This window comes from Aequorivita flava, assembly GCF_038742595.1.
Classification (GTDB): Bacteria; Bacteroidota; Bacteroidia; order Flavobacteriales; family Flavobacteriaceae; genus Aequorivita; species Aequorivita marisscotiae.
Genome location: NZ_JBANCF010000002.1, coordinates 403,700 through 517,056 on the forward strand (window position 1 = coordinate 403,700; position 113,357 = coordinate 517,056).

The following is a 113,357-nucleotide window of genomic DNA, read 5'->3' on the forward strand; positions in this document are numbered from 1 at the left end:
CAATTTTTTCTTCGCTTCCAGCTATGCCCACAACACGGCAGCCTTTTATTTTTCCTATTTGTCCCACCACACTTCCTACAGCACCGGCAGCTCCAGATACTAGCAGTGTTTCACCTTTTTGAAGTTTTCCTATTTTTTCCAATCCTAAATAGGCCGTTAAACCAGTTAATCCCAATACGCCCAAATAGGTTTTTAGGGGAGCGTGTTTTCGGTCAACTTTATTAAGTCCATTTCCGTTTGAAGTTTGAAATTTTTTCCACTGAAGCATTCCATTGACGAATTCGCCTTTCGTAAAATTTTTGTTGTTAGATTCCAGAACTTCAGCAATAATGCCAGACTCTAACGGTTTACCAAGCTCGAACGGCGGAATGTACGATTTTTGATCGCGCATCCGACCCCGCAAATACGGATCTACAGAAACGTACTTTGCTTGTAATAATAGCTCCCCATCCTTTGGTTTTGGCACTTCTTCTTCAGATATTTCAAAATTATTTAGAGTAGGCTTTCCGCTTGGTCGTTCTTTCAGTGATATAGTTTTATTTTTCATAGTAAGGCAATTTGTGATTTGCTTAAATTTAATACTTTAAAACACAAACAACCACTCCAAACTTTTATTTAATAAAACAATAACAAATTTTCTTTTTTGAAAAGATTAACGAACTTGCATTATGTAGTGAATATCTTTGCTGCTAGCCAATTTAACCCGTTTGAAAAATTCTGAAAACATCGTTAAGGAATCGCTCAAAGATCTTTCGGAATACTTTAGTAGTACCGATTTTTCGAGAGCTATTTTACTAGGAATTGCACTTACTGTGCCTATACTTCTTGGCATTAAATTTAACGTTCTTTCCATAGGAATTACAATTACTATTGGCGCAATGCTCGCTTCGCCCAGTGATATTAGCGGCAGTATCAGACACAAAATAACTGGTCTTTTATTGGCTACTTTGCTCGCAATGCTTGTTAGTTTTATAGGAGGCTATTTACATCTTTCGTTGTGGTTTCTATTTCCAATTTTGGGAATATTATTGTTCTTCATTTCATATATTTCAATCTATGGGTTTCGGGCATCGCTTATTAGCTTCTCAGGTCTTTTGGCCCTGGTGCTAAGTTTTTCGAACGTTTCAGTAGATATGCAACCTTATGAAAGATCGCTTTTAATTGGTATTGGCGGACTATGGTACGTTGGGCTTTCCTTGCTCAGACATTATATTTTTCCGAAAGCTGCTACAGAATATTATCTTTCAAAAACACTTCGGCTTACCGCAGATTATTTACATACCCGTGGCGAATTGGTTGTAGAAAATAATGACAGGTCTGAGTTGCTAAAACAACTTTTAAATACGCAAACAGAGCTTACCTCCATTCACGAAACCCTACGCGATATATTAATTTCGAGCAGAGCGGGATCGGGAAAATCTGATTACGAAGGCAAAAGAATGCTCATTTTTATACAATTGGTAGATATGCTTGAGCTAGCTATGGCCAATCCGGTAAATTATTCAAAAACCGATGCGCTCTTTAAAAAGAAACCGCAACAATTAGCAGATTTCCAAGGTTTGTTATTTGCAATGAGCGATAGGTTACGGGTAATTTCTAATTTTCTTTCGAAACCGAAACGACTTCGAAAAAACCACAGTATCGAATCATTTTTACAAAGAGTAAAAGACGATGTTTTTGCTTCAGAAGATGGATATACTGATGATTTATTAATGCTCCGAAACCTTTATAAATATCAAAAAGAGCAAGTAAAAAAAATAGAAAAGATAGAATGGTTGCTCGGCAATCCGGATCGCCAACAAATTCCATTTATAAAAAGTGAAAACGCAAAGAGGTTTTTAACCAAACAAAATTACGATTTTGAAATTTTGGTCGAAAATTTTAATCTACGGTCTACCATTTTTAAACATTCACTTCGGCTCGCTACTATGACAATGATTGGGTATGCCGTGGGAATTGTTTTTGCGGTTCAAAATCCGTATTGGATATTACTAACCTTAATCGTTATCATGCGGCCTACGTTTGGGCTAACAAAAACGCGTTCAAAGGAAAGAACTATTGGTACGTTAATTGGCGGAGCCTTGGCGGTAGCAATTGTTTTAATCACCAAAAATACCACCGTTTATGGCATTTTAGCCATAACCTCGTTAGTTATTGCCTTTTCAATGGTACAACGCAATTACAAAGCTTCAGCCACCTTTATTACCTTAAGTGTGGTTTTTATTTATGCATTGCTTAGCCCAGATGTTTTTAATGTTATCCAGTTTCGCGTAACAGACACAATAATCGGAGCCGGCTTGGCAACCCTCGGTAATTTGCTGCTTTGGCCCGCGTGGGAAATACACAGTCTGCAAAATACCTTAGTAGAAACCGTAAAAGCTAATCGTATTTATTTACAGGAAATTATAGCTTTTTATAATAATAAAGGAGATGTATCTGATGATTATAAAGTAGCACGAAAAAAAGCATTCTTAGAAATGTCAGACTTAAGTTCGGCATTTCAACGTATGACCCAGGAGCCAAAATCCCGACGAAAAAATATTGATAAAATATACGAAATTGCCATGCTTAATCACACTTTTTTAGCGTCATTAGCCTCTTTGAGTACCTATATTATAAACAACCCAACTACTCCAGCCTCGGAGAATTTTAATACCATCGCTTCAAGAATAGTTCAAAATCTATTGTTGGCAGAATCAATTTTGGAGAGTAAAACCGTATCTGAAACTTTGGAAGACTCCCACAATCTTGAGGATTTATTTGAAGCAACTTTCGGTAATAACCTAAAACCTACAGAAGTAGAAAAGATACAAAAATCTGCTGCCTTTGTCTCAAAATTGGAAGAAGCCCATCTGGTTAGAGAACAATTAAAATGGCTACTTACAATGAGCGAAAAAATACCAAAGGTTTTAAAGGCTACTACATTTTAAAGAGCATTTTATTTCACCTTTTTAATCTTAAATAGATTTCCATTCAGTGTAAATTCATCGCCCTTCCGTTTTCCAGAAATAAGCAAACCAACCGGCGAATTTAGCGCCACACAGAGATAATCTGTTTCATCTATTTCAACGCTACCAATAGAAATACTAATGTAATAGGCAAACTTATCGGTATAAACCAAACTGCCCAATCGCGCATAATCTGAAGTAGTATTTACATCAATTTTTTTGAGAAGTTGTGCTATTTTTTCAATTTCGTGAAGTTGCTTTCCCGCGTTTTCCCTATCTATTTGAAGCATTGCCCTACCAGTTTCATGTTTGTCGCCGCTGCTACTTTTAGATTCTTCAAGCAGCGATTCTTCAATTGCCTCAATGGTTTGTTTTATTTTGGAGTAACGGTTGTCAACCTGTTTTTGGCAGTGTTGCAACAATTCGGTTTTTAGTTCTACTGCGGTCATTTTTTTTGCTTCTTATTAGTATCTTTTGGTTGTTGTTTCTCTAGGCTAAAAGGACCGTAATAACGCATTTGTCTCAAAATCCATTGGGTGCGTCTCGCCACATATGATCCTGGTGGATTGGCACTATAGCGTTGTGGACTGGGCAATATTGCTGCGATTGCAGCAGCGTTTTCTGCTTTTAAGTTTTTTGCCGACTTTTTAAACCAAAATTGTGAGGCTGCTTCGGCGCCAAACACGCCCTCCCCCATTTCAATGCTGTTTAAATATACTTCTAAAATTCGCTCTTTGCTCCAAATATTTTCGATGAGCAAGGTAAAATATGCCTCTAGGCCTTTTCGGAACCACGTCCGGTCAGGCCATAAAAAGACATTTTTTGCTGTTTGTTGCGAAATAGTACTGCCTCCTCTAATTTTCTTACCTTTTTCGTTGTGCTTTAATGCCTTTTCAATAGCTTCCCTATCAAACCCATTATGGCTCAAAAAGGTTTGATCCTCGGCGCATATAACTGCCAATTGCAAGTATGGAGAAATTTCTTCAATTGGCACCCAGTCATGTCGCGTTTTATACTCTTTGCTACCTTCTACGGCGCGAATTACCATTAATGGCGTATAAGGCACTGGGACAAATTTGTAAATAAGCACCCATAAAACTGTAAGCCCAATAAACCAGAGTATAAGTTTAAATATAAATCTGAAAAGTTTTTTAATCATATAAATTTGCTAATTGGTTGCCAATAGAACTTCCTATTGCAACACCCATTCCGCCCAGTCGTACGCCACAGAATACATTGTTGGACACGTTTTTTAAAATTGGTTTTTTCTGTTTTCCAATGCCCATAATGCCGCTCCAACGTTGATCAGTTTCAAAATTATGGTTCGGTAAAATTACGGTTTTAAGTAATTGCTCCAACTTGTTTTGCACCAGTTGTGTCAACTCCATTTCGGTGGTTTCTTCTGCTTTAAAATCTAGATTTCGTCCGCCTCCAAGTAGGATTCTGTTTTCAATATTTCTGAAGTAATAATATCCCTTTTCCAAATGAAAGGTTCCTTTTATGGCGAGGTTTTTAATGGGTTTCGTTACTAAAACCTGCGCTCTTGCTGGGGTAACATCTTCTTTTAAAAATTGTTTCGCAAACCCATTTGTTGCAATAAAAACTTTTTTTACCGAAATATTTTCCGAGGAATTCAATTGAAGTGAAACATTTTCGCCTGTATCTATAATGTTGGTGATTTCGGTAGCATTTAAAATCAATATGTTTTCTTCGGAAGCTTTTTTGATTAGCCCGAGTATCATTTTTCCGGTATTAATCTGACCTTCAAATTTGCTGAATATGAGGTTTGGTTGAATATTTTTAAATCCGAAAGGGTTTTCTTTTTCTGAAAAAACTTCAGCATTAAAAATAGGTCTCAACAGCTCATTTACATAAGCAGTTTTTGATTTACAAGTTTCAAAAAGTTCAGCATCTTCGTTAGTGAAAAGTTCGTAGCCGCCATTTTCTTGATAATCCAATTGCTTATCGCCAAGTGTATTTCGCAATAATTTTAAGCCCTCCACCCTATTTTTTACAAGCTCAACTACTTCTTCTTCCGAATGGTTTTTTAGGTCGTCTAATATTTCAGAAATACTTCCGAAGCAGGCAAATCCAGCATTTTTTGTACTAGCGCCACTGGGAAGTGTACCGCGTTCAAACACTACAATTTTACTTTTTGGAAATTTTTTACGCAGAGCAAGTGCACAATTTATGCCTACAATTCCGCTGCCAATAACAGCAAAATCTATATTAGAAAACCAGGTTTTATGCTCCCAAAAAGAAAGGTTCATTTTGTTTCTGTTTAAACAAATATAGGTAGGAATCCATTCTCTCTAACCCTCATTTAAAGTAGAATGTTAAGAATTAAAAAAAGCACCAAATTCCAAAGGTAAGTTTTTTGGAATTTGGTGCTTGTTATTTGGTATTTTAAAGAATTATTCCTCCTCGGGCTCGTCCATTTTAAACGTATTCATAAAAGCCGTGGTATAGTTTCCTGCCACATAATTTGGATCGTCCATTAATTGACGGTGAAATGGAATTGTGGTTTTTATACCTTCAATAACGAATTCGTCTAAAGCGCGTTTCATTTTGCTAATAGCTTCTTCGCGAGTTTGTGCAGTGGTAATTAGTTTAGCGATCATAGAATCGTAATACGGCACAATGGTATATCCCGCATAAACGTGCGTATCTAAACGTACACCGTGTCCTCCGGGTGCGTGTAAAACCGTTATTTTTCCGGGTGACGGACGGAAGTCGTTGTACGGGTCTTCGGCGTTAATTCTACATTCTATTGAGTGTAATTGTGGCGTGTAATTTTTACCAGAAATTGGAATTCCAGCAGCCACTAAAATTTGCTCTCTTATTAAGTCGTAATCAATCACCTGTTCGGTAATTGGGTGTTCTACCTGAATACGCGTATTCATTTCCATAAAGTAGAAATTTCGGTGTTTATCTACCAAAAATTCTATGGTACCGGCGCCTTCGTATTTTATGTATTCAGCTGCTTTTACAGCGGCATTCCCCATTTCTGTTCGAAGTTTTTTCGTCATAAATGGGCTTGGGGTTTCTTCGGTAAGTTTTTGATGGCGACGCTGAATAGAACAATCGCGTTCGCTTAAATGGCAAGCTTTACCGCTACTATCGCCTACAATTTGAATTTCTATATGGCGTGGCTCTTCAATAAGTTTTTCCATATACATGCCGTCGTTTCCGAAGGCTGCAGCGGCTTCTTGGCGAGCACTGTCCCAAGCTTTTTTAAGCTCTTCCTTTTTCCAAACAGCGCGCATTCCTTTACCACCACCACCTGCAGTAGCTTTAAGCATTACTGGATAACCAACTTCTTCGGCCAGTTTTTCACATTGCTCAAAATCTTCAATAATACCTTCGCTCCCGGGAACTGTGGGTACTCCAGCAGCCTTCATAGTTGCTTTGGCCGAAGCTTTGTCGCCCATGCGCTCAATCATGTCGGGGGAAGCCCCAATAAATTTTATACCGTGTTCGTGACAGATTTTTGAAAATTTAGCATTTTCAGAAAGAAAACCATAGCCAGGGTGAATTGCGTCTGCGTTTGTAATTTCGGCAGCGGCAATTATATTAGACATTTTAAGGTAGCTAAGATTACTGGCTGGTGGCCCAATGCAAACGGCTTCATCTGCAAAACGCACATGTAAACTTTCCTCATCGGCGGTAGAATAAACTGCAACAGATTTAATACCCATCTCGCGGCAGGTACGAATTATTCGCAGTGCTATTTCGCCCCTATTTGCAATTAATATTTTTTTGAACATAACGTTTCTTAAATAACAAATCCCAAATTTTTCAAATCCCACTATTTTTGGAATTTGGAATTTGTGATTTGGAGTTTATATTTACGACGGATCTACTAAAAACAAAGGTTGGTCGAATTCTACCGGTGAAGAATCGTCTACCAAAACCTTTACTATTTTACCAGAAACTTCGCTTTCTATTTCGTTAAAAAGTTTCATTGCTTCAATTACGCAAAGCACATCGCCTACGTTAATTGTATCGCCAACTTCAACAAAAACGGGTTTGTCTGGAGCGGGTTTTCTGTAGAAAGTACCAATTATTGGCGACTTAATAGTTATGTATTTAGAATCGGTTTTGGTGGCAGGAGCTTCTGTTGCCGTTTCAGCCTGTGGAGTTGCCGCGGCTTGGGGTTGTTGCATTTGCATTTGCGGTTGCCCCATCGTTGGTATTTGCTGAATGTAAGTAGTTTCTCCTTTAGTGTCTTCAGATCCTGTTTTAATTGTGATCTTTATGTCTTCCGTTTCAAGTTTTACTTCGCTGGCGCCACTTTTCGCCACAAACTTGATCAAGTTTTGAATGTCTTTTAAATCCATATTATAAAATTTAGTCTTTTGCGTTGGTTATAAAGTTAATTAGTATCGTAGGCCCATTTTACATAAACAGCGCCCCAAGTAAATCCTCCTCCGAATGAGGCGAATATTAAATTATCGCCCTTTTTAAGTTGTTTTTCATAATCGGCCAAACACAGTGGCAACGTAGCAGAAGTAGTATTGCCGTATTTGTGAATGTTTATCATTACCTTATCATCGGGCAATTTCATTCGCGAAGCAGCTGCATCAATAATACGCTTGTTAGCCTGATGCGGCACAAGCCAGTCTACATCTTGGCCTGTAAGGTTATTGTTTTTCATTACCTTTTCGCAAACGTCTGCCATATTCGAAACGGCGAATTTAAAAACTGTTTTTCCCTCCTGAAAGACAAAGTGTTGTTTGTTGGCCACCGTTTCATTTGAAGCCGGAAGCAAAGAGCCGCCAGCATCAATTTTTAAAAATGGCCTGCCTATACCATCGGTACGAAGGTATTCGTCTTTTACACCAAGGTTTTCTGTGTTTGGTTCAAATAGAACTGCGCCGCCGCCATCACCAAATATAATGCATGTTGTTCTATCGGTATAATCTATTATAGACGACATTTTGTCTGCGCCAATTAGAAGCACCTTTTTGTATTTTCCTGATTCAATATATCGCGCGGCCGTTGACATTCCGAACAGAAAACTGGAACAAGCTGCAACTAGGTCAAAAGAAAATGCATTTACGGCACCAATTTGTGTAGCCACATAAACTCCTGTGGCTGCCACGGGCATATCTGGCGTTGCGGTTGCCATGATTACCATATCTATTTCGGCAGGGTCTGTATTGCTTTTTTGGAGAAGGTCTTTGGCCGCTTGGATAGCAAGATAGGAAGTTCCTTTGTCTTTATCCTTTAGTATTCTCCTTTCCTTAATTCCGGTTCTGGAGGTAATCCACTCGTCGTTGGTATCTACCATAGTTTCCAGTACTTTGTTGGAAAGAACATAATCTGGAACGTAGCTCCCTACAGCGGTAATAGCTGCCGTGATAGTATTCATAAGGCTGAATTAAAATTCACAAAAAAGACCAAAAATCTTTAAAAAGAGTGAAAAATACTAAATTTTACTTGAAATTCGGCACTAATTAAGTTGTTTTTGACTTATTGTAAAGTTAAAAAACAAAAAAACCCTCACGGGAATGTGAGAGTTTTGAGTATGTTTAAAATATATTAAGCTTCTACCTGCTCAGTTGCATCAATTACAACTTGACCGCGGTAGTACATCTTGCCTTCGTGCCAGTGTGCTCTGTGGAAAAGATGCGACTCACCCGTTGTTGGGTCTGTTGCAAGCGTAGGTGCAGTAGCTTTGTAATGCGTTCTTCTCTTATCTCTTCTTGTTTTCGAGATTTTTCTCTTTGGATGTGCCATTGCTATTTATTATTTATCCGTTAATAGTTTTTTTAATGAATCCCATCGGGGATCGGTATTGTTGTCTTCGGGCAGTTCTTCTTGATCTATGGCCTTCGGACTTAATTCTTCAAGTTTATCGAGTATATCGCTTTTTAATGTGCCGTCTGCAATTCCCGGATGAATTTTTCGTGAGGGCATAGCCAACACAACAGATTCATAAACGTATTGCTGGATGTTTACTTCGTAACTTCCGTGAGGCAAAATGAGCAAATCTTCATTTTCATCATTATATTCCTCACCAAATTTTACAACAAAATTATACGAGCCGGCAATTTCTTGATCAAAAGGCTCATTTGTTGTATCGCAAGCAACGTTTACAGACCCATTAAATGTTAATGTAATCTCGAGCAACGTGCTCATTTTTTCCAGCTGTACGTCGAGATTAATGGCAGCGTCATTAAATTCGTCATACTCAAAATGCTCAAAGAACGCTTTTTTTAATTCAAAGTTAAACTGGTGTTTTCCTAATTTCAACCCTACGAAAGGGATGGTAAACTCTTTCAAATCCTTCATTTTCACACCTATTTAAGACCTTAACCTTACGGATAAGGCGGGTGCAAAGATAAAAAAATATTTCAATAGCAATTCATTTTTTTATTTCTTTTTTGAGAACCCTCTTTTGCGATTTGTCTGGAGCGGATTTTTTGAAATTTCTTTGTATTGTTCGCGTGTTTTGTAAATTGAAACTGCGCTAAAAACCGCTTCGCGAAAAGACTCAAAATTGGCTTCATTTTTTCCTGCTAAATCGAAAGCTGTTCCGTGATCTGGCGAAGTGCGTATGCGGTTAAGTCCCGCGGTAAAATTTACTCCCTTTCCGAAAGCCAACGTTTTAAACGGTATTAAACCTTGATCGTGGTACGACGCAATAATTGCATCAAAATTTTTATAGTTGCCCGAACCAAAAAAGCTATCGGCAGCATAGGGCCCAAAGACCATTTTGCCATTTTTTCGGATATTGTCTAAGGCGGGGCGCAAAATAGTGTCGTCTTCGTCTCCAATAACTCCATTATCGCCAGTGTGGGGATTAATACCCAAAACCGCTACTTTTGGTTTTTCAATTCCAAAGTCTTCAATTAAGGTATGGTAAATTGTATTTATTTTTTTATCGATACGTGCGCGATCTATATTTTTGGCTACGTCCTTTACGGGTACATGGTCTGTAAGTAACCCCACACGCAAGTTTTCAGAAATTAATAGCATTAAACTCTCCCCTTCTAGTTCCTGTGCCAAATAATCTGTATGGCCCGGGAAGTTAAAATTTTCTGACTGTATGTTAGCTTTATTAATAGGCGCGGTAACCAAGGCGTCAATTTTTTCAGCTTTTAATGCTTCTACAGCGGCCTTTAACGATTTAATGGCATATTCGCCGCCAGCGGGTGTTTCTTCACCAAATTTTACATCTACGTGTTCTTTCCAAACGTTTAATACGTTTATTTTCTTGGGAATGCAATCTTCAATTTTATCTATTCCGTGAAAGTTTATATCAGTTTCGAAGTGTTTTTTAAAGAAAGACAGCAACTTAACCGAAGCAAAAATAACGGGCGTGCAAAACTCTAACATACGCGAATCTTCAAATGTTTTTAGAATTACTTCACTTCCAATGCCATTTATATCGCCTATGGAAATACCCACCACTATTTTATCTTCTGCGCTCATTACGTTTGGCTTTTTAAATTGTTACTTTTGCAGTACAAATGTAACCAAATACTACAATGTTTACAGGAATTATTGAAACCGTTGGCGAAATTGCCCAACTTACCCGCGAAGGTGAAAATCTTCATATTGAAGTAGCAAGTTCACTGTCGCAGGAACTTAAAATAGACCAAAGCGTTTCGCACAATGGGGTGTGTTTAACTGTTGTAAAAATACACGAAGCATCGTATGTGGTTACCGCTATTAAAGAAACTTTGGATAAAACAAATCTTAAAAATCTAAAAATTGGTTCGTTGGTAAATTTAGAAAGAGCCATGAAACTCGGCGACCGTTTAGATGGGCATATGGTTCAAGGACATGTGGATGGCACAGCTACTTGTACTCAAATTGAAAATAAAAGTGGCAGTTGGGTTTTTACTTTTCAATATAACAATACAAATTTCGGCACTGTTGAAAAAGGATCTATTACTGTTAATGGCGTTAGTTTAACTGTGGTAAATTCTAAAAAGGAAGCTTTTAGTGTAGCTATTATTCCCTATACTTTTGAGAATACCAATTTTAAAACAATTAACGTGGGAAGCGAAGTAAATTTAGAATTTGATATTATTGGGAAGTACATAAAAAATCTTATGACGCCTTATTTATAGCTTTGCGATGTTTGTAAACTATATAGATTCCATAAATTAGACCAGCCACAATTAAAATCCATAACGAATCATCAATTGGTAATTGGGGACCGGGGGGTGGTGGATCATTTGGTGGTGGCACATCTTCTCTAGCCTGCACAACCAAAAACATTAAAAGATAAATGTTTGATAGCATTAAACAGAATTATCGATTGGGGATTGCTATAATAAATCTAAAATAATAAAATTTACGTATTAAAAATTAAATATAGAAAATCGTATTGTAATAACTCGTTATAGCAGTAAAAATTGCATAATTCTAAAGGGTGCAATAATTTTTCAATTGAAAAAGTGGTCCCACATGGGCTCACTTCGACTGCGCTCAGTGTAAACTTCTCGCCAAATTCAAATTGCAATAACAACAATTTGTAAACAATAAAGTTTCAGACTAAAAAAGTGGTCCCACATGGGCTCGAACCATGGACCCCCTGATTATGAGTCAGGTGCTCTAACCAGCTGAGCTATGGGACCGTTATACTATCAATATTTCAATTAACTACCAAATCTTAAGTTAATGCCTAATCCTAAAAAGGACGAATTTAAGGTTCGCAAAGGTAAAACACTTTCCAAATACCACAAAACTATTTTTAGTTATTCTCAATTTCTTGGCAAAGCTCTACCAAAACTCCATTTGCAGACTTTGGGTGAATAAAAGCAACCCATTTATTATCAGCGCCTCTTTTGGGTTTTTCGTTTAGCAATACAAAGCCTTCTTTTTTTAAACGGGCCATTTCTGCTTCAATATCTTTTACCGCAAATGCAATGTGATGTATGCCCTCGCCTCTTTTTTCAATAAATTTTGCAATCGGACTATCGGGGTTTAACGCTTCCAAAAGTTCTATTTTACTTTCCCCACACTGAAAAAAGGAAGTTTCCACTCCTTCACTTTCCACCTTTTCACTTTTGTACGGAGCGGCTCCCAGTAAGACTTCGTATATTTTATTTGCATCTTTAATATTTTTAACCGCAATACCTATGTGTTCTATTTTCTCCATATTTTCAATTTAGTAGTTCAAAAATACAAACTTAATCGCATTGAATTTCACCAAGCTCCAAGCTTCATTAACCTATTGTATGGTTTTATATTCTATTTTTGCAGTATGGAAGAAAGTAATAGACAAAAGAAAATTGCGAGTGTTTTACAAAACGACCTCGCAAACGTGTTGCAAAATATGCTTCGCGAAGCCGGACAAACGGGCATAATAATTTCTGTAAGTAAGGTAACGGTTACCACAGATCTTTCTATTTCGAAAGTATATGTAAGTGTATTTCCAGCAGATAAAGCCGATGGTATTGTGGTTGAACTAAACAAATTAAAACCAACTATAAAACATCAAATTGCACAGCTTACCAAGAACCAACTGCGTAAAATGCCGGATCTTTCCTTTTATAACGACGATTCGTTGGAATATATTGAAAAGATAGACAAGGCAGTAAAAGGTGAAGATAATCCTTTAAAAAATCCGGATTTACTTCCGAAACGAAAAAAGTCATAACTTGAATTTTTCGCTCTACATCGCCAAGCGTTATTTGTTTTCAAAAAGCAGTAACAATGCTATTAATATTATTACGGGCATCGCGGCGGTGGGCGTGGTTGTGGGAGCCATGTGCTTGTTCATAGTGCTTTCGGGCTTTTCGGGACTAAAAGACTTTAGTCTTCAGTTTACGAATATTTTTGACAGCGATCTTAAAATAATTCCCAAAAACGGTAAAACAATATTATTTACCGAAGCCCAGAGAAATGAGTTAAACGATATTGAAGGCATTGAAACCTTTTCAGAAATAATCGAAGAACGAATTTTTCTTCATTATAAAGGAAAAAACCACATCGCCTATATTAAAGGTGTAGATTCACTTTATGGAAAAGTAACGCAGCTAGACAGTATAATGTACTATGGCGATTGGTTTGTTAGAAACCAAAATGAAGTTGTAGTAGGGCTTTCTATCATTGCGAAACTATCGTTGGGAGTGCGCGATTATGGCGCACTTTTGGAAATTTACGTTCCAAAACCGGGGACGGGACAACTCAATGCACTGGATCCAACAGATGCTTTCACAAAAGAAAATGTAGTAGTTTCCGGGGTGTACCAAGTAAACGAGGAACTGGATGCAAAATATGTTTTTTCCGACTTAGAATTTGCTAGAAATTTGCTGTCCTTAGATAGTACTAAAATTTCTTCTATTGAAATAAAACTTTCACCTACGGCAACAGAAGACAAAGTGCGAAGCGAAATTGAAAAAATTTTTCCAGAAGGTATTACTATCAAAAACAGAATTCAGCAAAACGACACGCTTTATAAAATGCTCAATACCGAAAATATCGCGGTATATTTAATCTTCACTTTGGTATTGATAATTGCCCTTTTCAACGTAATTGGTTCCATAATTATGATGGTATTAGACAAGCGAAAAAACATAAAAACACTCTACAACTTGGGTGCTTCATTGCCAGAAATCCGTCGTATCTTCTTTCTTCAAGGTACCTTAATGACCGTGCTTGGAGGTTCGTTCGGAATTTTCTTGGGAATTCTAGCCGTAATGGCACAACTTAAATTTGAGTTTGTAGCTATAACCAGTACCCTTCCCTATCCTGTAAAATTAGAGTTACTGAATATTGTAATTGTTTTTGTAACGATTAGTGTGTTAGGAATTATCGCTTCAAAAATTGCATCGAGTAGAGTTCGGGAGAAGCTGTTAATTTAATTCTGAAAAAGCACAATTATACTATTATCAGAAAATATTTAAACTATTAGATATTCGGGGTTTGTACCCAAGCTCACCAATGCTTTACAAATTTCTTCTGTAAATTTTTTAGGACCACAAACATAGAATCGCGAATCGAAACTTCCGATTGTTTCAATAAGAAATTTTCGATCAATTCTGCGTTCGCGAAAGCCAATTACCCCTTCTTGAGTGAAAACATTTCTGTAGGCTGGCCCCAACATTTTCGTTAATTCATCGTGTAAAATTATGTCTTCCTTGGTTTTGTTGGAATACAAAAGTGCGAGATTCCGCAGATTTCCACTTTCAAAAAGCGCTCTAAATATTGCAATAAAAGGGGTGATTCCCGTACCGCCAGCTATAAATATACCGGGACCTTTATACTTGATTGTGCCGTAAACATCGTGGAGTAACAGTTCGTCACCAGTCTTTAATCTGCCCATTTGCGAAGTTACACCTTTGTGATCTTCGTAAATTTTTACGATGAATTCTAAGTATTCCCAATGCTGTAACGACGTAAATGTAAATGGACGGATTTGGTCCTTCCAGTTTGGCAAATTGATGGAAATACGTGCCGATTGTCCCGGAGTATAAGTAAACCCTGATGGTTTTTCTAGTACAAAGCATTTAACGTTGTGAGAAATATAATGGGTGTTGAGTATCTTGAGCGGCTGCATGAGGATATTTTGATCTTCAAAGGTAAAAGGATTTATAAATTAAAACACTTAAAATTCCTAATCAATTTAAGCAAACTCATAATCCCCAAATACTTCCAAAACCTCCTCAAAAGCTTCAAAAACCGAAGCAGAATCATCGCTTGTAACCATTTTCATTCGGTATTCCTTAAAGTTTGGGATGCCCTTAAAATAGTTTGTATAATGGCGGCGGGTTTCAAAAACGCCAAGGGTTTCGCCTTTCCAGTCTATAGCCATTTGTAAATGACGTTTAGCTGCATAAACACGCTCAGCCATTGTTGGCGGCGGTAAGTGTTCGCCCGTTTTAAAATAGTGTTTCACCTCCTTAAAAAACCACGGATAACCTATGCTGGCACGGCCTATCATGGCGCCATCCAAACCGTATTTGTCGCGCATTTCCATCGCTTTTTCTGAAGAATCAACATCGCCGTTCCCAAAGATGGGAATGTGCATTCGCGGGTTGTTTTTTACATCGGCAATGGGTTTCCAATCGGCGTCTCCTTTATACATTTGCGCACGCGTACGACCGTGAATGGAAAGAGCTTGGCAGCCTACATCCTGCAAACGTTCGGCAACTTCCATAATTTTAATGGAATCGTGATCCCAACCCAATCGCGTTTTTACTGTAACGGGAAGTTTGGTATGCTTTACCATTGCTTCAGTTAAGCTCACCATTAAATCAATATCTTTCAAAATACCTGCGCCGGCGCCTTTTGAAACTACTTTTTTCACCGGACAGCCAAAATTAATATCAATCATATCTGGGCCGCTGGCTTCAACTATTTCTACACTGCGAAGCATAGACTCCAAAACGGCACCAAAAATCTGGATTCCAACGGGGCGTTCCTTTTCGTAAATATCCAGCTTCATTACGCTTTTGGCGGCATCGCGAATAAGCCCTTCCGAAGAGATAAATTCAGTAAAAACCACATCGGCCCCCTGCTCTTTGCAAAGTGCGCGGAATGGAGGGTCGCTAACGTCTTCCATGGGCGCTAAAAGCAATGGAAAATCAGGCAGTTGTATGTTTCCTATTTTTGGCAATTCTTTTGTTTTTGGAATTGCAAAAGTAGTAAATACTCCGTTAATTAAATGTGAATGAAAGTTTAACTGGGTTTATAACCTGTCGCCTTCGTCAGTTTCTATTGTTTTATTGTTATCGCGAAGTCGGGCATTTCCGAAGTTATATTTAAATCCAAGGCGGAAAAGTCGGCTTTCTTGATTAACAAAAAAACGGTTGTCCTGATTGTAATATTTAGCGACAGAAACAACATTGTTTAAAGTGTTAAAAATATCGTCAACTCCCGCGGTTACACTCGCGCGTTTGTCCCAAAATACTTTTCTAAACGAAATATTTACAAAGCTTTGGTTTTTAAAATAGCGGTTTCCGAAGACAAAGTTTGAAATATAAAGTGCCGAAAGATCTGCCGTAAACGATTGATCTTTTGTAAGGGTAAAGCGGTTAAACGTTTGTAAATACTGCCCGAATGTATCGTTGGTATAGGCCTGTTGTGAGCTTTCTAATGCCTCAAATTTATTAGATAGATAATAGGATGAGGTAGATAGCTGAAAATACCACCAAGGGGTGAGTGAGTTGTAATATACAACATCAAAACTGTATTGATAGGCTTCGATAAGATTGTCATAAACGCTTCGCAACACACTATTTTCATTATTCTGAAATGATAAATACCCCAATTCATTTTTAATGTTTTCGTAATACAAATCAAACAACCATTTGTTATTGAGGGAATAACTTAAAGTAATTTTATCTTTTATTGAAGGCACTAAATTGGGATCCCCTCCTATATAATTGTTTTCTGTTATAAAATATTTGAACGGATTTAGGCTTTCATATCGCGGCCGCTGAATACTTCGGTTATAGCCAATACCAATGTTGTTATTATCGTTAATACTATAATTAACCGATGCCGAAGGAAAAACATCAAAATAGTCTTGGTTGGTTGTTTTTCCAAGCCTTCGCGAATTGGCGTTAGTGTCTGTATATTCAGCCCGCAATCCGGCAGTAAAGCTCCATTTCTCCCAATCTTTTTCAAATTTTACATATTCGGCATAGATTTTTTCTTTGTAATTAAAATCGTCTGAGAGCGCCCAGTTATATGTATCTGTATTATTTACGGTATCAAAAAAGTCTATTTTACTATCCGTGTATATTTTGCTCAATTTAAACCCTATTTCAAAAGTACCACCCCAATACGGTGTAGATACATCGGTCTGCGCAGTAAGAATATTACTCTTTTGTGCCGAATTTGTAAAAAAGCTGTTGTGTTTTATAAATTCGTTATTGGGCAAAAAATAATGGGTGCTAACGTCTTGATCTTGATTGCTATTATAATAAATATAATTGGCAGCAGCAGACAGGGTAGCCCCATTCTCGTTTAATTTTCTTTGATAGTCTAACGCAAAGGTTAGGTTATCCTTTTTATAATTTACCCCACTCAATGTAGTATTGGTAGAGTCTAATTGCATTTGTGAATTATAAATAGCCGCGGTGCCATTATTAAAATACGTGCTTGCCGGCGATACCGAAATAGTGGAAGCCAAACTAATTGTATTTTTTTCATCTATGGTAAAATCCATTACCATATTGCCGTTATGGTTTTCGGAATTTGTAGTTCGGTTAAAGTAGGTTTCCCATATAGATTTTGTAGAAACTTCATCTGGTTTAAAAAATCGAAGATAGCTCTCGTCTTCTTTAAATTCCTTTTTAGTATTGTACGTGTAGCTACCGTACAGATTTAGCCAGTTGTTTTTATAAAAATGTGAAGTACCAAAACTGTATTTTGGAAATATTCCCTGAGTATATGTGGCATTCACCGAGCCTTTGTATCCTATTGAAATTGCCTTTGTAGTAACAATATTTAGAATAGTGCCAGCCTCGGCATCGTATTTTGAACCTGGATTAGTAATTACCTCAACAGATTTAATATTCGTGGCATCGGTATTTTCTAAAAGTGAAGCTACTTCGGCTGCAGACAAATAAACTCGTTTACCATTAATATAGATGGTGGGTGATGAAAATTTAACTTGTATATTTTCACCAATAACTACGACACCTGGTGTTTTTTTAAGAAGATCCATAGTGCTGCCTACAGATAATGAGGTGTTTTCTACATTAAAGACCAATTTACCAACAGTTTTTTTTATAGTCGGTAATTTTGCCGTGACCACCGTTTCATCTAGCATTTGCTGATTTATCTTTAAAATAATGGTACCTAAATTTTGGTTGGAGGAAACTGCAACGGTTTGTTCCTGCGTTTCAAAACCTATGTAACTAAAGTTCAATTTATAATTACCAGCGGGCAAGTTTTTTATTGCGAAATAACCATCGTCATCGGTAGTTGTACCTTTTATGGGCTCTTCAGATTCAGCCCCATAGAGCAACACATTTACAAAGGATAAAGGGGTATTTTCTGCATCGCTCACCAGCCCTGAGATAGAAAAATCTTGAGCCAATAAAACACACTGCTGAAGGCAGCATAGGAGTATAAAAAATTTTCTCATAACATAAGTAGATATCTGGGGGAAGACATCATTTAATTGTACATTTTCTGGGGAGAAAACAAATAGTATTAACTATACCTTAGCCAATGCACTACAAATATGTTGAAAATTTATGAAATAAATACCGCCGTATCGTTATTATTTTAAGTGTTTAAATGCAATTTAAAAATAATCGCACTTTTAATCTATATTTGCAAATTATAGCTTGAGAAGGAAATTTTATGAAGAACATACGCAATTTTTGCATTATTGCCCATATAGACCACGGAAAAAGCACCTTGGCAGATAGACTTTTAGATGCCACTGGCGCCGTGACCGATCGCGAAAAACAAGCCCAATTACTGGATAGTATGGATTTGGAACGCGAACGCGGCATAACCATTAAGAGCCATGCCATTCAAATGGATTATGAATACAAAGGTGAAAAATACACCTTAAATTTAATTGATACGCCTGGCCACGTAGATTTTTCGTACGAAGTTTCCCGTTCCATTGCCGCTTGTGAAGGAGCTTTGCTAATCGTAGATGCCGCACAAAGCATACAGGCACAAACAATTTCAAACCTATATTTGGCTTTAGAAAACGACCTGGAAATAATTCCGGTACTGAATAAAGTAGATCTTCCCTCTGCAAATGTAGAAGAAGTAACCGATGATATTGTAGATCTTTTGGGCTGTAAACCCGAAGAAGTAATACCAGCAAGTGCTAAAACAGGTCTGGGAATCGAAGAAATTTTAAGTGCCATTATTGAACGTATCCCGGCGCCAAAAGGTAATCCAGACGAATCGTTGCAAGCACTGATTTTTGATTCAGTTTACAATCCCTTTCGTGGAGTTGAAACATATTTTAGAGTGCTAAATGGCGAAATTCGAAAAGGACAGCACATTAAATTTATGGCTACCGGCAAAAGTTATTTCGCAGATGAAGTGGGAACTTTAAGGTTGAAACAATTTCCTAGAGACGTTATTAAAACAGGCGATGTAGGTTACTTAATTACCGGAATTAAAGAAGCCAAAGAAGTAAAAGTTGGCGATACCATAACCGATTCTAAAAACCCAACTGTTAATATGATTGAAGGGTTTGAAGATGTAAAACCTATGGTTTTTGCCGGGATATATCCTGTAGATACCGAAGATTATGAAGAGTTGCGAAACTCCATGGAAAAGTTGCAACTAAACGATGCTTCGCTCGTATTTGTTCCAGAAAGTTCTGCAGCCCTTGGTTTCGGTTTTCGCTGTGGATTTTTAGGCATGCTTCACCTGGAAATAATTCAAGAAAGATTGGAGCGAGAGTTTGATATGACGGTTATTACCACCGTTCCAAACGTTTCGTATTACGCTTACACCAATAAAAACCCGGAAACTCCCATTCTCGTAAATAACCCATCAGATTTGCCGGAACCTTCCACTTTAAATCGTGTGGAAGAGCCGTATATTAAAGCAACTATTATTACCAAGTCAGATTTTGTGGGTTCGGTTATGTCGCTATGTATTGAAAAAAGAGGCGAAATTACCAACCAGACATATTTAACTACCGAACGAGTTGAACTAACTTTTGATATGCCTTTAGCAGAAATTGTTTTCGACTTCTACGATAGGCTTAAAACCGTTTCAAAAGGATACGCTTCCTTTGACTACTCGCCAATAGGAATGCGGCAATCGCACTTAGTTAAGGTTGATGTATTATTGAACGGAAATGTTGTAGATGCACTTTCTGCGCTCCTTCACCGAGACAACGCCTACGATATTGGCAAAAAAATCTGTGAAAAGTTACGACAACTTATTCCCAGACAACAGTTTGACATCCCTATTCAGGCCGCTATCGGAGCCAAAATTATTGCTCGTGAAACTGTGAAAGCCCTACGAAAAGACGTAACCGCAAAATGTTACGGAGGCGATATTTCGCGTAAAAGAAAGCTTTTAGAAAAACAGAAAAAAGGTAAAAAACGAATGCGCCAAGTGGGCAATGTAGAAATTCCGCAAGAGGCTTTTATGGCGGTACTTAAATTAAATGATTAGAAAAGGAAATTTAAATAATTTATTTTTCTGTTTCAATAGTCTTTAGCGTATATCTTTCTTCGGAAAAATTTTACATGCCACAAGTAGCGCCAGCCTCTATAAGCCCTTGCAAATACACCTCGTAGGGAGTACCGGTGTTTTCACCATTAACCGATGCATTACCATTGCTTTCCTCGCATACTTCAAAATTTGCGGTTTGTGGCGAGGTACAAGTAGTGCAACTAACGCCATCGTCCTTTTTACAGGAAACTATCCCTACACACAAAACAATAGCGACAACAAAGAATGTATTTTTCATTAAAAAGTAATTTTAAGGAAAACGAATTAATGCTAAGATTATTTGTTTACCTTCCCTTCATTTTCAGATCTAGTGGCATTTACAACATCTTCAAAATCCATTGGTTTTCCTAAATAAACAAGGCTGCTTCCCATTTCAACTTCAAGCTCGGATGGAGAATTCAAAAGATCTAAAAATCCATTGTCGTGTTTTAAAAATAGCGGAATTGCGTCTGGGTTTTCACCAATAATATTTAATACACGTAAAAATTGATTGTGGTTTTCAACAGGAATTTCCTGTATAGACGGAAAATCCTGAGCTACCTGGGTAAAACGTGTATAATCATGAGTGTATGAAAATAGTTCTTTTGCGGAAATGTTCTGTTTTTGTTTCATTTCTTCGGAAGTCATTAACCTAAAAGTTCCATTTTCGCCAAAATACTGTCCAAAACGATTAATAGCTTGTTTGTTTATTTCGTCGCTTCCGGTCATAGATAACAAATAACCCACATCGTTCAGCTCTATATTGTCTGTAAGGTCATCGGCATAAATGTTTGCAGTAAATGCTTCTAATCCTAATTCTTTTGCTCTATTAATGTTCAACTGGTTTGAATCAATGAGCACCACATGCCTATTGTTTTTATGAAGATAAGTAGCAATTAATCTAGATACTTTTGAAGCACCCACCATGAGTATTCCTTCAGATTTTTTCAAAAATACCCCCATCCAACTTGCCATTACTCTAGCCGTAGTGGCATTGATAATTACAGTAGTTAAAACAACCGCAAAAACCAAAGGGGTAATATATTCAGCCCCAACCACGCCTTTAGAAACCAATTGTGTTCCGAAAAGTGACGATATACCAGCTGCAACTATTCCGCGAGGACCAACCCAACTAATAAATAATTTTTCATTGGTTTTAAGCGAGGAACCTATAGTACTCGCAAAGACGGTCATGGGTCTTAAAATAAAAATAATTATTGCCAATAAAATGGCAGTTTTATAGTTAAAAACCAGCAAAAGATCGTCAACACTAATATTGGCAGAAAGTAAAATGAAAAGTATTGAAACCAATAAAACGCTCAACGATTCCTTAAAATAGAGAAGTTCCTTAAGGCTTGGCAAATCGCTATTTCCTAAAAACATACCCATAACAACTACGGCCAGCAGACCCGATTCGTGCGCAAGTAAATCACTGGCTACAAAAACTGCCATAACCAATGACAGCGAAACCACATTAGATAAGTAATGCGGCACGAGTTTCTTTTTTATTGAAATGTAAAGTGCATATCCTGCCGAAACTCCAAAAGTCATTCCTATTAAAACAATTTTTCCAAAATCCAGTAGTGCCTGTTTTGTGTAACCAGAATCGCCTTCTACACTTATAAATTCATATACAAGTACAGCAACCAAAGCTCCGATAGGATCAATTAAAATTCCTTCCCATCTAAGTACTGCCGCCACATCTTTTTTAAGTGGGATATTTCTCAAAATTGGCGTAATTACAGTGGGGCCGGTTACAATTATTAAAGCTGAAAAAAGGAAAGCAATTCGCCAGTTTAGCCCGAATACGTAGTGGGCAGCCACACCGGCACCAATAAAAGTAATGGCAGCACCTATGCTTATAAGTTTGCCAATTGCAGAGCCTACTTTCGAAATTTCTTCTCTTTTAAGCGTTAATCCCCCTTCAAAAAGAATAATTCCTACAGCCAAAGAAACAAAATAGAAAAGATTTTCTCCCGGAAAAAGACCTTTATCGCCATTCCAAATAGGTTGAAGCCATTGTCTTCCATCTTCAGTGAAAAACGTAGAAAGCGGGCCTACCAGCAGCCCAATTAAAATTAAAGGTAAAATAGCGGGTATTTTAAATTTCCATGCAACCCATTGGGCCAAAATTCCTAAAATTATAATTCCTGCAAGTTCTACCATTCAATCGGGGTTTAGGCAAATTAAAACTTTTTCGACGCTACGAAAAAATAATAATTTGTTAAAAATAGTATAATTAATTTATACTTCGTCTTTGGTCTGTAACGCTTTTGCTAATTTGCGACTCATTTCTTCAGATTATGCAATTATTTCCTATTGAATCCGGCAATTTTAAATTAGATGGTGGTGCCATGTTCGGTGTTGTGCCTAAAACCCTCTGGACCAGAACCAATCCTGCAGATGCCAATAATATGATAGACATTGCCGCGCGCTGTCTTCTCATTAAAAATGGCGATAGGTTAACCTTAATTGATACCGGGATGGGCAATAAGCAAAGCGAAAAGTTTTTTGGCTATTATTACCGTTGGGGCGATTACAACCTAGACAATTCATTAAAAAAGTACGGTTTTCATCGCGACGACATTACCGATGTTTTTATGACCCATTTACATTTTGACCATTGCGGTGGCAGTGTACAATGGAACAAAGATCGCACAGGGTATGAACCAGCTTTTAAAAATGCAACTTTCTGGAGCAATAAAGATCACTGGCAGTGGGCTACGCAACCAAACCGACGCGAGCAGGCTTCTTTTTTAAAGGAAAATATAATGCCGATGCAAGAAAGCGGACAGTTAAAGTTTGTGGCACAACCCAATACAGATTTTGCAACAGCCAACGAATTGGATTTTGGAATTCTATTTGTAGACGGACACACAGATAAGCAAATGATTCCGCATATAGAATACAAAGGAAAAACGCTGGTTTTTATGGCAGATTTATTGCCCACAGCAGGTCATTTACCACTTCCGTTTGTTATGGGCTACGATACACGACCATTGCTAACGCTTCCAGAAAAAGAAAAATTTTTGGATAAAGCTGCCGAAAATAATTTCTATCTATTTTTGGAACACGATGCACACAATCCGATAATTACCGTAAAAAACACCGATAAAGGTGTTCGGCTAAACGAAACATTCTCACTTAACGAATTTTTTAATTAACTCTTATTTTTAAAATGAAAATCTTTAGAAACTCTCTTTTGGCTGTAGTAATAGCAGCCTCTATGGCAAGCTGTGGCAGTAGCTCGGCAATTGTTGCCACCCCAATAGAAAACATTGATGCAATCCCTTTAAAAGTAGTTCCGCTTACCGAGGCACAATTAAAAAATTGGCCAGCGATGGATTTGGTAAAAGACACCGTTCCCGGGATGAGTGTAAATAAAGCTTACAACCAAATAATCAAAAAACGCAAAGGCACAACTGTAATTGTAGGCGTTATTGATAGCGGGGTAGATATAGACCACGAAGACCTTAAAAATGTACTATGGACCAATCCTGGTGAAATATCCGGCAACGGAATAGACGACGATAACAACGGTTACATTGATGATGTACACGGTTGGAATTTTATTGGCGATATTATTGGTGAAAACATGGAATATGTACGTATCATCAGAAAATTTAAACCAAAATTTGAAGGTAAGAGCGAATCTTCAATAAGTGCTGCAGATCGTGAAGATTTTGCAATCTATCAAAAAGCAATGGCCGAATACGAAAAGGAATTTTCAGAAATTTCAACTAATAAAGAGCGGTATGAGCAAATTATTGCGCAGTTAAAGCCTACACATCAAGCAATTGCTCAGAAACTTGGAAAAGAAGATTATTCAAAAGAAGATTTAGCGGATATAAAAAATCCTTCGCCACAGGAACAGCACCAAATAGCCATGCTAGACCAAATGTTAAATTTTGCCGATTCAGTTCCTGAAGTTTTAAAGGAACTTGAAGCAGGAATAAAATATTTTAATGACAGACTGGAAGATAATTTTAGTATGACCAAAGATTTCCGGGCTGTGTTAGGCGATAATCCCGACGATATTACAGACAATGTTTACGGCGACAATAATGTAGCTGGTCCAGACCCAACGCGCGAAAACGTAAAACACGGAACCCACGTTGCAGGTATAATTGCCGCTGAACGCCACAACGGGATTGGTATGGATGGCGTAGCCAACAATGTGCAAATAATGGCTGTACGAGCAGTACCGGATGGCGATGAGTACGACAAAGATATTGCATTGGCAATTAGATATGCCGTAGATAATGGCGCTAAGGTACTAAATACTAGTTTCGGAAAATATTATTCGCCACACGCAGATTGGGTGTACGACGCTATAAAATATGCGGCCTCAAAAGATGTATTAATTGTGAATGCCGCTGGAAACGACGGTCTTGATTTAGATACTGTAAATGTTTACCCGAACGATCAGATTGATAACCAACCAGAAATTGCCGATTCATTTTTAACCGTTGGTGCACTTAATTATGAGTATGGTAGTGAATTGGTTGCAAACTTTTCAAATTACGGAAAAACCAATGTAGATGTTTTTGCTCCCGGTGTAAAAATTTGGGCAACAACCCCTTTAAATACATATGAATTTTTGCAGGGAACCTCAATGGCATCTCCCGAAGTTGCCGGTGTTGCCGCAATGATTAGATCTTACTACCCAAATCTAACAGCTGCACAAGTAAAACAAATATTAATGGATAGCGGCCTTTCGGTAAAAACTAATGTTATTTTGGGCGGGGAAGTTTCAAATACGGAGTCTTTCTCAAATATTTCAAAATCTGGTAAAATGGTAAATATGTATAACGCCTTAATTATGGCAGATAAAATGTCTAAATAATGAAGCAATTTTTAAGTGTAATTTTTTTTATAGCCGTAATCATTTCGGCTTCAGCACAAAATAATCCGTGCTATTGGCAGCAGGAAGTAGATTATAAAATGGACGTTCAGATGAACGTGAAAAATTTTCAATACCAAGGCACCCAGGAATTAAAATATACAAACAATTCGCCCGATACCTTAACCAAAGTTTATTATCATCTTTACTTTAATGCATTTCAACCTGGCAGCGAAATGGATGTACGATCACGCACAATTGCGGATCCTGATAGCCGCGTTACAGATAGAATTTCGAAACTTACACCGGATGAAATTGGCTACATAAAACCAAACTTATTTACACAAAATAACGTTGCCGCTAAGTACACAATTAAAGGAACGGTAATGGAAGTAGTTTTAAACGAACCTATTTTGCCCGGCGAAAGTACCGTTTTTAATATGGAGTGGGATGCACAGGTGCCCTTGCAAGTACGCCGTTCAGGACGCGATAGTTCTGAAGGCATAGCGCTTACGATGACCCAATGGTATCCCAAACTAGCTGAGTACGACTTTGAAGGTTGGCACGCCGATCCGTACATTGGTCGCGAGTTTCACGGAGTATGGGGTAATTTTGATGTGACAATTACAATTGATGCAGATTACACTATTGGCGGAACAGGTTATTTACAAAACCCTGCCGAAGTTGGCCACGGCTACACAGAACCAGGCCAAAAATGGATGAAACCAAAAAAAGGAAAATACACTTGGCACTTTTTAGCACCAGATGTACATGACTTTGCTTGGGCAGCAGATAACCAATATGTACACGATACCTATCCGGGGCCAAACGGAGTAACACTTCATTTTTTCTATAAAAATGATCCTGAAATTGCTGAGAACTGGAAAAATCTACAACCAAAAACAGCTGCTCTAATGCAGTTTTTTAACGAACAGATAGGCCAATATCCCTACGAACAATACTCGGTAATTCAAGGCGGCGATGGTGGTATGGAATACGCTATGAGTACCATGATTACTGGCAATCGGGAGTTTGGAAGTTTAGTTGGTGTAACTGCTCACGAGTTGGCACATTCTTGGTTTCAGTTTGTTTTGGCAACCAACGAACTAAAACACGAGTGGATGGATGAAGGTTTTACCTCATACATATCCGAGGAGGCAATGAATTATGTGATGGAAGAAAATAAACCAAATCCGCACGCAGGTTCGTACAGAAGTTACTTTTACATGGCCACTAGTGGCAATGAACAACCTCTATCTACACATGCAGACAGATATGCAACCAACCGTGCGTATGGCGTAAATGCGTATAGCAAAGGTTCGGTATTTTTAACTCAATTAGGGTACGTTATTGGCCCAGAAAATCTATCTAAGACCTTAAAGCGTTTTTATTCAGATTTTAAATTTAAACACCCTACGCCAACAGATTTTATTCGCACGGCCGAAAAGGTTTCCGGTTTTAAACTAAATTGGTATTTAACAGATTGGACACAAACTACAAATACAATAGATTATGGTATAAAATCTGTTGAAAATGAAACGGATAATACAAAAATTACTTTAGAAAGAATTGGTTTAATGCCAATGCCTATAGACCTTTATGTAACTTATGAAGATGGCACGCAGGAGTTGTTTTACATTCCATTGCGTATGACGTGGAATGAAAAACCAAATCCGTTTACAGATTTAAAACGTACTGTTTTAGCAGATTGGGCTTGGGCTTATCCCACCTATACATTTGAAATTAAAAATGGGAAAAAAGTAAAAAATATGATGATTGATGCCACACGCAGAATGGCAGATATTAATCAGGATAATAATATTTGGGAAAGAAATCCCTAATCGTTAAAAGAGAAATTAATATCTTACACAGACCTAATAGATTCTAAAACCTGTTAGGTCTTTCTTTTTTATATTTACCGTGTGAATCAAAAATTTCCGAAGAGCGAAAAACTAAAGAGTTCCAAAACAATTGAAACATTGTTTTCGGACGGAAAAACACATTCCAGTTATCCTATAAAAGTATTTTTTCTTCCGAAAGAAAATTTAAAAACATCCCTGGCAGCATTTGCCGTTCCCAAACGCAATTTTAAATCTGCGGTAGATCGCAATAAGGCAAAACGACAGCTTCGCGAAGCATACCGTCTTAATAAACATATATTTAAGGAAATTAACGGCAAGAAATTTGTAATGCTTTTTCTATATTTAGGCAAAGTTAAACCGCAGTACGCCCAACTTGAAAGAGCAATGGTAAAGCTGCTTAAAAAATTAAGGGATGAAAATAGTTAGCACAATATTTTTATTATTTGTTCTGGGATGTACAAATAGCGGTTCAGACAACAATTTTGAAGCCGAAGCTTCAATGGCCGGTATAGAAAATGTTTCTGAAGATATAGCCACACCGGAGCTCGATGAGCAAAAAATTATTAAAACTGCACGATTAGCCTTCGAAACAAAAGACGTTGAGGCAACACACCAAAAAATTATTAATCTGGCATCGCAATACAAAGGTTTGGTGCAAAGCGACAACAGCGGAAAAGATTACAATCGAATCTATAAAAATATTGTGGTTCGCGTACCTACAGAAAACTTTCAATCTTTTATTGACGGGATATCTGAAGGGGTAGCTTATTTTGATCATCGCGATATAAGTAGGCAAGATGTTTCTGAAGAATTTGTAGATCTGGAAGCACGCTTAAAGGCAAAACGCACTTTAGAAAACCGATATTTGGAGTTGCTAAAAAAAGCAAACAGTGTAAAGGAAATGCTGGAAATAGAACGCGAACTTTCAAATATTCGTGAAGAAATTGAAGCAAAACAAGGGCGTTTGCAATACCTCCAAACACAAGTTTCCATGAGTACGGTAATCGTAGAATTTTATAAAACTACCGCCGATACAGGTATTACTCAGTCTTACGGACAAAAAATAAAAAATGCCCTTCAAGGAGGTTGGAACGGTATTTCGGTATTTTTCTTAGGCGTTTTATACCTTTGGCCCTTATTCCTCGTTGCAATAATTGTAATTTTTGTTCTTCGTAAATTTCTAAAACGAAAAAAGGTAAACAAATAGAAAGCGGTATATTTTATCTCTGATCTTACAATTAATACTTTTACTAAAGATTTTTAAGGTTGTAACCTGACCGAATATTTAAATTTTCAACAAAATGAAAAAAAGAATTTTAATACCCATAGTGGCCATTGGTATATTTTTTACCACGGTAAGTTTTAAAAGTGATTTTTTCGAAATTGCAAAACAAATTGAAATCTTTACTACCCTCTATAAAGAGTTAAATATGAATTATGTGGACGAGGTTACCCCCGCCACACTTATGGACAAGGCTATTAAGGGCATGCTCGAAGATTTAGACCCATACACAGTCTATTGGAACGAACAGCAGGTAGAAGACGCTAAAATCAATAATTCGGGCACCTATACAGGTATTGGTGCCATTGCGCAAAGTAGAAAGGATAAAATTATAATTGTTGAGCCTTATAAAGATTATCCAGCCGATAAAGCAGGTTTAAAAGCCGGTGACGAAATTGTAAAAATTGGCGATATAACTATTGCCGATTTACAGGACGATGCAGGCGAATTATTAAAAGGTACACCGGGCTCAAAAGTAGCTGTAACTTATAAACGCCAAGGTAAAACTGCCACTACAACTATTACTCGCGAGGCAGTAGAAATTAAAGCGGTTCCCTTCTACAAATTAATAAGAAATGATATTGGGTATATCGTACTTTCACAATTTAATCGAAAAACGACTACAGAAACAAAAGCTGCATTAGTTGATTTAAAATCGCAGGGAGCCAAAAAAATTATTTTGGATCTTCGCGGAAATCCGGGCGGATTACTGAGTGAAGCAATAAATATAGTGAACCTATTTGTGGATAAAGGTGAAGTAATTACCACTACAAAATCTGTAATTGAAAAATACAACCAAGTTTACAAAACCAAATACGATCCCATAGATACTGAAATTCCACTGGTAGTTTTAGTTAATGGAAGAAGTGCATCTGCCAGCGAAATAGTTTCCGGCGGTTTGCAAGATTTAGATCGGGCTGTTATTGTGGGAGCGCGCAGTTTTGGAAAAGGATTGGTGCAACGACCAAAGAAATTAACCTACGGTACCCAATTAAAAGTTACTATTTCGCGCTATTATACCCCCAGCGGTCGTTGTATTCAAGCATTAGATTATTGGCACCGCGACGAGAACGGCGATCCCGTTCGTAAGGATTTAAAAGAGTACAACGCCTTTAAAACCAAAGGCGGCAGAACCGTTTACGATGGCGGTGGCATTTTACCAGATATTGAATTAAAATCCGCAGCATTCAGTTCAATAACCACAGCACTTTTAAAAGACAATGCCATTTTTGATTATGCCACAAAATACTATTATAATCATCAATTAGCAGATTGGAAAAACTTTAAATTCAGTGAAGCAGATTTTCAGGATTTTCTAAAGTTTCTAAAAGAAAACAATTTTGAATACGAAACAGAAACAGAAAAGAAATTTTCTGAAGGATTAAAAGTTGCAGAAAACGACGATTTAAGCAAGGATATTTCAACAAGCTACAAACAACTTATGGCTGCCATTGACAATGCAAAAGACAAAGCCATACTCGATAAAAAAGTAGAAATAGAATCGCTTCTGACCGATGAAATATTAAAACGCTATTTCTACCGCGAAGGTTTGTATAATTATCAAATTAATCACAATCCGGAAATATTAGAAGCGGTTTCCGTTTTAAATGATGCTGGACGGTATGGGAAAATTTTGAAGTAATATTTTGTCGGCTTGAGCACAAACAAAATCACCTTTAAGAATGAACTATATAAACAACAAATACTAAAAATTTCCTTTAAGAACTTAGTATGCAATCCTTCTTAACCTTCTTCGAAACAATGCCCGTTTGGATGAAAGCTGGTTGGGTGTTTTTTGTCCTTACCGTTTTCTGGATTCTTGAAGGCTATTACAAACTCGTTTTTACCAAATACAACAAATGGCGCCACGCAAAAACCAACTTCATTTTGCTTGTGTTTGTAATGCTTATAAATGTAGTTTTCGGAATTGCAACTGTAAGTATTTTTTTGTGGTTAAACCATTCTAACTTTGGGTTGCTTCCACTTTTTGATGCTCCAATTTGGCTGGAATTGTTGCTATCAATTATGGTGTTGGATCTAATTGCGCAATATTTTGTGCATTATTTACTTCACAAAGTAAAGTGGATGTGGCGCTTGCACACTGTACACCACTCCGATAAAAATGTGGACGTTACTACAGGCACCAGGCATCATCCGTTTGATTTTATTATTCGTGAAACTTTCGCATTAATTGCTGTAATTATCATGGGAATGCCAATTGCTTTTTATCTTTTTTACAGAATTTTAAGTGTGCTTTTTACCTATTTTACCCACGCCAATATTTCGCTTCCGAAGCAGGTAGATCGCCTACTTAGCTATATAATTGTAACTCCAAATATGCATAAATTTCATCACCATTATAAAATGCCTTGGACAGATAGCAATTTCGGCAATATGCTTTCTATTTGGGATCGTTTATTTGGTACATTTATCTATGCAGATACATCAGAAATAAAATATGGTTTAGACATTGCAGACCATAAAAATGATGAGGATATTTTACACCAATTAAGACTTCCTTTTGATAAGTCAATTCGGTATAAAAAATAAATTAACACCATCTGCTTTCCGGTTAACATAAACTTAACTCACTGTTTATCAATGATATTGTAATTTAGCGGTTATGGTACATTCAGAAAGAGAAGAAAACAAAGCGATTCTTAAAGAATCCGTGACTTATTTAGAGAACCGGGGTTTTGAACACATTCAAGCAGATGTGGAAGGATATGAAACTCCAAAATCCTATCTTAAAAAAGATAGCGATGTGGTAATTACCCCAGATATTGTAGCGGAGCGCGCAGGCATTAAGCACTATTTTGAAATTAGTTTAAAATCTGCAAAGCCAAGATTATTAAAATCGAAATGGCAATTTTTAGATACTTTAACACGTATGCGAAACCAGCGTTTTAAAATAATAACTCGCCGTGGGCATTATAAATTTACCGATGAAATGCTAAAAGATCTAAATCTAGAAAAAAATCTTATAAAGCTTTAATCATTCTCTAATCATTGCTATATGTGGAATACCATCTTCCATATATCTATCACCAATGGTTTTAAAACCGTGACTTTCATAAAACATTACTAAATATATTTGCGCCGATATTTTTATAGTATCGGCTTTATATTTTTCAACAATAGCTTTTATGGCAGCATCGGTAATTTGATGACCGTACCCCAATTTACGATAATTTTCGCGTACCAAAACCCTACCAATAGAAGCTTCATCAAAATAATCTCCAGCTTGAAAGCAGCGTGCATAGGTTACTAAAATATCGTTTTCCCAGCCCATTATGTGCAACGCACGTTGGTCTTTTCCATCAATATCCTGATAAACGCAATCTTGTTCCACTACAAAAATTTCACTTCGCAATTGCAAAATTTCGTATAGCTCCTTTCGGCTTAATTCTTCAAAATTCTTTATATCAAATTCCATATTTTTTTAATAAAATCAATCTTGAACAATAATGTCTTTTGGGTCATCTTTTTGATGTTCGGGTTGAATGGTTACATGGTTTATTCCAAAATCGTGATACAGCAACTCTTCTACTTTTGCTAATACGGCGTCAAATTCTGAAAGGGTAAGATCATTATAAAAATCTATATGTGCTTCCAAATGTGTTTCCTGCTCGTTTAATTGCCAGATATGAATGTGATGCATATTTTTAATTTCTGGAATTTTACAAACTGCTTTATTAATTACTTCTAAATTTAAATCATCGGGTGTAAAAAGCATTAAAACTTTAAATGAACTCTTTAATAAATCGTACCCCATAATAAGTAAATAAAGCGCAATTAAAACGGTTAATAGGCTATCTACCCAATACCATTGATAAAATTGCATAAGCAAACCACCAATTAAAACAGCTACCGATGCTGCCATATCGGTAAACAAGTGCAAGTAGGCCGAGCGCATGTTCATATTGCTTTTTGAATCTTTATATAGAAGCAATACGCTAAACCCGTTAAAAACAATTCCTAAAATAGCCAGCCAAATAACGAGGCCGCTTTCAATTGGTTGCGGATTATAAAAGCGAATAACGGCTTCGTAAATTAGGTAAATTGCTACCACAATTAAGGTGGCCGAATTTACAAATGCAGCAATTATTTCGGCGCGTTTATATCCAAATGTTTTTGTAACCGAAGCATCCTTTTTTGAATATCTATCGGCTATATAACTTACCACCAAAGACAGAACGTCGCTAAAATTATGGAGCGCATCGGAGAGTAACGACAAACTTCCCGAAACCACTCCGCCAATTGCTTGTGCAAGTGTAATTCCTATATTTAAAAGAATGGAAAGTAAAAGTTTTTTCCCTTTTAAATCTGGATGCGAATGATCGTGTGAATGTACGTGCTTATGCGACATTGAAGCTGTTTATAAACAAGCTATTTTTTCTACGCGATTTTGGTGGCGACCCCCTTCAAATTCGGTATTTAAAAATGTTTTAACCATTTCCAAAGCTTGTGGTTTACTAGTAAATCTGGCCGGAATACTTAATACATTAGCATCGTTATGTTGGCGGGCGAGCGCAGTAATTTCTTTAGTCCAACATAAAGCAGAGCGTACTTTTTGGTGTTTATTAGCTGTCATATTTGCGCCATTTCCGCTTCCGCAGATGATAATTCCTAACTCTGCGTTTCCACTTTCAACATCTGCCGCAACGGGATGCACAAAATCTGGATAATCTACGCTCGATTCAGAGTCGGTTCCGTGGTTTATAACTGAGTGGCCTTCCTTTTCGAGAAAGGAAACAATTTCAAATTTATACGTTGTACCTGCGTGGTCGTTGCCGATGGAAATCTTCATGGTTTTAATTTTTTTTCAAAGATAATGAATTCGAATTCAGAAAATTTCTCCCACATTATATAATGCCATAAATTGTTAAAATAAATGCTCTTTTATAAAAAGCTACGCCTAGCGCCACAAATTAAAATTAACTTATTGGTTTTAAATAATTAATGATTTCTTAACCACAACTTCACATTACAGTTAACAACATTGTTGATATTTGTTAGCATAAATAACACAACTAAAATTGCACATGTAATTAAATTTTACAATAGGTTTTAATATTCTGGGAAACCAAATTTATAACTCATTTTTTACGGGGTACTTGTTAGCATCATTTTTTCAGTTTCAAACAATAATTTTCCAAAAACTTATAAAATTATAGGTGTGAAAATAGGTTGTTCACAGTTGTTAATTAGTATTTATATTCGCTTACAATCAAGGATATTAATTCTTAATTGTATGTTAATAACCTATTATTAAATAGCGATAATTAGATTTCAAAATAAAACTGCAAAAAGTTATTGTACATATTAACACCCTATAATCATCACTAATTTTTCTTTAATTAATTTAAAAAAAACAAATGATATATTAATGTATGTTGATAACATAAAAAATTTAGAGAAAATGAATTTGAAGAAAAGGTATTATTGAAAATTAAACTATTTTCAAATCTGAAGAAGAGTTTAAGTTAGCGATAATTTCTTCCGCTTGGGCCACATCGTCCAAATGAACTTGAAGTCTAATTCCGCCAATTGCATTTGAGTAAAAAGGAAAAACGCTAATCATGGTTTCATTTTCAAAAAAGTAACGTATTTCTTCCTGTTCAAACAAAAGCTGAAGTATTGCGTATTCCGCAGGATATTGAAAAATAGCTATGGTTTTAAAATGCTTCATTTAGAGTGTGCATTAGTTTGAATTTTTAAAAAATTAACCCTTACATTACAACATATCCAAGAAATTAATAACGTAACCAAGGTACTAAATCTTTCCTAATGTAAACACGTCATTCTATGAGAAGTAGTACATTTACCGAATTACAAAATTAAGTATGCCAAGAAATAAAAGAAAAAAGAAAACAAATAAAATTGAAAATCTTTCCCAAACCATATTAAACATTCTTCGGAAAGATCATTCGCAAGCATTCAACTACAAACAAATTGCCGCAAAATTACAATTGGACGATCCTAGCAGCAGAAATCAAATAATAAAAAAATTAAAGGTTTTGCAGGGCAAAGGAAGGATTCAAGAAATTGATCGCGGCAAATATATACTCACTCCTTCACAAAATTATTATACCGGAAAAGTAGATATAGCAGGCCGTGGCCAAGGATATATTATTGTTGAAGATTTAGAAGACGATATTTATGTAAGTAGTAAAAATCTCAACAAAGCTTTAAATGGCGATATTGTTGAAGTTTACGTATTTAAACGCAAAAAGGGAGGTAAAACTGAAGGGGAAGTAACCAAAATTGTAGAACGCAAACGAACCGAATTTGTGGGTACTATCCAAGTGCAGGAAAACTTTGCATTTGTTGAAGTTACCGATTATAAAATGTACACCGATATTTTTATTCCTAAGAACAAAATAAACGGAGCTAAAAATGGCGAGAAAGTACTGGTGGCAATGGAAGATTGGCCCGAAAAGGCAGACTCGCCTTTTGGAAGTGTGCTAAAGGTTCTGGGAATGCCAGGTGAGCACAATACCGAAATTCATTCTATTTTAGCACAATACGGACTCCCGTACGAATTTCCGCAGGAAGTAGAGGTTTTTGCCAATAAAATTGATACTTCAATTAAAGAATCGGAAATAAAAAAGCGGCGCGATATGCGCAAAGCTCTAACTTTTACCATAGATCCAAAAGATGCAAAGGATTTTGACGATGCTCTTTCATTTGAAATATTAGACAACGGCAACTACGAGGTAGGAATTCACATTGCAGATGTTTCACATTATGTAACCGCCGGAAACGAACTTGATGACGAAGCTTACGAGCGCGCAACATCGGTATATTTAGTAGATAGAGTAGTACCAATGTTACCGGAAATTCTTTCTAACAATGCATGTTCGCTGCGACCAAACGAAGAAAAATATACCTTTTCGGCAGTTTTTGAAATGAATAAAAAAGCCGAAGTTATAAATCAATGGTTTGGAAAAACGGTTACGTATAGCGATGCGCGTTTTGCTTATGAAGAAGCGCAACACGTAATAGAAAATCCAAAAGAGGAAATACATAAAATACCGTCAAATATTTCAATTACCGATAAGGAATATACGGTAAAACCGGAAATAGCACAGGCTATTTTACAAATGGATGCCATGGCAAAAAAGTTACGTACAAAACGTATGCGAGCCGGCGCAATTTCTTTTGACAAAGTTGAAGTAAAATTCATACTCGATAACAAAGGAAATCCAGAGGGTGTGTATTTTAAAGAAAGTAAAGATGCCAACAAAATGATTGAGGAATTTATGCTGTTGGCAAATAGGCGAGTAGCAGAATTTATAGGCAAGCAACAACCTAAAAAAACGTTTGTTTATCGTGTTCACGACGAACCGGATGATGAAAAAATTGCGGCTTTAGAAAATATAATTAAACGCTTTGGTTATAAATTAAACACAAAAGACCGTCATTCTACAGCCACTTCAATGAATAAACTTTTAAAGGATGTTCAAGGTAAAAAGGAACAGAATTTAATAGATACCTTGGCTATCCGGAGTATGAGCAAAGCCATGTACACTACCCATAATATAGGTCATTACGGCTTGGCATTTGATTATTATACACATTTTACTTCGCCAATTCGTAGGTATCCCGATGTTATGGTTCATCGCTTATTGCAGCATTATTTAGAAAATGGAAAATCTGCAAAAGAAGAAGAATACGAAGAAAAATGTGGCCATAGTAGCGATATGGAAAGTCTTGCTACCAATGCCGAGCGCGATAGCATAAAATACATGCAGATAAAATATATGCAGGATCATAAAGACGAAGCGTTTTTAGGGGTTATTTCGGGTGTTACCGAATGGGGAATATATATTGAAATTATCTCGAATAAATGCGAAGGAATGGTACGATTGCAAGATTTACAGGACGACCGTTACGAATTTGACAGAGATGAATTTGCCGTAATTGGCCAACGTACTAATAATATTTATAGACTTGGCGATGAAGTATATGTAAAAGTAAAAAATGCAGATCTGGTTAAGAAGCATTTAGATTTTACGATGTTAGGACATCAATTAGAGTCTAATTAAAACCAATTACTACTAATGAAAAAATTAATTTTTCTATTCACACTTTGTGTATCTGTGGTTTCATTTGCCCAACAGACTATGGAGGTTGGCGATTTTAACGAGGTAAAAGTTTTTGATCTTATTACGGTTAAACTTATTTCAGCTTCTAAAAATGAAGTAGTTGTTAGCGGAACCAATGCCGATTATGTAAAATTTATAAACGATAATGGAGTTTTAAAAATTAGAATGGAGCTGGAAGAACGCTTTGATGGAAATTCAACCGAGGTTGTGGTTTATTATAAAAATATTTCAGTTTTGGATGCCAACGAAGGTTCGTTTATATTTTCAGAAGAAGAAATAAAAGCCCCTTCATTAGAACTTAGAGTGCAGGAAGGTGCCAAAATAGCGGTACAAATTTCAACACAAAATCTAAATATAAAATCTGTTTCTGGTGGTATAATAGATGCCGAAGGAACAGCTAAACGTCAACAAGTTACTATAAATTCGGGAGGGGTTTACAATGCTGAAAATCTTATTTGTTCCCAGAGTGTGGTAAGCGTTACTGCAGGGGGTTATGCCACACTTTTTACAACTGATAGTATTGATGCCAAAGTAACTGCGGGAGGTTCTATAAAAATTTATGGCAACCCAAAAAATGTAAAAAAGAAAAGGCGTGCCGGCGGAAAAATTGAAATTGTAAAAAGTAATAATTAATTTTTTACCGTAATTGGGTAAAAGTAATTTGTATTTTTACAGTACTATGTTTGACGGTTTACTCTATGCTGCGTTTTATGGATTTCTATTGGCATTTGCCGTTGGCCCCGTTTTTTTTACGCTAATTGAAACGGCTATTACGAAAGGAATAAAAGCGGCTATTTTTTTTGATTTAGGAGCTATTTTTGCAGACGTTATCTTTATATTAATAGCTTTTTTCAGTACCAATAGAATTCTTGAAAAGGTTAAGCACGATCCGGGATTACTTATTTTCGGAGGTGCTATTTTAATTGCTTATGGCATAATTTCGTACATACGTACCAATCGTTCGGTTTTTAAAATTGTTAGAGAGCACTACGCTGTAAAAGTGAAAAAAAATCTCGGTGGATTATTTTTAAAAGGCTTTCTCTTAAACTTTGTAAACTTTGGCGTTTTAGCGGGATGGATTGGTACGCTAATTATGGCGAATGCCTTAACAACTTCGGACAATGGCGTTTTTCTATTTGTTTCAACTGTGTTGGCTGCTTTTTTTATTACAGACATTTTAAAAATGGTTTTAGCAAAAAGACTTAAAAATAAAATGACGCCACGCTTTATTTTTAAAACAAAAAAGTGGGTAAGTATATTAATTCTAGGTTTTGGAATTTTATTACTCATTCAAGGTATTTTTCCAAAAGGGGTTGAAGCAGGATTAAATAGAATTCCTAATAAGCAGCGGCCTATTGAACATTCCATTCCTCCTGTTGATGGTACTTTGGAAAATGCCCCCAACCAGCTGGAAAAATAATTTAAAAACTGTATAAATTACGTTTGTCTTGAATATACGTTTCCGGCGCCCAATGGTTTTTGAAACTTGTAATAAAAAAACCCCAACAAAAAGTTGAGGTTTTATTAGAGGTATCGAGCGGATTCGAACCGCTGTAGCAGCTTTTGCAGAGCTGAGCCTAGCCACTCGGCCACGATACCAAATTCCTGCCAAGGCGGGAAATTCTTGAGGTTTTTTCTCAGAATGACTGCAAATGTAAAAAAATTAAACGTAAAATTGCCATTAAAAAAGTAAATTACCTTTTGCTTTTCATCGTAACACTTACTTCTGCAACATCGCCGCCAATAGGCGGATTCTTTTTAGCGACGGTTACTTTTACTTGGTTTACCATTTCAATTTTTAAAAGTATGGAATCTATTATACGTTTTGCCACGTGTTCTAAAAGCTTGGCGCGTACTGCCATTTCATCTCTTACTATTTTTTGCAATAGTACGTAATCTACGGTATCCTGAAGTTCATCAGTAATCGAGGCATTTTTTAAATTGGCTTTTACCGATAGATTTACCAAATAATCTGAACCTATTTTTCCTTCTTCAATTAAACACCCATGAAAGGCATAAATTTTTATGTTTTTTAAACGAATCGTTCCCATGGAATTAGTTTTCGCAAAGATACTTTTTTATTTATTTGGTTACCTTTGTACCACTTAAATTGAAAGCATTATTTACAAGACGGTATTCGTCTTTAAATCAATAAAAATATGACAAACGAAGCCACACCGCTAAATTTTATAGAGCAAATAATTGAAGATGATCTTAGCAAGGAATATACAAAAGAACAATTGTGCTTCCGATTTCCACCAGAGCCCAATGGTTATCTGCACATTGGCCACGCGTCATCAATCTGCTTAAATTTTGGTTTGGGCGAACGTTATAGCGCCCCGGTTAACCTTCGTTTTGACGATACCAATCCGGCAAAGGAAGAACAGGAATTTGTAGATGCCATTAAGCACGATATTTCGTGGTTGGGCTATACCTGGGCAACCGAATGTTATGCTTCAGATTATTTTCAGCAGTTGTACGATTGGGCGGTTGCACTTATAAAAGACGGAAAGGCGTATGTAGATTCGCAAACTTCCGAAGCAATCGCAGAACAAAAAGGCACCCCGAATACGGTGGGAAAAGCAAGTCCGTACCGCAATCGTTCAGTTGCTGAGAATTTAGAGTTGTTCGAAAAAATGAAAAATGGCGAAACCAAGGAAGGTGAGCACGTGCTGAGAGCCAAAATAAACATGGAATCGCCAAATATGTTAATGCGCGATCCGGTTATGTACCGAACACTTTTTAAAAATCATCATCGTACAGGCACAGATTGGCGAATTTTCCCGATGTACGACTGGACACATGGCGAGAGCGATTATATAGAACAGGTATCGCATTCTTTCTGTACACTCGAATTTCTGCCCCATAGAGAGCTTTATGACTGGTTTCTGGACCAAGTAGTCGATCCAAAGAAATTACGCCCTAAACAGCGTGAATTTGCGCGTAGAAATTTAAGTCATACACTCGTTAGTAAACGAAAACTCGCTCATTTGGTAAGCAGTGGTGTGGTTACAGGTTGGGACGATCCGCGTATGCCAACAATTTCAGGATTGCGCCGAAGAGGATACACGCCAGAATCTATAAAAAATTTCGCAGAAAGTATTGGCGTAGGAAAGCGCGAAAATTTAATTGATGTTTCGCATTTAGAATTCAATGTTCGCGAAGATTTAAATAAAAAAGCACCGCGAATAATGGTGGTTTTAGATCCCGTAAAATTAATAATAGATAACTATCCGGAGGGTAAAACCGAAATGTTGGAGGCCGAAAATAATCAGGAAGACGAAAGTGCAGGGTTTCGCGAAGTGCCCTTTTCAAGAGAATTATTAATAGAAAGAGAGGATTTTAAAGAAGAAGCAAACCGCAAATTTTTTCGTTTAACCATTGGTAAAGAAGTGCGATTAAAAAACGCGTATATTATAAAAGGCGAAAGCGTTGTAAAGGATGCCGATGGAAACATTACCGAAATACATTGCACCTATGATCCTGACAGTAAAAGTGGCAGCGGATCTGAAGCCTCGCTACGCAAGGTAAAGGGTACGTTACATTGGGTTTCTGAGCCACACGCATTGCCAGTTGAAGTTAGGCTGTACGACCGCCTTTTTACTGTTCCTTCACCCGATGCCGACAAAGAAAAAGATTTTATGGGTTTCATAAACCCAGATTCCTTACAAACAATCACTGGATATGCAGAACCGTCTGTAGCGCAATCAAAAAGTGAGGATAAATTTCAATTTCAACGGTTGGGATATTTTGTGGTAGATCGCGATTCTACTTCAGAAAAGTTAGTTTTTAATCGGACCGTACCCTTACGCGACTCTTGGGCAAAATTGAGTGAATAATTAACATTATTTCGGCAAAATCTGGCATATTTTAAGAGGATTTGGCTATAATTTTTTCTTTTTGTGATAAATTTAGGTATTGAAAATTAACTATTAACCGGTTGTTAACAATATGCTGAATGGCCGTTACTTACCTTTGAGGATATTAACTAATAAAAACACAAAAAAATGGCATCAAATACAGGTCAAACACTTCTTGCATTAATTACTGGAGCAGCTATTGGAGCTGGTTTAGGAATTCTTTATGCACCGGACAAAGGGTCTAAAACAAGAGACAAATTAAGCAAAGAAGCCAAAAAGGCTCAAAAGCAATTAAACCAACAATATCAAGAAACCACTAGCAATCTAACCGAAAGAGCACAAAAAGCAAGAGTAAGTTTTGAGCAAAAACTAAACGAAACTTTATCATCAGCAAGCTATAAAGCAGACGATATTTTGTTAGCTATGGAAGATAAATTGGAGGCATTGAGAAAGCAAAATGCAAAATTACAGATGGATGCTACCATCGATAAAACGAAAGCAAAAGCCAAAAAAGCAACATCATAATATGGCATTTAGTAGCCTTAAGGAAAGTCTAAATCAGGTAGCCGACAGAATAGAGGATTACAGCGTAAGCACGGCGGAGTACTATAAACTTCGCCTGTTTAAATCTACTATGAAGGGCGCCATCGCATTGGTAAATTTGCTCGTTTACGGTAGTTTATCACTTTTTGTGATGCTTTTTATTTCTATCGGGGCGGCTTTTTGGCTGGGAACTTTCTTTGAACATCATTATGTAGGTTTTCTATTAATTGGCGCATTTTACGGAATAATCCTTATTTTCATGTTTATTTATGGCAGGAAAATAATTGAGCGCAATTTGCTTCATAAATTCTCCAGTTTATTATATGACGAAGACGAATTGGAACCTAGAAAAGCAGCCGAAAACGAATTGACAAATTATCAAGAAACTCTACAGGAAGAGCAGGCTAGGAGCGAAAATTTTTCAAATTAAAACGAATGAAGCGATACACTACTTTTGAAGAAATAGATAGAGATTTAAAATACCTTCGTCTAAAATTACAAATAGATTTAGAAGAAGTTAAGCTCGGTTTAACCCAAAGTAGGGAAACAATAAGCGAAACATTTTCGCCAATAAACCTAATTGCAAATACATTTGGAGCCATAATAAAGCGAGCATTTGTTTTAAAAGTGGTGGATAAATTAATTGGTATAAAACCGGTGAAAAAGAAAGAATACAACGATTAATATTTAAATATAAATATTATTATAAAACAAGAGCGTCCTTTAAAATTTTAAAGAACGCTCTTGTTTTACACGTTTTGCTAGTTAATAATTTAAATCTTCCCCTTCTTCGGGTCGTGGCGGGGTTTGTCTTTTAGGCCGTTTTTTCATTACAATTCCTTTTTCCAAGTTTTTTTTCTTCATTTCTTCACCTATCTGGTTGCTTGCTACAAAGGAGGCAATCATATTATTCAACATTTCGCTACCTGCTTGTGGAGAATTTGGCAGTAAAATAAGGTTTGTATTGGTTTCTTCACCAATAGATTGTAGGGTATCGTAATGTTGAGTAACTACAATCAATGCCGAAGCTTCCTGCGAATTAATACCTACATTGTTTAATACATCTACACTTTCTTCTAAACCACGTGCAATTTCGCGGCGTTGATCTGCAATACCTTGACCCTGTAAACGTTTACTTTCCGCTTCTGCACGAGCTTTTGCAACAATCTTAATTCGTTCGGCTTCTGCTTCAAATTCAGCGGCAACTTTTTCTCGTTCTGCCGCGTTAATACGGTTCATTGCAGCTTTTACTTGTATATCCGGATCAATATCAGTAACAAGGGTTTTAATTATATCGTAACCATATGTGCTCATGGCTTCGTTTAATTCGGCTTTTACGGCAATTGCAACATCGTCTTTTCTCTCAAAAACGTCATCCAGTTTCATTTTTGGAACTTCTGCTCGCACCACATCAAAAACGTAGGATGTAATTTGGTCGTGTGGATTTTCCAACTTGTAAAATGCATCGTACACCTTTTGTTCCAACACCTGAAACTGTACCGAAATCTTTAACCGTACAAAAACATCGTCCTTCGTTTTTGTTTCAACGATAACATCTAATTGCTGAATTTTTAAATTAATGCGTCCGGCAATTCGATCTATTAAAGGTATTTTTAATTGTAATCCAGAATGCCGAATACTCTGAAATTTTCCAAATCTTTCTACTATTGCAGCCGTTTGTTGTTTCACGGTAAAAAAACTTGCAAATAGAATAAACAAGCCTATTATTAAAATTGGTACTAAAATAAACCCTCCCATACTTCTTTAAATTTTTAATTATTGAATGTGGAAGATACGAAATTAAAGCAATTTTAGGCGTCTAATATTTTTGGTAACTAAGTATTTGCTAACAGATTATTTGGTGTGTGTCTGCGCGCGAATTTAAGCGAGCAAGCTGTAATTACGCGCATTCCTATCATTAAATAGAGTTGAAAAAGAAGTTTAAGAAATATGATTAATTGCTTTTTCAATTCGGGAAATACTTTCTTTTTTCCCTAAAATTGAAATTATATCGAAAACTTCTGGGCCTTTCATTTCACCCACCAACGCCAAACGCAGTGGCATCATCACTTTTCCAAATCCAATATTTTCTGAAGTAATCCAGCCTTTTACACTTTCGGAGAGATTTGTTGCGGAAAAATCGTCAGTAGTGTTTAAGATTGAAATAACCTGTTTTAATATACCTGGAGTTTCAGGTTTAAAAGCTTTATCGGAGGCTTTTGCATCGTATGTTGTGGGGGCAACAAAAAAGAAACTTCCCTGTTCCCAAAGGTCGCTTACGAATGTTGCACGCTCTTTTAAAAGGGAGACGATCTTTATCCATGTTTCTGTTGATGGTTGTGACAGAGCATTGCCTTGTTTCAGTAATGATAATTTGCTTAAATATTTTTCAAATTCATTTGCCAATACTGAATCATCAACCATTTGAAGGTATTGATGTTGAAACCATTTGGTTTTTTCGGGATCAAACTTGGCACCGGCTTTATGCACACGTTCCAGTTCAAAGGCAGAAACCAATTCGTTTAAATTAAAAATTTCTTGCTCGGTTCCTGGATTCCAGCCTAAAAAGGCTAACATATTTACAACGGCTTCGGGCAGATAACCATCTTCGCGATAGCCGGAAAATAAATCGCCTTCTGCAGTTTTCCATTCCAAAGGAAATACAGGGAAACCCATTTTATCGCCATCGCGTTTGCTGAGTTTTCCGTTGCCAGTTGGTTTTAAAATCAGCGGCAAATGCGCAAATTGCGGGGCATTCCAACCAAAAGCGCGGTATAACAAAACGTGCAGTGCCAATGACGGTAACCACTCTTCGCCTCGGATTACGTGGGTAATTTTCATTAAATGGTCGTCCACAATGTTGGCTAAATGATAGGTTGGCATACCGTCGCTTTTAAACAAAACTTTATCGTCCAGCACATTGGTTTCTACTTGCATGCCGCCACGAATAAGATCGTTTAAATAGAGCGTTTCATCCTCAGGCGATTTAAACCGAATTACAAATTCGTCGCCATTTGCTATTTTTTGTTGTGTTTCTTCCGCAGAAAAAGTGAGTGAATTTTTTAGCTTTAAACGGTTATGCCAATTGTAAATGAAGGTTTTTCCATTAGCTTCATGTTCTTTACGGTGTGCGTCAAGTTCTTCGGGAGTATCAAAAGCGTAATACGCATTGCCAGAATTTATCAAAGTATCGGCGTATTCTTTATAAATATTCTTGCGTTCACTTTGTCTGTATGGACCGTAGTTTCCTTCTTTCCTGGGGCCTTCGTCGTAGGGTATCTGCAACCAATTTAAAGCTTCAATAATATAAGTCTCGGCACCTTCCACAAAACGATTTTGATCTGTATCTTCAATTCGCAAAAGGAAATCGCCTCCGTGCTTTTTCGCAAATAAATAGTTGAATAGGGCAGTACGAACACCACCAATATGTAGGGGACCAGTTGGACTTGGGGCAAAACGCACCCGAACTTTTTGAGACATAATATTACATTAATTTTATAAGCTGCAAAGGTACAATTATGCTCGGGTTTTTTAAAGTCATTGCACGTCGGGGTTTTGTGTTTTTTTGGATTGATTATTGCAGCGTGGCAAGACCAGAATATTATTGTATTTTTAGCTTCTTATTTCAGGGTTTTAAACCTTGTAATGGTACATACAGATGTAAAACACTACGGGTGAAACTCCTGTTTTCACAAAAACTATGAGCACTTTTAACATCATCCAGCAAAAACTGGAAGAATTTATTAAGAAATACTACACCAATGAGCTTATAAAGGGAGCTATCCTTTTTTTTGCCATTGGCCTGCTGTATTTGCTTATAACGTTGCTCGTTGAGTATTTTCTGTGGCTCAATCCCACTGGAAGACGCATACTGTTTTGGGCATTTGTAATTGTTGAAATAGGATTGTTTGTTCGCTTTATTGCCTTCCCGCTAGCAAAACTTTTTAAACTCCAAAAAGGAATTGATTACGAAGTAGCCTCAAAAATAATTGGGAACCATTTTCCGCAGGTAAACGATAAATTGCTCAATGTAATTCAGTTAAATCAAAACCAACGTGAAAGTGAATTGCTAGCTGCAAGTATTGACCAAAAGGCTATTGAGCTACAACCTATTCCTTTTAAAAGCGCGGTAAATTTTAAAAAAAACGCCAAATATTTAAAATACGCGGCCATCCCTATCTTTGTGTTTTTGGCTTTTAGTCTTTTAGGTGGAACAGATATTTTTTCGAGTAGTTATAAACGCGTAGTGCATTATGACACTGCTTTTGAGCCACCCGCACCTTTTGCTTTTATAGTGTTGAACGAAAACTTAAATGCGGTTGAAAACAAACCATTCAACTTAAAAATTCGCACTCAAGGCACAGCTATTCCAGAGAATGCTAGCATCAATTATAATGGCGAAACCTATTATATGCAGCAAACTGCTCCCGGTTTTTTCGAATACACTTTTCAACAACCCTCGGAAAGGGTTCTTTTCAATTTAAAGGCCAATAAGGTGAATTCTCGCACTTATAGTTTAGACGTCGTAAAAACTCCGTCGCTGCTTAATTTTGAAATGGTTTTGGATTATCCTCATTATACCGGAAAAAAAGATGAAACTTTAAAAAGTACGGGAAATGCTACTGTTCCCGAAGGCACAAAGGTTAAATGGAACGTGGCTACCAAGAACACAGAAATGGTTACGTTAAAAACAGCAGATACTTCTTTTTCATTTTCGGCGAACGGAGCGAAGTTTAATATTGAAAAGAATATTTACAATAAATTAGATTATGCTATTACCACTTCCAATGAAAAATTGAAGGATTATGAAAATCTCGCCTTTACTTTAAATGTTGTAAAGGATCAATTTCCCGAAATAGATGTGCAGTCAAAACAAGATAGCACCGATAGCCAGCGAGTTTTATTTTTAGGTCAGATTTCAGACGATTATGGACTTACAAAATTACAATTGGTCTATTACCCCATTGGAGAAGAAAAGCAGGCTAAAAAGCAACTTTTACCGCTTAAAGCAACAAATTTTGATCAATTTACCTTTGTATTTCCAGGAGCATTGAACTTAGAAGAAGGAGTTGCCTACGAATACTATTTTGAAGTTTTTGACAACGATGCTATCCATCATTACAAATCTTCAAAATCGGGTGTTTTCTCATTCAGAAAGCTTACCAAGGCTGAACTGGAGGAAGAACAACTGCAAAATCAACAAAACGCTATAAAGGGGTTGGATAAATCTTTAGAAGAATTTAAGGACCAACGACAAACCTTAGAGGAACTTTCGCGTACTCAAAAGGAAAAAAATCAACTTAATTACAATGACAAAAAGAAGCTTGAAAATTTCCTAAAACGTCAGAAGCAGCAAGAGGAAATGATGAAGAATTTTTCAAAGGAATTAAAAGAGGAGCTTCAAAATTTTCAGCCGGAAAAGGAAGAAAAAGATTCATTTAAAGAAGAACTGGAAAAACGATTGGATGAAAATGAAGAGCAATTAAAGGAGAATGAAAAATTGCTCGAAGAATTGGAAAAAGTACTTGAAAAAATACAAAAGGAAGAGTTAACGGATAAACTTGAAAAGCTCTCGAAGCAAAATAGAAACCAAGAAAAAAATCTAGATCAATTACTGGAATTAACTAAGCGCTATTATGTTGAAAAGAAAGCGGAGAAATTGGCCGAACAATTATATGAGTTAGGTGAGGAACAGGAAAAACTTGCAGAAAAACCTGTCGAGGAAAATACAAAAGAAGCGCAAGAGGAATTAAACAAAAAGTTCGAAGAACATAAAAAGCAAGCGGAAGAGCTTCAAAAGGAAAATGAAGATTTAAAGAAGCCTTTAGATATTCCTAAAGATAAAGTTGGAGAGCAACAAGTTGATGAGGAGCAAAAAAAGGCCACCGAAAAATTAAAGGAAAAGAATCCCACCGAAGCCGGAAAGAATCAAAAAAAGGCTGGACAAAAAATGAAGCAGATGGGTAAGTCTATGCAAATGCAAATGAAATCCGGCCAAATGGAATCTATAGATGAAGATGTAAAAATGCTGCGACAAATTGTGGATAATCTCGTTGTATTTTCTTTTCAGCAAGAAGATTTGATGGAAGTATTTAAAAAGATTGAATACGGTAACCCAATTTTTGGTAAAAAGTTAAATATCCAAAACGATCTTAAAACTAATTTTGAGCATATAGACGACAGTTTGTTTTCACTGTCGCTACGACAGCCGCTGCTTGGAACCCAAATAAATTCGTCGTTGACTGAAATACAGTATAATATAGATAAATCTTTAGACAGGCTTGCGCAGAATCAAACGCGACAAGGCATTGGTAATCAGCAATATACAATCACTGGCGCCAATGATTTAGCGGTTTTGTTAAGTGATATTTTAAGCAATATGCAAATGCAATTATCTATGGCCATGGGTTCCGGTTCTGGAAAAGGTATGCCGAGCCCCGGCGCTGGAAGTGGGCAGGGATTTCAATTACCAGACATCATCAAAAAGCAAGAGAGTTTAAGTGAACAAATGAAAGACGGAATGGAGAAAGGTGAAAAGGGTTCCAAAGGTGAAGGAAAGGGTAAGGGAGAAGGCAAAGGTGAAGGAGATGGTACTGGGGATGGAAAGGGTGAAAACGGTAATAATGGATCTGAGGGTGAAAAGCAAGGGGAAGGTGAAAATGGCAAAGGCGATAGCGAAAGGATGAATGGTGAGTTGTATGAAATTTATAAGCAACAACAAGATTTGAGACAACAACTACAAAATATACTCAGCAAGGAAGGTTTAAAAGGAAATGGTGGAAATCTTTTAAAAAAGATGGAAGGGATAGAACAGCAACTTTTAGATAAAGGGTTTAATGAGAACACGCTTCAACAAATGCAAAACTTAAAGTATGAATTGTTAAAGTTAGACAAGGCTGCTTTTGAACAGGGACAGGAAAATAGGAGGGAATCAAAGACCAATAAACGAGAGTATCGTAATCCTATTCAGCTAGCTCCCGATGATATAAAAAAATACTTTAATACTACTGAAATTTTAAATCGGGAGGCATTACCTTTGCGGCAAGATTACAAAAATAAAGTACAGGAATATTTTAAAGAAGCTAATGATTGAGTTTAATTTTGAAACCGATTTTACGTTAGATAATTCTAAGAAACTACGAAATTGGATTTCTAAAGTAATAATTGCTGAAGGGTTTGAAGTGGGTGAGATTTTATATATTTTTTGTGATGATGAATATTTACACAAACTAAATATTGAATTTTTAAATCACGACACGCTAACGGATATTTTGAGTTTCGATTATTGTCTCGGCAAACAAATAAATGGAGAAATTTATATTTCTGTTGAACGTGTAGCGGATAATGCTGCAGATTTTAAAGCTGAGTTTGCCGACGAATTAAATCGGGTAATTATTCATGGCATTTTACATTTCTGTGGTTATTTGGATAAAACCAAAGAGGAAGTAGTCCAAATGCGAAATAAGGAAGATGAGGCTCTGCAATTACTCCTCAAAATGTAAACCCAATAATCTGGATTAAACAATTAATAATAAGATAATTGTTGTAATTTTGCACCCCCAAAAAAATTAGTTTATATAAGATGTTCCACGTGGAACAATTAAGGAAGAATATGTTTCAAGAAAAGTATGATGTAATTGTGGTAGGTGCGGGGCATGCGGGATCTGAAGCCGCTGCCGCTGCTGCGAACATGGGTTCCAAAACCCTGTTAGTTACCATGAACTTACAAACTATTGCTCAAATGAGTTGCAATCCGGCTATGGGAGGAATTGCTAAAGGGCAAATTGTGCGGGAAATTGATGCAATGGGAGGTTACAGCGGTATTGTTTCTGATAAGACGGCCATTCAGTTTAAAATGCTCAATAAATCTAAAGGTCCGGCTATGTGGAGTCCGAGAGTTCAAAGTGATCGCATGCGATTTGCCGAAACTTGGAGATTGATGTTGGAAAGTACACCAAATTTAGATTTTTATCAAGAAATGATCTCTGGCATAATCGTAGAAGATGGTATTATAAAAGGCGTTAGAACATCACTTGGTTTAACAATTGAAGGCAAAAGTGTAGTACTTACAAATGGTACCTTTTTAAACGGACTAATTCATATTGGTGAAAAACAGTTTGGTGGTGGACGTGCGGGCGAAAAGGCTTCAACCGGAATTACAAAAGACTTAATCGATTTAGGATTTGAAGCGGGTAGAATGAAAACAGGTACCCCACCGAGGGTTGATGGTCGCTCTTTGGATTTCTCAAAAATGATAGAGCAACCCGGAGATGAAATTCCTGAGAAATTTTCTTATTCGGATAAAACCACTACGTTGAAAAATCAGCGTTCTTGCCATATGAGCTACACCAGTTTGGATGTGCATGATATTTTGCGTGAAGGGTTTAACAGATCTCCAATGTTTAATGGATCTATTCAAAGTTTGGGTCCTCGCTATTGCCCTTCCATTGAAGATAAAATTAATCGATTTGCCGATAAAGACAGGCATCAACTTTTTGTAGAACCTGAAGGTTGGGATACGGTAGAATATTATATAAATGGATTTTCAACTTCCTTGCCAGAAGATATTCAGTTTAAAGCCTTAAGAAAAGTTGCGGGCTTTGAAAACGTAAAATTTTTCCGGCCTGGGTATGCTATTGAGTACGATTATTTCCCGCCAACACAATTAAAACATACACTTGAGACCAAATTGGTTTCAGGACTGTATTTTGCTGGCCAAATTAATGGTACCACTGGGTATGAAGAAGCTGCTTCGCAAGGATTAATGGCCGGTATAAATGCACACCTAAAAGTACGTGAAATGGAACCCTTTATTTTACAACGTAACGAAGCATATATTGGTGTTTTAATTGACGATCTTATTACAAAAGGAACGGAAGAACCTTACCGTATGTTTACATCGCGTGCAGAATATAGAACATTACTTAGACAGGACAATGCAGACTTTAGATTAACCCCAAAATCTTTTGAAATTGGATTGGCGGGTGAAGAACGTATGCGGAAAATGGAGGAAAAGAAAAGGAAATCTAGTGCATTTGTACAGTTTTTTAAAGATACAAGTGTTGCCCCAGAAGAAATGAATCCAATTTTTCAGGCACGTGAATCTGCTTTAGTCCAGCAGAGCGATAAAATGTTTAAATTCTTTTCGCGTCCAGAAATTACAATGGAGGATATGAGGGGTATTGGTTCGGTGGCAAAATATATTTCAGAGAACGATTTGGATGATGAAATGATTCAACAAACAGAAATCCAAGTAAAGTATTCTGGCTATATAGCCAAGGAAAGGAATAATGCCGATAAATTGAACAGGCTCGAAGGTTTAAAGATTCCTGCTTCATTTGACTATTCAAAATTAAAATCACTCTCGTACGAAGCAAGAGAGAAACTTTCAAAAATTAAACCAGCTACAGTTTCACAGGCCTCGAGAATAAGTGGTGTTTCTCCAAATGATGTTTCCGTGCTTCTTGTATATATGGGGCGTTAACAATGTTGTTTCACGTGGAACATATTACCTTGTCTGTAAAATCTAGCTTTAAACTTCATAAAAATAAATAAGCTTTTCTTATTTTGAAAAATCGCGCAAACATTTACGTATCGGTAAAGGATTACTTAGTCTCTGGTGAAAAGTTTGATTTACTTCTAGATGAAAACTTGGGCTTATTAAAAACCTCTCCACAACCAAAAGTAGAAAATCTTTCTAAATATTATGAAAGCGACCAATATATTTCACATACCGATGAGAAGAGTGGATTGTTTGCAAGTTTGTATCAATTGGTAAAAAAATGGTCGCTAAAAAACAAAACAAAATTAATACGCAATCAAAATGGCAGTGTTGGCTCTTTGTTGGATGTTGGCGCAGGAACCGGTGATTTTTTAAAAGTAGCGAAAGACAATGGTTGGAAAGTCAATGGAACGGAACCAAATACAAACGCTTTAAATTTAGCATCGAAAAAAGGAATTAGTTTAAAAGCCAATTTAACTGAATTTGATGGAGAACAATTTGATGTTGTAACGCTTTGGCATGTATTGGAGCATGTGTTGGATTTAGATGAAACAATAGAAACTTTGGCAAAATTGGTAAAGCCCAGTGGCACTTTAATTATTGCAGTCCCAAATTTTAAAAGTTATGATGCTAAGTATTACGGAAAATATTGGGCAGCTTTTGATGTGCCCAGACACCTTTGGCATTTTTCAAAACATTCAATAATAAAACTATTTGAAACTAATTTTCAACTGCAGAAAATTAAACCAATGATTTTCGATTCATTTTATGTGAGTTTACTTTCCGAAAAATATAAAACAGGAAATGCATTTTCAGTGAAAGCAATTTGGATCGGATTATTGTCAAATTTCAAAGGAATGAGCACCAAGGAGTATTCTTCGCACATTTACTGCTTCAAAAGAATAAAATAAGCTATTTAAAGCCTTTTTAAGCCCTATTTCACGATTTATGCACAAACATCTTATTCAATTTATAAAATTTGCTGTAACGGCCTAATAATGAGTCATTTTCAATAGGTATCAATTATGATAAACCTATTAAAATAGATTCTGTCTATACTAGTTCTTTTTTATGAATTAATCGAGTTAACTTAATGGAAAGATCGGTGAAGATTATTTTTGCATTTCCATTTCGCTCAATGTGGTAAGTGGCTTCTTCTAAAGCAGCAATAATTTCAAAAATATTATTTTGATGCACAAAGGGCGCAAATTTAGATATAGAAAACGAACTGTCATTCGCTTCAAAATATAAAAGAGACTTTGCCCCATAATTAGCTAATAACGCTTCGCGAAATAGCTCTATACAATAAGTTAAGAATTTTTTCTGGGTTTCGCGTCCCGCTCCCGCTAAATCGTCACTCCAGTTTAACAAATTGTTTATGGCAGTTTTATTCCCTTTGGCTCTAAACGCAGTTCGTACCCAGCTTATAAACCATTTTTCGAATATTTCATCATCACCAGTGTCGTCTAGCAATAATAATGCATTATTATAGTCTCCCCGTGCCCTGCGAGCCGTTTGAACGGCCAATGGTTCACTTATTTGTAGGTTACTAATTAAAGATTCAGAAATATCGGCTTCCGATAACAGAGGAAAGGTTAGTTTTTGGCATCGCGATTTAATCGTAGTTAGTATTTGTTCTTCTTTTTCGGTTAAAAGTAGCAGCACGGTCTTGTCATTCGGCTCTTCTACCAGCTTTAATATTTTGTTGGCACATTCACCGTTCATATTGTCTGCCATCCAAATAATCATCACTTTATAGTCACCCTCGTATGCCTTAAGCGATAATTTTTTTGAAATACTTTCTGCCTCGTACTTGCTGATGTTTCCTTGCTTATTCTCAATTCCAAGACTTTGCAACCATTCAAAAAGTGAAGCATATGGATTCTTAAGGACGAAATTGCGCCATCCTTCGGCGTAATTGTCCGAAATAGCATTCGTTTTTACATAATCGCTAGTGTTTACAGGATATACAAAATGCAAATCTGGATGCGTTAATTTTGAAACTTTGTTTTTGCACGCAAGTTGGGCTGCGCTCCCTACGGAATATTTACTGCATAAAATGGCCGAAGCATAAGCAATGGCCATAGGCAACAATCCACTGCCGTTAACTCCCGAAAACAGCTGGGCGTGCGGAATTCTGCCATTTTCAATAGTTTTTAAGAGATGCGATTTTATATGCTCGTGGCCTATTACTTCTGAAAAATCCATTCGCAAATCTAATCAATTTAATACTTACTTTATGATTGAAATATCTATTGAAAAAATAGATTTTTATAAATAGAATGACATTTTGGATTACGCTTCCAAAGACATTTTAATCGTTAAAAAAAGTATATTTGCAGCCTAAATTTATATAGATGAAAACTGTAAACGACATAAATTTTAAAAACAAGAAAGCGTTAATAAGAGTAGATTTTAATGTACCGTTAAACGATGATTTCAAAGTTACCGACGTTACCCGGATACGCGCCGCTAAACCTACCATTTTGAAAATTCTGGAGGACGGTGGAAGTTGTGTTTTAATGTCGCATTTGGGCAGACCCAAAAACAGAGAATCTGAATTTTCATTGCAGCACATAATTAAACCATTGTCTGAAATTTTAGGAGTGCAGGTAAAATTTGTGGATGATTGCGTAGGGCCAAATGTTGAAGAAGCGGTAACCAGTTTAAAATCTGGCGAAATTTTATTGCTCGAAAACCTACGTTATTACAATGATGAAACAAATGGTGATCAGGATTTTGCCGAAAAGCTTTCAAAATTTGGAGACATTTACGTAAATGATGCATTTGGAACTGCACACCGCGCACATGCTTCAACAGCGATTATAGCCCGATTTTTTGAGGAAAATAAATGTTTCGGATTATTGTTGGCTTCAGAAATAGAAAATGTAAAAAAAGTGCTGGAATCCAATGAAAAGCCAGTAACAGCTATTATAGGCGGTGCCAAGGTTTCTTCAAAAATTACAATAATTGAAAATATTCTCGATAAAATAGACCATTTAATCATTGGCGGAGGAATGGCTTTCACATTTATAAAAGCACAAGGTGGAAAAATTGGAAATTCGTTGGTAGAAGACGATAAGCAAGAGCTGGCCCTCGAGATTTTAAAATTGGCAAAAAACAAACACGTGGAAGTTCATCTACCTGTTGATGCTATTATTGCCGATAGTTTTTCGGGAACAGCCAATACCAATGTTTCAGACATAAAAACAATTCCCGATGGTTGGATGGGGCTGGATGTAGGACCCGAAACAAACCAGATTTTTGCGCAGGTACTGCTAAACTCCAAAACTATTTTATGGAACGGTCCCGTAGGTGTTTTTGAAATGGATAAGTTTGCCGAAGGCACTAAAGCGCTAGGAAAAAATATTGCCAAAGCAACCGAAAAAGGCGCATTTTCTTTAGTAGGTGGTGGCGATTCTGTAGCGGCTGTCCAACAATTTAATCTGTCGGATAGTGTAAGTTACGTATCTACAGGTGGGGGTGCAATGTTGGAAATGTTGGAAGGAAAAACATTGCCCGGTATAAAAACATTGTTGCAGTAAAAGTTAAATATCACAATATTAGGCATTTGAGTGTAAAATTTGCGTAATTTCGCGAAATCATTAAATTTGATAAAATTTTTTAATCAAAAATGCGTTACCATTTTTGACTACTATAAGGCCAGATGCTTTATTTTAGGAGTAATAATCAGGCGAATTTACTAAAATCCCCAAATACAATTAATAGCTGATGAAACTAAGTACAAACCTTCCATTTATACTGTTGCTAGCCTGCGGTATGAGTTTTGCACAACAAGGTAAAAAGCAGAATAAAAAGCTTCAAACAAAGGAAATTCAGGTTATTGATTCTATTAAAGTAACCAGAATTTCTGAAGAATTACCTACTTCTGTAGTGGCAACTTCTATTAAAGATAGTATAGTTTTTGACTTAAAGGATATGGCATTGGCTCGTAAAAAGGACAGCTTATGGCTAAAGGAACTTTACAAGTCTGATCTTTTCGATGATTTTTACAACAGCGTTGCCAATCAGAATTTTGACCCTGTTGATTATGACGAGCTACCCACAGAAGTACTCAAGCAACGTTTAAAAGAGTTAGATGCGCGCACTCCGTTTAAGGTGGAGTATAACCCCTCTTTAGAAAGTGTAATCAAACAATATTTAAAAAATCGTCGCAGAGGTTTGGAACGCTTAATGGGGCTTAGTGAATATTACTTTCCATTATTTGAACAAGAATTAGACAAACATAATTTGCCGCTAGAATTAAAATATTTAGCCGTAATTGAATCAGCTTTAAACCCAAAGGCTCAATCTAGAGTAGGTGCTACGGGGCTTTGGCAGTTTATGTTTCCTACCGGAAAAATGTTTGGATTAGATGTAAGTTCCTATGTAGATGAGCGCTCAGATCCATATCTGGCAACCGAAGCCGCCTGTAAATATTTAAAAAGCTTAAACAACAGTTTTAACGATTGGGATTTGGCACTTGCAGCCTATAATTCGGGTCCTGGGAATGTTTCAAAAGCAATACGTCGTTCTGGTGGAATGACAAATTACTGGAGCCTGCGCAATTATCTTCCACGTGAAACTGCTGGCTATGTACCTGCGTTTTTGGCCACTATGTATATTTTTGAATATGCACAAGAGCACGGCTTTAAAAAACAATCTGCGAGGATACCTTTTGTAGCTACAGACACCATTCGCGTTAAACAACAGATTACTTTAGATCAAGTTGCAAAACTCACCAATCTTGATAGAGAAGAACTTGAATTTCTTAATCCTGCATATAAACTAGGCATTATTCCTGTTATAAAAAATGAAAATTACGTGTTGCGTTTACCGCTTACTGCCGTAGGAACTTTTGTAACCAACGAAAATGCAATTTATACCTTTGCACAGGAAGAGCAGGAAGAAGCCGAAAAACCACTGCCCGAATTATTTGAACAGCCTGAAAAACTGCGTTATCGTGTAAAAAGAGGCGATTATTTGGGTAGAATTGCCGAACGCTATGGAGTTGGGGTTAGCCAAATAAAAAAATGGAATGGCATGCGCAGCAACACTTTAAGGGCGGGTCAGAATTTAATAATATACCCAAGAAAAAGTGTTCAAGACATTGCAAGTAACTCAGCAGTTCAGGGCAGTAATTCTTCAGAAAAAACGTACACAGTCCGGAATGGTGATTCTTTGTGGAGTATTTCTCAAAAATTTCCTGGAGTTTCAGTCCAAAATATCAAAAAATGGAACGATATTAGTGGTACTAACTTAAAGCCTGGAACTAAACTAAAAATACACAAAGGATAGTTCCCTAAAAACATCCTTTAAATGAAACTATTTACCATTGCATTGTTATCGCTTTTTGTTGCATTTACTTCTTGCAATAATAGCGGCGCCAAAGACAAATCTCTTGTTCCCGATTCTGTAGGAAACATTAATGTGCTTCAAATAATTACTCCTAACGATTTATGGAATGGAGTGGTGGGTGAAGCCATTCGGAATAATTTTGCAGCTCCCACAGACGGTCTTCCACAGGACGAACCGCTTTTTTCAATGAATCAAATGCCGCCTGAAGCCTTTACCGGTTTTGCCCGTAGCAACAGGCTATTTTTATATGTGGTTTTGAGTGAAGAAGATAAAGTAACTATCGCCACCAATGAATATGCCAAGCCACAAATTGGAGCCATAATAAAAGCTTCTTCCGAAGAAAAATTGGTGGAGCTTATCAATAAAAATGCTGCCCAGATAATTGAAAACTTCCACCAATCTGAAATAAAGGAAAGGCAACGCAGAACCGCTATTTCGTTAATGAAAACCGATTCGCTTAAAAAAGCTATGGGCGTTACGATGCAAATCCCCAGTGCTTATAGAATTGCGAAAGCTACTGACAGTTTTTTCTGGATGCGGAAAGATTTAAAGGATGGAACAACAAACATTTTGGTATATCAAGTTCCTCTTTCAATGATCAACAACGACAGCACTGCCGTGGGCGACATCATTAAAATACGCGATTCTATTGGCAGCAAACTGCTTCCTGTGGAAGACGATGGCCAATTTGTTACCGAAGATGCCTATGCTCCGTATCTTTTCACAACAAAAATTGATGGTAAATTTGCTTATGAAACCAAAGGTACTTGGGAAGTAAAGGACGATTGGATGGGCGGACCCTTTGTAAACTACGCCGTTCGCGACGAAAAAAATAACCGCTATTTAATATTGGAAGGATTTACCTACGCCCCCGCGGTGTCAAAAAGAGATCTTCAATTTGAACTGGAATCTATATTGAATTCTGCTAAAATTGAATAACAAGAAATAATAGAGTTTATAAAAAAGAGCCTCTCAAAATTTGAAAGGCTCTTTTTTATAAATATTAAACGAAAATTATTTTTTCTCGTCTAAGTTTTTATCAGTGGTTTCATCTTTGGAAGCATCCTTAAATTCCTTAAGTCCGCTACCCAGACCGCGCATAAGCTCTGGAATTTTCTTTCCGCCGAAAAGCAACAATACGATCACAACAATCAATACAATTTGCCAAGGGCCAATAACACCTAAAGGAAGAAATAATGCATTCATAATTTAAAATTTTAATTACGCAAAGGTAACAAGAAATGTTTAGATACAACGTTTTGAGGGTAACTTTAGCGTATAGCGCTTCAGTTTATTTTATATTTGTAAAAAGCAATTGCAGTTTATGGCTAAAAAAGAAAAGAGAGCAAAAAAATTTAAAAGGAAGCTCTTGCACAAATACCGTTTGGTAATTTTGAACGAAGAAACCTTTGAGGAACGCTTTTCGTTTAAATTAAATAGATTGAATGTTTTTGTATTCAGTACACTATTTGCATTGCTCCTTATTTTGTTAACTACCGTAATTATTGCTTTTACGCCACTTCGCGAATACATTCCCGGATATTCCTCAACTGCACTTAAGAAGCGCGCAACGCAATTAACCTATAAAACAGACTCGCTACAGCAGATTCTCGCCGTAAACGAGCAATACCTTGCTTCAATTAAAAAAGTGCTTACAGGCGACGTAAAATCGGTTGAGTTCAATAAAGATTCCATCATAGCAGTTGCAAAAACAGATCCTTCGGTATTAATTAGAACCTCGCGGAAAGATTCACTACTACGTGATGCCGTGGCCAAGGAAGACAAATACAACCCATTAATAGCGCCGCAGATTAGGCAATATGCTCTTTTTGCACCGGTAAAAGGTACCATTACCGAACATTATAATTCAAAAGCAAAACATTATGCCGTAGATGTAGTTACGGTAAAGGACTCCCCAGTTAAAGCAGTGGCAGAAGGAACAGTTATTTTTGCCGAATGGACTGCAGCCACAGGAAATGTTATTATTTTAAAGCACGATAACAACTTAATTTCAGTGTATAAACACAACGCAACACTTACCAAAGGTCAAGGAGAAGCCGTAAAAGCTGGCGAAGTAATCGGTACCGTTGGCAATACCGGCGAACTAACCACTGGCCCTCATTTACATTTTGAATTATGGCGCGATGGCTTTCCAGTAAATCCAATAAATTTTATAGATTTTGATTAACCCATTATGTCCTTAAAAACCGTTTCCGCTAAAATCTTTGCTAAAATTGTTGCGCTCCGAATTCAAAAATGGAGTAGAAATCCAATTGAAACGCAACAAAAAGTCTTTGAAAAATTAATTGCCGATGCAAAAAACACGGCCTTCGGGAGCGATCACGATTTTGTTAATATTACTTCGTATAAAACATTCGCCAAACACGTTCCCATACGCGATTACGAAGCTTTAAAACCATATGTAGAGCGAGTAGTTTCGGGCGAAGAAAATGTGCTATGGCCCGGAAAGCCACTCTATTTCGCCAAAACTTCCGGAACAACTTCGGGCGCAAAATATATTCCATTAACAAAGCAATCCATGCCCCATCATATCGAGGCAGCTCGGAACGCAATTTTGTGTTATATAAATGAAACCGGCAAGGCTGATTTCGCGGACGGTAAAATGATTTTTTTACAAGGCAGTCCAGAAATGGACGAAAAAAACGGAATTAAACTCGGCAGACTTTCCGGCATCGTAGCCCATTATGTGCCGGCATATCTTCAAAAAAACCGTTTGCCAAGTTGGGAAACCAACTGCATAGACGATTGGGAAACCAAGGTGGACGCTATTGTTGAGGAAACCAAAAGTGAGGATATGACCGTAATTAGCGGTATTCCGTCGTGGGTACAAATGTATTTTGAAAAACTTCAAAAAAATACAGGGAAAAAAGTTGGTGATCTTTTTAAAAACTTTAACCTGTTTATTTACGGAGGTGTAAACTATGAGCCTTATCGCGCCAAATTTGAAAATTTAATAGGAAGAAAAGTAGACAGCATTGAGCTGTTCCCCGCCAGTGAAGGATTTTTTGCATTTCAAGACAGTCAAAAGGAAAAAGGCATGTTACTGCTTTTAAATGCTGGAATATTTTATGAGTTTATAGAAGCTTCCAGTTTTTTTGAAGAAAATCCAAAACGATTGACCATCGGCGATGTTGAAATTGGAGTGAATTATGTGATGATTATTTCAACAAATGCGGGGCTTTGGGCCTATAATTTGGGCGACACTGTCCAATTTACTTCAACAAAACCATACCGCGTAATTGTTTCGGGACGTATAAAACATTTTATTTCGGCATTTGGCGAACACGTAATAGGAAAAGAAGTTGAGGAAGCCATGAATAAAGCGATGGAAAAATACAATTTTTCAATTACTGAATTCACTGTTGCGCCGCAAATAACGCCTTCGGAAGCCAATCTTCCGTATCACGAATGGATGGTAGAATTTGAAAATGAACCTGAAAGTATTCCGGAAGTTACCCAATTTCTCGATACCGAAATGCAACAACAAAACTCGTATTATTTCGATTTAATTGCTGGAAAAGTACTTCAACCTTTAAAGGTAACTTCACTTAAAAAAAACAGTTTTCAAACCTACATGAAATCGCAAGGCAAGCTGGGAGGGCAGAATAAAGTGCCACGTCTTTCCAACGACCGTAATATTGCCGATGCATTAATAAAAATTCAGCCTTAAAATTAGTGTTATCTTTGCTTCCGATGAATAAATTAAAGTCACACACAAGAACACGTGCACAAGAGAGCACACAAGCAATTGAGCGTATTTACATTACAATGCGCCATTTGTTTAATCGCGGTTTTTACAAACCTATGGGCGTTTCGGGAGAAACGTTGCGGGAATCTTTACTAACCCTTCGTCCGGAAATTTATGGTTCCATTACCGAAGACAAAATAGAGCTACAAGGTTTGCTATATGTAATGGACCGTTTGCCCTATGGTATTGAGGAATGTAGATTCATAAACCTAACCAGCGATGAAGGATATAAAAATTCACATTTTGAGCCAATAATTCCACTTAAACGCCGCAGAAACTGTTACCGAATAGATTCTGAGCAAATGAATATTGAAATAACCCGCGGCCGTTCAGAAATTTACGATATACTTACTCACTTAACTTTCCTTTTTGTTGAATCGCACAAAATTATGAAGCAAGTGCTCATAAATGAAAACGGCGATGTAATACGCGATTGGAAAAAACTGGAGCAGGCCGTACTTAAAAAGGGCAAACTCACTAAGGAAGAGAAAGAAGTAGCGTTAACGCACACTGCAAACTTTTTAGGAAGAACTTTTGAGGAAGTGAAAAATGTGTATGCTTTTTTTGCAAGTGAAAAAAACGAAAACCGCTTTTTTAGTATTATTTACTATTTAGGAAAATTGGCTATAGACGAGGTGTTATCAGACAATCAGCGTATTATTACTTTTAGCCCGGTACTCCGCGAGCGTTTAGGCCATCATATTCACGGCGAGCAATGGGCATTTCGCATTAAAGAAAAACTTCAGAGCAAAGGATTGCTAAAACGTCCGCTGCATATTATTAGTGCAAATATGCACAGCGTTATGAATAGTATTTATGCTCCAAAAGCTCTTGCAACAGAGTTTTTAAAGAAAAAGCCAATGGAGGTTTTTGAAGCGTTAAGCAACAACGTTAACTTAAAATTGCGTGATAAGGTTACAAAAACGGCATTGGCCGAAGGAATGATTTTTATTGAAGATCAAAGCGGAACCAATATTGATATACAAGTAATAGATACCGCCAAAATAAAGGAAAGCCCATTTACCGAAGCCATAAAAGATGTAGAAGATTCAAAGAAACCTGTAATAATTGTAATGGATTACGCTTTTGGTGAGCAAGCCTACGAAACCATGGACGAGCTTTTAAAACCATATGTAGATAGCAATAAGAATCGCCATTTATTAAACGTTGCTTCTGTTTCTATTATGGGTAAAGCAGGAATTCTGGAGGGTGGAAAGGGCGACATCATGATTCCCTCAGCCCACGTTTTTGAAGGTACGGCAGATAATTATCCGTTTAAAAATAGATTAGATAAGTCTGATTTTAAAGATGACGACGTAGCAGTTTTTACGGGAACAATGATTTCGGTTTTAGGTACTTCGCTTCAAAATCGCGATGTACTCAAGTTTTTTCACAATTCCACTTGGAATGTAATTGGACTTGAAATGGAAGGTGCGCATTACCAAAAGGCAATTCAAGCCGCGGCCAAAATACGCCGAAGCATAAGCTCGAAAGTTAAGGTTCGTTATGCCTATTACGCATCGGATAATCCGTTGGAAACTGGAAGCACATTAGCCTCTGGCGGATTGGGTACAACTGGAGTAAAACCCACCTACTTAATCACCGAAAAGATGTTAAAACAAATTTTAGAGACACCTAAAAATTAATTTTGAAAAACGATAAAGTACTGGTTACCGGAGGAGCAGGTTTTATAGGATCCAATTATGTGGAATACGTCCTAAAAAATTCAGCATACGATATTTTCGTGTTGGATAAGCTAACATATGCAGGAAATTTGAAAAATCTGGAACAAGTTTCGCATAAATTCACTTTTATAAAAGGTGATATTTGTGATACCGAAATGGTTCAAAATTTATTTGCCGAACATCAATTTCAAAAAGTAGTTCACTTTGCTGCCGAAAGCCATGTGGACAATTCTATTTCGGGTCCGTCCGAATTTATCCAAACAAATATTGTAGGAACTTTTAATTTGCTTGAGAGTGCCTATAAAACCTGGATGAACGGCCCCAATGATTTGAAAGATGAATTCAGAAATGCGCGTTTTCTGCATATTTCAACCGATGAAGTTTACGGCACACTGGGAGAAACAGGTCTTTTCACCGAAAAAACCTCGTATGCGCCCAATAGTCCGTATAGCGCGTCAAAGGCTTCGTCAGATTTTATTGTACGCAGTTACTTTCACACCTACGGATTGCCCGTTGTTACTACAAATTGCTCTAATAATTACGGGCCCAATCAGCACAAAGAAAAATTAATCCCAACTATTATTCGCAAAGCAATTTCGGGGGAATCTATCCCGATTTACGGGGATGGAAAGAATGTGCGCGATTGGCTTTACGTTGTAGATCATTGCAGTGGCATACAGTTGGCATTAGAGAACGGAAAGCTTGGGGAAACCTATAATATTGGCGGCCGCAATGAACGCGAAAACTTATATATAGCCAATGTTATTTGCGAATTGTTAGACGAAATGCTTCCGAAGAATACTTCGTATAAAGAACAAATTACTTTTGTAAAAGACCGTCCCGGCCACGATTTTAGATACGCCATTGATGCTTCAAAAATTGAAGGTGAACTGGGCTGGAAAGCAAAGGAAAATTTTGAAACCGGTATTCAAAAAACAATTGCTTGGTATTTGGATAATCGGGATAGATTGTAAATGTTAACCATGAATACACGAATAATTATAAAAGAATATTCGTGTATTCACGGTCAATTATAACACTTGTATAACAGGTTGTTATTGCATATATTTGAAGAAATATTTAAGAATTGATATTATGAAGGTACAAACAGCATTAAGATTTGACAAAGATTTGTTGGAGCTCGTAAAAGCAAAAGCAAAAGCCCAAAAACGAAGCTTAAATAATTATATTGAGTTTTTATTGTACCAAGATGTTGGCAATATTCCAAATACCGAAACACAGCAAGCTATTTATGAAGCCCATAACGATATAAATCTTACAAAAATTCCTAATCTAGACAAGTATTTAGAAGATATAATGAATGATAGAGACTGATGTACGAATTAATTGAAACTTCTAAATTTAGAAAAGATATTAAAAGAATTTTTAAAAGAAGCGGAGCAGACTTTGCGTTAGTTTCAGAAGTTCTTCATCTGCTTGAAATCAAGGGTGTTAAGGGTATACCGCCTACTATGAAACCCCATAAACTGAAGGGGAAATATAAGGATGATTGGGAATGCCATTTAAAACCTGATCTTTTGATTATTTGGTTTCAAATTGAATCTCCAAAAACCATAAAATTGATTAGAATCGGCTCCCACTCCGATTTGTTTTGAACATATAAAAAACGATTTCGTTTTACACTTCTATTCGTGTATTCGTGGTCAAAAAAAAACACGTAGATGAAAGGAATAATTTTAGCAGGAGGTTCAGGTACACGTTTACACCCAATAACATTGGCGGTAAGCAAGCAATTAATGCCGGTGTACGACAAACCGATGATTTATTATCCGCTGTCCACGTTAATGATTGCGGGTATTCGCGATATTTTAATAATCTCCACACCGCAGGATTTACCGCTGTTTAAACAACTTTTGGGCGATGGCAAAAAGTTGGGTTGCAACTTTCAATATGCCGAACAACCCAATCCCAACGGACTTGCCGAGGCTTTTGTCATCGGAAAAGATTTTATTGGAAATGATAAAGTGGCTCTAATTTTGGGCGATAATATATTTTACGGTTCTGGCTTAAAAGAATTGCTGCAATCCAACAACAATCCGGACGGTGGAGTAATTTATGCGTACCACGTATTAGACCCCGAACGATATGGCGTTGTAGAATTTGATAAAGCTGGAAAGGCCCTTTCAATTGAAGAAAAACCCAAAACGCCAAAATCTAATTACGCCGTGCCGGGAATTTATTTTTACGACAATAGCGTAGTAGAAATTGCTGCAAATATAAAACCCAGCGCCCGCGGCGAATTGGAGATAACCGATGTAAATAACGAATATCTAAAACAAGGCAAATTAAGCGTGAGTATTCTCGATAAAGGTACCGCTTGGCTGGATACCGGTACATTTGCTTCGTTAATGCAAGCAGCGCAATTTGTTGAGGTTATTGAGGAGCGGCAAGGTTTAAAGATTGGTGCTATTGAAGAAGCGGCATACGAAATGGGTTATATTTCAAAAGAACAATTAATAACATTGGCCAAACCGCTGTTAAAAAGCGGTTACGGAAAACATTTACTTCAATTAGATTAGATTTGGAACTACAAAGAACTCCCTTAAAAAATTGTTTTATTATAAAGCCGAACGTTTTTAGAGACGAACGCGGACTTTTTTACGAAACGTACAATCAACAAGCATTCAAAAAAACTACTGGTTTACAGATAGATTTTGTGCAGGATAATCAATCTGTTTCATCAAAAGGAGTTTTACGAGGGCTCCATTTTCAAAAGGGTGAAATGGCGCAGGCAAAGCTAGTTCGAGTAGTTAAAGGAAAAGTTTTAGACATAGTGGTTGATATTCGGAAGGATTCGGAAACTTTTGGGAAGTCGTTCAGCATTGTTCTGGACGATGTTGAACATTTGCAGCTTTTTGTGCCGCGTGGTTTGGCACACGGATTTATAACCCTTTCTGAAGAGTCAATATTTTCGTATAAATGTGATAATTTTTACTATAAATCCTCAGAAAGCGGAATCATTTACAATGACGCAACCTTAGCGCTGGATTGGCATCTTCCAAAGGAAGAATTTATTATATCAGAAAAGGATTTGGAGCTTCCTAGTTTCACGGAAGTATTTTCATGAAAAAAATAGTAGTCACAGGCGCAAACGGACAGTTGGGAAAATGCATAAGAGATGCGGCAGCCGATTTTCCCGACCTTGAATTTGTCTTTCTGTCAAAGAATGAATTAGATATTGAAAATGCAGATTCAGTATCGGAATTCTTCAGAAAAAATAATTTTTCACATTGCATTAATACTGCAGCATACACAAATGTAGAACAGGCCGAAAGCGATGCAAAAAAAGCACTTGCAATAAATGCCGAAGCGGTGAAAAACCTGGCTTCAATATGTAATGAATACAATACTGTTTTGTTGCACGTTTCTACAGATTATGTATTTGATGGAAAATCGAAAACGCCATATGTTGAAACCGATATTACAAACCCCATCAATGTTTACGGGGCTTCAAAACTAAAGGGGGAAAAATATATTCAGGAACTTTGTGAGTCATTCTTTATATTGCGCACTTCGTGGTTGTATTCGCAATATGGCCATAACTTCCTAAAAACTATTTTAAAAAACGCCGAAGCGGCAAAACCGCTAACAATTACGACCGAACAAACTGGAACCCCGACAAATGCCAATGATTTAGCCGAAGCTTTATTGCAAATAATTGCACAAGATTCTACAGAATATGGCGTTTATCATTACAGTAACAGTGGCGAAACCACCTGGTTTGGTTTTGCAGAAGCCATACTACTACATACGGGAAAATTAAAAGATACAAATCTTGCAAAAACCAACCAATACCGTACTTTTGCCGCAAGGCCAGAATACAGTGTTTTAGATAATACGAAGGCACAGAATAAGTTAAAATTAAAATATATAGATTGGCGGGAGAGCCTCCAATCTGTATTACAAAAGGACAGTCATTGATTTTTAAAATTATTTAGCATGGCAAAACACAATTCATCAGAAGAGGTTGATTTGGGATATTTATTGGGAAAATTTGGCGATTTTTCTAAAAGTGCAGCAAGAAACTTTTTATTAGCTATTGATTTCTTTAAAAGATATTTCATAGTAATTATTGTTATTGCAATTATAGGATTTGCATATGGGTTTTATAAGGATTATACATCCACTAAAACCTACAGCAATGAATTGATCGTAATTCCAAACTTTCAAAGTGTAGATTATCTGTACGATAAAGTAAATGAGCTTAATTTAAAAATTGCCGCAAAAGATACGGCGTATTTAAAGACGGTGTTAGACACCAACTTTTCGAAACTTAAACTCATTGAAATTGAACCAATTGTAGATTTGTACAATTTTATATCCGAATCTCGACAATATGTTGATATTTTAAAAATTATTTCTCAAAATCAGGATTTTTCTGAATATGTAGAAAACATGACGACTAGCAAATACTACAAATATCATAGAATACGAGTATTTGCCAAGGGAAAAACTACATCACAACAAATTGTAAACGATCTTATTGCTCATTTTAACAGTAATGAGCATCTGCAAGAGTATCAAAAAATATATAAAGAAGTAAAGGATTTTGAGGTAAAGGAACACTATATAATGATAGGTCAGCTGGATTCGCTAATAAAATCTAATTACGCCGGACCCAAAGCGGGTACTTCAGTATCGGTAAACAATATAGCCGATCAGTATAATTTGGTAGAAAAGAAACGACAACTTGTAGAATATTTACAGCAACTTGAAATAGAGCAGAATGATTATACCGTTCCAATAAAACTAGTAAGTGCCAACTTTAATATGGAACCAGAGAAATTTATTGATATTTCAAATAAAGTAAAATACCCGATACTATTGGTTTTCTTGTTTTCTTTAATCTTTTTTGTGCTTTATCTTTTTAGAGGTCTTAAAAAATATGCTAATGCAGAATAATTTTCTGAAACGATAAAGTTTAGTAATTCTTCAAAAAATAGTTAATGTCTAGAACAAATTTAATTGTATTTGGCACGCGTCCCGAAGCTATAAAAATGGCGCCTCTGGTTCAAGAGTTTTTAAAGAATAAAAACTTTGTAACAAAAGTTTGTGTTACTGCGCAGCACCGAGAAATGCTGGATCAGGTGCTGGACTTTTTCGAAATAACACCGGATTTTGATTTAGATCTCATGCGTCCAAACCAGAATCTGTATTCGCTGACTGCTGCTATAATTGAAAACATGAAAGCAGTACTGGACGAGGTTAAACCAGATTATGTTTACGTTCACGGAGATACAACAACCTCTATGGCAGTGGGGATAGCCGCATTTTATAGTGGTGCGAAAATATGTCATGTTGAAGCTGGATTACGAACCTTTAATAGGCAATATCCGTTCCCCGAAGAATTTAACAGACAGCTTACGGGAAAAATTGCAGATTATCACTTTGCGCCTACGGAACTTTCTAAGAATAATCTTTTGGCCGAAAACACAAAGGAAGATACTATTTTGGTTACCGGAAATACCGTTATCGATGCTCTGCTCTACGGAATTGAAAAGGTAAATGCAGAAAATTTTAAGGATTTAGAAATTGAAAATTTAAAAACTATTTTAAATTTTCAGAAAAAAATAATACTTGTAACAGGGCATCGAAGAGAAAATCACGGGGATGGACTTATTAGTATTTGCGCTGCGTTAAAAACTATAGCAGAGAAGCATCCAGATGTTGAAATAATTTACCCTGTTCACCTAAATCCGAACGTAGTTGGACCTGTAAACGAACTTCTCGGCGGAATTAAAAATTTATTTTTAGTAGCACCTCTAGCGTATCCCGCATTTATTTGGTTAATGGAAAAGTCGTATTTAATAATTACAGATAGTGGCGGAATTCAAGAAGAGGCGCCAAGCTTGGGGAAACCAGTTTTGGTAACTAGAACTACTACCGAACGTCCCGAAGCCGTTGAAGAAGGCACCGTAATTTTATTGGGAACAAACACAGAAACAATAATTGAAGAAACCGAAAAATTATTAACAGATACTCAATATTACAAAAGTATGAGTATGTTACACAATCCGTATGGTGATGGAAAATCGGCAGAACGAATTGTAAATTTTATTGAAGCATTATAAAATGGAAAATAAACCCACAGTGGTAATGATGGGGCTTGGCTATATAGGCTTGCCCACAGCAGCGTTAATAGCGAGTAAAAAATTAAATGTTACTGGAGTAGATATTTCTCAAAGTGTCGTTAATACCATAAATGAAGGTAAAATTCACATTGTAGAACCCGAACTTGATGGTTTGGTGCATCATGTTGTTAAGCACGGCTACCTTAAAGCTTCAACAGCACCCATTATAGCAGATGTTTATTTAATAGCTGTACCAACACCTTTTAAAGAAGAGCACGTGCCAGATCTTTCTTATGTTGAAAGTGCGGTTAAAAATATAATTCCTACACTAGAGAAGGGCGCTCTGGTTATTTTGGAATCTACCAGCCCCGTTGGCACGACCCATAAAATCCAAGAAATAATTTTTGAGGAACGCCCCGATTTAAAGGGTGAAATTTTTATTGCCTATTGTCCAGAACGTGTTTTGCCCGGGAATGTAATTTATGAACTGGAACAGAATGATCGAGCAATAGGTGGAATAGATGAAGCTTCTACTGAAAAAGCAGTTTGGTTTTATAAGCATTTCGTTAAAGGTGAACTTCACAAAACAAATTCGCAAACTGCCGAAATGTGCAAACTGGTTGAAAACTCATCACGCGATGTGCAGATAGCATTTGCAAATGAACTCTCCATGATTTGCGATAAAGCAAACATCAATGTCTGGGAGTTAATCCGATTGGCGAATAAACACCCTCGTGTAAATATCTTACAACCGGGAACGGGTGTTGGCGGCCATTGTATTGCAGTGGATCCATGGTTTATTGTTTCTGAATTTCCAGAGGAATCGAAAATAATTCGAAATGCGCGTGAAATAAACAATTATAAAACCGAATGGGCTATTGAAAAAGTAAAAACTGCCGCCCTTCAGTTCAAAGTAGATACCGGTAAAGATGCTAAAATAGCCTGCATGGGCTTGGCTTTTAAACCCAATATAGACGATTTACGCGAATCGCCTGCCCTTCACGTTGCACAACAATTAAAAACCGATGGGTTTAATGTTCAGTTTGTAGAACCAAACCTAAAATCTCACAGTAAATTCAATTTAACTTCAGTTTCAGAAGCTAAAGAAACCAGCGACATTATGGTTTTTTTGGTGGCTCATAAGGAGTTTAAAGGACTAGAGATACCACCTCAAGCTATAGTTGTAGATTTTTGTGGAATATTAAATAGCTAGAATTTTTTAAAAGAGAAGTACAATGAAAATATTATTTGTAAATCCACACCTTAAAATGGGAGGCATTGCAAATTCATTGTACAATCTCCTTATCGAACTGCAAAAGGATAGTCAGTTCTCTATTGAATTGGTATGCTTTAATCCGTATTTTGGTGAAAAATTTAACCAAATAACCAATAAGGTACAGGTTTACTCTCCTTTTATTCTGAAATGTTTATACATTAATTTCACCGTAGCCAAAACACATCTGCCGTGGTATCAATTGGCAGCCTATGCAATTGTTAAGCCTATTTCAAAGATCTTGGGCGATATCACTTCTCGTAAATTAGCAATGCGGTATCTGTATAATCATTGGAATAGAGAAACTTACTACGACGCAGCAATTTCTTTTTCGAACGATATTCCAAAAAATAATGCCGAGATGGGAACAAACTATTTTGTTCAGACTTCAGTAACGGCCAAACAGAAAATAGCCTGGATCCATAACGACCTCGATAAATTGGGCTTTACAAGAAAATATATTTTAGAACGCTATAAAAATTTTGATAAAATAGTATCGGTATCAAAAAGTTGTAAAGCAGATTTTGATAGACTTGCACCAGAATTTTCAGCCAAATCGTATTTGGTTCATAATTTTCTTGATCCAAAAGTTCTTATTGAAAAGGCTGGCAACAGCAATCCGTATTCAAAAAATAGTAATGAAATAATTTTTGTTACTGTGGCGCGTGTTGAAAACAACCAAAAACGTATTGATAGAATTTTAGAAATTGCCAAAGAACTCAAAGAAAAAAACTATTCTTTTAAATGGTACCTTATAGGCGATGGCCCCGATTTAGAAGCGTTAAAGACGCAAGCTAAAACAAATGCCTTAAAAGGATATATGGTATTTAAAGGATTTCAGCAAAATCCCTATCCGTATATAAAATATGCAGATTGTTTTGTACTATCTTCTGCCTATGAAGCCCAAGGAATGGTTTTAAGTGAAGCAATTATGCTAAATACTCCAGTTATTACTACAGATTTTCCAGCGGCAAAGGAATTTGTAATAGAAAATGTAAACGGAAGTATTGTTGCCAATAATACAAAAGCATTACTACAAGGGGTAGAAACTTTATTGAAAAACCCGGAAAAGCTAACTGTCCTTAGAGAGCAAATGAAAAGCCAGCACACTAGCAGCGCTACAAATAATAGTATCGCTGAGTTTACGGGAATGCTAAATACTTAAAAACACAGATGGATCCAATAAGAGGGAGCGTAATAAAAGGCGTAAAATGGACTACTCTGGGTACCATAGGAGTTGCTATATGCTCGCTTTTGAGATTATCAATTTTGGCCCGCTTTCTCGATAAATCAGATTTTGGGCTTATGGCTCTAACACTGTTTATTTTGGGAATCATAAATCTTTTTATGGACATGGGCTTAACTTCGGCCATATTTCATAAACAGAATATTTCAAAAAACGAATACTCGAGCCTTTACTGGATTAATTTAATTTTTGGGATATTGGTCTTTGGCATTATTTTTTTCGTATCGCCTTATATTGCTTCATTTTACAATGAACCACTGTTGGCCGAGCTTATAATTATAATGGCTCTGGCTGTTTTGGCAGCTGCGCTTGGAGGCCAATTTAAAACCATAGAACATAAAAATTTAAACTTTCGAATTATTGCATTAGTAGAATTAACAAGTGCTATTATTTCTTTGGGAATAGCCGTTATTCTTGCAATTTACCAATACGGCATATATGCCTTAATATTCTCTGCACTTTTTCAATATGCGGTACCAAATTTATTTTTTTGGCTGCGAGGTCTATTTTTAAATCCGGTACGTTTTCACTTTAAATTAAGTGAAGCCTTGCCCTTTTTAAAGATTGGTATTTATGAAGTGGGAAGCCAATTTGTAAATTACTTTAATCGCGATTTAGATATTATCGTTATCGGAAAACTATTTAGTACCGAGTTATTAGGGGGCTACAGCCTTGCAAAACAACTGGTTTTTAAACCTGCACAAATTATTAACCCCATTATTACAAAAATTGCGAATCCGTTGTTGGCAAAATTCCAAACAGACATTCATGTGCTCAAAAGGAATTATTTAAAGCTTATAAATATCATCTCTTCGCTAAACTTCTTTGTGTATTTGGGCATTATAATTTTTGCGCCAATAATCGTTACCATATTGTACGGCTCTAAATATGAAAGCATAGTAGCACTGGTTCGCATCCTTTCGCTGTATATGTATCTTCGCAGTCTGGGCAATCCAATTGGCAGCCTTGTAATAGCAACGGGACGCACCAATCTATCGTTTTATTGGAATTTGTTTTCTATGGCTATAATGGCAATATTTGTTTTCTTGGGCAGTCTGGTTTCCATACAGACGGTTGCTTGGGCCGTTACCTTGGGATTTCTGTTTTTATTTGTACCCAATTGGTGGTTTTTGGTGAGACGAATGACTGGCGCAAGTTTAAAGGAATTTGTATTGGCCGTTGTTCCCAAACTTTATATTGATGAAATTAGACGAATGGTTTCGAAAAAATAAAAAGATAGGCAACTTGCTTTTCTATTATTTCTGAAGTAGAAATCGCTTAAATTTAAAGGGAAATGAAAAGAATATTGAAAGTAACGGGATTGGTCGTTTTAATTGTTGGGATTGTTGCCATATTCGGTTCTTGCGAAAATAATAATAGCCAAACCACCAATCTTATAGGCAAACGTTCTCACGATTTAAGCCTTCCGCAGTGGGGGCCATACACTAAAAAATACGTCGGAATTTCTCATATTCCAAATACTGAAGCAGGACTTCGTTTTGATTTGGCTGTTTTTCCATCGTTTTACAACAAAGCAATTGCTCCTCCCAATGTTTTAAAAACGTCGAATTTTCATCCTTGGGAAGCTTCGCCCAATCTTGAGTATTTTTCGTATCGCCACGATTTAGAATGGAAAGACAAGGTATATACCGATATAGCATATGCTGAAATTAACCCGGATGCACGAGCCATAAAAATGACCTGTATTAATAACACAGATTCCATTCAAAACCTTTCAATGCATTTAGTAGCCTCAATGCACTTTCCGCCTTTGGCACCTCATAAACCAGAAATACCATTGATTTATGGAATTGTAAACTTGCCTGAAAACGGAGTTTGGGTTGATGCCTTGGATTATGAAACTTTCACATTTAAAAATCCTTGGATAAAAGACCAACTAGTTCCCGATGGAATGCTACGCGGAGAAATTCGAGAAAACGGCCTTGTAAATGGAAGCGGCATAGGGAACGGATTTGGTAAAAGCGCTGGCGATTTGGTTACCTACAAATTTGCAATTCCAACGAACATAAAAGATGCAGTAATAGCCATTAGATATAAAACCGAAAAGGAGGAAAATGCAAAATTGCGATTGAGCGGTTTTGTAAATACTGATGTACGCCTACCTGCTTCGACTACCCTTAACTTGGTTCAAACACCTATTGGAGATATACAAAAGGGCGAATTTCAACTTACGGTGGAATCTACCTCCAAAACCGCCGTTAATATTGACGGATATGCTATTGTGCCAAAAAAGGATTTAGGTTCAATTGAATTTAAACCGGTTACTTGGAATAGTGAACCAGAAATAATTGAAGGTCCCACGCCAACCTCAATAATTCTGAAATACGCGAATACGGATACCTATTACGGAATTTCTTGGGATTATGCGGATTTTAAAATTGCCGAATGGTTCGCGAAAGATTTGCCTAAGGATTTCAACGAACAACTAAACGCAACAGAAGATACTAAATTTTACGGCGATAAAGAAGGGCATTTTACGGATGCAGCAATTCAAGAGATAAAAATTGATCCTAATTCCTCAAAAACCATTAACGCTTTAATTTGTTCGGGTACATTGGCAACAGTTAAAACCCGATTAAAAAATGTAAAAGACCTAGATTATAAAGATATTTTTACGAAAGCTAAAAAAAAGTTGCACACCTACAATACAGTTCCTGCAGGTGAAAAATATCTATTCAGTCAAAAAAGAATGGCAGCCACCACTATAACAAATGTGGTTTACCCCATCTACACACAACATCAATACATTAGGCATCACGCACCGGGACGAAAGTGGGACTGTTTATACACTTGGGATTCAGGGTTTATTGGCATTGGTCTTAGCCAATTGGATATTAAGCGCGGCACCGAAAACCTCAATGCCTATTTAACAGGACCCGAAGAACAATCGGCATTTATCCATCACGGTACGCCGTTGCCAGTACAGATTTATTTATTTCAGGAGCTGTGGAACAAAACACAGTCTGATGAATTTTTAAAAATGGAATACCCCAGATTGAAACGTTATTACGATTTTTTAATAGGAAACACGAGCACCTCTACCACTCGAAACTTAGATTCCGGCCTTATCCGCACTTGGGATTATTTCTACAATTCTGGCGGCTGGGACGATTATCCGCCTCAAAAATATATGCATGAGAATAAGCTAGCCAAGACTACGGCTCCGGTAGTTAGTTCTGCACATATGATTCGCGTTGCTAAAATCCTAAAGATGGCTGCTGAGGCGTTAAATATTTCGGACGACGTTGTTGGATACAATAAAGACATTGAGAGCCTCTCTGCAGCTTTAAATGAATATTCTTGGGATGAAGAAAGCGGATACTATGGCTATGTCCTGCATTCAAATTCTGGAAAGCCTGAAGAAATTTTAATGTACAACGATACCATTAACTATAATATGGGCTTGGGCGGTGTTTCGCCCTTAATAGCGGGAATTGGAAATGAAGTGCAAATACAGAAAACCCTATCCCATCTTAAAACAGAAGGCGAACTATGGTCAGATGTTGGTTTGTCAACGGTTGATCAGTCCGCGCCTTATTTCAACAAAAGAGGCTATTGGAATGGCCGCGTATGGATGCCGCACCAATGGTTTTACTGGAAGGCAATGCTGGATCTGGGTGAAGCTGATTTTGCCCATAAAATTGCCACAACAGCGCTGGATGTATGGAAACGCGAAACAGAAAAAACCTATAATTGTTATGAAAGCTTTTCCATAGAAACCAAAGGTGGAAAAGGTTGGTATCAATTTAGTGGATTATCTGCACCGGTATTATCGTGGTTTAATGCCTATTACCAGATAGGAAATCTTACTACGGGCTATGATGTTTGGGTTGAAAAGGAAAAATTTAATAAAGATAATTCACAGCTAGAAGCCACCTTAAAAATTATGGATCACGCTGATAAACCTTTTTCACTTATAGCCTGTCTTAACCCAGCATATTCCTATGATGTTTATTGGAATGATAAAAAGGTTTCGCACAAAGAATTTAATAAAGGAACTTTGAGTATTACTATTACGGGAGATGCTGATACCGGGGAATTGCGCATTGAAAAAGTTAAAACATAACAAATGTGAGGATTTTCAATTTTGCATAAATTTCTAATCCTATGATTAATTCTTCATAAACTTTTTTGTAATGGAATTGCCCCGTGAATAAACCTTGATAAAATATAAACCCGGAGCTAAATTTGATACGTCAATGTTTAGTTCAGACGTTTCTTTAACTAATATGCCTTGAATTGAATATATCTGAACAAGTTCTGGCGCCTCTGTTGCTTGGATGTTAATACTATTTTTTGCTGGATTTGGGTATAAATTAAAAGAAACAGCAATATTATCTTCCACCCCTATCATTTCACATTCTGTTTGACCTTCCATTTCAACAAAAATAGTAGTTGGGTCAATGTCTGTCCAGTTTGTGGTGCTATATACACAATCGTCAACATAAATGTATGGAAGGTTAGGATTGTTATATAGTAGAAATTGATTGATTTGATTGTTATTATCGTTACGAATATCTACCATTTCCAAAGGTGGATTGGTATGAGCACGAACCTGCAGAAGGTTTATATTATTTGAAAGATCTAATTCTGTGAGCTGATTTAATGAACACCCCAAATATCTTAAACTAACATGTTGGCTCATATCTAGTGATGTAAGATTATTATTAGTACAATTAAATTCGTAGAGATTTATTTGAGGGTTAAATATTATCTCTGAAAGTTGATTTTGGCCACAGATTAGATCTAATAAATCCGGGTTTTGACTTAGGTCGAGAGATGTGAGATTATTTCCAGCACAAAACAATGTTCTTAAATTTGTATGAGGACTTAGGTCTAAATCTGTAAGCTGCGTATATTGACATATTAGGTCTGTAAGGTTAACATTGGGGTGAAATGGAATACTACCTACAGGATTACCGTCTATATTAATATGGGTTAAACTACTAAACTCCTCAAGCCCTGTTGGATCTAAAATGTTTTTATTACTAATATCTAAAAGCGTAACTCCAGAAATATTACTGGTTAAAACGTAATCGTCCAAAACATCATCTAACCCTAAATCTATTAATACCTGTTCAAAATTATTATCGGGCACATAAGTAGTTTGTGCACTTAATATTGCAAAAGGGATTAAACAAATAATTGATGTAAATAGATATTTCATAATCATCTCAATTTTATGTTAATATACAAAATTTTTCAATAAGATTTATGGTAGTCTTAACCGAGCTACAATTCCAGAGTGTACTTTTTACCATCTTTTAAGTAAATAATTTTCCCATCTTGAATGCTGATGTTTGATACAGGGTTTTTGTAAGCTGGAGACTGAACCTCAATTACGGTAATTAATTTATTGCTCGCTTTTTGAACCTTAATTTGATATATGGGAACTTTGGAATATTGAATTCTAGACCTATAGGATTCCTCTAAAGTGATTTTATCATTATTTATGAATGACGTTACAGTTGCGGTCATATTTTTTGGAAAAGTGATAATAGCACTGTTTTCTGAAACTTTCGCATCTGTGGCTTTTTCTCCAAAGTTGAATTGCTGGCTAATGTTTTTAACAAGATTTGGATAATCTGTCTCAGCCCAATCTTGCAGTACTATTACATTCGGTTTTATAAAGTACAATTTGCGTTTTACGGTTATGGAATCATACATGTTATGTTCACCAGAAACAATTTCAACATCATCACTTTTTGAATATCCAGTAAGCTTAGAATATTGACCTTTCTTTCCTGGCCAATAATCTTCATTATTTACCGCAATGGAATTATGTGCAAATACTGAAATTAGAAATGGTCTGTGTTCTTTTTCATACCCAAAATAGCCTTGGTCTGTAAGAATATCAACACCCAATGTTTGAAAAATAAAGGATAAGTCATCATTGTGTTTATGTACACGAGAGTAAAAATTTGCAAATAAAGCTACATAGCCGTTATCGGCTTTTTGGCTTCTTAATGTTGCAATATTATTATCAAAGTTTACCATGGAAGGTAGTTTTTTGTTTGTTAAAAAATCCAAAACACGCTGGTCATTCCCAAAATCATCGGCAAGCTTAGCATTCAGGATTTCCATTTGACTATCGCCCCATAGCGGAAAAGTAAGGTCTGGTTTTACCAATTGTAAGAGCACATCATTTTTTCGCAACATCTTCAGCTGAAATGCGGGGTTTATATCATCTTTCTCAATGAATTTCAATATGCTTTTATTCAGGTTGTGATTGAATATATGGTACGTTGTAGAATGCTCCCTGGCAAGCCCAGTGGGATCTATTATCTTATCAATGTTTTCCTCTGTGCGGGTTACTGTTGGATAATAGATTTTTTTGTAAAATGGAGGGTCGGATTTTGTAATCTTTGCTAAGTAGAGCAAAGTGCGATCCATCATTAATGAATGATTATTCGATTTGTAGTTTTTTGGATCCATCATAAAAGTAACGTTCAATGAAATATGGCTGAACGCTTTATGTATGAAATTGGTATCCGGGTCGCTTTCATCCAATTCATTTGCAACAGTTTGTAGCAAGTGCAAGGTTCTAAAAGCTACTGCATGGTCATACCAAGTATATTCTGAAGTTTTTTCTTCTAATGATGGGTGTTTATCAATATAGTTGAAAATATATTTTTTAGCTTTTTCGTGATACGTTTCTTTCCCATAATCGTGATATGCATGATTAAGTATAGATACAAAAAAGAGAGCTTCGTAATAATTTTGCCAAGTATTGTTCTTTTCTGGATTTTCAGACCACGTTATTTGATCGATTGGAATATAAAATGGCTTAAAAGAGTGCATTACCACAATGGAGTCTTTCATTATGAGATCTGCATAGCGTTTGTTTTTTATGGAATCGTAAGGAACCGTTCTCGGAATTTCGTCAAATCGTAATTCTTTTGAGATATCATATAAACTCAAGGCATAATGTGTGCTATCTGGCGTAATGTTTATAGCGGTATCCTTTAATTTTTCGATTTTGTTGCTATCAGTACTATTGCTATTACATGCAATAAGTAATATTAATGGTGTTAAAATAATGAAGTAGTTCCTTTTCATAATGTCTTTTCAATAGTTTTAAATCTTTGAGATTTCTGACATTTGGATTATTTTTCATTTATCAAATAAGCCGTCAGCGATTTATTCATCCCCAAAAACTTTTCTTTAAATATTTTTGCCCCTGGGAAAAGATGATTCATGTCCTTTAAGGATAACAATTGAATTTCTGCAACCTTGTCCTTAGCTTTTTCCATAGACAATTTATTTCCTCTGGAAAGTCTGGTTTTGCTCAAGACAAACAATTTTGTTTTCCGCGGAAGAAACTGAAAGTACGGTAATAAATAATGCGGTTCTATGAAAAAATATTTATTTGGGGTTTGTATATAGTAATTTTCGCCAACGCGTTGAACTTCTTTTGCCATTAACTCTTGATTTTCATAACTATATAAATGCTCTATTACTGAGTTTGAAAAAACGAGGTCGAAGGTGTTATCGCTATATTCAGAGAGATCGCAAGCATTACCTACAACAGATTCCATGTTATCGTGTTGGGTTTCAGCTTTTGTTAAATTCAAAAGCGTAATATGTATATCTGGGTTTTTATGATAACCTCTGTTAACCCAGAATGATTCTGTGCCCCCTACATCTAGTATTGTTAAAACAGTTCCTTTTTTTGGCGCTATTTTTTTTAATTGATCCTCAAAAAATCGAAATCGTCTATCTCTGAATCTATTGGCCAAAGATTTTTTATTATTGTAGTCTGCAAGCTCGTTTGTAAAAGACATTTATACGGATTTTTTTAGAATAATGATCTGATTTTCATTCTCTCAAAACTACAATTAAATCTTATAATGAGAGGTTCACAAAGTAATCTTTATCAACTTTATTAAAGCTATTTCTTTTTCTATAATAAAATGTAAAAAATAGTAGCTTTGCCAGGGGATTCCAACATAAGAGGTAAACGAAGCTTTTTATTGAGTTATCCATAAATTATTGTATTGAAAGTTTTTAATCAAATAATATTAATTTTTCTTTTTTTGGCCATTGGCACCAAAACCCTAAGTGCGTTTGTTGCTATTTGCTTGGCTATATTATTTGCTAGTGCATGGATTGATAGTAGAAAAGGAAAACTGCTCGTACCCCATTATATAATCCTGGGCTTCGGGATTTATGTATTTTTCCTAGTTTTAGGCCTAATCAATGGGCATCCTAATTGGGTTAGGGACGTAAAGTTTCAGTTTTTCGGTTTTATCTTTTATCTTTTTTTGGTGAACGTTAAGCATTTTAATCTGCTGCGATTTCTCTTTATTCTTAATGCTATTGTTTGTGGAGTCTATATTTTAATTTATTTGGGGCTGGTACCAAGTTTATGGAATGAATCTATATCCGGAATGGAAGGAAGATTGTACGGTCCATCTATAATTCCAATTGTTTTAATAGGTTTTTATTATTTATATAATAGAATGTCTTTTGATGTGCCTTTAGGTCTGTCATGGCTATTGGCTCTGGTCTATCTGTTTATGACTTCCAATCTTATGAATCTCGTAACAGCAGGAATCCTTTTGGGTTTAATAGTTGTTAATGTTTATAAAATTTTTAAACCTGCATTTCTGGTGGGGTTTTCAATAATCTTGGTAGGTTCTATTGCTTTTTTTAATTCAGATTTTGCACCAGAGGCAATTAAAACTAAATTACCCTATATTTTAAAACCCTGGGAATACGCAAGTTTAAAGACTCGCATAACCGATTTTGGAATGGCGCTACGCACTGAGGATTTTACCTGGTCTGAAAAATTAATTGGTGAGGGCTTTGGTGCGAGTACAACTATTTATCGCGAAAATGAAATAGCTGTAAGTTTAAGTGGTAAAATTACTTTTCAAGAAATAGATAACGGATTTTATTATTTATATCACCGAGGTGGATTTTTATTGTTGCTTTTATTTTTACTGGTAAACATTTACTTAATCTACAAAATACCCTCGCTAAAAGCGAAATTGGGCTTTATTTTCATTGTAGTTTTTACAAACTTGCTTTCCATTCATTATTTTAATAATGTTTTCTATTTAATACTTCCATTTATAATTTTAGAAACTAGTTCAAAAAAATATAATGATCCTCCAAAAATTTTAGAAAAATGAGGAACAGTTTATATGTAGTTCCAAATCTCAACAAAGTTTCGGGAGGTCCCAAAACACGGATCAATTCTTTTAAAAGTATATTTGAAACAAAAGGAAATACTATTTTTTATAAAGCGAATAAGCTTAAGGCTATTTTAAAAAGATTAGATTTATCTTACGTAGAATCTGCCACAAACCGCATTGCCCTAATAGATATTCTCTGCCTCTTTTTCTTAAGGCTGCGTTCTAAAAAAACAATCGTCTTTATCCGCGATATTTATATTGAATTATTTCCGGAAGAATACAACACTTTTAGAGGCAAGATCACTTATTTTTCTAACAAGCTGAGCAATTTCTATTTAACCTTGATTTCCACTTCAATGGTTTTTCCCACCGTAGAAATGGGCGAAGTCTTTTTTCAAAAAAACAAGTTTTTTCCAAAACGGCCATTTACAGATTTACCGCCGGGAACACACGATATTACCCAAAACCGAAAGCTACCCAATTTCTCAGAAAAACTTGGTATTCTCTATTTGGGTAGCTTGGGCTATACAAATTCGGGCTACCAAAATTTTATTGACTTTGCCGAAATGTATAAAAACGAATACAATTTCTATATCCTCTCTGGCGACAAAGATTTAAAAGAAAAGGTAACGGCAGGTCACATACAATTAGGAAAAGTACCAAGAAAGAACATTCCACAATTTATTGCTGAAAACAATATTGCATTTGCCTTCCATACACGTCCCAGAAATATATACGACGATATTACGTTTCCTATTAAGATGTTTGATTTTTTAAGCTTTCAGCTGCCGTTTTTTTCTGAAGAACACAATCCGGCAAAAAGATTGTTAGGCAACGATTACCCACTTTTTGCATCCTTAGAAAACAAACAGGAAATCCATCGTAGAATAAAAAGCATCAACCCGGAGGAATATCAGGCATTATTGAATTTACTCAAAGAAATTGCCCTTAACAACACATATGATAAAAGGTATAAAAAGCTACTGGAACAATAAATCAATTTGGCGAATTTTATTCGAAATTAGCACCTATTTATTTGTGGCAACCTTACCGTTATGGGACAAGCTAAATACACTGGTGCTGTGGCTATTCGTGGCTTCGTCTATTTTTCTTTTAAAACCAAGAGAGCGGCTGGAAAATTTAAAACAGAACAAGACTGCTTTTATGGGTTTGTTTGCGTTGTATCTCTTGTTTATAATAGGATGGCTACTTTCAACGGAGACTAAAGATGCATTGCGCGATATGGAACGCACGCTAACCCTCGTTATAATTCCCTTAATTCTTTTGTCTCACAAACGTGAAGATTTCAATTTAAAAAAAATGTACGTTGCATTTGGAGTGGGACTCTTTACGGCAATGGTTATTTGCTGGGCGGTAATAATTGAATCTATTTTAACCAACGCTACCCCGTGGGTACAAGCTGGCTACTTTTTTAAATGGGTTTATAATGGTTGGAATGCTGTAGCTCCTTTAGAAGGTCATCCCAGTTACTTTGCCGTAATGTTGGTGATATTTATTGTGGGACTTATACGGATGCCAGCATTTAAAAACGTACGAAAAAATAAATTTAAATTTATCCTACTTTTAGCACCCTTTTTCCTCTTTTTAATCGAAACGAGCAGTAGAATTGGCGTAATCTGTCTGGTGGTAATTGCCGTAGTAACAATTTTTAAAAAGCTCGAAATTAAGAGAATATTTTATGTAATTGGCTTACTGATTGCATTGGCAATACTATCTCTAAAGTTTGATTATTTAGGTTCAAAAATGTCGCAAATCGTAGATTCTAAAGGAAATATAACCCTTGATAGGTACGACAGATGGGGCGCAATACTCACAGATTTTAAGGTCCGTGAAAGTTGGATTTTTGGTATCGGAACTGGCGATTCGCAGGAACTCTATAATATTGCCTATAGCAAAAATGGGTTTATGGTCGCATTAAAGAATGAATATAACGCCCACAGCCAATACTTGGAATTTCTAATTTCCAATGGAATGTTGGGGTTGTTGGTTTATTTGGGAGTGCTGTTTATCTTTTTCAAAAAAACCAGATTAAAGGGAGAGGCGCTTAGTTTATTTATAATAATTGTGCTGTTTTCAGGTTCAGAAACCATTTTTGGCATAAGTAAAGGTGTTTTTATATTTGCTTTTTTCTATGCACTTTTTATTCTTTTATATTCAAAGCGAGCGGTAAATGTCTAAAAAACAACGATTGTACCTCGTATCAAACATGTATCCGTCCACAGAAAATGTGCGCTACGGTATTTTTGTGAAAAATTTTGAAATAGCAGTTTCAGATTTTTTTGAAGTTGAAAAAGTAGTGCTTACCAAAAAATATTCCTTCCTATCCAAGTTTTTAGGGTATTTGAAATTGTATTTTCAAATAATACAGCTCTATTTTAAAAGTGGAAAAAATGATTTGGTGTATGTGCATTTTCCACTGCACGTGGCGCCAGCCTTAGTGCCATTGTGGTGGCTAAACCGCAAAGTAGTTTTAAACTTTCACGGCAGTGATCTTATTTTTAATACTACATTTAAAAAAGCACTATCATTTTTCTTAAAGCCGGGATTAAAAAAATCGACCATTGTGCTGCCGTCCACCTATTACAAAGAAAAACTCATTGCAAAATTTAATATTTCTAAGTCAAAATTATTCGTTTATCCTTCCGGAGGCATTAATAGCAAAGTGTTTTCTCCAAACCGAAAAAGCGAGAATTCCAGTTTTATAATAGGTTTTGTTTCAAACTTTATAGAAGGAAAAGGATGGCGCATTTTTTTGGATGCGCTTAAGAAAATCAAAAGTGAAAATAGCATTACCAATTTTGAAATACTCATGGTTGGCGATGGCCCAGACAAGCCAGAAATAGAAAATTTACTTGCCGACTTGGATATTAAATTTGAAATTATTTCAAACATTTCACAGAAAGAACTCGCAGCTATTTATAACCAAATGAATGTCTTCATTTTTCCCACGTATCGGGAAGAGGAAAGTCTTGGACTCGTTGGCCTCGAAGCAATGGCCTGTGGAATCCCAGTAATAGCCACTAAAATTGGTGGCCCTTTGGGATATATTGTGGATAATGAAAATGGTTTTCTTTTTGATATAAAGAATGCCACTATGCTAGCTGAAAAAATTCTGGATTTTTACAAACTGCCCGAAATTGAGAAAAATAAAATGAAGCGCAATGCAATCACTACAGCCCAAAATTATGATTCACTGACTGTAAATAAAGATCTTGTAGCATTTTTAAAGAACTTGTAAACACTATCTTTGCATCTTTAAATAATAATCGTGAGTACCGAGAAAAGAATAAAAATCCTTAACACTACCATAGATAACCTTTCTATGCAAGAAACCCTTGCTCTGGTTCAGGAAAAAATACAGAAGGGAGAACAACTCCATCACGTAGTGGTAAACGCCGGAAAAGTGGTGGCGATGCAGAAGAATAAAGAGCTGCGCCACAGTGTAAATGAATGTAGTATAATAAACGCTGATGGGCAATCGGTTGTTTGGGCTTCGCGGTTTTTAGGGAAACCTCTAAAAGAGCGCGTTGCAGGAATAGACTTAATGGCGAGCCTTGTGGAAATGGCATATAAAAACCATAACAAAATCTTTCTTTTTGGAGCAAAAGAAGAAGTGGTTAAAAATGTAGTTGAAAAATATTCCGAAATCTACAGTCCAGAAATTATTGCTGGTTATAGAAACGGTTATTTCACTCCTTCCGAAGAAGCGGAAATTGCCAAACAGATTGCAGACAGTGGCACCCAAATGCTTTTCGTTGCAATCTCTTCGCCCATCAAAGAAAATTTCCTTTACAAATACCGTGATATCCTTAAAGATGTAAACTTAATTATGGGTGTTGGCGGCAGTTTTGACGTTGTGGCTGGAAAAACAAAACGTGCTCCACATTGGATGCAAACCTCAGGTTTAGAATGGTTTTATCGCTTTGCCCAAGAGCCTAAACGCATGTGGAAGCGCTATCTTGTTGGGAATTCTAAATTTATATATTTGGTGTTGAAAGAACGATTTTCATAATCGCGTTTACTATTTAAATTCTTTAAAATCTTACTATGGATTGGTTAAAGTTTTTTGGTGGCCCTGGGCTTTTTTTATTTCTGGCCGTTTTGGTTATTGTCGTCGTTCTATATCAAAAATTGAAAAAACGCTAAAGTTATTTGGCTTTTTCCTCTGAATTTTTTTACCGTGAAAACACCTTCCGAAATATTTAAAAACAATCCTGAAATACAGCAAAATCCATCGGTTAAAGAACTTATTTCAGAATACGAAGCAGTTTGCGATGCGCTTATAGATTTGCAGCAGATTTCAGAAATGAGCAAAGAAAAATATCTGAAAATTCTTTTACTCGAAATCCGCCAAAGTATTTCGATGGAATTAAATCGCGATCTCGAAGCTGAACGATTTGGCGAAACAGAGCGTGTAAATTTTAAACATGCAATTGAAAATCTTCGGGAGTATATAGATGACTATTGTCGCGACCACAAAATTTATCTCTGAAACCAAAAAAGGAATACGCGAAAAACTAACGCGTTTTTAGCCAACCCGTAATACTCATCCGTTCCGAAGCTTTTACAACTTTTACTTCGTGCTCCAAAATTTGACTTTCAAAAATAACAATACGTCCCGGAATCGGTAAAATATTTAAATCTTCATTTTCGGTATAAATAGTGAGCTCGCCTCCATTTTCTGCCAACCAGTTGTCTTCGTTTAAATAGCAAACTATAGAAAGCTTACGTCGGTCGTCATTCTGAAAGGTATCTAAATGCCGCTTATAAAAAGTGCCGGTTGGATACACAGCGTAGTGAAATTCCTTATGAAGAATTCCTAAAAAACAGGTTTTGTTTAAATAATTAACTAAGTCATTTATTTTTTTGAAGAAAATAAGTTCCGCTTCATTTGCGCTATTTTCATCCATCCAAAGAATAAAATCACCACGAACAGATTTGTCAATTTCTTCGTTCGTTTTACTGCCAATTGCAGATTTTTTAAATCTATCTGCGTCGTATTTTGCAAGTAACGAGTTGCGTAAAACCACCACTTCTTCCGAAGAAAAAAAGTTGTTTACAATGCTGTATTGCTTATCCAACAAGTTATCTATAATAGTTTCGAACAGCGGGTTTTCAACAAATTCCAATTGCTCAAAAAGTTCTTCGGTCATTTTATATTCTTTTAAGAAAACGCGCAAATATAGCGCAGAAAGTCATTGGTTTTACACGTGAATTAAACTAAAATAGATGCGGTTTGAGGAGCATATTTTTGTTCGTAAAATTCAGCTTCAATTTTCAAAAGGTAGAAAATAAAGCACGGGCGAAGAAAGTTGTATCTTTGCTGCCCAACTTTACGTTATGAACCAGATACGCATTACCAAGATTTTTTCTTTTGAAACCGGACACGCACTTTACGGCTACGACGGCAAATGCCGAAATGTACACGGCCACAGTTACAAACTTTCGGTAACGGTAATTGGCAGCCCAATTTCAGATAGCAAAAATGTGAAATTTGGGATGGTAATAGATTTTAGCGACCTAAAAAAAATCGTAAAAGAAGAAATTGTAGATGTTTTTGATCACGCAACCGTTTTCAATAAAAATACGCCACACGTAGAATTGGCAAAGGAATTGAGCGACCGCGGCCACAGTGTACTTTTGGTAGATTACCAACCCACCAGCGAAATGATGGTGATTGATTTTTCTGAAAAAATAAAAAATCGTTTGCCGAAAAACATTCAGCTTCACTCCCTCAGATTGCAGGAAACCGACAGCAGTTATGCGGAATGGTTTGCGGGAGATAATTAACAATTATTCAATTAAATATTCTGAAAGAATTGTTTTTAATTCCTTGATGGATCTCTTGTTCAAGCTATCCATCTTGTTGCCTAATCGCAACTTATCTATGCATCTTATTTGATCTAATGCTACTTGCCCTCTTTTGCCTTTTAAAATAATCTCAATTCGCATCGGAAAATTTCTAAGGGTAGAAGTAATGGGCGCTACAAAGAGTGTATTTAAAATTTTATTTGAAAAATCTGGAGATATTATAAGACAAGGACGCGTTTTTTTAATCTCACTTCCAACGGTTGGATCTAAGTTTACCCAATAAATATCGTATTGTTTTACCATTCCCAATCAGAATTATTTTCTTCTTCGAAAAAATCTGGCATCAATCTTTCGGGCTGCCCATATTTTGTCACATCTTCTGCCAGCATTTCTTCCCACCCTTCACGAGGTTTAGATTTTGCAGCTGTAATGATCATTTTGTCATCTTCAATTTCGATGGCAACTTTTTCCTCGAGGCCGATGAGCTTCAGAAATTTGGCTGGTATAATGATTCCTTTTGAATTACCAATCTTTATTATTTTCGCTTCCATTTTTGAAAAATTTACACAAAGTTAATACATTGTTATAACAAAACATACAACTTAATAAAAAAGTACTCCGACAATTCACTTTCACTATCTTTGCTCCATGCAAATCCCGCAAGGCAAGAAAATATACTTTTCCAGCGATAATCATCTTGGCGCGCCCACACAGGCCGAAAGCTTGCCGCGCGAAAAGATTTTTGTGAAATGGCTGGACACTATAAAACACGATGCCGAAGCAATTTTCCTGCTCGGCGACCTTTTTGATTTTTGGTTTGAATATAAAACTGTTGTACCAAAAGGTTTTGTTCGTGTTTTGGGGAAATTGGCAGAGCTTCGTGATAGCGGCATCCAAATTCACTTTTTTGTGGGCAACCACGATTTGTGGATGCACGATTATTTTGAAAAAGAACTCAATATTCCAGTATATCACGACCCGAAAGAGTTTGTTTTTAATAACAAACATTTTTTTATTGGTCACGGCGATGGAAAAGGTCCGGGCGATAAAGGTTACAAGCGGATGAAGAAAGTTTTTACCAATCCGCTTTCGCAGTGGCTATTCCGGTGGTTGCATCCCGATATTGGAGTGCGATTGGCACAACATCTTTCGGTAAAAAACAAATTGATTTCCGGCGATGAGGACAAAGCGTTTTTAGGTGAGGAAAAGGAATGGTTGGCCCAATACGCCAAACGAAAATTGGAAAGGAAACATTTTGATTATTTTATCTTTGGGCATCGCCATTTGCCGATGGAAATAAAGGTTGGCGACAATTCAACCTATTATAATCTTGGCGATTGGATAAACCATTATACCTACGGCGTTTTTGATGGCGAACGGTTTGAATTGAGGGAATTCAAACCCCATTCATTGTAATCGTTTTACGGATGTGTCGTGATTGTAGGGACAAGGCTTGCCTTGTCCCTACAACGGTTCCGGGTCAATATTAACGAATATCTTTTAAACGTAATTGCAGGCTAATGTTTCCTTGCCATTCGTTTTCATCAATACAATACGCTGCCATAAAAGGTTTTCCGCCGCAGGCGATATCTTGTTTATCTGCCAAACCAAACCCAATTCCCGTAAATTGGTTCGAATTTCCTTGTTTCACCACGACGCGTAAATGTGTTTTATCTTCCCCCACACATTTTCCCCAACCGGTATCCATTAGGTTTTGAGTCATAAAAGTGGGTGTCATATTTCCAGGGCCGAAAGGGGCAAATTGTTTTAAAATTCTGAAAAATTTTGGGGTGATGTCTTGCAGGTTTATTTCGGTATCTATTCTAATTTCGGGGGTAAGCAAATGTGGATCAATGGTTTCTGAAACCACGCGTTCAAATTCATTTTTAAAATTTTCGAAATCTTTTTCAAATAATGTTAAACCTGCGGCATACATATGGCCGCCAAATTGTTCAATGTGTTCCGCGCAGCTTTCCAAGGCGTTGTAAACATCAAAACCTTTTACGGAGCGAGCTGAAGCTGCTAGCTTTTCGCCACTTTTGGTAAACACTAAAGTTGGACGATAATAGGTTTCCGTCAATCGGGAAGCCACAATACCAATAACCCCTTTGTGCCAGCTTTCTTGATAAACAACAGTGGTTTTACGTGCTTCTTCTTTATTAGCAATTATTTGCTGTAGTGCCTCCTCTGTAATTTGTTTGTCTGCTTCACGTCGGTTTGTGTTAAAAGTTTCAATCTCCGCGGCGTACGTTTGGGCTTTCTCAAAATCTGTTTCAGTAAGGAGCGCAACAGCGTGGTTTCCGTGTTTCATTCGTCCGGCGGCGTTGATGCGCGGGGCTATTATAAAAACTACATCGGTAATGGTAAGTTTTTCCTTTTTTACTTGCTTTAAGATTGTTTGTATTCCCGTTCGTGGATTGCTGTTTATTACTTTAAGACCGTAGTGTGCAAGGATGCGGTTTTCACCTGTAATTGGTACAATATCTGCTGCAATTGCAGTAGCTACCAAATCTAAATACAGCAATAAATCTTCAAGCTGTAAACCTCGCTTTTCGGCTAAAGCTTGAATTAATTTGAAACCAACACCACACCCGCAAAGATCCTTGTACGGATAGGAGCAATCATCCCGTTTTGGGTCGAGTACGGCCACGGCTTTCGGAATTTCCTTCCCCGGTCGGTGGTGATCGCAAATGATAAAATCGATATTTTTTTCGGATGCGTAGCCAACTTTGTCGATGGCTTTTATACCGCAATCTAAAGCTATAATTAACGAAAAACCATTGTCTTCGGCATAATCAATTCCTTTATACGATACGCCATACCCTTCGTTATAACGGTCGGGAATATAGGTTGAAACATTAGGGTAATAACTTTTTAAGTATGAAGAAAGCAAGGCAACGCTTGTGGTTCCATCTACATCGTAATCACCGTAAACCAATATGTATTCTTCATTTTCAATTGCTTTTTGAATGCGCAAAACCGCCTTATCCATATCTTTCATAAGATACGGATCGTGAAGATTGTCCAAATTTGGGCGAAAAAATTTTTCGGCTTCTTCAAAAGTTTCTACCCCGCGCTGTACCAAAAGCGAAGCAATAAGCGGTTCAACTTTCAAGGCTTTTGAAAGTGAATTTACTTTTTCGGGATCGGGTTTTGGTTTTAGGGTCCAGCGCATATACTTCGAAAATTTCAAAGTTTAAAATTACAAATTCCAAAAATAGATTGCGATTATTTAATTATGGGAAGCGCTATAAATTTACAAAATTTGGTGGAAAAAGTAATTATTTGCTGTATTTGAAAAATTTAGTATCTTGTAGGAATAATTCTCCCCTTTATTCATAAAATCTCAATATTATGAAAATAGTTTTACTTTTTTTAGTGGGAATGTTCTCGACTTTAGGACTTGCCCAAGACGGCAGTTTAGATGTTTCGTTTGGAAACAATGGAACCGTACAAACCGATATTGCAGGCGATACGGATATGGCCATTTCAATTGCACAGCAAACAGATGAAAAACTATTGGTGGCGGGACAGTTTAAAATTCAAGGACAAGCTTTTCCGTCTATAGCTAGATATAACCTAAATGGTACTTTAGATACTTCTTTTGGTACAAATGGGGTAACAGTTTTTAATGGTGCAGGTTATGAAGAGGAATATTACAGAAAGGTTTTAAGCCAAAGTGATGGTAAAATTGTTGCTAGTGGATCATTTAGTCTGACTGCTAATTCTGAGTTTGTAGTTAACCGATTTTTAGCCGATGGCTCAGTAGATACTAGTTTCGGGAATAGTGGAGAACTGATAGTATTTCCCGAGAGTATTTATAGTGGCGAGATGGTACTTTTAAATGATGATTCGCTTTTAGCAGCGGGTAGATTATTTGAAAATGGAATATCTAAAATTGGCTTGAAAAAATATTTGCCTGACGGAACTTTAGACTCTACTTTTGGAAATAATGGCGTGGTAATTACAGAAGTAGGAAATGAATCAAACTCGGCTCAAAAAATAGAAATAACGTCTAATAACAAAATAGTCGTCCTCGGCATAAGTCAAGAAAACGGTGTTACATCTCAAGTGCTATTGCGTTACTTGTCTAATGGTACATTGGATACGTCGTTTGGCAGTAATGGAATAGTGAGCATAACGAATGAACCTGATTATTCATCAAACCATATTGCTCTGTACAATGATGGTAAAATTGCAGTTCACAGTTCTTTTTTGGATTGGCAGTTTGATATAATGAATAATTTAATTTTCAGATACCTACCTGATGGAAGTTTTGATACATCTTTTGGCAATAATGGGTATATAAATCCGAACAGAAATAATTTTATAATAAGCAACATTGAAGTTCAAGAGAACCAAAGATTGTTAGTTTTTGGAGAGCTTACTGATTTTTTTGAGGGTGGCGGACCGTTTTTTATGAAGCGGTATTACATTGATGGATATGTGGATACAGGTTTTAATTTCGTCACAAATTCTACTGAGTATTTTGTAACAGATATGTTAATTCAACAGGACGGTAAAATCACTTGTTTGGCCAATACAGCTTGGTACAATGGGCAAGAAGATATTATTATGGAGCGCCGTGTTAATAATCCTTTGTCCACTCCCGAATTTGAAAACCAAAAAACAACTATTTACCCAAATCCCTCAAACGGAATTTTCACCATTGAACGCGAATTTCCTGAAACTACGGAGTACCAAATAACTGATATTACTGGAAAAGTCATTGCCACTGGCGAATTGACTGAAAAGCAAACGCAGCTAAATCTTTCTTCGGCACAAAGCGGGGTTTATTTTCTGAAAACTTCAAATAGTGTGTTTCGTTTAATGAAGAATTGAGTCGGAAAAATTTCTTCGGAAGCATTAAAACTTGAAAATATGAAAATACTTTTACTTTTTTTAATAGGAATAGCTTCAACACTTACCTATTCGCAGGATGGAACACTTGATACATCTTTTGGGAATAATGGCTTTGCAATTACCGATTTTTTTGGAAGAAGTGACAGAGGTACTTCCGTTGCTGTTCAAGATAATGGAAGAATAATAATTTATGGTTTTGCAAGTCACGCTGGAGGCGGTTTTTCTTACGCACTTGCCGGACATCTGCCCGATGGTAGCTTGGACCCTACTTTTGGAATTGGAGGTTTGGTAACTACGCAAATTGGAAATTTTTACGAGGAATACTTTAATTCACTTCACATTCAGCCCGATCAAAAAATTATAACCTCCACAACATTTTTTGAAAACGGAGAAGTAGGTTTTCTGTTAGTTCGCTATTTGCCCGATGGTGCATTAGACACTGCTTTTGGAATAGACGGAATCGTAAAGACTAGTTATGCCGAGAACTATTTAAGTGGTACTGTATTGCTTCCCGACGCTAAAATATTGGCAGGGGGAAGTTCAACAAATGGAGGCGACAATTCTATTTTACTGGTAAAGTATTTGCCCGATGGGTCGCTGGACACTTCATTTGGCACAAATGGAAGTCTCTTTCATTTTATAAATAATGAATCCTTTAAAGTTTTTGGCATTAAGGTGCAAAGCGATGGTAAAATATTAGTGCCTTATAAAACCGAAGAGAATTTTGTAAAAAAATTCCAAATTGCCAGATTTTTACCTAATGGCGATTTGGACAATGATTTTGGAGTTGATGGTATTGTTGAAATAGAGTCGTCCTCTGAAGTATTTCATTCATCTATCACTATTCAAGACGATGGAAAAATACTAACCTCGTTGAGAACACAACCCGGAACTTCCATAAAAAGATTCCTGCCAAGTGGTGAAATTGACACTTCATTTGGAAATAATGGAACGGCAATTATTGACGGCGATATATTTACTGCCCTTAAAATTTTGATTCAGCCAGATAACAACATAATTGTTTTTGGAGTTACTTTTGGGTTTGAGCCCGATTTTAACAGGACTTATAGATTTAATTCAGAAGGAATACTTGACACTACTTTTGGCGCTAACGGCTACACTGCGCTGGGTTTTGAAGGTGCCGATATTGCTTTTCAGCAGGACGGAAAACTCGTAATTGGAGGCAATACATTTTTCTACAGTGGCAGCGAAAGCTTGGTTGTGGCTCGTCTTATTAATGGTCCATTAAGTGTTTCAGAATTTGAAAACGATAGCTTTAAAATTTACCCAAACCCTTCGAACGGAATTTTCACAATTGAGTGCGAACTGTTTTCTGAAAAAACACCGTATCAAATAACCGATGTAACTGGAAAAATTATTGCCACTGGTGAATTGACTGAAAAGCAATCGCAGCTAAATCTTGCCGCTGTCCAAAGTGGCGTTTATTTTCTGAAAACTTCAAATAGTGTGTTTCGTTTACTGAAGAATTGAGTTGAAAAAATTTCTTCGGAATTTGAGGGTTGCGATTTATTTGGAATTTCCAAGTGGCATTTCGTACTTTCGGATTTCAAACAATTTTAAAATATGCCATTAGTAAACCCGCTTTCTCCAAATCACGATAATGATACCGAACAATTAGCAGAATTCTTTAACGAAACCCTTGGTTTTTGTCCTAACAGCGTACTTACCATGCAACATCGTCCAGCAATCAGTAAAGCATTTATAAATCTAAATAAAGCCGTAATGGCGAATGAAGGCCGGGTTACTTCTGCCTTAAAAAGAATGATTGCCTGGGTAAGCAGCAATGCTACCGGTTGTCGCTACTGCCAAGCACACGCAATCCGTGCTGCAGAACGTTATGGCGCGGAGCAGGAACAACTTGATAATATTTGGGAATACAGAACCCATCCTGCATTTTCAGAGGCTGAACGCGCTGCTTTGGATTTTTCACTCGCTGCCAGCCAAGTACCAAATGCCGTTGATGAGAAAATAAAACAAAGACTTTACAATAATTGGGATGAAGGCGAAATTGTAGAAATGCTGGGCGTGATTTCGCTCTTTGGATACTTAAACCGTTGGAATGACTCAATGGGTACTTCAATTGAAAAAGGTGCTGTAGAAAGTGGCGAGCAATATCTCGGGAAACATGGGTGGAATAAAGGAAAGCACTAGTAATTTTAGATTGATAACTATTAGTACATTAATCCAAAAAGATGTAATGGAATAATGTTTAAGGCTCCAATTTCAATATCATCTTTAAGTATAAAAGCATCTTTGAGATCTTTAATCTGATGTGTAGTTTTATTTTTGCCTCCTATTTCAACGGTATATTTTCTGTTTACGATAAAATCACCTTTTTTAACAAGGTGAATTTCATGAATATGTTTTAATTGATTGGCAAAAAATGTTTCGCGTAGGGTTCCTTGCTCTAGTTGACTTTGTGCAAGTGCATAAATTAAATTAGTATTGTTGAGGTATAATTTTTCAGGTTTGGTGAATGCACCAATGCCTTTTAAAGGAGTAAAGAATTCATGAATAAGTTCGGCTCGATCCAATATTTTAAGTGAATTCAATAGAAAATTTCTGGAAAAACCCAAGCGCTCACTAAGTTTTGAAACGTTGGGCGTAAACGGGGCACTTTGTGCAATAGCAACGAGCAGCTTTTTTATTTTCCGACTTTCCTGATACGGGATGTTTTCTACCGAACTTACATCAATCTCAAGCATTAAATTAACAGTGTCTAAAAGTTTGGGGTAGTAATTATCAACTCCTTCAAAGCTATAAGGATAACAACCGTATTTAAGATATTTTTTAAATTCAGCAACTGGGAAATTAACTTGCTTTTTAAGCTCCAAAGCTACGTCTTTTTGATTTTTCAGAATATATTCGAAATCGAAAGAAGGCACATCCAGATTGTGTTTTATATTCAAATATTCACGAAACGACATTTCCTTTAAAATATATTTCACCGCCCGTCGACTTAGATCGGATTCTCCTTTATTTATTTCAAGAATGGAGGAAGATGTAAATATTACATTTAGAGAAGGTAATTGGTCGTAAATCAGCTTTAATTCCCGAGACCAGTTCGGGTATTTGTGTACCTCGTCTAAAAACAAATGTGTTCCGCCTTGTACTGCAAATTCCTCCGCCAAACCAATTAAGGTATGGTTCATAAAATATAGATTGTCTAAGGAAGTGTACAAAGGCTTTTCCGCTTCGGAAAGATGAAATTTTATACGTTGAAGTAATAAAGTTGTTTTGCCGGAACCTCTAGCGCCCTTTACACCAATAAGCCGCTGCGACCAATCAATTTGCGCCAACAAGTACCGTTCTTTTTGGATATTTAAAGCATCTAAAATACGTTCGCTGATTATGAAAAGCTCTTTCATTTTGTTTTTTATGAAAAACAAATATAATAAATATTGTTTACGACAAAAAACAAAATAAACAAAAAGTGTTTTTTATAAAAAACATTATGTAAAACGAAAAACTATTTCTTCCCGGCAACTACAATAACAATCTCCCCCTTCGGCGGCTTGTTTTCAAAATGGTTTAAAACTTCTTCGGCAGTGCCGCGGACGGTTTCTTCGTGTAGTTTAGTAAGTTCCCGCGATACGGAAATTTGTCTTTCGGCACCAAAATATTTCACAAACTGTGCGAGTGTTTTCAAAAGCTTGTGCGGCGATTCGTAGAAAATAATAGTTCGGGTTTCTTCGGCTAAAAGTTCCAAGCGGGTTTGTCTTCCTTTTTTCACAGGGAGAAATCCTTCAAATACAAATTTATCGTTTGGGAAACCGCTGTTAACTAATGCGGGAACAAAGGCAGTCGCGCCAGGCAAACAATCTACTTCAATACCAGCTTCAACACAGGCACGGGTTAATAGAAATCCTGGGTCGCTAATGGCCGGAGTTCCGGCATCGCTAATTAACGCAATGTTTTCACCGTTTTGAATTCGTTTTACAATGCCTTCCACCGTTTTGTGCTCGTTGTGCATGTGGTGCGAATGCATCTGGGTGCCTATTTTAAAATGTTTTAATAGTTTTCCGCTGTTTCGCGTATCTTCGGCGAGAATTAAATCTACTTCATTCAGTACTTCTACCGCACGAAGGGTCATATCTTTTAAATTGCCGATAGGTGTGGGTACCAAATAGAGTTTTCCCGTCATAATTTATGGGCGTACTGTTTTTCCGAAGAAGTATGAAATTAATAATACCAAAATTCCGAACAATGGCAGCGTCATTCCTGGGTCGCCAATTCGGTAAAGGGCAAAGCAGGCCAATACCAAATCGAAAAAAAGCCCTGCATAGGCCCACTCCATAACCCATTTTGGCCTTCGTAAAATTATAAATACAATGGCAGAAATTTTAGCAAGCGCCATCGGAATTACCAAATAGGAAGGATATTGATAATCTTGATATGTACCTTCAATTACCGCGGTATCTGTTAAATAAGTAAATGCCGAATATAAAAATAATGCGCTAAGCAGGCTTGTTGCTATCCAATAAATGGTTCTTTGGGCTGTCATGACATTTATTTAGTTAAAGCGTTTTTCAATGATATTCATAAAACGTTCAGAATATTCTTCTTTATCTAACCAATAATTATAATCTGGCTTTACTTTTGCCTTCACGAAATTTTTTACTTCTTCAAAATTATCCATCGTGTTAATTTGTGAAAGTACCCGGGTGTAATCTTCGGCGTGACCGTCAAAGAGATGCTTTATAAACGCTAAACGATCATTGAGCCCAATATTTAATCCTTTGTTAATAGTTTCGTTTAGCGATTTTGGACGAGATTCTTTTAATGTTTTGCTCGCCTTTTCTCCTTCCGAAGCTTTTGGAAAGAGCCCGGTTGTTTTTCTTTCAAATTCGGGCATTTGCTGATAATTTGAAGCAAATTCCTCCAAATCGTTTTTTGTGTATTTTACCGAAGGCTTTTCCTTAACCTGTACCGAGGTTGCCGCTTGGTTTTTTGGCATCATTTCTTCCAGTAATTCGTCAATACGCTCGCTTTCTTCGGGCATTTGGGCTACAATATCTTTTATTTTTTCCATCAAAGGTTCAATAAGATCTTCTTTATGTTCTGGTTGTGGCACGGGTTCGGGTTCCGTAAACCAGTTTTCTTCGCGGAAACTTTTTGAATCTAAGGAAGCTAAAGTGCTATCTTCGGGCGTATCTTCCAACTGATTTTCAAGATATTCGAGCACAGATAATTTTTCGTATAGTTCGCCAACTAACCCCTTTAAATATGCGGTTTTACAAGTACTTTCTTCTTCAATTAGCTGCTTGGCGAGCGCTGTTACCTGCTCGCGGACTTTCTTCTTCATATCTTTTTAAATTAAACGGATTTTCTATTTTGTTTTTATAAATTTACGCATCCTATATGTAAACGTCAACTATTTTTGTTTCTTGTTTAAAACCAATATTTTACAAAGGTTTTAAACCGTATTTTAGTTGCGTTTACTTTTGTAAATAGATTTGTGTTCATGTTTCGCGTAAAAATAAACTATGTTTCTTGAAAATACCGTAAATCAGAAAGAACAATTTGGTTGGATTGAAGTAATCTGCGGTTCCATGTTTTCAGGAAAGACCGAAGAACTTATCCGAAGGTTAAAACGTGCCCAATTTGCTCGACAAAAAGTTGAAATTTTTACTCCATCATTAGATACTCGTTACGCCGAAGATGCTGTAACTAGCCACGATAGCAATAAAATTAGATCTACGCCCGTTCCGGCAGCAGCTAATATTCCTATTTTGGCAGATAATTGCGATGTAGTAGGTATAGACGAGGCTCAATTTTTTGATGACGAAATAGTAAAAGTGTGCAACGACCTCGCCAACCGGGGCGTTCGGGTAATCGTAGCGGGGCTGGATATGGATTATAAAGGAAATCCGTTTGGCCCAATGCCCGCTTTAATGGCAACTGCCGAATATGTAACAAAAGTACACGCCGTCTGCACCCGAACGGGTAATCTTGCACACTATAGCTATAGAAAAGCAAAAAGTGAAGCGCTTGTTTTGCTGGGCGAAACCGAAGAATACGAACCCCTAAGCCGCGCTGCATATTACAAAGTACAGCTCAGAGATAAAGTAGTAAAATTAGACGTGAAGGATGCCGAAGAAATTAAAGATGAAAAAGCATCTCGCCAAGACTGACAGCCCGATAAAACGGGAAAACAAGCATAATATGCCCAAAGCCACAGAAACCTTATTAGAAATTGACTTAAATGCGCTCAATTCAAATTACAAATATATAACTTCAAAAATAGCTCCGAGCACGAAAATGCTTGCAGTAGTAAAAGCATACGCCTACGGTAACGATGCAGTTATTGTTGCAAAAGAGCTTGAAACTTTGGGTGTATCTTATTTTGCTGTAGCCTATACTAATGAGGGCGAAACACTTAGAAATGCTTCAATAAAAACTCCAATTTTAGTGTTGCATCCGCTGCCAGTTAATTTTGAAACTATTGTAAATCGCTGTCTGGAACCGAGCATTTATTCTCGAAAAACCTTAAAAGAGTTTATTGAATTTGCAGAGAATCACAATCAATCTAACTATCCAATACATTTAAAATTTAATACGGGGTTAAATCGTTTGGGGTTTAACCACAATGATTTATTATGGATTGCAGAAACACTTTCCAACACAAAAAGCGTAAAAGTAAAATCTATTTTTTCGCATTTAGCTGCTAGCGAAGATTTAAAATTGAAGGAGTTTACCCAAGGTCAGATTAAAGATTTTAGAGAAATTTCGGAGGAATTAATCGCTAAACTTGGGTACAAGCCGTTGTTACACTGTGCAAATACATCTGGAATAATAAATTATCCCGAAGCGCATTTTAACATGGTGCGATCTGGAATTGGTCTTTACGGCTTTGGAAATGATCCCGAAGAAAACAAACATTTAAAACCTGTAGCCACCTTAAAAACGGTTATTTCGCAAATCCATGAGGTGCAAAAAAATCAAAGTGTTGGTTATAATCGCGGCTTTATTGCTGAAACAGTAACCAGATCTGCAACTCTTCCCATTGGTCACGCAGATGGTATTCCGCGCTCATATGGCAAAGGAAAAGGATGGGTAACTATTGCTGGAAAAAAGGCACCTATTCTTGGTAACGTTTGTATGGATATGATTATGGTAGATGTTACTAATATTACTTGTGAAGAAGGCGATGAGGCAATTATTTTTGGCCCCTCTGCCAGTGCTGAAGACTTAGCGGCTTCAATAAATACAATTTCTTATGAACTGATTACGGCCATATCGCAACGAGTAAAACGGGTAATTCGTAAAAATTAATACTTAAATGTATAAAGTATTAATTTTTTGAAAGCATTTTAAGTAAATTAGCACATATTAACCATTAAAACCATCAAAATATGTTAAAGGAATTTAGAGATTTTATTATGACGGGCAACGTCGTAGATCTTGCCGTAGCCGTAATTTTGGCAAGTGCCGTTGGACTCGTAGTTACCGGCTTTACAAATGATATGATTATGCCTATTGTAGGGCATTTTACTGGAGGCGTAGATTTTGCCGATCTTAAATACGTGCTAGATCCAGCAGTTATTGGACCAGACGGTGAAGTAGTAGAACCTGAAAATGCAGTAATGTGGGGTAAATGGGTAAACTCAATCATTAACTTGATTATCGTAGGATTTGTATTGTTTTTAATCGTTAAAGCCTACGCAAAAGTTCGAAAGAAAAAAGAAGCAGCTCCTGCACCAGATCCGGGACCATCTGAAAAAGATATCCTATTGGAAATTCGTGATGAGCTTAGAAAAAAATAAATTTCAATCACCGCTACATTACATATTCTAACCCTTAAACCCTGTTTCGTTCAATCGAGAGAGGGTTCTTTTTATATGTTTATCAACACTGTAATTTTTAAATAAGCGTTTATGAGAAATATTATAATATTAAGCATTTTGCTGTTTTCGACCTTCCTTTCTTCTGCAACGGAAAAAATAATAGTAATTGATGTCGGCCACGGCGGCAACGATGACGGGTATGCAATAGATGGCTTTAAAGAAAAGGATCTTGTTTTTGAAATCGCATTGAAAATCGTGGCTTTAAATACCGCTGAAGATGTAAAAATTATTTTAACCCGTGAAGGAGATTACCCGCTTTCCTTAAAAAGTCGAGCAGAATTTATAAATACATTAAATCCAGATTTCGTTATTTCACTTCACATTAACTCAAACGTAGATGTTGCTGCAAGTGGGTTCGATTTTTTTGTAAGTCCTGAAAACGCTTTCTCAGAGGCATCTAACAAACTTGCTGAACGTCTAAAAAATGCAATAGATCAAGAATTTGAAAGCAATGGAATTAGAAATTCAAATTTCTATATTTTGAAAAATGTAAGCGCACCTATTACCCTTATGGAAATGGGTTATTTAAGTAACCCGAACGACTTTGAATTGTTGACTTCCGAAAAAGGACAGAATAAAATTGCGAACGTTATTTATAACTTAATTAAATAGCCAAGCTGGCTTTTCAATCTCTAGAAAAACATTCAACAGACAAAAGCTAATTTTACCACACTCAATTGGTGGTCTTTGCAAAAAACTTTGCGACCTTTGTGGGTAATTATTCAAATTTAAAAAATATGAAATTAGCTTTGGTGGGTGCCACAGGAATGGTGGGCGAAGTAATGTTAAAAGTCTTGGCGGAACGCAATTTCCCTGTAGATGAGCTGCTCTTAGTAGCTTCGGAAAGGTCTGTGGGCAAACAAATTTCATTTAAAGGAAAAACGCTTACAGTAATTGGCCTTAATGAAGCCGTGGCTGCAAAACCCCATATTGCGCTTTTCTCGGCAGGCGGTAGCACATCGTTAGAATGGGCGCCAAAATTTGCCGCAGTAGGGACTACCGTTATAGACAATTCGTCGGCTTGGCGTATGGAGGCCGATAAAAAACTAATCGTACCCGAAATAAATGCCCACATATTAACGAAGGACGATAAAATTATTGCCAATCCAAATTGTTCAACAATTCAGTTGGTAATGGTTTTGGCACCACTTCATAAAAAATACAAGCTAAAGCGCGTGGTGGTCTCTACCTATCAATCAGTGTCTGGAACAGGTTTAAAGGCCGTTAAACAAATGGAAAATGAAATGGCCGGAATTAAAGGAGAAATGGCCTACCCCTATCCAATTCACAAAAATGCTTTACCGCATTGCGATGTTTTTGAAGAAAACGGTTATACCAAAGAAGAAATGAAACTAGCGCGCGAGCCACAAAAAATTTTAAACGACCGTACCTTCTCCATTACTGCAACTGCTGTTAGAATTCCTACCGCAGGAGGCCACAGTGAATCTGTAAATGTTCAATTTGAAAATGATTTTGAATTAGGCGCTATACGTAAAATGTTACACGAAACTCCTGGTATTGTGCTTCAAGATAATACAGATACCAATACGTATCCTATGCCCATATATGCGCACGACAAAGATGATGTTTTTGTTGGAAGAATTCGAAGGGACGAAACCCAACCCAACACGCTAAATATGTGGATTGTTAGCGATAACCTAAGAAAAGGTGCTGCTACCAATGCAATTCAAATTGCAGAATATTTAATATACCACAAACTACTTTAGGCTTTTAAGAAAAATCGCGAAATATTTATTTATTTTTTGTTAAAAAATCATAATATTTACAAAGCGATGTTCTTTTTTTTTCAGTATCTTTAAGGATTAACCTTAAACGTAAAGCCTATGAATTCAACTTTTACTAAAATCCTAAGGATTATATTAGGCTTAGGATTACTTTTTTTTGGACTGAGCAAGTTGCTTCACTTTAAAATTATGCCAACGCATATTTATACAGGAGAGGCAGCAATCTTTATAGACTCGCTCAGCAACACTGGCTATATTCTATATGTAGTTGGAATTTTTGAAATATTTATCGGCGCACTTTTACTATTTAATAAATGGGTGCCATTTGCCCTGCTATTATTGGCGCCAATAACAGTAAATATTTTACTATTCCATATATTTTTAGATACTCCGGGTCTTATTGCGGCCTTGGTGATTGTAGTTTTAAATGTTATACTTATCTATAAACATTGGAAGGTTTATAGACCGTTATTTATTTAGACCGTCCATTCAATAAAACAAAAGGCTTCTTTAACCGAAGCCTTTTGCTTTTTAGAATATTCGCAATAAGGTTAAAAGCAGTACCTTTGCATTTCTAAGAAAAAAAATAATTTTTATGAAGTACACAATCGTTACCGTAATCTTGGTGCTCGCTATTTTTTCTGGTGAAGCCCAAACTAAAAAAGAAATGTTTTCTGTGAAATATCCAAAGACAAAGAAGGAAAAAACCGTAGATACATATTTTGGCGAAACAGTAAAAGATCCATACCGGTGGTTAGAAGATGATCGGAGTAAAGAAACGGCCGCGTGGGTAAAAGCCCAAAATGAAGTAACTTTTGATTATTTAGAAAATATACCTTTCCGAGATGACTTAAAAAGGCGACTTTCACATCTTTGGAATTATGAAAAAGTTGGACCTCCGTTTAAAGAAGGTAACTACACGTATTTTTATAAAAACGATGGGTTGCAAAATCAATACGTAATCTATCGCTACAAAACGGGAAAAGATCCCAGTACGGCCGAAGTTTTCTTAGACCCGAATACTTTTAAGGAAGACGGAACAATCTCATTGGGAGAAACCAGTTTTTCTAAAGATGGCAGCAAGTTGGCTTATAGTATTTCTGAAGGTGGAAGCGACTGGAGAAAAGTGCTTGTAATGAATACCGAAACTAGAAAATTAGTTGGCGATACTTTAAAAGATATTAAATTTAGCGGCCTCTCCTGGAAGGGCGAAGACGGTTTTTATTACTCCAGTTACGACAAGCCTAAAGGCAGTGAACTTTCGGCAAAAACCGATCAACACAAAGTGTACTATCATAAAATGGGTACACCGCAAAGCGAAGACAAAATAATTTTTGGTGCTACTCCTGAACAAAAACACCGCTATATTAACGCAAGCGTAACCGAAGATAACAATTACTTACTTATTAGAGCCAGTACATCTACTTCGGGAAATAAACTTTTTATAAAAGATCTTTCCAAGCCTAATTCTGAATTTGTTACTATAATAAACAATACAGATACAGATACCTATATTCTTGAAAATGTAGGCTCCAAACTCTACATTGTTACCAATATGAATGCGCCAAACAAAAAGATTGTTACGGTAGATGCAAAAAATCCAACTCCCGAAAATTGGAAGGACTTTCTTCCAGAAACCGAAAATGTGCTTTCTCCGAGCACTGGGGGAGGCAATATTTTTGCTAATTATATGGTAGACGCAGTATCAAAAGTTTTGCAGTATGATTACGATGGAAACTTAATTCGAGAAGTAAAACTTCCCGGTGTAGGTTCTGCTGGCGGATTTGGAACTAAAAAGAAAGAAAAAGAGTTGTATTATTCTTTTACCAATTATGTAACACCCGGTAGCATTTATAAATATGATATTGCCAGTGGTAATTCTGAATTATTCATTAAACCAGATATAGATTTTAATCCAGAAAATTTTGAAAGCCAACAAGTTTTCTATACATCAAAAGATGGAACAAAGGTGCCTATGATTATCACCCATAAAAAAGGCCTAGAATTGGATGGAAAAAATCCAACCATTCTTTATGGTTACGGTGGGTTTAATATTAGCTTAACACCAAGTTTTAGTATCGCCAATGCAGTTTGGATGGAACAGGGCGGAATTTACGCAGTGCCAAACCTTCGTGGGGGTGGCGAGTACGGAAAAAAATGGCACGACGCAGGTACGCAAATGAAAAAACAAAATGTGTTTGATGATTTTATTGCTGCAGCCGAATATTTAATCGAAAACAACTATACTTCTAGCAACTATCTCGCAATTCGCGGTGGCTCTAATGGAGGGTTATTAGTGGGCGCTACTATGACGCAAAGACCAAATTTAATGAAAGTAGCCTTGCCAGCGGTTGGGGTGTTAGATATGCTTCGCTATCATACTTTTACTGCTGGCGCTGGATGGGCCTATGACTATGGAACTGCCGAAGACAGCAAAGAAATGTTTCAATATTTAAAGGGTTATTCACCGGTACATAATGTAAAGAAAGGCGTTCAATATCCCGCAACCTTAATTACTACCGGCGATCATGACGATAGAGTGGTACCAGCACACAGTTTTAAATTTGCCGCAGAGCTTCAAGCAAAACAAGCTGGAAGCAATCCGGTTTTAATACGTATTGAAACCGATGCCGGCCACGGCGCCGGTACGCCAGTAAGCAAAACTATTGAGCAATATGCAGATATTTTCGGCTTTACTCTTTTTAATATGGGATTTGAAAAATTACCAACACAACTAAAATAAAATATAGAAAAACGGCTGTCTTAAAAGTGTAATTTAGGACAGCCGTTTTTTTTAGTTTAGCTTTTCGGTTAGTTTTTTAAATGTTTTCTTGGGATCCTTATTTTCGTATAGAATACCGTAGACTGTATTTATTATTGGTGTTTTTGCCTTTTTCTTTCCTTTTTGTTGGTTTAGGTTGTAAGCGCTTTTAGTGGCGTAAAAACCCTCGGCAATCATGCTCATTTCCAATTGCGCACTTTTTACAGTATAGCCTTTTCCAATCATGGTTCCGAAGAGCCTATTTCTACTAAAAATAGAATAGCCAGTTACTAACAAATCGCCTAAATAGGCCGAATCATTAATATCGCGTTTCATTTTATGTACCTTTTTTACGTACTTTTTCATTTCGCGAATGGCGTTGCTCATCAATACACTTTGAAAGTTATCTCCATAGCCCAAACCGTGGGCTATTCCTGCGGCTACTGCGTAAATGTTTTTAAGCATTGCGGCATATTCAATTCCCAGCACATCGTCGCTCGTGGTGCACTTAATATATTCGCTGCTTAACACGTTTGCAATCATTTTGGCCTTTTCATCATCGGCGCTGGCAATTGTAAGATAGGAAAGTCTTTCTAAAGCTACTTCTTCTGCGTGACAGGGCCCAGAAATAACCCCTATATTGTTGAACGGCACTTTATAATGCGTGTTAAAATGATCGCCAACTATCAAGCTTGTTTCGGGGACAATTCCTTTAATGGCTGAAAAAACTATTTTGTCTTCTAAAGAAACGGTTAGTTTTTCTAATTCTTTGTGAAGAAAGGCCGAAGGTACCACAAAAATAAGGACGTCTGCCCAGTTAACAGTTTGGTTAATGTTGTTACTAAGATTTAATTGTTTTAAATTAAACTCTACCGAACTTAAATAATTTGGATTGTGACCGTGTTTTTTTAGATGCTCCAAAGCGTAATTATTACGCATATACCAACCTACTTCGTCTAAATTTTCACAAAGCATTTTTACAATAGCTGTCGCCCAACTTCCTCCACCAAAAACCGCGTATTTTAATTTTTCTGACATGAATGTAATTTAAAATTTATTCTACACATACTCTTTCCATTTATTAAAAGTTTAATGCCTAGATTATAAATCTTCGGTTATCTACTAACGATACAAGTATATTTCAAAAGTACACAATTCCTACTTAAACATTTAACAGTAGCTTAAGATTAGCCGTACAATGTTTAAGTAATAGGGGGCGTTATTGGCATTGATTATTGAGATGGTTTATCCATCAATACGAGAGTAGTTTCAATGATTTTGGTTGGTTATTTAGTTGAGGCCGCTCCCCAAATAATATTTTGGAGGGGCGGTTTTTTTATTTATAAAAATTCATCTCGTCCAAATACTTCCAAACTTCAGCCGAAAGCATGGGTTGAATGTTTTTTCCAGATTGTATGCCGTTACGGATAAAGGTTGAGGAAAGCTCAATAATTGGGGCATCTATTTTTATGATTTTTTCGTGATTTTCAAACTGTGTTTTTACAGTTCCTTCAGAAATTCTGGGGTAAATATATATTGAATAGCGTTCTAAAATAATTTCGTAATTTTTCCATTTGTGAAGGCTTTTCAGATTGTCTTCACCCATAATCAAACAAAAGTTACTATCAGGAAATTTTTCTTCCAAATATGCCAAGGTATTTACTGTGTAATTAGGCTGCGGCAAATCAAATTCTACATTGCTTGCTTTCAATTTTGGATAATTTTCAACTGCAATCCGAACCATTGCCAAGCGGTGATGGTCCTCTAAAAGGTTTTTCTTTTTTTTATGCGGATTGTGCGGCGTAACCACGAACCAAACCTCATCCAAATCACTAAACTCCACCAGATGGTTGGCAATAATTAAATGCCCAATGTGTATTGGGTTAAAGGTGCCAAAATAGAGTCCTATTTTTTTTGCCATTTGTAATTTTTTCAGTGGTGTTCCACTGTTGTTGAGGCGCAATGCGTTGCGTCTCTATCGTGCCTTTATAAAATTTTTCACCAAATCGTGCGCTTCGTTTAAAGCGGTTTCCAAATCGTGATTTTTTATAATATGATCAAATTGTGGTGCTGTAGCCAATTCTACCGATGCTTTTGCTATGCGCATGTTAATGCGTTCGTCGCTTTCGGTTTTACGTTTTTTCAGTCTGATTTTAAGCTCATCAATACTTGGAGGTTTTACAAAAACAGCCAAGGTTTTTTCAGGGTATTTCTTTTTAATCCGAAGTCCGCCAACCACATCAATATCGAAAATAACATTTTTTCCGTTGCTCCAAATACGTTCTACTTCACTTTTTAATGTACCGTAAAAGTTATCGCGATATACTTCTTCCCACTCTAAAAAATCATCATTTTTTATGTGTTGTTTAAAATCTTTAAGTGATATAAAATAGTAGTTTTCGCCATGCTTTTCATCTCCCCGTGGGTCGCGACTGGTACAGGAGACCGAAAATTCTAAATTGAGATCTTTTTGTTTTAGTAAGTGTTGTACGATGGTGGTTTTTCCGCTGCCGGAAGGTGCCGAAAAAACAAACAATTTTCCTCCTTTCATTTATAAAACGTTTAAGGCTTGTTCCTTTATTTTTTCCAGCTCGTCCTTCATTTGTACAACTATTTGCTGCATCGGGGCATAATTTGCCTTGCTGCCAATGGTGTTGATTTCACGCCCTATTTCTTGCGTAATAAAGCCCAGTTTTTTGCCGTTGCTATCTTTAGATTTTAACGATTCTTCAAAATACTCCAAATGGTTTTTAAGCCGAACCTTTTCTTCCGTTATATCGTATTTTTCGAGGTAATAGATTAGCTCTTGCTCAAACCGATTTTCATCTACTTTTTCTTTAATATCTGCAACTGCTTTTCGGAGTCTCTCTTTAACAGCATCTACGCGTTCGGGGTCAATAGCTATAACGTCATCCAATAATTTTGAAATGGTTTTTGAACGATCCAAAAAGTCGTTTTCGAGCACCGAACCTTCATCATTCCTATATTTGTTAATAGCTTCCAGCGCTTGCTCAATTCCTTTTAAAATAGCTTTGTATTCCTTTTCATCAATCTCCTCGCGCTCGGTTTTTAATGCATCGGGCATACGTACCGCCATTTTTAAAAGTTCCACAGGATCGCCATTTACCACGTTTGCTAACTGTTTTATATATTGTTTTACAACACTTTCGTTAAGTTGTGTGGTAACTTCTTCGCCTGTAACTTCAATATAAAGTGAAAAATCTATCTTTCCGCGTTGTAACGATTTTGCAAGCACATCGCGAATTTCTAGTTCTTTTTCGCGATAGGCCGAAGGCACGCGCGTGTTGAGGTCCAGACCTTTGCTGTTTAGCGATTTAATTTCAATGGTAATGGTTTTGGAAGGCAACTGAACAACTTCTTTGCCGTAGCCCGTCATGGATTGGATCATATTCCTAATTTATTGAAGCGCAAAGGTAATAAAATTAGGTGGTAGGTTGTGATTTTGAATGCAGTGTGTTTTATATTGAATTACTCATTTAAAAATTGCACGGTGCGTGCTTCACTGAAATACAATTTATTGGTTTGGTAAAAACCTACGTGCCCCCCGTATTTTGAAATTTCTAAATGCAGGTTTTTCATCGTGGCAGCTAACTTAACCGGATAGCAATTAGGGGAAAGAAAGCTATCGTTTTCGGCGTTTAAAATGTAAACCGGAATTTTAATATTGGGAAGAAATTGCAAACTGCTGTTTTTTTCGTAATAATCAAAAGCATCTTTAAAACCGTGGGCTGGAGCGGTGTAAATATGATCGAATTGTAAAAGTGAAGTGATTTTTTTATATTCCGAAATCGTCATTTTTTGAGGAAAATCCTTCATTTTTGCTTTGTACTTTTTTCGAAGATTTATTAAAAATGAACTTCTATAAATATAATTTGAAAAGGCATTTAAGGCTTCCAAAGAGCCTTTTAAATTTAGTGGAGTAGAAATGGCCACCGCTTTTTTTATTTGATTTGGAAATGTTTCGCGCTCTCCCAAATATTTTAAAAGCAAATTTCCACCAAGGCTAAAACCCACTAATGCTATTTCGGAATATTTGTTTTTCTCTAAAATTAAATCGATAACTGCTTCCAGATCGTCTGTTTTTCCTGCATTGTATGATTGATACGAAAGGTTAGTCTCGCCGCTGCAACCTCTAAAATTAACGGCGGCAGTGTCCCAACCATTTTGGTTTAAAATTTTTGCTTGAGCTTTTATATAAACCCGCTGTGCATTTCCTTCCAGTCCGTGTAGTAAGATTGCTACTTTTGGTGAGAATGTGGAGGTAAAGGACCAGTCTATGTCTAAAAAATCGTCGTCTGGCAATAGTAAGCGTTCGCGTTGCTGATGCAAGCTTGGCGAAGGTCTAAGTTTTGCAGAATATACAGTAGAAAAATGGCCGTTTTTAAATGGAAAGGGTGGGTTGTATTTGCTTTTAATGAGTGGCATTTTACGGATAACTTTAACAGAAACTAAACATATTTACTATGCTTGCATAACAAAAGTAGCTTAAATTTGTAAAAAATTAGTTTATGTATACAAAACAATTTGAAATACGCTGGAGCGATATAGATGCAAACCGCCATTTGCGCAACAGTGCCTATATAGATTATATGAGCCACACCCGAATGTCATTTTTACTGGAATGTGGTATGAATCAAAAAGGTCTGGCTTCGCATAATTTAGGGCCGGTGGCATTTTATGAACATATGTATTATTTCCGTGAATTTTTTCCGGGGAAACCAGTGTTCGTTTCACTACAGTTAAAAGGATTATCGGATGATGGTATGTACTTTGAATTTCTTCATAACTTCTACGACGAAAATGGCAAAAATTGCGCCCGTTGCGAAATGATGGGCGGTTGGATTGATTTAATGGACAGAAAACTTGTGGGGCTGCCAAAAGTGTTTTTCGATCAATTTAGTGCTTTGGAAAAAACAGACGATTTTCGAATTTTAACTAAAGAGAATACCCGTAAATACAGCGAACGCCCGCGAGATATTGCTCCCATAGTTCAATAACCTAATTGGTTTGCGGTGCGGCGAACTTGGCACCAAATTATTTAGATTTAGGATGAATGGATTTTTTGGCGGCGGCAACCGTTTTGGCGCTGCTGCCAATAAAAATTTCGTCATTATTTACAATTACCGGACGTTTTAAAAAGGTATAGTGTTCTAAAATAAGTTGTTTGTAGTCTTCTTCAAGTAAGTTTTCATCTTTTAATTTCCGTTCTTGAAAAAGTTTGGCTCTTCGGCTAAAAAGATTTTCAAAGCTATCTGTAAGATTAAAAAGCTCGTCTAATTCTTCTTCTGTAATACCTTGCGTTTTTATGTCCTGCTTTATAAATGATGAAGGAATTTCTACTTCGTTCATTACGCGTTTGCAGGTATCGCAGGTGGATAAATAATATACTTTTTGCATGATGTTGAATTTAATCTGTACTTAAAAAAGGCTCGGCATCCTTTATAGCTATTTTTAGTTCTATCGGACCATCGGCGTAGCTTGCTATATCGTATTGATTGTAAATAAAAATAAGGCTATCGCGTGTAAAACCAACACTTTCGGGGAGATAAAATGTTTCATTTTCAAACCAAAACTTGGTGTCGTTAATTCCTTGATCTGCTGAAATTTCCTGTTGCTGTCTAAACTTTTTTTCAGCAAATGCAGTAAATTCATTTTTATTAGTAAAGAGTGCTTCTGTGCTAAGTTCGTCGCCTGTTTGCGGATTAATGTTCAAAAAGGTGGTGGTGCCGTATCCGTGCGCACCGCCCGTGTACATATATTGGCGCATTTCAAAGCACAAATGGTCTGCGCTCGTGTATATTTCGTTTACTGAAATTTCGGCAAAATATTCGCCCGCCATATCTGGAAATGCGTTTTTATCTGCAATATATGCTTCAATAAAACCAGTTGCGGCTTCTTCTATAGTCTTTGCTGTTGGTTCGGTATCCTCTCCTAAGATCAGGGAGTTTAAAATAAAGTTCTTTATCTTTCTATTTATTTTTTCTGAAACCTCTGTATCGCCAAATACTTCTACATAATTAATAGTTACTTCGGGGCACTTGGTGTTTTCGCAAATTGTAAGCTCTTTTTCAGTAAAACTTTCCGAAGAAATTTCAATATTTTTTTCTTCGTTGCAACCCATGGCAACAAGCGCAATAAAAATAGCGACCGCAATTTTGTAATACATATGTAAATGAAATAGATGGTTAGCTTTCACAAATGAAACTCTTACATTTGAATTTCAAAAGTAATAACTTTAAAATCAGCTATTGTGAAAGTTATATTAAATGATAAAATATAGTTTGCCAATACTGATTATCACTTATAAATTACTGTTTTAAAAAATGAAATTCAACACAAAAATTATACACGGCGGGCAGCAAAATATAGATCCGGCATACGGTGCGGTCATGCCGCCAATTTACCAAACCTCAACATATTCGCAAACTACTCCAGGGGGTCACAAAGGATTTGAATACTCGCGAAGCAACAATCCAACACGGGCAGCCTTGGAACGCGCTTTTGCCAGTATTGAAAATGGGGCATTTGGTCTCGCTTTTGGTAGTGGGCTCGCCGCAATAGATGCTGTAATAAAACTTCTAAAACCCGGTGATGAGGTTATTTCTACCAACGATCTTTACGGTGGAACGTATAGATTGTTTACAAAGATTTTTGAAGGTTTTGGCATTAAATTTCATTTCGTGGGAATGGAAAATGCCGCAAAAATTGAGCAATACATAAACGATAAAACAAAACTGATTTGGGTAGAAACACCAACAAACCCAATGATGAATATTATAGATATAAAAAAGGCTGCTTTAATTGCAAAAAACCACAACGTGCTACTGGCGGTCGATAATACTTTTGCCACACCCTACTTACAACAACCTTTAGATTTGGGTGCCGATATTGTGATGCACAGTGCTACAAAATATCTCGGCGGGCATAGCGATGTGGTAATGGGCGCACTTGTAGTAAAGGACAGTGAACTCGCAAACAGGCTTTATTTTATACAAAATGCGAGCGGGGCAATTTGCGGGCCGCAAGATAGTTTTTTGGTTTTACGCGGGTTAAAAACGCTTCACCTACGTATGCAACGCCATTGCGAGAATGGCAAAGCCGTAGCCGAATATTTAAATAAGCACCCAAAGATTGAAAAGGTTTATTGGCCCGGTTTTGAAAGTCATCCAAATCATAAAATAGCAAAGGACCAGATGAAAGGTTTTGGCGGGATGATTTCATTTGTAACAAAGGGAAATAACTACAACGGAGCTATTAAAATAGTGGAGAAATTAAAGATATTTACTTTGGCAGAAAGTCTTGGCGGAGTGGAAAGCCTTGCCGGACATCCTGCTAGTATGACGCACGCCAGTATCCCTAAAAAGGAACGTGAGAAAATTGGGGTAGTAGATGCGTTAATCCGTCTTTCGGTGGGTGTTGAAGATGTAGAAGATTTAATTGCCGATTTAAAACAGGCAATCGGGTAGCCTAATTTATATAGTAAATATAGCCAAGATTTAACCAATAAATCCACTCGTTGGCTTTGTTTTCGGGCACTGGAGTGGTACCGTTATTTGCGAGCGTTGGGTTTAGACCATCTACCCAATCTGAAAAGTAAAAATGCCAGCGGCTGTCCAACATTAAATCGCTTAGTGGCGATAACTTATAGCGTATACCCACACTTCCAACTACTGCCCAAGTAGTGGCCGGATCTTGCTGAAAACCGTTAAAATATTTATCTGGCGTAGTGGCTGGGCTATTTAATTGGCCTAACGTAGAAGAAACCTCAGGATCAAAACTTACCCAATGTGCTCCCAAACTTATAAAAGGTGCAATTTTATATTGGCCCGCGGCAAAATCGCGAATGCTAAGCGGAAAATATTCAAGTTGGGAACCTACTTCAAAAACTGTTGCCTTGCCACCCATAGCTCTAAGCTGATCTGCAACTAAAGAGGTACGGTCTGGCGCAACCCATTTGCCGTAATGATTTAAATTTGTTTGGTGGTAATCTATTTCCGTGCGTATTTTAAAGTGGTCGTTAAAATAAACCGCTCTTGTATAACAGTTACAATCTGCGCTATATGAAAAATTAATATAATGTATTAAGCCTATGCCAAAACCAACGTTTCCGGCATTTGTTTCAAAATTATAGCGCTCTCCAAAATCTGAATAAAAAACTACAGGGCCGGTAATAAGACCCACCTCATGCGAAAACCCAGCTTGACTAAAACTACTTTGCTTGCCTACAAGTAAGAAGAAAAATACCAATAAAAAGAATTTGGTATTCATTGAGTGATTTATTTAGATTGAAAAAGAACAAATATATAAAAACATATTCACCATTGAAGTTTTAAAAAGCGATTTGGCTATTTTGTAAAAAATTGAGTTCCAGTTTTTATCATAACACTTATATTTGTGCAATCCTTGTACAGCTGTACATTCCAAATTGTTTTTAAAAATTGTTTTTTGAAAGCTAATTCGCTAAAAGATTAAACTATCGCTCGGCAAGGATTTTCGCTAAAAATAAAACAAAATTGTAACCAATGAAGCAAAGCATTATTGATTTCATTTCTGAAGTCGAAAAAAACAATCCTCATGAGCCTGAATTCCTACAGGCGGTAACAGAAGTTGCCGAAACAGTAATCCCTTTTATTGAAGAAAACGAAAAATACGCTAACAAAATGTTGTTAGAGCGCATGGTTGAACCAGAGCGCACAATTGTTTTTCGCGTACCCTGGACAGACGATAATAATAAAATTCACGTAAATAAAGGGTTTCGTGTAGAGTTTAATTCGGCCATTGGCCCGTATAAGGGTGGGCTCCGATTTCATCCTTCTGTAAACCTGAGTATTCTTAAATTTTTGGGGTTCGAACAAACCTTTAAAAACAGTCTTACTACCCTTCCGCTCGGCGGCGGAAAAGGAGGTTCAAACTTTGACCCAAAGGGAAAAAGCAACACCGAAATTATGCGTTTCTGCCAAAGTTTTATGACCGAACTATGTAGGCATATAGGACCAGATACCGATGTACCTGCTGGAGATATTGGTGTTGGTAGTCGCGAAATTGGCTATATGTACGGCCAGTACAAACGCATTCGCAATGAGTTTACGGGAGTGCTTACAGGAAAAGGACTTTCGTACGGAGGCTCGCTTATTCGCCCAGAAGCTACGGGTTACGGCAATGTGTATTTCGCAAAAGATATGCTGGAAACTCGAGGCGAAAGCTTTAACGGAAAAACAGTTGTTATATCTGGCGCCGGAAATGTGGCACAATACGCTGCCGAAAAAGTAATTCAGTTTGGAGGGAAAGTGGTAACATTTTCAGATTCTGGCGGATATATTTACGATTCTGAAGGAATAGACGAAGAAAAGCTAGCCTTTGTAATGGATTTAAAAAATGAAAAGCGAGGTCGTATTTCAGAATATACCGAAAAATATAGCGGAGCAGAATATATAGCGGGAAAACGCCCATGGGAAGTGAAATGTGATATCGCACTGCCTTGCGCAACCCAAAACGAATTGAACGGCGAAGAAGCCAAAATGCTCCTCGATAACGGTTGTTTCTGTATAAGCGAAGGCGCTAATATGCCGTGTACCCCAGAGGCGGTTGAAGCATTCCAAAAGGCGAAGATTCTGTTTTCACCTGGTAAAGCTTCAAATGCAGGAGGTGTTGCAACTTCAGGTTTGGAAATGTCGCAAAACTCATTGCGTTTAAGCTGGACAGCAGAGAAGGTTGACGAAAAACTGCACGGTATTATGAATGACATTCACGCCGCTTGCGTTCAATACGGAAAAGATGGCGATGGATATGTAGATTATGTAAAAGGGGCAAACGTAGCAGGTTTCGTAAAAGTAGCTGACGCAATGCTTGCGCAAGGAGTGGTGTAATAACTTCAAATTCAAAATTAAAGTAGAAGCCTTTCCCAATGAAATAATTCGGAAAGGCTTTTAATTTTAGCCTATCTGTTTATGAAAGCAGAAACCCTAAAATTATCTGGCAATTAATAGATTAGACAGTATATTTTTTGGTTTGTTTTTTGACAAAACAAACTTTTAACCTATCTTTAAGAAGTGTAATTTTTAAAACTGACCAAATCATGAAAAAATTTACTTTTTACTTTTTACTTTTTACTTCTAGCTTCTTTGATCTTTGTGATGAGCAATAAGGCCCACGCACAGATCCATTGCGAAATTGACACCATAGCCGCTGCCAACACCGAAGTATTAATGGCGCCCTACAGAAGCCAAAATTATTCAAATTACTCTTTTTGTGTTCGGATATATGTACATGTAATACGAAAGTCCAACCATTCGGGCGGGCAATCTCCTGCCGATGTAAGTTTAGCACTGAGTTATTTGGACACTGCTTTTAACCCGCATAACATATATTTTGTTTGGGATCACCAGATTGATTATATTGATGATGATTCAGAATTTTATAGCCCAGGCGCCAGCGTATTCGATATTAATAATCATACCGATGGTGTAGATATTTATATGTATGATGATTCTGTTGGATTTTTAGGTTGGGACGGTTATGGTACATCACAACGAGATAAAACTGCATTTTTGGTTTCGGGATTTATGGAAGACCCGGTAACCCTTCAAACCTATCCATTGGTAAAATCGCACATCCTTTCCCACGAAATGGGCCACATTCTTACTCTGTGGCATACCCATCACGGAACGGGCGAGAATACCGATGATGATGAGTTTGAATGTCCCGAATTTGTGGATGGATCCAACTCAGCGACCTGTGGTGATTATATATCGGATACCCCTGCCGATCCAGATATGGATTATTATGTTGATTTTGCCACCTGCCAATGGTTGGACAGCGGATTTGATGGTAATGGGGATCCCAATGACCCCAATGATCCTGGTGACCCTTATGATCCTGATGAATATAATATTATGGGGCACTCGGTTATCCCGTGTATTTCTTATCTAACACCAAAACAGGGCAGCAGAATGCGGGTGGCCTTAACAAATCTTCCCGTATTAAATGCCGTTTCAAATTACACTATTTCCGGGTATCCATGTGCAACTGCAGGCCTCACCTATTATCCAAACGCTATGGATGGGGAACTTAACCTCGACCTTAGGGAAAAACCAGCCAATACATATCAATATCAAATATTCAACGCGTTTGGGGTAATGGTACTATCGGGTGAAAGCCAAAATGTGTTAAAGACCATTGAAACCTCAGGTCTTGACGACGGTATATACTTCCTTCATTTTTACGACAATGGGCAGTTGACCACCAAACAATTGATTGTAGACCATTAAGAACATTGATATGAAAAAGATATTGATTCTTGCTGCTTTTGTACATACCATTTTCTGTACTGGACAGTACACCGCTATACCCGATGCTAACTTTGAAAACTATCTTGAGCAGAATGGCATGGGCGATGGTGTACCAAATAACAGCTTGGTACTTACGGCAAATATTGAGAACGTAACGGAATTGATAGTATTCTCGAAAGGCATTCAGGATCTTACGGGCATTGAAGATTTTGCCGCAGTGGAGCTTATAAATTGTGCCAATAACAACCTTCCAATACTAGATGTCTCACAGAATATGAATTTATGGGGGCTAAATTGCGCATCCAGCAATATTACAGAACTACTCC

General features: G+C 36.7%; 109 protein-coding genes, 2 tRNA genes and 1 pseudogene (1 of these 112 cut by a window edge). 65 read left to right on the forward strand and 47 right to left on the reverse strand.

All coding sequences use genetic code 11. The annotated features are described in order from the left end of the window. A protein-coding gene (locus VZD24_RS04185) for an NADP-dependent oxidoreductase (protein WP_279449635.1) crosses the window boundary here: on the reverse strand, positions 1-547 show its 5' portion. Its footprint begins 452 nt before the window's first position; 547 of the gene's 999 nt are visible here — the first part of the coding sequence; it begins with the start codon at positions 545-547; the stop codon falls past the left edge of the window. Positions 548-707: 160 nt separating this feature from the next. Here VZD24_RS04185 and VZD24_RS04190 point away from each other — a divergent pair, with 160 nt between their 5' ends. Continuing rightward, the gene (locus tag VZD24_RS04190) at positions 708-2,930 is read left to right on the forward strand and encodes an FUSC family protein (protein ID WP_342686775.1); all 2,223 of its coding nucleotides are present in this window, start codon (positions 708-710) and stop codon (positions 2,928-2,930) included. Positions 2,931-2,938: 8 nt separating this feature from the next. Here VZD24_RS04190 and VZD24_RS04195 read toward each other — a convergent pair whose 3' ends face one another. The 9 genes from VZD24_RS04195 to pdxA all read right to left on the reverse strand — a co-directional run bounded on the left by VZD24_RS04195 (position 2,939) and on the right by pdxA (position 10,388). Continuing rightward, a complete protein-coding gene (locus VZD24_RS04195; protein WP_279449633.1) occupies positions 2,939-3,397 on the reverse strand; it encodes a 3-oxoacyl-ACP synthase in 459 nt (152 codons plus the stop codon). Beyond that, entirely contained in the window at positions 3,394-4,107 is a 714-nt protein-coding gene (mtgA, locus tag VZD24_RS04200) for a monofunctional biosynthetic peptidoglycan transglycosylase (RefSeq protein WP_279449632.1), read from the reverse strand. Before mtgA ends, VZD24_RS04195 begins: the two co-directional genes overlap by 4 nt. Continuing rightward, complete coding sequence (locus VZD24_RS04205; RefSeq protein WP_342686774.1) at positions 4,100-5,218, reverse strand: NAD(P)/FAD-dependent oxidoreductase; 1,119 nt, start codon at positions 5,216-5,218, stop codon at positions 4,100-4,102. The genes mtgA and VZD24_RS04205 overlap by 8 nt, the downstream gene beginning before the upstream one ends. Before the next feature lie 144 nt (positions 5,219-5,362). Next, positions 5,363-6,715 (reverse strand): acetyl-CoA carboxylase biotin carboxylase subunit, encoded by a 1,353-nt coding sequence (gene accC / locus VZD24_RS04210; protein ID WP_279449630.1) that lies wholly within the window; start codon positions 6,713-6,715, stop codon positions 5,363-5,365. 81 nt (positions 6,716-6,796) lie between these two features. Next, a complete protein-coding gene (accB, locus tag VZD24_RS04215; protein WP_279449629.1) occupies positions 6,797-7,288 on the reverse strand; it encodes an acetyl-CoA carboxylase biotin carboxyl carrier protein in 492 nt (163 codons plus the stop codon). A gap of 35 nt (positions 7,289-7,323) precedes the next feature. Further along, a complete protein-coding gene (locus tag VZD24_RS04220; RefSeq protein ID WP_279449628.1) occupies positions 7,324-8,322 on the reverse strand; it encodes a beta-ketoacyl-ACP synthase III in 999 nt (332 codons plus the stop codon). 170 nt (positions 8,323-8,492) lie between these two features. Then, positions 8,493-8,690: a 50S ribosomal protein L32 gene (gene rpmF / locus VZD24_RS04225; protein WP_062620449.1), complete on the reverse strand. Its 198-nt coding sequence runs from the start codon at positions 8,688-8,690 to the stop codon at positions 8,493-8,495. Positions 8,691-8,699: 9 nt separating this feature from the next. Further along, a complete protein-coding gene (locus VZD24_RS04230) occupies positions 8,700-9,245 on the reverse strand; it encodes a YceD family protein (protein ID WP_279449626.1) in 546 nt (181 codons plus the stop codon). 81 nt (positions 9,246-9,326) lie between these two features. Further along, positions 9,327-10,388: a 4-hydroxythreonine-4-phosphate dehydrogenase PdxA gene (gene pdxA, locus VZD24_RS04235; protein WP_342686773.1), complete on the reverse strand. Its 1,062-nt coding sequence runs from the start codon at positions 10,386-10,388 to the stop codon at positions 9,327-9,329. 56 nt (positions 10,389-10,444) lie between these two features. Between pdxA and VZD24_RS04240 the strand changes: the two genes are divergently transcribed. After that, on the forward strand, positions 10,445-11,032 hold the full coding sequence (locus VZD24_RS04240; RefSeq protein ID WP_279449624.1) for a riboflavin synthase: 588 nt from the start codon (positions 10,445-10,447) through the stop codon (positions 11,030-11,032). Here VZD24_RS04240 and VZD24_RS04245 read toward each other — a convergent pair. From VZD24_RS04245 to mce, 3 genes are all read right to left on the reverse strand, one after another. Beyond that, positions 11,013-11,207 (reverse strand): Fjoh_0651 family PID-CTERM protein, encoded by a 195-nt coding sequence (locus VZD24_RS04245; protein WP_279449623.1) that lies wholly within the window; start codon positions 11,205-11,207, stop codon positions 11,013-11,015. The genes VZD24_RS04240 and VZD24_RS04245 overlap by 20 nt on opposite strands. A 261-nt stretch (positions 11,208-11,468) precedes the next feature. Next, positions 11,469-11,542, reverse strand: a tRNA-Ile gene (locus tag VZD24_RS04250). A gap of 116 nt (positions 11,543-11,658) precedes the next feature. After that, the gene (gene mce, locus VZD24_RS04255) at positions 11,659-12,066 is read right to left on the reverse strand and encodes a methylmalonyl-CoA epimerase (RefSeq protein WP_279449622.1); all 408 of its coding nucleotides are present in this window, start codon (positions 12,064-12,066) and stop codon (positions 11,659-11,661) included. Positions 12,067-12,171: 105 nt separating this feature from the next. Here mce and rbfA point away from each other — a divergent pair, with 105 nt between their 5' ends. Both rbfA and VZD24_RS04265 read left to right on the forward strand, forming a co-directional pair. Next, positions 12,172-12,567, forward strand: coding sequence for a 30S ribosome-binding factor RbfA (gene rbfA, locus VZD24_RS04260; RefSeq protein WP_279449621.1), 396 nt, complete (start codon positions 12,172-12,174; stop codon positions 12,565-12,567). A gap of 1 nt (position 12,568) precedes the next feature. After that, positions 12,569-13,774 (forward strand): ABC transporter permease, encoded by a 1,206-nt coding sequence (locus tag VZD24_RS04265; protein WP_342686772.1) that lies wholly within the window; start codon positions 12,569-12,571, stop codon positions 13,772-13,774. A 38-nt stretch (positions 13,775-13,812) separates the two neighbouring features. Here the strand turns inward: VZD24_RS04265 and VZD24_RS04270 are convergent, their stop codons facing one another. From VZD24_RS04270 to VZD24_RS04280, 3 genes are all read right to left on the reverse strand, one after another. Further along, positions 13,813-14,469 (reverse strand): FAD-binding oxidoreductase, encoded by a 657-nt coding sequence (locus VZD24_RS04270; protein WP_279449619.1) that lies wholly within the window; start codon positions 14,467-14,469, stop codon positions 13,813-13,815. A gap of 66 nt (positions 14,470-14,535) precedes the next feature. After that, positions 14,536-15,528, reverse strand: coding sequence for a tRNA dihydrouridine synthase DusB (gene dusB, locus VZD24_RS04275; RefSeq protein WP_279449618.1), 993 nt, complete (start codon positions 15,526-15,528; stop codon positions 14,536-14,538). 72 nt (positions 15,529-15,600) lie between these two features. After that, on the reverse strand, positions 15,601-18,009 hold the full coding sequence (locus VZD24_RS04280) for a TonB-dependent receptor domain-containing protein (protein ID WP_342686771.1): 2,409 nt from the start codon (positions 18,007-18,009) through the stop codon (positions 15,601-15,603). 221 nt (positions 18,010-18,230) lie between these two features. On the opposite strand from VZD24_RS04280, the gene lepA reads away from it, so the two are divergent. After that, complete coding sequence (gene lepA, locus VZD24_RS04285; RefSeq protein ID WP_342686770.1) at positions 18,231-20,027, forward strand: translation elongation factor 4; 1,797 nt, start codon at positions 18,231-18,233, stop codon at positions 20,025-20,027. Positions 20,028-20,097: 70 nt separating this feature from the next. On the opposite strand, the gene VZD24_RS04290 is transcribed toward lepA, so the two are convergent. Next, positions 20,098-20,325 (reverse strand): hypothetical protein, encoded by a 228-nt coding sequence (locus tag VZD24_RS04290; RefSeq protein WP_279449615.1) that lies wholly within the window; start codon positions 20,323-20,325, stop codon positions 20,098-20,100. Positions 20,326-20,363: 38 nt separating this feature from the next. Beyond that, positions 20,364-22,232, reverse strand: a complete 1,869-nt coding sequence (locus tag VZD24_RS04295; RefSeq protein ID WP_279449613.1) for a cation:proton antiporter — start codon at positions 22,230-22,232, stop codon at positions 20,364-20,366. Positions 22,233-22,369: 137 nt separating this feature from the next. On the opposite strand from VZD24_RS04295, the gene VZD24_RS04300 reads away from it, so the two are divergent. The 8 genes from VZD24_RS04300 to VZD24_RS04335 all read left to right on the forward strand — a co-directional run bounded on the left by VZD24_RS04300 (position 22,370) and on the right by VZD24_RS04335 (position 31,048). After that, positions 22,370-23,230 (forward strand): MBL fold metallo-hydrolase, encoded by an 861-nt coding sequence (locus VZD24_RS04300; RefSeq protein WP_279449611.1) that lies wholly within the window; start codon positions 22,370-22,372, stop codon positions 23,228-23,230. 14 nt (positions 23,231-23,244) lie between these two features. After that, complete coding sequence (locus VZD24_RS04305; protein ID WP_342686769.1) at positions 23,245-24,912, forward strand: S8 family serine peptidase; 1,668 nt, start codon at positions 23,245-23,247, stop codon at positions 24,910-24,912. Next, a complete protein-coding gene (locus VZD24_RS04310; RefSeq protein WP_342686768.1) occupies positions 24,912-26,750 on the forward strand; it encodes a M1 family metallopeptidase in 1,839 nt (612 codons plus the stop codon). Before VZD24_RS04305 ends, VZD24_RS04310 begins: the two co-directional genes overlap by 1 nt. A gap of 81 nt (positions 26,751-26,831) precedes the next feature. Beyond that, the gene (rnpA, locus tag VZD24_RS04315; RefSeq protein ID WP_342686767.1) at positions 26,832-27,197 is read left to right on the forward strand and encodes a ribonuclease P protein component; all 366 of its coding nucleotides are present in this window, start codon (positions 26,832-26,834) and stop codon (positions 27,195-27,197) included. Continuing rightward, complete coding sequence (locus tag VZD24_RS04320; RefSeq protein ID WP_279449603.1) at positions 27,184-27,978, forward strand: DUF4349 domain-containing protein; 795 nt, start codon at positions 27,184-27,186, stop codon at positions 27,976-27,978. The genes rnpA and VZD24_RS04320 overlap by 14 nt, the downstream gene beginning before the upstream one ends. A 94-nt stretch (positions 27,979-28,072) precedes the next feature. Continuing rightward, positions 28,073-29,695, forward strand: coding sequence for a S41 family peptidase (locus VZD24_RS04325; RefSeq protein WP_342686766.1), 1,623 nt, complete (start codon positions 28,073-28,075; stop codon positions 29,693-29,695). Between the two features lie 89 nt (positions 29,696-29,784). Beyond that, complete coding sequence (locus VZD24_RS04330) at positions 29,785-30,603, forward strand: sterol desaturase family protein (RefSeq protein WP_342686765.1); 819 nt, start codon at positions 29,785-29,787, stop codon at positions 30,601-30,603. A 73-nt stretch (positions 30,604-30,676) separates the two neighbouring features. Further along, entirely contained in the window at positions 30,677-31,048 is a 372-nt protein-coding gene (locus VZD24_RS04335; RefSeq protein ID WP_279449599.1) for a hypothetical protein, read from the forward strand. On the opposite strand, the gene VZD24_RS04340 is transcribed toward VZD24_RS04335, so the two are convergent. From VZD24_RS04340 to VZD24_RS04355, 4 genes are all read right to left on the reverse strand, one after another. Then, complete coding sequence (locus tag VZD24_RS04340; protein WP_342686764.1) at positions 31,049-31,489, reverse strand: GNAT family N-acetyltransferase; 441 nt, start codon at positions 31,487-31,489, stop codon at positions 31,049-31,051. It abuts the gene before it with no gap. Between the two features lie 15 nt (positions 31,490-31,504). Continuing rightward, positions 31,505-32,422: a cation diffusion facilitator family transporter gene (locus VZD24_RS04345; protein ID WP_342686763.1), complete on the reverse strand. Its 918-nt coding sequence runs from the start codon at positions 32,420-32,422 to the stop codon at positions 31,505-31,507. A gap of 9 nt (positions 32,423-32,431) precedes the next feature. Then, a complete protein-coding gene (rpiB, locus tag VZD24_RS04350; protein ID WP_342686762.1) occupies positions 32,432-32,863 on the reverse strand; it encodes a ribose 5-phosphate isomerase B in 432 nt (143 codons plus the stop codon). Positions 32,864-33,505: 642 nt separating this feature from the next. Beyond that, positions 33,506-33,745 carry a putative signal transducing protein gene (locus VZD24_RS04355; protein ID WP_342686761.1) on the reverse strand — a complete coding sequence of 80 codons (240 nt, stop codon included), beginning with the start codon at positions 33,743-33,745 and terminating at the stop codon, positions 33,506-33,508. A 154-nt stretch (positions 33,746-33,899) separates the two neighbouring features. Between VZD24_RS04355 and rnr the strand changes: the two genes are divergently transcribed. Genes rnr through VZD24_RS04370 form a run of 3 tightly spaced genes read left to right on the forward strand, consistent with a single transcriptional unit; the run spans position 33,900 to position 37,584 of the window. Continuing rightward, complete coding sequence (gene rnr, locus VZD24_RS04360) at positions 33,900-36,104, forward strand: ribonuclease R (protein ID WP_342686760.1); 2,205 nt, start codon at positions 33,900-33,902, stop codon at positions 36,102-36,104. 15 nt (positions 36,105-36,119) lie between these two features. Next, on the forward strand, positions 36,120-36,797 hold the full coding sequence (locus VZD24_RS04365) for a head GIN domain-containing protein (RefSeq protein ID WP_342686759.1): 678 nt from the start codon (positions 36,120-36,122) through the stop codon (positions 36,795-36,797). A gap of 46 nt (positions 36,798-36,843) precedes the next feature. After that, positions 36,844-37,584 carry a LysE family translocator gene (locus VZD24_RS04370; RefSeq protein WP_279449590.1) on the forward strand — a complete coding sequence of 247 codons (741 nt, stop codon included), beginning with the start codon at positions 36,844-36,846 and terminating at the stop codon, positions 37,582-37,584. A 108-nt stretch (positions 37,585-37,692) separates the two neighbouring features. Here the strand turns inward: VZD24_RS04370 and VZD24_RS04375 are convergent. Both VZD24_RS04375 and folB read right to left on the reverse strand, forming a co-directional pair. Continuing rightward, positions 37,693-37,763 (reverse strand) — tRNA-Cys (locus tag VZD24_RS04375). Positions 37,764-37,858: 95 nt separating this feature from the next. Next, positions 37,859-38,215 carry a dihydroneopterin aldolase gene (folB, locus tag VZD24_RS04380; protein WP_279449589.1) on the reverse strand — a complete coding sequence of 119 codons (357 nt, stop codon included), beginning with the start codon at positions 38,213-38,215 and terminating at the stop codon, positions 37,859-37,861. Between the two features lie 108 nt (positions 38,216-38,323). On the opposite strand from folB, the gene VZD24_RS04385 reads away from it, so the two are divergent. The 4 genes from VZD24_RS04385 (at position 38,324) to VZD24_RS04400 (ending at position 41,251) form a co-directional block, all read left to right on the forward strand. Beyond that, positions 38,324-40,003, forward strand: a complete 1,680-nt coding sequence (locus VZD24_RS04385) for a glutamine--tRNA ligase/YqeY domain fusion protein (protein WP_342686758.1) — start codon at positions 38,324-38,326, stop codon at positions 40,001-40,003. A gap of 168 nt (positions 40,004-40,171) precedes the next feature. Then, on the forward strand, positions 40,172-40,549 hold the full coding sequence (locus VZD24_RS04390; protein WP_279449586.1) for a YtxH domain-containing protein: 378 nt from the start codon (positions 40,172-40,174) through the stop codon (positions 40,547-40,549). A 1-nt stretch (position 40,550) separates the two neighbouring features. Then, entirely contained in the window at positions 40,551-40,997 is a 447-nt protein-coding gene (locus tag VZD24_RS04395; protein WP_279449585.1) for a hypothetical protein, read from the forward strand. Positions 40,998-41,002: 5 nt separating this feature from the next. After that, positions 41,003-41,251 carry a hypothetical protein gene (locus VZD24_RS04400; protein ID WP_342686757.1) on the forward strand — a complete coding sequence of 83 codons (249 nt, stop codon included), beginning with the start codon at positions 41,003-41,005 and terminating at the stop codon, positions 41,249-41,251. 81 nt (positions 41,252-41,332) lie between these two features. On the opposite strand, the gene VZD24_RS04405 is transcribed toward VZD24_RS04400, so the two are convergent. Continuing rightward, a complete protein-coding gene (locus tag VZD24_RS04405; protein WP_279449581.1) occupies positions 41,333-42,325 on the reverse strand; it encodes an SPFH domain-containing protein in 993 nt (330 codons plus the stop codon). A 183-nt stretch (positions 42,326-42,508) separates the two neighbouring features. After that, entirely contained in the window at positions 42,509-44,047 is a 1,539-nt protein-coding gene (gene gltX, locus VZD24_RS04410) for a glutamate--tRNA ligase (RefSeq protein WP_342686756.1), read from the reverse strand. Positions 44,048-44,267: 220 nt separating this feature from the next. Here gltX and VZD24_RS04415 point away from each other — a divergent pair, with 220 nt between their 5' ends. From VZD24_RS04415 to VZD24_RS04430, 4 genes are all read left to right on the forward strand, one after another. Next, entirely contained in the window at positions 44,268-47,660 is a 3,393-nt protein-coding gene (locus VZD24_RS04415) for a DUF4175 family protein (protein ID WP_342686755.1), read from the forward strand. Next, entirely contained in the window at positions 47,653-48,069 is a 417-nt protein-coding gene (gene ybeY / locus VZD24_RS04420) for an rRNA maturation RNase YbeY (RefSeq protein ID WP_342686754.1), read from the forward strand. The genes VZD24_RS04415 and ybeY overlap by 8 nt, the downstream gene beginning before the upstream one ends. Before the next feature lie 110 nt (positions 48,070-48,179). Next, positions 48,180-50,051: a tRNA uridine-5-carboxymethylaminomethyl(34) synthesis enzyme MnmG gene (gene mnmG / locus VZD24_RS04425; protein ID WP_342686958.1), complete on the forward strand. Its 1,872-nt coding sequence runs from the start codon at positions 48,180-48,182 to the stop codon at positions 50,049-50,051. 83 nt (positions 50,052-50,134) lie between these two features. Further along, positions 50,135-50,980, forward strand: coding sequence for a class I SAM-dependent methyltransferase (locus tag VZD24_RS04430; protein WP_342686753.1), 846 nt, complete (start codon positions 50,135-50,137; stop codon positions 50,978-50,980). A gap of 142 nt (positions 50,981-51,122) precedes the next feature. Here VZD24_RS04430 and VZD24_RS04435 read toward each other — a convergent pair whose 3' ends face one another. Continuing rightward, positions 51,123-52,277 (reverse strand): DNA polymerase III subunit, encoded by a 1,155-nt coding sequence (locus VZD24_RS04435; RefSeq protein ID WP_342686752.1) that lies wholly within the window; start codon positions 52,275-52,277, stop codon positions 51,123-51,125. A gap of 149 nt (positions 52,278-52,426) precedes the next feature. Here VZD24_RS04435 and VZD24_RS04440 point away from each other — a divergent pair, with 149 nt between their 5' ends. From VZD24_RS04440 to VZD24_RS04450, 3 genes are all read left to right on the forward strand, one after another. Continuing rightward, the gene (locus tag VZD24_RS04440) at positions 52,427-53,614 is read left to right on the forward strand and encodes a phosphoglycerate kinase (protein WP_342686751.1); all 1,188 of its coding nucleotides are present in this window, start codon (positions 52,427-52,429) and stop codon (positions 53,612-53,614) included. 187 nt (positions 53,615-53,801) lie between these two features. Next, positions 53,802-55,367, forward strand: coding sequence for a lytic transglycosylase domain-containing protein (locus tag VZD24_RS04445; RefSeq protein WP_342686750.1), 1,566 nt, complete (start codon positions 53,802-53,804; stop codon positions 55,365-55,367). Positions 55,368-55,388: 21 nt separating this feature from the next. Then, on the forward strand, positions 55,389-56,366 hold the full coding sequence (locus VZD24_RS04450; protein ID WP_279449567.1) for a DUF4837 family protein: 978 nt from the start codon (positions 55,389-55,391) through the stop codon (positions 56,364-56,366). A gap of 75 nt (positions 56,367-56,441) precedes the next feature. Here VZD24_RS04450 and tatA read toward each other — a convergent pair whose 3' ends face one another. After that, entirely contained in the window at positions 56,442-56,633 is a 192-nt protein-coding gene (gene tatA, locus VZD24_RS04455) for a twin-arginine translocase TatA/TatE family subunit (RefSeq protein ID WP_279449565.1), read from the reverse strand. Between the two features lie 118 nt (positions 56,634-56,751). Here tatA and VZD24_RS04460 point away from each other — a divergent pair, with 118 nt between their 5' ends. From VZD24_RS04460 to VZD24_RS04530, 15 genes are all read left to right on the forward strand, one after another. Next, entirely contained in the window at positions 56,752-57,615 is an 864-nt protein-coding gene (locus VZD24_RS04460; protein ID WP_279449563.1) for a M23 family metallopeptidase, read from the forward strand. A 6-nt stretch (positions 57,616-57,621) separates the two neighbouring features. Beyond that, complete coding sequence (locus tag VZD24_RS04465) at positions 57,622-59,118, forward strand: GH3 auxin-responsive promoter family protein (protein WP_342686749.1); 1,497 nt, start codon at positions 57,622-57,624, stop codon at positions 59,116-59,118. Positions 59,119-59,141: 23 nt separating this feature from the next. Beyond that, complete coding sequence (locus VZD24_RS04470) at positions 59,142-60,842, forward strand: DUF6909 family protein (RefSeq protein ID WP_342686748.1); 1,701 nt, start codon at positions 59,142-59,144, stop codon at positions 60,840-60,842. 2 nt (positions 60,843-60,844) lie between these two features. Beyond that, positions 60,845-61,855: a dTDP-glucose 4,6-dehydratase gene (gene rfbB, locus VZD24_RS04475; protein ID WP_279449559.1), complete on the forward strand. Its 1,011-nt coding sequence runs from the start codon at positions 60,845-60,847 to the stop codon at positions 61,853-61,855. Positions 61,856-61,976: 121 nt separating this feature from the next. Then, complete coding sequence (locus VZD24_RS04480; RefSeq protein ID WP_279449558.1) at positions 61,977-62,216, forward strand: hypothetical protein; 240 nt, start codon at positions 61,977-61,979, stop codon at positions 62,214-62,216. After that, positions 62,216-62,497, forward strand: coding sequence for a type II toxin-antitoxin system RelE/ParE family toxin (locus tag VZD24_RS04485; protein WP_269352300.1), 282 nt, complete (start codon positions 62,216-62,218; stop codon positions 62,495-62,497). The genes VZD24_RS04480 and VZD24_RS04485 overlap by 1 nt, the downstream gene beginning before the upstream one ends. Positions 62,498-62,563: 66 nt before the next feature. Further along, complete coding sequence (gene rfbA / locus VZD24_RS04490; RefSeq protein WP_279449554.1) at positions 62,564-63,421, forward strand: glucose-1-phosphate thymidylyltransferase RfbA; 858 nt, start codon at positions 62,564-62,566, stop codon at positions 63,419-63,421. Between the two features lie 2 nt (positions 63,422-63,423). Beyond that, entirely contained in the window at positions 63,424-63,969 is a 546-nt protein-coding gene (gene rfbC / locus VZD24_RS04495) for a dTDP-4-dehydrorhamnose 3,5-epimerase (RefSeq protein WP_342686747.1), read from the forward strand. After that, positions 63,966-64,823 (forward strand): dTDP-4-dehydrorhamnose reductase, encoded by an 858-nt coding sequence (rfbD, locus tag VZD24_RS04500; protein WP_279449550.1) that lies wholly within the window; start codon positions 63,966-63,968, stop codon positions 64,821-64,823. The genes rfbC and rfbD overlap by 4 nt, the downstream gene beginning before the upstream one ends. A gap of 18 nt (positions 64,824-64,841) precedes the next feature. Then, positions 64,842-65,804: a hypothetical protein gene (locus VZD24_RS04505; RefSeq protein ID WP_279449548.1), complete on the forward strand. Its 963-nt coding sequence runs from the start codon at positions 64,842-64,844 to the stop codon at positions 65,802-65,804. Positions 65,805-65,848: 44 nt separating this feature from the next. Further along, positions 65,849-66,973: a non-hydrolyzing UDP-N-acetylglucosamine 2-epimerase gene (gene wecB / locus VZD24_RS04510; protein WP_342686746.1), complete on the forward strand. Its 1,125-nt coding sequence runs from the start codon at positions 65,849-65,851 to the stop codon at positions 66,971-66,973. 1 nt (position 66,974) lies between these two features. Continuing rightward, on the forward strand, positions 66,975-68,186 hold the full coding sequence (gene wecC, locus VZD24_RS04515; protein WP_342686745.1) for a UDP-N-acetyl-D-mannosamine dehydrogenase: 1,212 nt from the start codon (positions 66,975-66,977) through the stop codon (positions 68,184-68,186). Between the two features lie 22 nt (positions 68,187-68,208). Beyond that, a complete protein-coding gene (locus tag VZD24_RS04520; RefSeq protein WP_342686744.1) occupies positions 68,209-69,411 on the forward strand; it encodes a glycosyltransferase in 1,203 nt (400 codons plus the stop codon). An 8-nt stretch (positions 69,412-69,419) separates the two neighbouring features. Beyond that, the gene (locus VZD24_RS04525) at positions 69,420-70,724 is read left to right on the forward strand and encodes an MOP flippase family protein (RefSeq protein ID WP_342686743.1); all 1,305 of its coding nucleotides are present in this window, start codon (positions 69,420-69,422) and stop codon (positions 70,722-70,724) included. A 62-nt stretch (positions 70,725-70,786) separates the two neighbouring features. Further along, positions 70,787-73,579: an MGH1-like glycoside hydrolase domain-containing protein gene (locus tag VZD24_RS04530; RefSeq protein WP_342686742.1), complete on the forward strand. Its 2,793-nt coding sequence runs from the start codon at positions 70,787-70,789 to the stop codon at positions 73,577-73,579. 45 nt (positions 73,580-73,624) lie between these two features. On the opposite strand, the gene VZD24_RS04535 is transcribed toward VZD24_RS04530, so the two are convergent. From VZD24_RS04535 to VZD24_RS04545, 3 genes are all read right to left on the reverse strand, one after another. After that, positions 73,625-74,680: a T9SS type A sorting domain-containing protein gene (locus VZD24_RS04535; protein ID WP_342686741.1), complete on the reverse strand. Its 1,056-nt coding sequence runs from the start codon at positions 74,678-74,680 to the stop codon at positions 73,625-73,627. Positions 74,681-74,745: 65 nt separating this feature from the next. Further along, a complete protein-coding gene (locus VZD24_RS04540) occupies positions 74,746-76,572 on the reverse strand; it encodes a heparinase II/III domain-containing protein (RefSeq protein ID WP_342686740.1) in 1,827 nt (608 codons plus the stop codon). Positions 76,573-76,619: 47 nt separating this feature from the next. Next, positions 76,620-77,297, reverse strand: coding sequence for a class I SAM-dependent methyltransferase (locus VZD24_RS04545; protein ID WP_342686739.1), 678 nt, complete (start codon positions 77,295-77,297; stop codon positions 76,620-76,622). 213 nt (positions 77,298-77,510) lie between these two features. Between VZD24_RS04545 and VZD24_RS04550 the strand changes: the two genes are divergently transcribed. The 6 genes from VZD24_RS04550 to VZD24_RS04575 all read left to right on the forward strand — a co-directional run bounded on the left by VZD24_RS04550 (position 77,511) and on the right by VZD24_RS04575 (position 83,166). Further along, entirely contained in the window at positions 77,511-78,650 is a 1,140-nt protein-coding gene (locus tag VZD24_RS04550; protein WP_342686738.1) for a hypothetical protein, read from the forward strand. Next, positions 78,647-79,648: a glycosyltransferase family protein gene (locus VZD24_RS04555; protein ID WP_342686737.1), complete on the forward strand. Its 1,002-nt coding sequence runs from the start codon at positions 78,647-78,649 to the stop codon at positions 79,646-79,648. Before VZD24_RS04550 ends, VZD24_RS04555 begins: the two co-directional genes overlap by 4 nt. Continuing rightward, positions 79,614-80,852 carry an O-antigen ligase family protein gene (locus VZD24_RS04560; RefSeq protein ID WP_342686736.1) on the forward strand — a complete coding sequence of 413 codons (1,239 nt, stop codon included), beginning with the start codon at positions 79,614-79,616 and terminating at the stop codon, positions 80,850-80,852. The genes VZD24_RS04555 and VZD24_RS04560 overlap by 35 nt, the downstream gene beginning before the upstream one ends. Beyond that, a complete protein-coding gene (locus VZD24_RS04565; protein ID WP_342686735.1) occupies positions 80,845-81,912 on the forward strand; it encodes a glycosyltransferase family 4 protein in 1,068 nt (355 codons plus the stop codon). Before VZD24_RS04560 ends, VZD24_RS04565 begins: the two co-directional genes overlap by 8 nt. Before the next feature lie 30 nt (positions 81,913-81,942). Continuing rightward, the gene (locus VZD24_RS04570; RefSeq protein ID WP_279449525.1) at positions 81,943-82,686 is read left to right on the forward strand and encodes a WecB/TagA/CpsF family glycosyltransferase; all 744 of its coding nucleotides are present in this window, start codon (positions 81,943-81,945) and stop codon (positions 82,684-82,686) included. A 168-nt stretch (positions 82,687-82,854) separates the two neighbouring features. After that, positions 82,855-83,166 carry a hypothetical protein gene (locus tag VZD24_RS04575; RefSeq protein ID WP_342686734.1) on the forward strand — a complete coding sequence of 104 codons (312 nt, stop codon included), beginning with the start codon at positions 82,855-82,857 and terminating at the stop codon, positions 83,164-83,166. A gap of 25 nt (positions 83,167-83,191) precedes the next feature. On the opposite strand, the gene VZD24_RS04580 is transcribed toward VZD24_RS04575, so the two are convergent. After that, positions 83,192-83,827 (reverse strand): 2OG-Fe(II) oxygenase, encoded by a 636-nt coding sequence (locus tag VZD24_RS04580; RefSeq protein ID WP_342686733.1) that lies wholly within the window; start codon positions 83,825-83,827, stop codon positions 83,192-83,194. A gap of 187 nt (positions 83,828-84,014) precedes the next feature. On the opposite strand from VZD24_RS04580, the gene VZD24_RS04585 reads away from it, so the two are divergent. Continuing rightward, a complete protein-coding gene (locus VZD24_RS04585; RefSeq protein WP_279449519.1) occupies positions 84,015-84,464 on the forward strand; it encodes a 6-pyruvoyl trahydropterin synthase family protein in 450 nt (149 codons plus the stop codon). A 3-nt stretch (positions 84,465-84,467) separates the two neighbouring features. On the opposite strand, the gene VZD24_RS04590 is transcribed toward VZD24_RS04585, so the two are convergent. Together VZD24_RS04590 and VZD24_RS04595 are read right to left on the reverse strand one after the other, a co-directional pair. After that, positions 84,468-84,788, reverse strand: coding sequence for a type II toxin-antitoxin system PemK/MazF family toxin (locus VZD24_RS04590; protein ID WP_342686732.1), 321 nt, complete (start codon positions 84,786-84,788; stop codon positions 84,468-84,470). Continuing rightward, complete coding sequence (locus VZD24_RS04595; protein ID WP_279449516.1) at positions 84,782-85,036, reverse strand: AbrB/MazE/SpoVT family DNA-binding domain-containing protein; 255 nt, start codon at positions 85,034-85,036, stop codon at positions 84,782-84,784. Before VZD24_RS04595 ends, VZD24_RS04590 begins: the two co-directional genes overlap by 7 nt. Before the next feature lie 97 nt (positions 85,037-85,133). Here VZD24_RS04595 and VZD24_RS04600 point away from each other — a divergent pair, with 97 nt between their 5' ends. Further along, entirely contained in the window at positions 85,134-85,901 is a 768-nt protein-coding gene (locus tag VZD24_RS04600) for a UDP-2,3-diacylglucosamine diphosphatase (RefSeq protein WP_279449515.1), read from the forward strand. A 70-nt stretch (positions 85,902-85,971) separates the two neighbouring features. Here the strand turns inward: VZD24_RS04600 and recJ are convergent, their stop codons facing one another. Further along, entirely contained in the window at positions 85,972-87,660 is a 1,689-nt protein-coding gene (recJ, locus tag VZD24_RS04605; protein WP_342686957.1) for a single-stranded-DNA-specific exonuclease RecJ, read from the reverse strand. 179 nt (positions 87,661-87,839) lie between these two features. Here recJ and VZD24_RS04610 point away from each other — a divergent pair, with 179 nt between their 5' ends. The 3 genes from VZD24_RS04610 to VZD24_RS04620 all read left to right on the forward strand — a co-directional run bounded on the left by VZD24_RS04610 (position 87,840) and on the right by VZD24_RS04620 (position 91,520). Then, the gene (locus VZD24_RS04610) at positions 87,840-89,327 is read left to right on the forward strand and encodes a T9SS type A sorting domain-containing protein (protein ID WP_342686731.1); all 1,488 of its coding nucleotides are present in this window, start codon (positions 87,840-87,842) and stop codon (positions 89,325-89,327) included. Between the two features lie 39 nt (positions 89,328-89,366). After that, entirely contained in the window at positions 89,367-90,839 is a 1,473-nt protein-coding gene (locus VZD24_RS04615) for a T9SS type A sorting domain-containing protein (protein ID WP_342686730.1), read from the forward strand. A 93-nt stretch (positions 90,840-90,932) separates the two neighbouring features. After that, on the forward strand, positions 90,933-91,520 hold the full coding sequence (locus tag VZD24_RS04620) for a carboxymuconolactone decarboxylase family protein (protein WP_342686729.1): 588 nt from the start codon (positions 90,933-90,935) through the stop codon (positions 91,518-91,520). 20 nt (positions 91,521-91,540) lie between these two features. Here VZD24_RS04620 and VZD24_RS04625 read toward each other — a convergent pair whose 3' ends face one another. The 4 genes from VZD24_RS04625 to VZD24_RS04640 all read right to left on the reverse strand — a co-directional run bounded on the left by VZD24_RS04625 (position 91,541) and on the right by VZD24_RS04640 (position 94,674). After that, positions 91,541-92,737, reverse strand: a complete 1,197-nt coding sequence (locus VZD24_RS04625) for an ATP-binding protein (RefSeq protein WP_342686728.1) — start codon at positions 92,735-92,737, stop codon at positions 91,541-91,543. Between the two features lie 101 nt (positions 92,738-92,838). Next, entirely contained in the window at positions 92,839-93,513 is a 675-nt protein-coding gene (gene rsmI / locus VZD24_RS04630; RefSeq protein WP_342686727.1) for a 16S rRNA (cytidine(1402)-2'-O)-methyltransferase, read from the reverse strand. Between the two features lie 3 nt (positions 93,514-93,516). Continuing rightward, a complete protein-coding gene (locus tag VZD24_RS04635; RefSeq protein WP_342686726.1) occupies positions 93,517-93,873 on the reverse strand; it encodes a DoxX family protein in 357 nt (118 codons plus the stop codon). Positions 93,874-93,882: 9 nt separating this feature from the next. Further along, on the reverse strand, positions 93,883-94,674 hold the full coding sequence (locus tag VZD24_RS04640; protein WP_342686725.1) for a DUF8457 domain-containing protein: 792 nt from the start codon (positions 94,672-94,674) through the stop codon (positions 93,883-93,885). Between the two features lie 181 nt (positions 94,675-94,855). On the opposite strand from VZD24_RS04640, the gene VZD24_RS04645 reads away from it, so the two are divergent. The 7 genes from VZD24_RS04645 (at position 94,856) to VZD24_RS04675 (ending at position 101,704) form a co-directional block, all read left to right on the forward strand. Next, positions 94,856-95,503, forward strand: a complete 648-nt coding sequence (locus VZD24_RS04645; protein ID WP_279449501.1) for a thymidine kinase — start codon at positions 94,856-94,858, stop codon at positions 95,501-95,503. A 31-nt stretch (positions 95,504-95,534) separates the two neighbouring features. Then, positions 95,535-96,644 (forward strand): alanine racemase, encoded by a 1,110-nt coding sequence (gene alr / locus VZD24_RS04650; protein ID WP_342686956.1) that lies wholly within the window; start codon positions 95,535-95,537, stop codon positions 96,642-96,644. Between the two features lie 80 nt (positions 96,645-96,724). Next, a complete protein-coding gene (gene mscL, locus VZD24_RS04655) occupies positions 96,725-97,135 on the forward strand; it encodes a large conductance mechanosensitive channel protein MscL (RefSeq protein ID WP_279449500.1) in 411 nt (136 codons plus the stop codon). A 111-nt stretch (positions 97,136-97,246) separates the two neighbouring features. Continuing rightward, positions 97,247-97,828 carry an N-acetylmuramoyl-L-alanine amidase family protein gene (locus tag VZD24_RS04660; protein ID WP_342686724.1) on the forward strand — a complete coding sequence of 194 codons (582 nt, stop codon included), beginning with the start codon at positions 97,247-97,249 and terminating at the stop codon, positions 97,826-97,828. Between the two features lie 125 nt (positions 97,829-97,953). Next, a complete protein-coding gene (locus VZD24_RS04665; protein ID WP_279449497.1) occupies positions 97,954-98,943 on the forward strand; it encodes an aspartate-semialdehyde dehydrogenase in 990 nt (329 codons plus the stop codon). Positions 98,944-99,060: 117 nt separating this feature from the next. Continuing rightward, entirely contained in the window at positions 99,061-99,441 is a 381-nt protein-coding gene (locus VZD24_RS04670) for a DoxX family membrane protein (protein ID WP_279449496.1), read from the forward strand. 115 nt (positions 99,442-99,556) lie between these two features. Then, positions 99,557-101,704: a prolyl oligopeptidase family serine peptidase gene (locus VZD24_RS04675; RefSeq protein WP_342686723.1), complete on the forward strand. Its 2,148-nt coding sequence runs from the start codon at positions 99,557-99,559 to the stop codon at positions 101,702-101,704. Between the two features lie 51 nt (positions 101,705-101,755). Here the strand turns inward: VZD24_RS04675 and VZD24_RS04680 are convergent, their stop codons facing one another. From VZD24_RS04680 to VZD24_RS04700, 5 genes are all read right to left on the reverse strand, one after another. Next, positions 101,756-102,760: an NAD(P)H-dependent glycerol-3-phosphate dehydrogenase gene (locus VZD24_RS04680; RefSeq protein ID WP_279449493.1), complete on the reverse strand. Its 1,005-nt coding sequence runs from the start codon at positions 102,758-102,760 to the stop codon at positions 101,756-101,758. A 298-nt stretch (positions 102,761-103,058) separates the two neighbouring features. After that, complete coding sequence (gene nadD, locus VZD24_RS04685; protein WP_279449491.1) at positions 103,059-103,643, reverse strand: nicotinate (nicotinamide) nucleotide adenylyltransferase; 585 nt, start codon at positions 103,641-103,643, stop codon at positions 103,059-103,061. A gap of 54 nt (positions 103,644-103,697) precedes the next feature. Next, positions 103,698-104,273, reverse strand: a complete 576-nt coding sequence (gmk, locus tag VZD24_RS04690) for a guanylate kinase (protein ID WP_342686722.1) — start codon at positions 104,271-104,273, stop codon at positions 103,698-103,700. Next, the gene (locus VZD24_RS04695) at positions 104,274-105,131 is read right to left on the reverse strand and encodes a YicC/YloC family endoribonuclease (RefSeq protein ID WP_279449488.1); all 858 of its coding nucleotides are present in this window, start codon (positions 105,129-105,131) and stop codon (positions 104,274-104,276) included. Between the two features lie 80 nt (positions 105,132-105,211). Beyond that, positions 105,212-106,168 (reverse strand): YheT family hydrolase, encoded by a 957-nt coding sequence (locus tag VZD24_RS04700; protein WP_279449486.1) that lies wholly within the window; start codon positions 106,166-106,168, stop codon positions 105,212-105,214. 83 nt (positions 106,169-106,251) lie between these two features. Between VZD24_RS04700 and VZD24_RS04705 the strand changes: the two genes are divergently transcribed. After that, positions 106,252-106,740, forward strand: coding sequence for an acyl-CoA thioesterase (locus VZD24_RS04705; protein ID WP_279449485.1), 489 nt, complete (start codon positions 106,252-106,254; stop codon positions 106,738-106,740). 37 nt (positions 106,741-106,777) lie between these two features. On the opposite strand, the gene VZD24_RS04710 is transcribed toward VZD24_RS04705, so the two are convergent. Together VZD24_RS04710 and VZD24_RS04715 are read right to left on the reverse strand one after the other, a co-directional pair. Next, entirely contained in the window at positions 106,778-107,140 is a 363-nt protein-coding gene (locus VZD24_RS04710) for an arsenate reductase family protein (protein ID WP_279449483.1), read from the reverse strand. Positions 107,141-107,150: 10 nt separating this feature from the next. Then, complete coding sequence (locus VZD24_RS04715) at positions 107,151-107,909, reverse strand: DUF3298 and DUF4163 domain-containing protein (RefSeq protein ID WP_342686721.1); 759 nt, start codon at positions 107,907-107,909, stop codon at positions 107,151-107,153. Positions 107,910-108,066: 157 nt separating this feature from the next. Here VZD24_RS04715 and VZD24_RS04720 point away from each other — a divergent pair, with 157 nt between their 5' ends. Beyond that, entirely contained in the window at positions 108,067-109,209 is a 1,143-nt protein-coding gene (locus VZD24_RS04720) for a cystathionine gamma-synthase (RefSeq protein ID WP_279449480.1), read from the forward strand. A 1-nt stretch (position 109,210) separates the two neighbouring features. On the opposite strand, the gene VZD24_RS04725 is transcribed toward VZD24_RS04720, so the two are convergent. Then, positions 109,211-110,011: a THC0290_0291 family protein gene (locus VZD24_RS04725; protein WP_279449479.1), complete on the reverse strand. Its 801-nt coding sequence runs from the start codon at positions 110,009-110,011 to the stop codon at positions 109,211-109,213. A gap of 254 nt (positions 110,012-110,265) precedes the next feature. On the opposite strand from VZD24_RS04725, the gene gdhA reads away from it, so the two are divergent. From gdhA to VZD24_RS04740, 3 genes and pseudogenes are all read left to right on the forward strand, one after another. Then, positions 110,266-111,609 (forward strand): NADP-specific glutamate dehydrogenase, encoded by a 1,344-nt coding sequence (gdhA, locus tag VZD24_RS04730; RefSeq protein WP_342686720.1) that lies wholly within the window; start codon positions 110,266-110,268, stop codon positions 111,607-111,609. A 267-nt stretch (positions 111,610-111,876) separates the two neighbouring features. Further along, positions 111,877-113,010 carry a zinc-dependent metalloprotease gene (locus VZD24_RS04735; protein ID WP_342686719.1) on the forward strand — a complete coding sequence of 378 codons (1,134 nt, stop codon included), beginning with the start codon at positions 111,877-111,879 and terminating at the stop codon, positions 113,008-113,010. 10 nt (positions 113,011-113,020) lie between these two features. Next, positions 113,021-113,357: pseudogene (locus tag VZD24_RS04740) on the forward strand (hypothetical protein); the annotation flags it as partial.

Bases quoted from the DNA above. Each gene is read 5' to 3' on its own strand.
- VZD24_RS04195 (WP_279449633.1), bottom strand. From the start codon at position 3,397: ATGACCGCAGTAGAACTAAAAACCGAATTGTTGCAACACTGCCAAAAA.
- mtgA (WP_279449632.1), bottom strand. From the start codon at position 4,107: ATGATTAAAAAACTTTTCAGATTTATATTTAAACTTATACTCTGGTTT.
- VZD24_RS04205 (WP_342686774.1), bottom strand. From the start codon at position 5,218: ATGAACCTTTCTTTTTGGGAGCATAAAACCTGGTTTTCTAATATAGAT.
- accC (WP_279449630.1), bottom strand. From the start codon at position 6,715: ATGTTCAAAAAAATATTAATTGCAAATAGGGGCGAAATAGCACTGCGA.
- accB (WP_279449629.1), bottom strand. From the start codon at position 7,288: ATGGATTTAAAAGACATTCAAAACTTGATCAAGTTTGTGGCGAAAAGT.
- VZD24_RS04220 (WP_279449628.1), bottom strand. From the start codon at position 8,322: ATGAATACTATCACGGCAGCTATTACCGCTGTAGGGAGCTACGTTCCA.
- rpmF (WP_062620449.1), bottom strand. From the start codon at position 8,690: ATGGCACATCCAAAGAGAAAAATCTCGAAAACAAGAAGAGATAAGAGA.
- VZD24_RS04230 (WP_279449626.1), bottom strand. From the start codon at position 9,245: ATGAAGGATTTGAAAGAGTTTACCATCCCTTTCGTAGGGTTGAAATTA.
- pdxA (WP_342686773.1), bottom strand. From the start codon at position 10,388: ATGAGCGCAGAAGATAAAATAGTGGTGGGTATTTCCATAGGCGATATA.
- VZD24_RS04240 (WP_279449624.1), top strand. From the start codon at position 10,445: ATGTTTACAGGAATTATTGAAACCGTTGGCGAAATTGCCCAACTTACC.
- VZD24_RS04245 (WP_279449623.1), bottom strand. From the start codon at position 11,207: ATGCTATCAAACATTTATCTTTTAATGTTTTTGGTTGTGCAGGCTAGA.
- mce (WP_279449622.1), bottom strand. From the start codon at position 12,066: ATGGAGAAAATAGAACACATAGGTATTGCGGTTAAAAATATTAAAGAT.
- rbfA (WP_279449621.1), top strand. From the start codon at position 12,172: ATGGAAGAAAGTAATAGACAAAAGAAAATTGCGAGTGTTTTACAAAAC.
- VZD24_RS04270 (WP_279449619.1), bottom strand. From the start codon at position 14,469: ATGCAGCCGCTCAAGATACTCAACACCCATTATATTTCTCACAACGTT.
- VZD24_RS04280 (WP_342686771.1), bottom strand. From the start codon at position 18,009: ATGAGAAAATTTTTTATACTCCTATGCTGCCTTCAGCAGTGTGTTTTA.
- lepA (WP_342686770.1), top strand. From the start codon at position 18,231: ATGAAGAACATACGCAATTTTTGCATTATTGCCCATATAGACCACGGA.
- VZD24_RS04290 (WP_279449615.1), bottom strand. From the start codon at position 20,325: ATGAAAAATACATTCTTTGTTGTCGCTATTGTTTTGTGTGTAGGGATA.
- VZD24_RS04295 (WP_279449613.1), bottom strand. From the start codon at position 22,232: ATGGTAGAACTTGCAGGAATTATAATTTTAGGAATTTTGGCCCAATGG.
- VZD24_RS04300 (WP_279449611.1), top strand. From the start codon at position 22,370: ATGCAATTATTTCCTATTGAATCCGGCAATTTTAAATTAGATGGTGGT.
- VZD24_RS04305 (WP_342686769.1), top strand. From the start codon at position 23,245: ATGAAAATCTTTAGAAACTCTCTTTTGGCTGTAGTAATAGCAGCCTCT.
- VZD24_RS04310 (WP_342686768.1), top strand. From the start codon at position 24,912: ATGAAGCAATTTTTAAGTGTAATTTTTTTTATAGCCGTAATCATTTCG.
- VZD24_RS04320 (WP_279449603.1), top strand. From the start codon at position 27,184: ATGAAAATAGTTAGCACAATATTTTTATTATTTGTTCTGGGATGTACA.
- VZD24_RS04325 (WP_342686766.1), top strand. From the start codon at position 28,073: ATGAAAAAAAGAATTTTAATACCCATAGTGGCCATTGGTATATTTTTT.
- VZD24_RS04330 (WP_342686765.1), top strand. From the start codon at position 29,785: ATGCAATCCTTCTTAACCTTCTTCGAAACAATGCCCGTTTGGATGAAA.
- VZD24_RS04335 (WP_279449599.1), top strand. From the start codon at position 30,677: ATGGTACATTCAGAAAGAGAAGAAAACAAAGCGATTCTTAAAGAATCC.
- VZD24_RS04340 (WP_342686764.1), bottom strand. From the start codon at position 31,489: ATGGAATTTGATATAAAGAATTTTGAAGAATTAAGCCGAAAGGAGCTA.
- VZD24_RS04345 (WP_342686763.1), bottom strand. From the start codon at position 32,422: ATGTCGCATAAGCACGTACATTCACACGATCATTCGCATCCAGATTTA.
- rpiB (WP_342686762.1), bottom strand. From the start codon at position 32,863: ATGAAGATTTCCATCGGCAACGACCACGCAGGTACAACGTATAAATTT.
- VZD24_RS04355 (WP_342686761.1), bottom strand. From the start codon at position 33,745: ATGAAGCATTTTAAAACCATAGCTATTTTTCAATATCCTGCGGAATAC.
- rnr (WP_342686760.1), top strand. From the start codon at position 33,900: ATGCCAAGAAATAAAAGAAAAAAGAAAACAAATAAAATTGAAAATCTT.
- VZD24_RS04365 (WP_342686759.1), top strand. From the start codon at position 36,120: ATGAAAAAATTAATTTTTCTATTCACACTTTGTGTATCTGTGGTTTCA.
- VZD24_RS04370 (WP_279449590.1), top strand. From the start codon at position 36,844: ATGTTTGACGGTTTACTCTATGCTGCGTTTTATGGATTTCTATTGGCA.
- folB (WP_279449589.1), bottom strand. From the start codon at position 38,215: ATGGGAACGATTCGTTTAAAAAACATAAAAATTTATGCCTTTCATGGG.
- VZD24_RS04385 (WP_342686758.1), top strand. From the start codon at position 38,324: ATGACAAACGAAGCCACACCGCTAAATTTTATAGAGCAAATAATTGAA.
- VZD24_RS04390 (WP_279449586.1), top strand. From the start codon at position 40,172: ATGGCATCAAATACAGGTCAAACACTTCTTGCATTAATTACTGGAGCA.
- VZD24_RS04395 (WP_279449585.1), top strand. From the start codon at position 40,551: ATGGCATTTAGTAGCCTTAAGGAAAGTCTAAATCAGGTAGCCGACAGA.
- VZD24_RS04400 (WP_342686757.1), top strand. From the start codon at position 41,003: ATGAAGCGATACACTACTTTTGAAGAAATAGATAGAGATTTAAAATAC.
- VZD24_RS04405 (WP_279449581.1), bottom strand. From the start codon at position 42,325: ATGGGAGGGTTTATTTTAGTACCAATTTTAATAATAGGCTTGTTTATT.
- gltX (WP_342686756.1), bottom strand. From the start codon at position 44,047: ATGTCTCAAAAAGTTCGGGTGCGTTTTGCCCCAAGTCCAACTGGTCCC.
- VZD24_RS04415 (WP_342686755.1), top strand. From the start codon at position 44,268: ATGAGCACTTTTAACATCATCCAGCAAAAACTGGAAGAATTTATTAAG.
- ybeY (WP_342686754.1), top strand. From the start codon at position 47,653: ATGATTGAGTTTAATTTTGAAACCGATTTTACGTTAGATAATTCTAAG.
- mnmG (WP_342686958.1), top strand. From the start codon at position 48,180: ATGTTTCAAGAAAAGTATGATGTAATTGTGGTAGGTGCGGGGCATGCG.
- VZD24_RS04435 (WP_342686752.1), bottom strand. From the start codon at position 52,277: ATGGATTTTTCAGAAGTAATAGGCCACGAGCATATAAAATCGCATCTC.
- VZD24_RS04440 (WP_342686751.1), top strand. From the start codon at position 52,427: ATGAAAACTGTAAACGACATAAATTTTAAAAACAAGAAAGCGTTAATA.
- VZD24_RS04445 (WP_342686750.1), top strand. From the start codon at position 53,802: ATGAAACTAAGTACAAACCTTCCATTTATACTGTTGCTAGCCTGCGGT.
- VZD24_RS04450 (WP_279449567.1), top strand. From the start codon at position 55,389: ATGAAACTATTTACCATTGCATTGTTATCGCTTTTTGTTGCATTTACT.
- tatA (WP_279449565.1), bottom strand. From the start codon at position 56,633: ATGAATGCATTATTTCTTCCTTTAGGTGTTATTGGCCCTTGGCAAATT.
- VZD24_RS04460 (WP_279449563.1), top strand. From the start codon at position 56,752: ATGGCTAAAAAAGAAAAGAGAGCAAAAAAATTTAAAAGGAAGCTCTTG.
- VZD24_RS04465 (WP_342686749.1), top strand. From the start codon at position 57,622: ATGTCCTTAAAAACCGTTTCCGCTAAAATCTTTGCTAAAATTGTTGCG.
- VZD24_RS04470 (WP_342686748.1), top strand. From the start codon at position 59,142: ATGAATAAATTAAAGTCACACACAAGAACACGTGCACAAGAGAGCACA.
- VZD24_RS04480 (WP_279449558.1), top strand. From the start codon at position 61,977: ATGAAGGTACAAACAGCATTAAGATTTGACAAAGATTTGTTGGAGCTC.
- VZD24_RS04485 (WP_269352300.1), top strand. From the start codon at position 62,216: ATGTACGAATTAATTGAAACTTCTAAATTTAGAAAAGATATTAAAAGA.
- rfbA (WP_279449554.1), top strand. From the start codon at position 62,564: ATGAAAGGAATAATTTTAGCAGGAGGTTCAGGTACACGTTTACACCCA.
- rfbD (WP_279449550.1), top strand. From the start codon at position 63,966: ATGAAAAAAATAGTAGTCACAGGCGCAAACGGACAGTTGGGAAAATGC.
- VZD24_RS04505 (WP_279449548.1), top strand. From the start codon at position 64,842: ATGGCAAAACACAATTCATCAGAAGAGGTTGATTTGGGATATTTATTG.
- wecB (WP_342686746.1), top strand. From the start codon at position 65,849: ATGTCTAGAACAAATTTAATTGTATTTGGCACGCGTCCCGAAGCTATA.
- wecC (WP_342686745.1), top strand. From the start codon at position 66,975: ATGGAAAATAAACCCACAGTGGTAATGATGGGGCTTGGCTATATAGGC.
- VZD24_RS04520 (WP_342686744.1), top strand. From the start codon at position 68,209: ATGAAAATATTATTTGTAAATCCACACCTTAAAATGGGAGGCATTGCA.
- VZD24_RS04525 (WP_342686743.1), top strand. From the start codon at position 69,420: ATGGATCCAATAAGAGGGAGCGTAATAAAAGGCGTAAAATGGACTACT.
- VZD24_RS04530 (WP_342686742.1), top strand. From the start codon at position 70,787: ATGAAAAGAATATTGAAAGTAACGGGATTGGTCGTTTTAATTGTTGGG.
- VZD24_RS04535 (WP_342686741.1), bottom strand. From the start codon at position 74,680: ATGAAATATCTATTTACATCAATTATTTGTTTAATCCCTTTTGCAATA.
- VZD24_RS04540 (WP_342686740.1), bottom strand. From the start codon at position 76,572: ATGAAAAGGAACTACTTCATTATTTTAACACCATTAATATTACTTATT.
- VZD24_RS04545 (WP_342686739.1), bottom strand. From the start codon at position 77,297: ATGTCTTTTACAAACGAGCTTGCAGACTACAATAATAAAAAATCTTTG.
- VZD24_RS04555 (WP_342686737.1), top strand. From the start codon at position 78,647: ATGAGGAACAGTTTATATGTAGTTCCAAATCTCAACAAAGTTTCGGGA.
- VZD24_RS04560 (WP_342686736.1), top strand. From the start codon at position 79,614: ATGATAAAAGGTATAAAAAGCTACTGGAACAATAAATCAATTTGGCGA.
- VZD24_RS04565 (WP_342686735.1), top strand. From the start codon at position 80,845: ATGTCTAAAAAACAACGATTGTACCTCGTATCAAACATGTATCCGTCC.
- VZD24_RS04580 (WP_342686733.1), bottom strand. From the start codon at position 83,827: ATGACCGAAGAACTTTTTGAGCAATTGGAATTTGTTGAAAACCCGCTG.
- VZD24_RS04585 (WP_279449519.1), top strand. From the start codon at position 84,015: ATGAACCAGATACGCATTACCAAGATTTTTTCTTTTGAAACCGGACAC.
- VZD24_RS04590 (WP_342686732.1), bottom strand. From the start codon at position 84,788: ATGGTAAAACAATACGATATTTATTGGGTAAACTTAGATCCAACCGTT.
- VZD24_RS04595 (WP_279449516.1), bottom strand. From the start codon at position 85,036: ATGGAAGCGAAAATAATAAAGATTGGTAATTCAAAAGGAATCATTATA.
- VZD24_RS04600 (WP_279449515.1), top strand. From the start codon at position 85,134: ATGCAAATCCCGCAAGGCAAGAAAATATACTTTTCCAGCGATAATCAT.
- recJ (WP_342686957.1), bottom strand. From the start codon at position 87,660: ATGCGCTGGACCCTAAAACCAAAACCCGATCCCGAAAAAGTAAATTCA.
- VZD24_RS04610 (WP_342686731.1), top strand. From the start codon at position 87,840: ATGAAAATAGTTTTACTTTTTTTAGTGGGAATGTTCTCGACTTTAGGA.
- VZD24_RS04615 (WP_342686730.1), top strand. From the start codon at position 89,367: ATGAAAATACTTTTACTTTTTTTAATAGGAATAGCTTCAACACTTACC.
- VZD24_RS04620 (WP_342686729.1), top strand. From the start codon at position 90,933: ATGCCATTAGTAAACCCGCTTTCTCCAAATCACGATAATGATACCGAA.
- VZD24_RS04625 (WP_342686728.1), bottom strand. From the start codon at position 92,737: ATGAAAGAGCTTTTCATAATCAGCGAACGTATTTTAGATGCTTTAAAT.
- rsmI (WP_342686727.1), bottom strand. From the start codon at position 93,513: ATGACGGGAAAACTCTATTTGGTACCCACACCTATCGGCAATTTAAAA.
- VZD24_RS04635 (WP_342686726.1), bottom strand. From the start codon at position 93,873: ATGACAGCCCAAAGAACCATTTATTGGATAGCAACAAGCCTGCTTAGC.
- VZD24_RS04640 (WP_342686725.1), bottom strand. From the start codon at position 94,674: ATGAAGAAGAAAGTCCGCGAGCAGGTAACAGCGCTCGCCAAGCAGCTA.
- VZD24_RS04645 (WP_279449501.1), top strand. From the start codon at position 94,856: ATGTTTCTTGAAAATACCGTAAATCAGAAAGAACAATTTGGTTGGATT.
- alr (WP_342686956.1), top strand. From the start codon at position 95,535: ATGCCCAAAGCCACAGAAACCTTATTAGAAATTGACTTAAATGCGCTC.
- mscL (WP_279449500.1), top strand. From the start codon at position 96,725: ATGTTAAAGGAATTTAGAGATTTTATTATGACGGGCAACGTCGTAGAT.
- VZD24_RS04660 (WP_342686724.1), top strand. From the start codon at position 97,247: ATGAGAAATATTATAATATTAAGCATTTTGCTGTTTTCGACCTTCCTT.
- VZD24_RS04665 (WP_279449497.1), top strand. From the start codon at position 97,954: ATGAAATTAGCTTTGGTGGGTGCCACAGGAATGGTGGGCGAAGTAATG.
- VZD24_RS04670 (WP_279449496.1), top strand. From the start codon at position 99,061: ATGAATTCAACTTTTACTAAAATCCTAAGGATTATATTAGGCTTAGGA.
- VZD24_RS04675 (WP_342686723.1), top strand. From the start codon at position 99,557: ATGAAGTACACAATCGTTACCGTAATCTTGGTGCTCGCTATTTTTTCT.
- VZD24_RS04680 (WP_279449493.1), bottom strand. From the start codon at position 102,760: ATGTCAGAAAAATTAAAATACGCGGTTTTTGGTGGAGGAAGTTGGGCG.
- nadD (WP_279449491.1), bottom strand. From the start codon at position 103,643: ATGGCAAAAAAAATAGGACTCTATTTTGGCACCTTTAACCCAATACAC.
- gmk (WP_342686722.1), bottom strand. From the start codon at position 104,273: ATGAAAGGAGGAAAATTGTTTGTTTTTTCGGCACCTTCCGGCAGCGGA.
- VZD24_RS04695 (WP_279449488.1), bottom strand. From the start codon at position 105,131: ATGATCCAATCCATGACGGGCTACGGCAAAGAAGTTGTTCAGTTGCCT.
- VZD24_RS04700 (WP_279449486.1), bottom strand. From the start codon at position 106,168: ATGCCACTCATTAAAAGCAAATACAACCCACCCTTTCCATTTAAAAAC.
- VZD24_RS04705 (WP_279449485.1), top strand. From the start codon at position 106,252: ATGTATACAAAACAATTTGAAATACGCTGGAGCGATATAGATGCAAAC.
- VZD24_RS04710 (WP_279449483.1), bottom strand. From the start codon at position 107,140: ATGCAAAAAGTATATTATTTATCCACCTGCGATACCTGCAAACGCGTA.
- VZD24_RS04715 (WP_342686721.1), bottom strand. From the start codon at position 107,909: ATGTATTACAAAATTGCGGTCGCTATTTTTATTGCGCTTGTTGCCATG.
- VZD24_RS04720 (WP_279449480.1), top strand. From the start codon at position 108,067: ATGAAATTCAACACAAAAATTATACACGGCGGGCAGCAAAATATAGAT.
- VZD24_RS04725 (WP_279449479.1), bottom strand. From the start codon at position 110,011: ATGAATACCAAATTCTTTTTATTGGTATTTTTCTTCTTACTTGTAGGC.
- gdhA (WP_342686720.1), top strand. From the start codon at position 110,266: ATGAAGCAAAGCATTATTGATTTCATTTCTGAAGTCGAAAAAAACAAT.
- VZD24_RS04735 (WP_342686719.1), top strand. From the start codon at position 111,877: ATGAGCAATAAGGCCCACGCACAGATCCATTGCGAAATTGACACCATA.